General features: G+C 71.4%; 96 protein-coding genes, 1 tRNA gene and 2 pseudogenes. 54 read left to right on the top strand and 45 right to left on the bottom strand.

What is annotated here, in order from left to right; genetic code table 11:
- A partial coding sequence (locus tag AC07CM_RS20295) for a hypothetical protein (protein WP_478877800.1) occupies positions 1-210 on the top strand: 210 nt, incomplete at its 5' end.
- Between the two features lie 349 nt (positions 211-559).
- Here the strand turns inward: AC07CM_RS20295 and AC07CM_RS20300 are convergent.
- Both AC07CM_RS20300 and AC07CM_RS20305 read right to left on the bottom strand, forming a co-directional pair.
- A complete protein-coding gene (locus AC07CM_RS20300; protein WP_478877801.1) occupies positions 560-1,441 on the bottom strand; it encodes a hypothetical protein in 882 nt (293 codons plus the stop codon).
- An 84-nt stretch (positions 1,442-1,525) separates the two neighbouring features.
- Positions 1,526-3,283 carry a glycoside hydrolase family 35 protein gene (locus tag AC07CM_RS20305; protein ID WP_478877802.1) on the bottom strand — a complete coding sequence of 586 codons (1,758 nt, stop codon included), beginning with the start codon at positions 3,281-3,283 and terminating at the stop codon, positions 1,526-1,528.
- 98 nt (positions 3,284-3,381) lie between these two features.
- Between AC07CM_RS20305 and AC07CM_RS20310 the strand changes: the two genes are divergently transcribed.
- From AC07CM_RS20310 to pepN, 3 genes are all read left to right on the top strand, one after another.
- Positions 3,382-4,260, top strand: coding sequence for a helix-turn-helix domain-containing protein (locus AC07CM_RS20310; protein ID WP_478878059.1), 879 nt, complete (start codon positions 3,382-3,384; stop codon positions 4,258-4,260).
- 56 nt (positions 4,261-4,316) lie between these two features.
- On the top strand, positions 4,317-4,667 hold the full coding sequence (locus AC07CM_RS20315; protein WP_478877803.1) for a chorismate mutase: 351 nt from the start codon (positions 4,317-4,319) through the stop codon (positions 4,665-4,667).
- 84 nt (positions 4,668-4,751) lie between these two features.
- A complete protein-coding gene (gene pepN / locus AC07CM_RS20320; RefSeq protein ID WP_478877804.1) occupies positions 4,752-7,232 on the top strand; it encodes an aminopeptidase N in 2,481 nt (826 codons plus the stop codon).
- 69 nt (positions 7,233-7,301) lie between these two features.
- Here pepN and AC07CM_RS20325 read toward each other — a convergent pair whose 3' ends face one another.
- The gene (locus tag AC07CM_RS20325) at positions 7,302-7,850 is read right to left on the bottom strand and encodes a GNAT family N-acetyltransferase (RefSeq protein WP_478877805.1); all 549 of its coding nucleotides are present in this window, start codon (positions 7,848-7,850) and stop codon (positions 7,302-7,304) included.
- A gap of 335 nt (positions 7,851-8,185) precedes the next feature.
- Here AC07CM_RS20325 and AC07CM_RS20330 point away from each other — a divergent pair, with 335 nt between their 5' ends.
- Positions 8,186-9,544 (top strand): pyridoxal phosphate-dependent decarboxylase family protein, encoded by a 1,359-nt coding sequence (locus tag AC07CM_RS20330; protein ID WP_478877806.1) that lies wholly within the window; start codon positions 8,186-8,188, stop codon positions 9,542-9,544.
- Complete coding sequence (locus AC07CM_RS20335; protein WP_478877807.1) at positions 9,541-10,953, top strand: lysine N(6)-hydroxylase/L-ornithine N(5)-oxygenase family protein; 1,413 nt, start codon at positions 9,541-9,543, stop codon at positions 10,951-10,953. The genes AC07CM_RS20330 and AC07CM_RS20335 overlap by 4 nt, the downstream gene beginning before the upstream one ends.
- 84 nt (positions 10,954-11,037) lie before the next feature.
- Here the strand turns inward: AC07CM_RS20335 and AC07CM_RS20340 are convergent, their stop codons facing one another.
- Positions 11,038-12,843 (bottom strand): bifunctional metallophosphatase/5'-nucleotidase, encoded by a 1,806-nt coding sequence (locus AC07CM_RS20340; protein ID WP_478877808.1) that lies wholly within the window; start codon positions 12,841-12,843, stop codon positions 11,038-11,040.
- 149 nt (positions 12,844-12,992) lie between these two features.
- Here AC07CM_RS20340 and AC07CM_RS20345 point away from each other — a divergent pair, with 149 nt between their 5' ends.
- Complete coding sequence (locus AC07CM_RS20345) at positions 12,993-13,688, top strand: SIMPL domain-containing protein (protein ID WP_478877809.1); 696 nt, start codon at positions 12,993-12,995, stop codon at positions 13,686-13,688.
- A 180-nt stretch (positions 13,689-13,868) separates the two neighbouring features.
- A complete protein-coding gene (gene pyk, locus AC07CM_RS20350; RefSeq protein WP_478877810.1) occupies positions 13,869-15,305 on the top strand; it encodes a pyruvate kinase in 1,437 nt (478 codons plus the stop codon).
- 64 nt (positions 15,306-15,369) lie between these two features.
- Here the strand turns inward: pyk and AC07CM_RS20355 are convergent.
- Positions 15,370-15,444, bottom strand: a tRNA-Leu gene (locus tag AC07CM_RS20355).
- A gap of 100 nt (positions 15,445-15,544) precedes the next feature.
- Here AC07CM_RS20355 and AC07CM_RS20360 point away from each other — a divergent pair.
- Positions 15,545-16,201, top strand: a complete 657-nt coding sequence (locus tag AC07CM_RS20360) for an ANTAR domain-containing response regulator (RefSeq protein ID WP_478877811.1) — start codon at positions 15,545-15,547, stop codon at positions 16,199-16,201.
- Between the two features lie 76 nt (positions 16,202-16,277).
- On the opposite strand, the gene AC07CM_RS20365 is transcribed toward AC07CM_RS20360, so the two are convergent.
- From AC07CM_RS20365 to AC07CM_RS20405, 9 genes are all read right to left on the bottom strand, one after another.
- The gene (locus tag AC07CM_RS20365; RefSeq protein WP_451351538.1) at positions 16,278-16,994 is read right to left on the bottom strand and encodes an ABC transporter ATP-binding protein; all 717 of its coding nucleotides are present in this window, start codon (positions 16,992-16,994) and stop codon (positions 16,278-16,280) included.
- Positions 16,991-17,956, bottom strand: coding sequence for an ABC transporter ATP-binding protein (locus AC07CM_RS20370; RefSeq protein WP_478877812.1), 966 nt, complete (start codon positions 17,954-17,956; stop codon positions 16,991-16,993). Before AC07CM_RS20370 ends, AC07CM_RS20365 begins: the two co-directional genes overlap by 4 nt.
- A 5-nt stretch (positions 17,957-17,961) precedes the next feature.
- Positions 17,962-19,803 (bottom strand): branched-chain amino acid ABC transporter permease, encoded by a 1,842-nt coding sequence (locus tag AC07CM_RS20375; protein ID WP_478877813.1) that lies wholly within the window; start codon positions 19,801-19,803, stop codon positions 17,962-17,964.
- A gap of 5 nt (positions 19,804-19,808) precedes the next feature.
- A complete protein-coding gene (locus tag AC07CM_RS20380) occupies positions 19,809-20,741 on the bottom strand; it encodes a branched-chain amino acid ABC transporter permease (protein ID WP_478877814.1) in 933 nt (310 codons plus the stop codon).
- Positions 20,742-20,855: 114 nt separating this feature from the next.
- Positions 20,856-22,094, bottom strand: a complete 1,239-nt coding sequence (locus AC07CM_RS20385) for a branched-chain amino acid ABC transporter substrate-binding protein (protein WP_478877815.1) — start codon at positions 22,092-22,094, stop codon at positions 20,856-20,858.
- 289 nt (positions 22,095-22,383) lie between these two features.
- Positions 22,384-22,992 carry a Tat pathway signal sequence domain protein gene (locus AC07CM_RS20390; RefSeq protein WP_478877816.1) on the bottom strand — a complete coding sequence of 203 codons (609 nt, stop codon included), beginning with the start codon at positions 22,990-22,992 and terminating at the stop codon, positions 22,384-22,386.
- Positions 22,989-23,417, bottom strand: a complete 429-nt coding sequence (locus tag AC07CM_RS20395) for a hypothetical protein (protein ID WP_478877817.1) — start codon at positions 23,415-23,417, stop codon at positions 22,989-22,991. Before AC07CM_RS20395 ends, AC07CM_RS20390 begins: the two co-directional genes overlap by 4 nt.
- A 54-nt stretch (positions 23,418-23,471) precedes the next feature.
- Entirely contained in the window at positions 23,472-23,963 is a 492-nt protein-coding gene (locus tag AC07CM_RS20400; RefSeq protein ID WP_478877818.1) for a PaaI family thioesterase, read from the bottom strand.
- A gap of 47 nt (positions 23,964-24,010) precedes the next feature.
- Entirely contained in the window at positions 24,011-26,350 is a 2,340-nt protein-coding gene (locus AC07CM_RS20405) for an FdhF/YdeP family oxidoreductase (protein WP_478877819.1), read from the bottom strand.
- A gap of 256 nt (positions 26,351-26,606) precedes the next feature.
- Between AC07CM_RS20405 and polA the strand changes: the two genes are divergently transcribed.
- Positions 26,607-29,333, top strand: coding sequence for a DNA polymerase I (gene polA / locus AC07CM_RS20410; RefSeq protein ID WP_478877820.1), 2,727 nt, complete (start codon positions 26,607-26,609; stop codon positions 29,331-29,333).
- Positions 29,334-29,428: 95 nt separating this feature from the next.
- On the opposite strand, the gene AC07CM_RS20415 is transcribed toward polA, so the two are convergent.
- Positions 29,429-29,584: a hypothetical protein gene (locus AC07CM_RS20415; protein ID WP_478877821.1), complete on the bottom strand. Its 156-nt coding sequence runs from the start codon at positions 29,582-29,584 to the stop codon at positions 29,429-29,431.
- A 193-nt stretch (positions 29,585-29,777) separates the two neighbouring features.
- On the opposite strand from AC07CM_RS20415, the gene AC07CM_RS20420 reads away from it, so the two are divergent.
- Positions 29,778-30,176: a hypothetical protein gene (locus AC07CM_RS20420; protein ID WP_478877822.1), complete on the top strand. Its 399-nt coding sequence runs from the start codon at positions 29,778-29,780 to the stop codon at positions 30,174-30,176.
- Here AC07CM_RS20420 and AC07CM_RS20425 read toward each other — a convergent pair.
- Positions 30,094-30,951 carry a DUF4184 family protein gene (locus tag AC07CM_RS20425; protein ID WP_478877823.1) on the bottom strand — a complete coding sequence of 286 codons (858 nt, stop codon included), beginning with the start codon at positions 30,949-30,951 and terminating at the stop codon, positions 30,094-30,096. The two genes, AC07CM_RS20420 and AC07CM_RS20425, sit on opposite strands and share 83 nt — an antisense overlap.
- A 316-nt stretch (positions 30,952-31,267) precedes the next feature.
- Between AC07CM_RS20425 and AC07CM_RS20430 the strand changes: the two genes are divergently transcribed.
- From AC07CM_RS20430 to pgfA, 3 genes are all read left to right on the top strand, one after another.
- Positions 31,268-32,968, top strand: a complete 1,701-nt coding sequence (locus AC07CM_RS20430) for a lytic transglycosylase domain-containing protein (RefSeq protein ID WP_478877824.1) — start codon at positions 31,268-31,270, stop codon at positions 32,966-32,968.
- 160 nt (positions 32,969-33,128) lie between these two features.
- A complete protein-coding gene (locus tag AC07CM_RS20435) occupies positions 33,129-33,263 on the top strand; it encodes an SPW_0924 family protein (RefSeq protein WP_478877825.1) in 135 nt (44 codons plus the stop codon).
- Positions 33,264-33,290: 27 nt separating this feature from the next.
- Positions 33,291-34,283, top strand: coding sequence for a cell envelope lipid trafficking protein PgfA (gene pgfA / locus AC07CM_RS20440; protein ID WP_478877826.1), 993 nt, complete (start codon positions 33,291-33,293; stop codon positions 34,281-34,283).
- Here pgfA and hrpB read toward each other — a convergent pair.
- Entirely contained in the window at positions 34,273-36,798 is a 2,526-nt protein-coding gene (gene hrpB / locus AC07CM_RS20445; protein WP_478877827.1) for an ATP-dependent helicase HrpB, read from the bottom strand. The two genes, pgfA and hrpB, sit on opposite strands and share 11 nt — an antisense overlap.
- Before the next feature lie 94 nt (positions 36,799-36,892).
- Positions 36,893-37,762, bottom strand: a complete 870-nt coding sequence (locus AC07CM_RS20450; RefSeq protein WP_478878060.1) for a class I SAM-dependent methyltransferase — start codon at positions 37,760-37,762, stop codon at positions 36,893-36,895.
- Between the two features lie 334 nt (positions 37,763-38,096).
- On the opposite strand from AC07CM_RS20450, the gene rpsA reads away from it, so the two are divergent.
- On the top strand, positions 38,097-39,587 hold the full coding sequence (rpsA, locus tag AC07CM_RS20455) for a 30S ribosomal protein S1 (RefSeq protein ID WP_067042841.1): 1,491 nt from the start codon (positions 38,097-38,099) through the stop codon (positions 39,585-39,587).
- 160 nt (positions 39,588-39,747) lie between these two features.
- On the opposite strand, the pseudogene AC07CM_RS20460 reads toward rpsA, so the two are convergent.
- Positions 39,748-40,708 (bottom strand): annotated as a pseudogene (locus AC07CM_RS20460) (right-handed parallel beta-helix repeat-containing protein).
- A gap of 203 nt (positions 40,709-40,911) precedes the next feature.
- Here AC07CM_RS20460 and AC07CM_RS20465 point away from each other — a divergent pair.
- The 3 genes from AC07CM_RS20465 (at position 40,912) to AC07CM_RS20475 (ending at position 43,059) form a co-directional block, all read left to right on the top strand.
- Positions 40,912-41,850 (top strand): PAC2 family protein, encoded by a 939-nt coding sequence (locus AC07CM_RS20465; protein ID WP_478877828.1) that lies wholly within the window; start codon positions 40,912-40,914, stop codon positions 41,848-41,850.
- A gap of 131 nt (positions 41,851-41,981) precedes the next feature.
- Positions 41,982-42,629: a dephospho-CoA kinase gene (gene coaE / locus AC07CM_RS20470; RefSeq protein ID WP_478877829.1), complete on the top strand. Its 648-nt coding sequence runs from the start codon at positions 41,982-41,984 to the stop codon at positions 42,627-42,629.
- A 49-nt stretch (positions 42,630-42,678) separates the two neighbouring features.
- A complete protein-coding gene (locus AC07CM_RS20475) occupies positions 42,679-43,059 on the top strand; it encodes a tetratricopeptide repeat protein (protein ID WP_478877830.1) in 381 nt (126 codons plus the stop codon).
- A gap of 24 nt (positions 43,060-43,083) precedes the next feature.
- Here AC07CM_RS20475 and AC07CM_RS20480 read toward each other — a convergent pair whose 3' ends face one another.
- On the bottom strand, positions 43,084-43,380 hold the full coding sequence (locus AC07CM_RS20480; protein ID WP_478877831.1) for a DUF6343 family protein: 297 nt from the start codon (positions 43,378-43,380) through the stop codon (positions 43,084-43,086).
- A 77-nt stretch (positions 43,381-43,457) separates the two neighbouring features.
- Here AC07CM_RS20480 and AC07CM_RS20485 point away from each other — a divergent pair, with 77 nt between their 5' ends.
- From AC07CM_RS20485 to AC07CM_RS20495, 3 genes are all read left to right on the top strand, one after another.
- Positions 43,458-44,369: an acyltransferase domain-containing protein gene (locus AC07CM_RS20485; protein ID WP_478877832.1), complete on the top strand. Its 912-nt coding sequence runs from the start codon at positions 43,458-43,460 to the stop codon at positions 44,367-44,369.
- 62 nt (positions 44,370-44,431) lie between these two features.
- Positions 44,432-45,124, top strand: a complete 693-nt coding sequence (locus AC07CM_RS20490) for a class I SAM-dependent methyltransferase (protein ID WP_478877833.1) — start codon at positions 44,432-44,434, stop codon at positions 45,122-45,124.
- A 101-nt stretch (positions 45,125-45,225) separates the two neighbouring features.
- Positions 45,226-45,663: a DoxX family protein gene (locus AC07CM_RS20495; RefSeq protein ID WP_478877834.1), complete on the top strand. Its 438-nt coding sequence runs from the start codon at positions 45,226-45,228 to the stop codon at positions 45,661-45,663.
- A gap of 172 nt (positions 45,664-45,835) precedes the next feature.
- Here the strand turns inward: AC07CM_RS20495 and AC07CM_RS20500 are convergent, their stop codons facing one another.
- Positions 45,836-46,438, bottom strand: coding sequence for an RNA-binding S4 domain-containing protein (locus AC07CM_RS20500; RefSeq protein ID WP_478877835.1), 603 nt, complete (start codon positions 46,436-46,438; stop codon positions 45,836-45,838).
- Between the two features lie 421 nt (positions 46,439-46,859).
- Here AC07CM_RS20500 and AC07CM_RS20505 point away from each other — a divergent pair, with 421 nt between their 5' ends.
- A complete protein-coding gene (locus tag AC07CM_RS20505; RefSeq protein WP_478877836.1) occupies positions 46,860-47,555 on the top strand; it encodes a uracil-DNA glycosylase in 696 nt (231 codons plus the stop codon).
- Positions 47,556-47,562: 7 nt separating this feature from the next.
- Here the strand turns inward: AC07CM_RS20505 and AC07CM_RS20510 are convergent.
- A pseudogene (locus tag AC07CM_RS20510) lies at positions 47,563-47,769 on the bottom strand (FCD domain-containing protein); the annotation flags it as partial.
- A gap of 25 nt (positions 47,770-47,794) precedes the next feature.
- Here AC07CM_RS20510 and AC07CM_RS20515 point away from each other — a divergent pair.
- Positions 47,795-48,523, top strand: coding sequence for an aspartate/glutamate racemase family protein (locus tag AC07CM_RS20515; protein ID WP_478877837.1), 729 nt, complete (start codon positions 47,795-47,797; stop codon positions 48,521-48,523).
- A gap of 62 nt (positions 48,524-48,585) precedes the next feature.
- On the opposite strand, the gene AC07CM_RS20520 is transcribed toward AC07CM_RS20515, so the two are convergent.
- Together AC07CM_RS20520 and AC07CM_RS20525 are read right to left on the bottom strand one after the other, a co-directional pair.
- Positions 48,586-49,047 (bottom strand): GNAT family N-acetyltransferase, encoded by a 462-nt coding sequence (locus AC07CM_RS20520; RefSeq protein WP_478877838.1) that lies wholly within the window; start codon positions 49,045-49,047, stop codon positions 48,586-48,588.
- Entirely contained in the window at positions 49,044-49,460 is a 417-nt protein-coding gene (locus tag AC07CM_RS20525) for a RidA family protein (RefSeq protein ID WP_478877839.1), read from the bottom strand. Before AC07CM_RS20525 ends, AC07CM_RS20520 begins: the two co-directional genes overlap by 4 nt.
- Before the next feature lie 20 nt (positions 49,461-49,480).
- On the opposite strand from AC07CM_RS20525, the gene AC07CM_RS20530 reads away from it, so the two are divergent.
- From AC07CM_RS20530 to AC07CM_RS20565, 8 genes are all read left to right on the top strand, one after another.
- A complete protein-coding gene (locus tag AC07CM_RS20530) occupies positions 49,481-49,822 on the top strand; it encodes a hypothetical protein (RefSeq protein ID WP_478877840.1) in 342 nt (113 codons plus the stop codon).
- Between the two features lie 266 nt (positions 49,823-50,088).
- The gene (locus AC07CM_RS20535) at positions 50,089-50,868 is read left to right on the top strand and encodes a nucleotidyltransferase domain-containing protein (protein ID WP_478877841.1); all 780 of its coding nucleotides are present in this window, start codon (positions 50,089-50,091) and stop codon (positions 50,866-50,868) included.
- 208 nt (positions 50,869-51,076) lie between these two features.
- Complete coding sequence (locus AC07CM_RS20540; RefSeq protein ID WP_478877842.1) at positions 51,077-52,939, top strand: FUSC family protein; 1,863 nt, start codon at positions 51,077-51,079, stop codon at positions 52,937-52,939.
- A gap of 58 nt (positions 52,940-52,997) precedes the next feature.
- A complete protein-coding gene (locus AC07CM_RS20545) occupies positions 52,998-54,350 on the top strand; it encodes an amidohydrolase (protein ID WP_478877843.1) in 1,353 nt (450 codons plus the stop codon).
- A gap of 20 nt (positions 54,351-54,370) precedes the next feature.
- Positions 54,371-55,537: a cytochrome P450 family protein gene (locus tag AC07CM_RS20550; protein WP_478877844.1), complete on the top strand. Its 1,167-nt coding sequence runs from the start codon at positions 54,371-54,373 to the stop codon at positions 55,535-55,537.
- Between the two features lie 94 nt (positions 55,538-55,631).
- Positions 55,632-56,159: a hypothetical protein gene (locus AC07CM_RS20555; protein ID WP_478877845.1), complete on the top strand. Its 528-nt coding sequence runs from the start codon at positions 55,632-55,634 to the stop codon at positions 56,157-56,159.
- Positions 56,160-56,267: 108 nt separating this feature from the next.
- Entirely contained in the window at positions 56,268-56,912 is a 645-nt protein-coding gene (locus AC07CM_RS20560; RefSeq protein ID WP_478877846.1) for a DUF899 domain-containing protein, read from the top strand.
- Positions 56,913-57,086: 174 nt separating this feature from the next.
- Positions 57,087-57,263, top strand: coding sequence for a hypothetical protein (locus AC07CM_RS20565; protein WP_478877847.1), 177 nt, complete (start codon positions 57,087-57,089; stop codon positions 57,261-57,263).
- Between the two features lie 142 nt (positions 57,264-57,405).
- Here the strand turns inward: AC07CM_RS20565 and AC07CM_RS20570 are convergent, their stop codons facing one another.
- From AC07CM_RS20570 to AC07CM_RS20580, 3 genes are all read right to left on the bottom strand, one after another.
- A complete protein-coding gene (locus AC07CM_RS20570) occupies positions 57,406-59,370 on the bottom strand; it encodes an ABC transporter ATP-binding protein (protein WP_478877848.1) in 1,965 nt (654 codons plus the stop codon).
- Between the two features lie 276 nt (positions 59,371-59,646).
- Positions 59,647-60,075 carry a hypothetical protein gene (locus AC07CM_RS20575; RefSeq protein ID WP_478877849.1) on the bottom strand — a complete coding sequence of 143 codons (429 nt, stop codon included), beginning with the start codon at positions 60,073-60,075 and terminating at the stop codon, positions 59,647-59,649.
- Positions 60,072-60,713, bottom strand: a complete 642-nt coding sequence (locus AC07CM_RS20580; protein WP_478877850.1) for an ATP-binding protein — start codon at positions 60,711-60,713, stop codon at positions 60,072-60,074. The genes AC07CM_RS20575 and AC07CM_RS20580 overlap by 4 nt, the downstream gene beginning before the upstream one ends.
- A gap of 211 nt (positions 60,714-60,924) precedes the next feature.
- Here AC07CM_RS20580 and AC07CM_RS20585 point away from each other — a divergent pair, with 211 nt between their 5' ends.
- The 3 genes from AC07CM_RS20585 (at position 60,925) to AC07CM_RS20595 (ending at position 62,937) form a co-directional block, all read left to right on the top strand.
- Positions 60,925-61,785 carry a helix-turn-helix domain-containing protein gene (locus tag AC07CM_RS20585; protein WP_478877851.1) on the top strand — a complete coding sequence of 287 codons (861 nt, stop codon included), beginning with the start codon at positions 60,925-60,927 and terminating at the stop codon, positions 61,783-61,785.
- The gene (locus AC07CM_RS20590; protein WP_132854465.1) at positions 61,786-62,040 is read left to right on the top strand and encodes a DUF397 domain-containing protein; all 255 of its coding nucleotides are present in this window, start codon (positions 61,786-61,788) and stop codon (positions 62,038-62,040) included. It begins immediately after the preceding gene.
- A gap of 87 nt (positions 62,041-62,127) precedes the next feature.
- Positions 62,128-62,937, top strand: a complete 810-nt coding sequence (locus AC07CM_RS20595) for an SAM-dependent methyltransferase (protein ID WP_478877852.1) — start codon at positions 62,128-62,130, stop codon at positions 62,935-62,937.
- A 219-nt stretch (positions 62,938-63,156) separates the two neighbouring features.
- Here AC07CM_RS20595 and pdxR read toward each other — a convergent pair whose 3' ends face one another.
- Positions 63,157-64,578 carry a MocR-like pyridoxine biosynthesis transcription factor PdxR gene (pdxR, locus tag AC07CM_RS20600; protein ID WP_478877853.1) on the bottom strand — a complete coding sequence of 474 codons (1,422 nt, stop codon included), beginning with the start codon at positions 64,576-64,578 and terminating at the stop codon, positions 63,157-63,159.
- 47 nt (positions 64,579-64,625) lie between these two features.
- On the opposite strand from pdxR, the gene AC07CM_RS20605 reads away from it, so the two are divergent.
- Positions 64,626-65,156: a carboxymuconolactone decarboxylase family protein gene (locus tag AC07CM_RS20605; RefSeq protein ID WP_478877854.1), complete on the top strand. Its 531-nt coding sequence runs from the start codon at positions 64,626-64,628 to the stop codon at positions 65,154-65,156.
- Positions 65,157-65,197: 41 nt separating this feature from the next.
- On the opposite strand, the gene AC07CM_RS20610 is transcribed toward AC07CM_RS20605, so the two are convergent.
- The 3 genes from AC07CM_RS20610 to AC07CM_RS20620 form a co-directional block, all read right to left on the bottom strand.
- Entirely contained in the window at positions 65,198-66,685 is a 1,488-nt protein-coding gene (locus AC07CM_RS20610) for a glutamate synthase subunit beta (RefSeq protein ID WP_478877855.1), read from the bottom strand.
- A 188-nt stretch (positions 66,686-66,873) separates the two neighbouring features.
- A complete protein-coding gene (locus tag AC07CM_RS20615) occupies positions 66,874-67,353 on the bottom strand; it encodes an anthrone oxygenase family protein (RefSeq protein ID WP_478878061.1) in 480 nt (159 codons plus the stop codon).
- A 224-nt stretch (positions 67,354-67,577) separates the two neighbouring features.
- Complete coding sequence (locus AC07CM_RS20620) at positions 67,578-68,270, bottom strand: DUF2293 domain-containing protein (RefSeq protein ID WP_478877856.1); 693 nt, start codon at positions 68,268-68,270, stop codon at positions 67,578-67,580.
- Positions 68,271-68,440: 170 nt separating this feature from the next.
- Here AC07CM_RS20620 and AC07CM_RS20625 point away from each other — a divergent pair, with 170 nt between their 5' ends.
- Positions 68,441-69,073 (top strand): nucleoside/nucleotide kinase family protein, encoded by a 633-nt coding sequence (locus tag AC07CM_RS20625; RefSeq protein WP_478877857.1) that lies wholly within the window; start codon positions 68,441-68,443, stop codon positions 69,071-69,073.
- Between the two features lie 58 nt (positions 69,074-69,131).
- A complete protein-coding gene (locus AC07CM_RS20630) occupies positions 69,132-69,545 on the top strand; it encodes a PPOX class F420-dependent oxidoreductase (protein ID WP_478877858.1) in 414 nt (137 codons plus the stop codon).
- Between the two features lie 4 nt (positions 69,546-69,549).
- On the opposite strand, the gene corA is transcribed toward AC07CM_RS20630, so the two are convergent.
- On the bottom strand, positions 69,550-70,677 hold the full coding sequence (gene corA, locus AC07CM_RS20635) for a magnesium/cobalt transporter CorA (protein WP_478877859.1): 1,128 nt from the start codon (positions 70,675-70,677) through the stop codon (positions 69,550-69,552).
- Positions 70,678-70,856: 179 nt separating this feature from the next.
- Between corA and AC07CM_RS20640 the strand changes: the two genes are divergently transcribed.
- Positions 70,857-71,651, top strand: a complete 795-nt coding sequence (locus AC07CM_RS20640) for a class I SAM-dependent methyltransferase (RefSeq protein WP_478877860.1) — start codon at positions 70,857-70,859, stop codon at positions 71,649-71,651.
- Positions 71,652-71,807: 156 nt separating this feature from the next.
- Here the strand turns inward: AC07CM_RS20640 and AC07CM_RS20645 are convergent, their stop codons facing one another.
- Both AC07CM_RS20645 and AC07CM_RS20650 read right to left on the bottom strand, forming a co-directional pair.
- Complete coding sequence (locus AC07CM_RS20645; RefSeq protein WP_478877861.1) at positions 71,808-72,743, bottom strand: carbohydrate kinase family protein; 936 nt, start codon at positions 72,741-72,743, stop codon at positions 71,808-71,810.
- A complete protein-coding gene (locus tag AC07CM_RS20650) occupies positions 72,728-73,636 on the bottom strand; it encodes a pseudouridine-5'-phosphate glycosidase (protein WP_478877862.1) in 909 nt (302 codons plus the stop codon). The genes AC07CM_RS20645 and AC07CM_RS20650 overlap by 16 nt, the downstream gene beginning before the upstream one ends.
- A gap of 99 nt (positions 73,637-73,735) precedes the next feature.
- Between AC07CM_RS20650 and AC07CM_RS20655 the strand changes: the two genes are divergently transcribed.
- Positions 73,736-74,164: a VOC family protein gene (locus AC07CM_RS20655; protein ID WP_478877863.1), complete on the top strand. Its 429-nt coding sequence runs from the start codon at positions 73,736-73,738 to the stop codon at positions 74,162-74,164.
- Positions 74,165-74,179: 15 nt separating this feature from the next.
- Here AC07CM_RS20655 and AC07CM_RS20660 read toward each other — a convergent pair whose 3' ends face one another.
- Both AC07CM_RS20660 and AC07CM_RS20665 read right to left on the bottom strand, forming a co-directional pair.
- Complete coding sequence (locus tag AC07CM_RS20660; protein ID WP_478877864.1) at positions 74,180-74,734, bottom strand: methylated-DNA--[protein]-cysteine S-methyltransferase; 555 nt, start codon at positions 74,732-74,734, stop codon at positions 74,180-74,182.
- A gap of 53 nt (positions 74,735-74,787) precedes the next feature.
- A complete protein-coding gene (locus tag AC07CM_RS20665) occupies positions 74,788-75,657 on the bottom strand; it encodes a glycerophosphodiester phosphodiesterase (protein WP_478877865.1) in 870 nt (289 codons plus the stop codon).
- Positions 75,658-75,939: 282 nt separating this feature from the next.
- On the opposite strand from AC07CM_RS20665, the gene AC07CM_RS20670 reads away from it, so the two are divergent.
- From AC07CM_RS20670 to AC07CM_RS20695, 6 genes are all read left to right on the top strand, one after another.
- Positions 75,940-76,818 (top strand): MHYT domain-containing protein, encoded by an 879-nt coding sequence (locus tag AC07CM_RS20670; RefSeq protein ID WP_478877866.1) that lies wholly within the window; start codon positions 75,940-75,942, stop codon positions 76,816-76,818.
- 40 nt (positions 76,819-76,858) lie between these two features.
- Positions 76,859-79,015 carry an excinuclease ABC subunit UvrB gene (gene uvrB, locus AC07CM_RS20675; protein ID WP_478877867.1) on the top strand — a complete coding sequence of 719 codons (2,157 nt, stop codon included), beginning with the start codon at positions 76,859-76,861 and terminating at the stop codon, positions 79,013-79,015.
- Between the two features lie 156 nt (positions 79,016-79,171).
- On the top strand, positions 79,172-79,750 hold the full coding sequence (locus AC07CM_RS20680) for a TerD family protein (protein WP_478877868.1): 579 nt from the start codon (positions 79,172-79,174) through the stop codon (positions 79,748-79,750).
- 57 nt (positions 79,751-79,807) lie between these two features.
- Positions 79,808-81,679 carry a TerD family protein gene (locus tag AC07CM_RS20685; protein ID WP_478877869.1) on the top strand — a complete coding sequence of 624 codons (1,872 nt, stop codon included), beginning with the start codon at positions 79,808-79,810 and terminating at the stop codon, positions 81,677-81,679.
- 224 nt (positions 81,680-81,903) lie between these two features.
- Positions 81,904-82,920 (top strand): TerC/Alx family metal homeostasis membrane protein, encoded by a 1,017-nt coding sequence (locus tag AC07CM_RS20690; protein ID WP_478877870.1) that lies wholly within the window; start codon positions 81,904-81,906, stop codon positions 82,918-82,920.
- A 127-nt stretch (positions 82,921-83,047) separates the two neighbouring features.
- Positions 83,048-84,148 (top strand): calcium:cation antiporter, encoded by a 1,101-nt coding sequence (locus AC07CM_RS20695; protein WP_478877871.1) that lies wholly within the window; start codon positions 83,048-83,050, stop codon positions 84,146-84,148.
- Between the two features lie 14 nt (positions 84,149-84,162).
- Here the strand turns inward: AC07CM_RS20695 and AC07CM_RS20700 are convergent, their stop codons facing one another.
- Positions 84,163-85,434 (bottom strand): MFS transporter, encoded by a 1,272-nt coding sequence (locus AC07CM_RS20700; RefSeq protein WP_478877872.1) that lies wholly within the window; start codon positions 85,432-85,434, stop codon positions 84,163-84,165.
- Positions 85,435-85,644: 210 nt separating this feature from the next.
- Here AC07CM_RS20700 and aroQ point away from each other — a divergent pair, with 210 nt between their 5' ends.
- Complete coding sequence (gene aroQ / locus AC07CM_RS20705) at positions 85,645-86,118, top strand: type II 3-dehydroquinate dehydratase (protein ID WP_478877873.1); 474 nt, start codon at positions 85,645-85,647, stop codon at positions 86,116-86,118.
- Here aroQ and AC07CM_RS20710 read toward each other — a convergent pair whose 3' ends face one another.
- The 5 genes from AC07CM_RS20710 to AC07CM_RS20730 all read right to left on the bottom strand — a co-directional run bounded on the left by AC07CM_RS20710 (position 86,119) and on the right by AC07CM_RS20730 (position 90,537).
- The gene (locus AC07CM_RS20710) at positions 86,119-86,886 is read right to left on the bottom strand and encodes an amino acid ABC transporter ATP-binding protein (RefSeq protein WP_478877874.1); all 768 of its coding nucleotides are present in this window, start codon (positions 86,884-86,886) and stop codon (positions 86,119-86,121) included.
- Positions 86,883-87,824 (bottom strand): amino acid ABC transporter permease, encoded by a 942-nt coding sequence (locus AC07CM_RS20715; protein WP_478877875.1) that lies wholly within the window; start codon positions 87,822-87,824, stop codon positions 86,883-86,885. Before AC07CM_RS20715 ends, AC07CM_RS20710 begins: the two co-directional genes overlap by 4 nt.
- The gene (locus AC07CM_RS20720) at positions 87,821-88,705 is read right to left on the bottom strand and encodes an ABC transporter substrate-binding protein (protein ID WP_478878062.1); all 885 of its coding nucleotides are present in this window, start codon (positions 88,703-88,705) and stop codon (positions 87,821-87,823) included. Before AC07CM_RS20720 ends, AC07CM_RS20715 begins: the two co-directional genes overlap by 4 nt.
- A 440-nt stretch (positions 88,706-89,145) precedes the next feature.
- Entirely contained in the window at positions 89,146-89,802 is a 657-nt protein-coding gene (locus tag AC07CM_RS20725) for an MBL fold metallo-hydrolase (protein ID WP_478877876.1), read from the bottom strand.
- 45 nt (positions 89,803-89,847) lie between these two features.
- Entirely contained in the window at positions 89,848-90,537 is a 690-nt protein-coding gene (locus AC07CM_RS20730) for a maleylpyruvate isomerase family mycothiol-dependent enzyme (RefSeq protein WP_478877877.1), read from the bottom strand.
- Between the two features lie 224 nt (positions 90,538-90,761).
- Between AC07CM_RS20730 and uvrA the strand changes: the two genes are divergently transcribed.
- Entirely contained in the window at positions 90,762-93,788 is a 3,027-nt protein-coding gene (gene uvrA, locus AC07CM_RS20735; RefSeq protein WP_478877878.1) for an excinuclease ABC subunit UvrA, read from the top strand.
- Positions 93,789-93,971: 183 nt separating this feature from the next.
- Here the strand turns inward: uvrA and AC07CM_RS20740 are convergent, their stop codons facing one another.
- Together AC07CM_RS20740 and AC07CM_RS20745 are read right to left on the bottom strand one after the other, a co-directional pair.
- Positions 93,972-94,883: a carbohydrate kinase family protein gene (locus AC07CM_RS20740; protein ID WP_478877879.1), complete on the bottom strand. Its 912-nt coding sequence runs from the start codon at positions 94,881-94,883 to the stop codon at positions 93,972-93,974.
- The gene (locus AC07CM_RS20745; RefSeq protein WP_478877880.1) at positions 94,880-96,103 is read right to left on the bottom strand and encodes a LacI family DNA-binding transcriptional regulator; all 1,224 of its coding nucleotides are present in this window, start codon (positions 96,101-96,103) and stop codon (positions 94,880-94,882) included. The genes AC07CM_RS20740 and AC07CM_RS20745 overlap by 4 nt, the downstream gene beginning before the upstream one ends.
- A 190-nt stretch (positions 96,104-96,293) precedes the next feature.
- Between AC07CM_RS20745 and AC07CM_RS20750 the strand changes: the two genes are divergently transcribed.
- On the top strand, positions 96,294-96,719 hold the full coding sequence (locus tag AC07CM_RS20750) for a Rieske (2Fe-2S) protein (protein ID WP_478877881.1): 426 nt from the start codon (positions 96,294-96,296) through the stop codon (positions 96,717-96,719).
- A gap of 32 nt (positions 96,720-96,751) precedes the next feature.
- Here the strand turns inward: AC07CM_RS20750 and AC07CM_RS20755 are convergent, their stop codons facing one another.
- Positions 96,752-97,699 carry a hypothetical protein gene (locus AC07CM_RS20755; RefSeq protein WP_478877882.1) on the bottom strand — a complete coding sequence of 316 codons (948 nt, stop codon included), beginning with the start codon at positions 97,697-97,699 and terminating at the stop codon, positions 96,752-96,754.
- A 421-nt stretch (positions 97,700-98,120) separates the two neighbouring features.
- Here AC07CM_RS20755 and uvrC point away from each other — a divergent pair, with 421 nt between their 5' ends.
- From uvrC to gap, 6 genes are all read left to right on the top strand, one after another.
- Positions 98,121-100,187 carry an excinuclease ABC subunit UvrC gene (gene uvrC, locus AC07CM_RS20760; RefSeq protein ID WP_478877883.1) on the top strand — a complete coding sequence of 689 codons (2,067 nt, stop codon included), beginning with the start codon at positions 98,121-98,123 and terminating at the stop codon, positions 100,185-100,187.
- The gene (gene rapZ / locus AC07CM_RS20765; RefSeq protein ID WP_478877884.1) at positions 100,184-101,173 is read left to right on the top strand and encodes an RNase adapter RapZ; all 990 of its coding nucleotides are present in this window, start codon (positions 100,184-100,186) and stop codon (positions 101,171-101,173) included. The genes uvrC and rapZ overlap by 4 nt, the downstream gene beginning before the upstream one ends.
- Positions 101,170-102,264 (top strand): gluconeogenesis factor YvcK family protein, encoded by a 1,095-nt coding sequence (locus tag AC07CM_RS20770; RefSeq protein WP_478877885.1) that lies wholly within the window; start codon positions 101,170-101,172, stop codon positions 102,262-102,264. The genes rapZ and AC07CM_RS20770 overlap by 4 nt, the downstream gene beginning before the upstream one ends.
- Positions 102,255-103,244: a DNA-binding protein WhiA gene (gene whiA / locus AC07CM_RS20775; RefSeq protein WP_030642347.1), complete on the top strand. Its 990-nt coding sequence runs from the start codon at positions 102,255-102,257 to the stop codon at positions 103,242-103,244. The genes AC07CM_RS20770 and whiA overlap by 10 nt, the downstream gene beginning before the upstream one ends.
- A gap of 151 nt (positions 103,245-103,395) precedes the next feature.
- The gene (locus AC07CM_RS20780; protein ID WP_478877886.1) at positions 103,396-106,383 is read left to right on the top strand and encodes a M14 family metallopeptidase; all 2,988 of its coding nucleotides are present in this window, start codon (positions 103,396-103,398) and stop codon (positions 106,381-106,383) included.
- Between the two features lie 319 nt (positions 106,384-106,702).
- Positions 106,703-107,710 carry a type I glyceraldehyde-3-phosphate dehydrogenase gene (gap, locus tag AC07CM_RS20785; RefSeq protein ID WP_201839016.1) on the top strand — a complete coding sequence of 336 codons (1,008 nt, stop codon included), beginning with the start codon at positions 106,703-106,705 and terminating at the stop codon, positions 107,708-107,710.
- Positions 107,711-107,854: the final 144 nt, after the last annotated feature.

The raw sequence follows: 107,854 nt of genomic DNA on the forward strand, positions 1-107,854 counted from the left end.
GCGGACCGTCTTCACGCCGGCCCCGACCGCCTGAGCAGCACCAGCATTCGACATCCCGTCAGCACACGCCAGGATGATCCGAGCTCGCTCAGCCGTACGCCGGTCCGGCAGCCCCGCCCGGCGCACAAGCTCGACCCGCTCGTCCTCGGAAAGAACGATCTCAACAGCAGCAGGACCCCGATGCGCCATGAAAATAAAGGTACCAACTAACCCTCAGAAATTCTGGCGCATCACACTAGGGCCTCTCTTGCGGATCCTGCCGGGGTCGCGGGGTCTGGCACGCGCATCCGCCGCGTTGTCGTCGGTTGCCGACTCCCCCACGCTCGGCTTCGCTCGCGCGGGGGCACCCCCATCGCGTCGACGCACTCCTCCGCCTTGCAGCTGCACGCACCCGACCCAGTTCAGGTCGGACAGAAGGCGACGCCGCTTCGAGCCGGCCTGATCCGAAAGAAAGGCCCCAGCGGGGTACAGCCGGCCGGGCGGGCGACGACCGCACGCCGGCGCCCGCTCATGACGACAGCGGGGGTCTGGGGGCGGAGCCCCTGGCCAGGCCTTGACCCTAGGTGTCACACTCCAGCACCGTCCTGCACAACCCGCACCGCGCCCGGACCCGCCCCCGTACCGGCACCCTGATCCGCTGGTGGCAGGTCGGGCAGGGGAAGGAGACGCGCAGGTGGCCGGCGGGGTCGGGGGTGAAGGCGTAGGGGGCCGTCGGCTGGACGCCGGCGGCATGGCGTCGGTCGTGGGCGTAGCGGCGGCGGCCCGCCCAGCCGGCCGCGGTCAGCGGCGGCTGCTGCTCGTCCCGGCGGGCCCGGTCCATGCCCTTGGCGTAGGCCGTGTAGGCCTGCGGGCTGGTGAACCACACGGAGGGATCCTCGTGGAAGAGCAGGGAGCGTTTGGCGAGGACGTAACCGAACTCCTCCGGGGTGAGATAGCCGAGCTTCTGGGAGGAGACACCGTCCTCGCGGAAGGCGTCCAGCAGCAGCCAGCCCGCGCCGAGGTAGGTCGCCACCGTGTCCGTCAGGATCTCGTTCTCCGCCGTGGTGGGGAAAGCGAGGTCGAGGCGGTGCAGGTAGACGTGGGTGACCTCGTGGGCGAGCGCCGCACCGATGTCCCTGCGGTGGGTGCGGAAGCGGTCGTTCAGCTCGACGAAGTACTCGGGGCCCGCCGCCAGTTCCACGTTGGCCGCGTGGGTCATCTCCCGGAAGCCGACGATCAGCCGGGCGTCCGGCAGCCGGAAGTGCCGTACGATCTCGCGGGCCACGCGCTGCGCGCCCAGATGCAGGTCGTCCGTGTCGCAGAAGGCCACGTCGGCGGGGGCCACGCTGGCCGAGAAGGTCTGGACGGTGTCGTAGGACAGCCGCTTGTACAGCGCGGTGACGGCGGCCCGCACCGTCTCCAGGTGCGGGTAGCCGTGCTCGACCGGTCCGCCGTTCGCCACGTCCGACCCCCAAAGACGCCCGGAACTCCTTTCCACTCTATGCGGGCGTGACCGGATTTTCGCCGGTCGTGGTTCCCCTCCGGCTCAGACCGGCAGCAGCCGGGGAGCGCGCGGCCCCGGGCCCGCCTCCTGCAGCTCCAGCACCCACACCTCGTTCGCGCCCTCCCGCAGCACCGGACCGGGGACGTACAGGGACCGCTGCGGCCCCACGGACCAGTAGCGGCCCAGGTTGAAGCCGTTGACCCAGACGAAGCCCCGGGTCCAGCCCGGCAGTTCCAGCCGGGCGTCCCCGCCCCCGCGGACCGTGACGGTGCCCCGGTACAGCCCCGCCGCCCCCTCCGCGGACGGCGCGGCGAAGGGCACCGCCTCCACGCCGTCGGCGAAGGCGTCCAGATCGAGCCCACGCGCGCGTACACCGTGCAGATACTGCCGCTCGTGCAGGACGCCCCCGGTGACGCCCTTCGGCTCCCCGGAGCGCGGCCCGTAGTTGACCCTCCCCAGGGACTCCACCCACAGCTCCACGCGCGCGGGGCCCGCGACGGGCTCCTTCAGCCGGGGCTCGTCCTCGGTGAGCACTCCGGCCCGCTCGCCGTCGACGTACACCACCGCGAGATCCCGGAGCCCGCGCGCGGTGAGCGGGTACGGCTGCCGCGGCCCGGGCACCTCCACCTGGTAGCGCACGAGGCCCCGGCCGACGCCGAGTTCCTCGAACGTCGGCGGCACGGGCGTCACGCTCTCCGCGCCGCCGAGCGCGTCGAGCACATCGTCCGAACCGGCCCATCCGGTGAGCGACACCTCCGTTGGAGAACCCAACGCCGCTGGTGACGGCGGCACTTCGGGCAGGGGATCGGGTCCGTACTCGGCCAGCACCTCGCGGAAGCGCCAGTACTTCTCCGTGGGGCGCCCGTACTCGTCGACCGGCGCGTCGTAGTCGTACGAGGTCACGTCCGGCTCCAGCGGGCCCTCGTGCAGCTCGCCGCCGCCCCGGTTGGCGCCCGCCCAGCCCGCGAAACTCGTGCCGCCGTGCGCCATGTACAGGTTCACGGAGGCACCGCACTCCAGGATCTCCCGCAGTGCTCCCGCCGCCTCCCCGGGATCCCGTACGACGTGTTCGCCGCCCCAGTGGTCGAACCAGCCGCACCAGAACTCCATGCACATCAGCGGCCCCCCGGGACGGTGCCGGCGCAGTGTCTCGAAGGCCGCGCGCGCGTCGGAGCCGAAGTTCACCGTGGCGAGCACCCCGGGCAGCGAGCCGCCGGTGAGCATGTGGTCCTCGGGGCCGTCCGAGGTGAACAGCGGGACCGTGACCCCCTTGATCCGCAGCAGCTCGGCGAGCTGTCCGAGATAGTCCGCGTCCGAGCCGTAGCTGCCGTACTCGTTCTCGACCTGCACCATGATCACGGGGCCGCCGCGGTCGATCTGCCGGGGCACGATCTCGTGCATCAGATGGTGGAACCAGTTCCGTACGTGGAACAGGAAGCGCTCGTCACGGGTACGCGCGCGCGTGCCCGGCTCGCCCGTCACCCAGTGCGGCAGCCCGCCGTTCTCCCACTCGGCGCAGATGTAGGGCCCAGGCCGCACGATCGCCCACAGGCCCGCCTCGCGGACGGCGTCCAGGAACCGGCCGACCGCCCGCACGTCCCGGAAGGTGCCGGCACCGGGCTGGTGCAGGTTCCACGGGACGTACGTCTCCACGCAGTTGAGACCCATCGCCCGCAGCGTCTCCAGCCGGTGCCGCCAGTGCCCCTCGTGCACCCGGAAGTAGTGCAGCGCACCGGACAGCAGCCGCACCGGCCGCCCGTCCAGCAGGAAGTCGGATTCCCCCACTGTGAACTCGCTCATGCGCCCCAGCCTCGCCTCTGGCGGCGCGCCGCGCCATGGACGAAGATCGGCGCTGTTTGGACAAAAGTCCGCCGTCGCCGACGCCGGGAGGAGCGCCGATTTACCACACCTGGATGCGGTTCTTCAGCCCCGGTCCCGCCCACCACCGCCTCGGCCTGGTCTGCCTCGGCGTCGGCCTCCAGCACGGCGCGCTGCCCACGGTCGGCCCCCGCACCCTCGACCACCACGTGGCCGTGGTGATCAGCACCGGCGGCGGCTGGTACCGGGGCGCCGACGGCCGCCGTACGAGCGTCACCGCGCCCGCGCTGCTGTGGCTCACCCCCGGAGTGCCGCACCACTACGCGCCCGATCCGGACACCGGCTGGGACGAGGGCTTCGTGGACTTCGCCGGGCCCGCCACCGCGACCTACACGGAGCTCGGCTACATCGAGCCGGAGCGGCCCGTCGTCCCGCTCTCGGACGCGTCCGGGCCCCGGGCGGTCGTCGCACGCGTCGCCCGCGCCGCTCGCCGCGGCAACCCCCTGCTGGAGGTCGAGACCGCCGCCGCCGTCCACGAGCTGCTCGTCGCCCTGCGCCGGGCCCGCGCCGACCTCGCTCCCGACGGCGACGAGGTGCTCGAGGCTCTGGCCCGGGACGCCTGCAGACCGATGAGCGTCGCCGACCACGCCGCCCGGCACGGCATGAGCCCGGCCGAGCTGCGCAGCGCCGTCCGCCGGGCCGCGGGATGCAGCCCCAAGGACTACCTCCTCGGCATCCGCCTGGGCCGCGCCAAGGAGCTGCTCGCCGCCACCGAACTGCCCGTCGCCGCAGTCGCCCGCCGCGTCGGCTACGACGACCCCGCCTACTTCTCCCGCCTCTTCACCCGCCGGGTCGGACTCGCGCCCGTCCGCTTCCGCGCCCAGCAGGGCCGCAGTGTCCCCGGCGGTTGGAGCGACCGGATCCCGGACCCGGACGATCCTCCGACGATCGGCGACTGACCGCATGCTGATCAACCGGTGATCGTGCGGTACCGCGCCCCTTAGGGTTGACGCCCATGACCATCAGCAACACCGGTACCGGTGACGTCGACCCCGCGGTCCGCCAGGAGCTGGAGCGGTTGCGCGAGAGCATCGACAACATCGACGCGGCAGTCGTCCACATGCTCGCCGAGCGCTTCAAGTGCACCCAGCAGGTCGGCCGGCTCAAGGCGGTGCACCAGCTGCCGCCCGCCGACCCGGCCCGCGAGGCGCGGCAGATCGAGCGGCTGCGCCGCCTCGCCGAGAACGCCAAGCTCGATCCGGCGTTCGCCGAGAAGTTCCTGAACTTCATCATCGCCGAGGTGATCCGGCACCACGAGTCCATCGCCGAGGACACCGCCAACGGGCAGCCCGCCTCGGCCGACTGACCGGGCCGGGACACCGGACCCGGACAAAATACGTGTACTGATCCACCCCTGTGCGCTGTCGGTCCGATCAGGCAGCATGGCTGCATGTCCGTCATCACGCGCGACGAAGCGCAGCTCCGAGCACAGTTCCTCGACGTCCACCGCTACACGGTCGAGCTCGACCTGACCACGGGGGACGAGACCTTCGACTCCCGCACCGTGATCAGGTTCACCGCGCGGACCGCCGGGGACACGTTTGTCGAGCTGAAGCCGGCCGAGCTGCGCGCCGTCACGCTCGACGGACAGCCCCTCGACCCCGAGTCCCTGCACGAGGACCGGCTGCCGCTGCGGAACCTCACCGCGGGCGAGCACGAACTGCGCCTCGACGCGGCCATGCCCTACTCCCGCACCGGCGAGGGCATGCACCGCTTCACCGACCCCACCGACGGCGAGACGTACGTCTACACGCAGCTGTTCCTGGACGACGTCCAGCGTGTCTTCCCCGCCTTCGACCAGCCCGACCTCAAGGCGGTCTTCGAGCTCACCGTCACCGCGCCCGAGGGCTGGACCGTCCTCGCCAACGGCGTCACCGAGCACGTCGGCGGGGGCCGCTGGCGGGCCGCCCCGACCCCGCTGATCTCCACGTATCTCGTGGCCGTCGCCGCGGGCCCCTGGCACTCGGTGCGCACCGAGCACCGCGGCCTGCCCTTCGGCATCCACTGCCGCCGCTCCCTCGCGCCGCACCTCGACGCCGACGCCGACGAGATCCTCGAGGTCACGCGCGCGTGCTTCGACCGCTACCACGAGAAGTTCGAGGAGCCCTACCCTTTCGACTCCTACGACCAGGCGTTCGTCCCCGAGTTCAACGCCGGCGCCATGGAGAACCCGGGCCTGGTCACCTTCCGTGACGAGTTCGTCTACCGCTCCGCCGTCACCGACACCGAGCGGCAGACCCGCGCCATGGTCATCGCGCACGAGATGGCCCACATGTGGTTCGGCGACCTCGTCACCCTCAAGTGGTGGGACGACATCTGGCTGAACGAGTCCTTCGCCGAGTACATGGGCTACCAGACCACCGCGGAGGCCACCCGCTTCACCGACACCTGGATCGACTTCGGAGTCGCCCGCAAGGCCTGGGGCTACGACGCCGACCAGCGCCCCTCCACCCACCCGGTCGCACCCGAGGCGGTCGACGACACCGCCGCCGCCCTGCTCAACTTCGACGGCATCTCCTACGCCAAGGGCGCCTCCGCGCTGCGCCAGCTGGTGGCCTGGCTCGGCGAGAAGGACTTCCTCGCCGGTATCAACATCCACATCAAGCGGCACCGGTTCGCCAACGCCACCCTCGCCGACTTCATCGACTCCCTCGCGGCGGCCACCGAGCGCGACGTGCACGCCTGGGCGGACGCCTGGCTGCGCACCACCGGCGTCGACACCCTCACCCCTGCGATCGAGTCCGCCGAGGGCACCTGCGCCCTGACCGTCGACCGCGCGGGCAGCCGCCCGCACCGCGTCACCGTCGGCCTGTACGACCGTGACCTCACCGACGAGGGCCGCCTGACCCTGCGCGAGCACATCGGCCTCGACGTCCCGCAGGCCGCCCCGCAGCCGATCGGCAAGCGTCCCGCGCTGGTGCTGCTCAACGACGGCGACCTGACCTACGCCAAGATCCGCTTCGACACCGAGTCGTTCGACGCGCTCCGCACGGGCCTGGCCGGACTGCCCGACCCGCTCACCCGCGCGGTGGTGTGGAACGCCCTCCGGGACGCCGTCCGCGACGGCGAACTCCCGGCCGCCGCCTACCTGGAGACGGCCCGCGCCCACCTCCCGCTGGAGACCGACCTGGCCCTGGTGCAGGGTGTCCTGGCGTTCGCCTCCGGCCACGTGGCCGACCGCTACCTGAAGCCCGAGGACCGCCCGGCCGCCCTCGCCACCCTCGGCTCCCTCTGCCGCGACCTGCTGCGCCGCACCGAGGACGGCGACAACCCCGGCCTGCGCCTGATCGCCGTACGGCACTTCATCGACGTCGCCGCACACCCCGACACCATCGCCGCCTGGTTCGCCGACGGCACGGTGCCCGGCGGGCCGGAACTCGACCCCGAGCTGCGCTGGCGCATCCTCGGCCGGCTCGCCGTGCTCGGCGCCACCGACGAGGCCGCCATCGCCGCCGAGCTGGAGCGCGACCCGTCCGCCACCGGCCAGGAGGGCGCCGCGGCCTGCCGTGCCGCCCTGCCCGACCCCGAGGCCAAGCGCGCCGCCTGGGAGGCGATGTTCGCCACGGACGACCTCTCCAACTACCTGTTCACGGCCACCGCGCGGGGCTTCTGGCAGCCCGAACAGGCCGACCTGGTACGGGAGTACGTGCCGCGCTACTACCAGGACGCGGTCGCGGTGGCCGCCCGCCGCGGCCCGGCCATCGCGACCGCCGCCGGCCGCTGGGCGTTCCCGTACCACGCCGTCGACGCCGAGAACCTCGCCCTGGGCGAGGCCTGCCTGCGCGAGGCCGACCCGAACGTCGCCCTGCGCCGCAGGCTGGTCGACGAACTGGACGACCTGGCCCGGGCGCTGCGGGTACGGGGGGAGTAGGACCGGGAACCCCGCACAGCCCACGGCGGGCCGAGCGGCCGCCGCGCGCCGAGGACCTCCGGCAGGTCCCTAACGGCGCCGCAGGCGCAGCTCGGCCCGCCGTACCTCCGCCCCGCGCGGTCCCGCACGCCGGTTGCCCACCTCGGCCGCGGTGGGCGCAGGGGCGTGCAGGGTGAAGCCGAGCCGCTCCAGGAAGCGCTCGCCGCAGCGCCAGCCGGCCGGGACCGTCGCCGTGACCAGGGACACCGCCTCACCGCGGGTCAGCAGGGCCTCGGCCAGCGCACGGCCGAGGCCCCGGCCCCGCACCCAGGGCGCCAGCAGGAACACGCCCACCGCCACCGCGCCCGGCTCCGGATGGTCCCGTACGGCATCCACCAGTCCCGCGACCACGCCGTCCCGTTCCAGCACCAGGAGAACCTTGTCCTCGGGGCTCGCGCCCTCCGGCAGCGAGTAGAACAGGCTCTGCACGTCGCCCGGCCCCGACGGCAGCCCCGTCGCCGCCACGAACCAGTCCTCGCACTCGTCGAACAGCGTCAGCAGCGGCACCTCGTCGGCGGGACCGGGCTCGCGCACCACCACCCGCTCACCGGGCACGTCGATCATCCACGCGTCAACCATCCGACCGACGTTAGCCGCGGGCCACTGCCCGTTCCAACGTTCCAACGTGTTTTCCCCGTACGGCAGTACCCACTTTCGGGTTCCGTTCGTCGGTCTTTCGGGACGCGCGGCCATCTACCGGTACAAGCTGGAAGCCCCCGTACAGAAGCCGCGGTACCGCAGCCCTCGCGAACCACGTACGGAAACCCATGTATCCCTCGTAACCCCCGTAACCCCCGTTACCCACGTAGCCCCTCGTAGCCCTCGTAGCCCTCGTAGCCCTCGTACAGAAACCCTCGAACCAGCCGGAAGCCCCCCACGGTCGCCCCCTGCCCCCGCGCCCCGGAGGAGAGCCCATGAGCATGCCGCCCCTAGCCTCAGGACCCGACGGACCCGGAGCCCTGCGGCCGCTCCTGGACACCGTCCTGGACGCTCTCGAAAGCGGCGGCCGGGCCCGTGGCGGGCCGCTGCCGGCCGGAGGGCCCGAGGCCGTCGCCGCGCGGGTCGCCGACGCCCTCGGGGACGTCCTGCCGGACGAGGGCGACCCCGACGCCCTGCGTGCCCTGGTGCACGCCCTGGCCGAGGGCGCCGCCGACCCGGCCGACCCGCTGTGCGCGGCCCATCTGCACTGCCCGCCGCTCGCCGTCGCCACCGCCGCCGACCTCGCCGTGAGCGCCCTCAACCCGTCCCTGGACTCCTGGGACCAGGCCCCGGCCGCCGCCGCCCTGGAGGCCGAGGTCACCCGCGCCCTCGCCCACCGGATCGGCCTCGCCGACGCCCTGGTCACCACCGGCGGAACCGAGTCCAACCAGCTCGCCCTGCTGCTCGCCCGCGAGGCCCACGGCGGCAGCGTCCGGCTGGTCTGCGGGGCCAACGCCCACCACTCCCTGCCCCGCGCCGCCTGGCTGCTCGGCCTGCCCGACCCGGTCGTCGTCCCCGCCCCCGGCGGCACCCTGGACCCGGCAGCCCTGGACGCCGCCCTCACCGCTCTCTCCGGCCCGCTGCTGGTCGCCGCCACCGCCGGCACCACCGACGCCGGGCTCATCGACCCGCTGCCCGAGATCGCCGGCCTGTGCACCGCCCACGGCGCCCGCCTGCACATCGACGCCGCCTACGGCTCGGGCCTCGCCTTCAGCGACCGGCACCGGGAGAAACTCGCCGGGATCGAAGCCGCGCACACCGTCACCCTCGACCTGCACAAGCTCGGCTGGCAGCCGGCCGCCGCCGGCCTGCTCGCCGTGGCCCGGCCCCGCGAGGTGGCCGTCCTGCACCAGCGCGTCGACTACCTGAACGCCGACGACGACACCGAGGCCGGACTCCCCGACCTGCTCGGCCGCTCCCTGCGCACCACGCGCCGCCCGGACATCCTCAAGATCGCCGTCACCCTGAGGACCCTGGGCCGCGGCGGACTGGGCGACCTGGTCGATCAGGTCTGCGCCCGCGCGCGCGAGTTCGCCGCACTGGTCCAGGGCCACCCCGGCTTCGAGCTGTACGACCGGCCCGTCATCAGCACGGTCCTGTTCCGGCCCGCCGACGCGGACGACGAAGCCGTGGCCGCCGTACGCCGCGGGCTGCTGCACGAGGGCCGGGCCGTCCTCGGCCGGGCCCGCCTCGACGGCCGCCTGTGGCTCAAGGCCACCCTCCTCAACCCCCACACCCGGCCGGACGAACTGGCCCAGCTCCTCAAACTCGTAGAAGGAACGACCCCCAGATGACCCTCCCCCCACGCCACGAGCCGGAGTCCCCCCGCGACCTGGTCGGCATCGGCATCGGACCGTGCAACCTCTCCCTCGCCGCGCTCGCCCACCCGCTCGCCGAACTCGACGCCGTCTTCTACGAACAGCGCCCCGCCTTCGACTGGCACCCCGGTCTGCTCATCGAGGGCGCCACCATCCAGGTGCCCTTCCTCGCCGACCTGGTGACCCTCGCCGACCCCACCAGCCCCTGGAGCTTCCTCACCTACCTCAGGGCCCATCAGCGGCTGTTCCCCTTCTACTTCGCCGAGCGCTTCCACATCCAGCGCGCCGAGTACGACGCCTACTGCCGCTGGGTCTCGCAGAACCTCCCCGGCCTGCGCTTCCGGCACCAGGTCGACGCCGTCCGCTGGAACCCGGAACGCGACGTCTTCGAGGTCGACTTCAGCCGGCTCGACGCCGAGGGCGGGACCGAGGCGCTCGGCCGCACCTACACCCGCAACATCGTCCTCGGCGTGGGCACCGTCCCCTATGTGCCCGACCCCCTCAAGCCCCTCGTCGAGGCACCCGGCGTCCCGGTCGTCCACGCCGCGGACTACCTCGACCACCGCGCCGCCGTCCTCGCCGCCGAACACGTCACCGTCGTCGGCTCCGGACAGTCCGGCGCCGAGGTCTTCCTCGACCTGCTGCGCCACCGTCCCACGGGCCGAGAGAAGCTGCACTGGATCGGCCGCACCGAGGCGTTCGCGCCGATGGAGTACTCCAAGCTCGGCCTGGAGCACTTCACACCCGACTACACCCGCTACTTCCACGGTCTCTCCGAGCCCGTGCGCGACCGGCTGATCGCCGCCCAGTGGCAGCTGCACAAGGGCATCGACGCCGGCACCCTCGCCGCCATCCACGACGAGCTGTACCGGCGCACCCTGGACGGCGGCTGGCCCGACGCCGTCCTCACTCCCGGCGTCCGCGTCCGCACCGCCGGCCGCATCGCCACCAGCAAGGTCGAACTCCACCTCGAGCACCTCCAGCAGGGCAGCCGCTCACGGCTCACCACCGACGCCGTCGTCCTCGCCACCGGCTACCGCGAGCGCCCGCTCGACCGGATCCTCACCGGACTGGACCCCTACCTGCGCCGGGACAGCAGCGAACGCCCGCGCATCGACGAGGAGTTCCGGTTCGTCCTCGACCCGTCGGTCATCGGGTCGGTGTACGTCCAGAACGCCGAACTGCACACCCACGGCGTCGGCGCCCCCGACCTCGGCCTCGCCGCCTGGCGCAGCGCCACCATCCTCAACTCCCTTACCGGGAAGGAGCCGTACCCGCTGCCCACGCGAACGGCCTTCACCACCTTCGGACTCGAGGACCCCGGCGCCCGGCTGCCGCAGGCCCGGCAGGGGCAGCGGCTGACTCCGCTGGTCGAGGAGAGGTGACCGCGGCAGCGGCGACGGCCGTCACGCCGACGGCGACGGCGCGAAGGTGATCGCCGGCGCCGTCGACCTGTCACCTCTCGCCCTCTAGAACACCGGCGTGCCGTCGCGGGTCAGCTTCCAGTCCACGGACGCGAAGTCCTTCGGGTCCAGTACTCCCTTGGCGGTGACCCACTCCGCGATCCGGGTGCGGATCTCCGTCGACTCCGACCACAGCTCCTGGGCCGAGGCGACGTGCGGGAAGGCGCCGCCGCCGTTGGCGCGGTAGTTGTTCACCGCGAGCACGAACTGCTGGGCGTCGTCCAGCGCGGCCCCGTTGTAGGTCAGGTTCTTGATCCGCGACCCGGCCGGCTGGGCGACGTCGATGTCGTACGACATGCCCGAGACGTAGTCGTAGTTGTAGTCCGGACGGCCGCCCGCGTTCGTCAGCTTCTCCACGTCGACGCTCACGTCGGCGGCCGTCCGGACGTAGTACTCCGCCGAGTACTCCAGGTACGCCCGCACCTGCGCGCCCGTGAGCAGCTTGGCGACCAGCGTGTTGTCGTACACGTACAGGCTCGAGAGGTCGCGGATGGTCACGTCGCCGGACGGGATCTCGGAGGTGCGGGAGAACGGCGAGGCCTGCGCGATCACCGGCAGCGAGGCGTACGCGGTGCCCGCCAGCGCGGCCTTGACCACGTCCTCCTGGACCTTGGTGATCAGGTCGATGATCGGGGCGTCCTTGTAGCGGGCCTCGACCGTGGTCAGGGTGTCGGTCGCCCGGCCCACCACCTGGTTGACGTACGCGACGACCTTCGCGTGCTCGTCCTTCAGCAGCTTGGTGATCTTCGGGTCGTCGGCGACGGCGTTGGAGTTGCGCAGCGAGGCGGAGACCGACTCCACCTCCCACTTCCCCTTGCTGAACACCAGCTCGATGTCGAAGAGGGTCAGCCGTTCGGCGTAGCACAGCGGCTCCGAGAGCACGACCGTCCTGCCGGTCTGCTCGTTGGTGACCTTCAGCTCCGGGATCTCCAGGTGCGCGTGGCCGACCAGGACCGCGTCGATGCCGGGCACCTGCCGGGCCACGTTGGCGGCCGCGTTCTCCACGTACGGCACCTGGTCGCCGTACGACGACGTGCCCGACGTACCCGAGTGGGCCGAGACCACGACCACGTCAGCGCCGAGCGACTTGAGCCTCGGCACCCACTTCGCGGCCTGCTCCTCCAGGCCCTCGAACTTCAGCCTGCCCTGCACGTAGGCCTTGTCCCAGATGGCGATGCCCGGGTTGGTCAGACCGAGGACGGCGACCTTGACCGGCTTGGCGCCCGGCACGTGGAACGTCTTGATGAAGTACGGCGGGAAGGCGGGCCTGAGCGTCTTGGCGTCGACCGCGTTGGCGCCGAGCAGCGGGAAGTCGAGCTGGTCCTCGAACTTTCGCAGGGTCTCGATGCCGTAGTTGAACTCGTGGTTGCCGAGCGCCGCCGCGTCGTACCCGATCGCGTTCATCGCCTGCGCCATCGGGTGCACCGGGCCGCCCTTGGCGGTGATCGGGTCGACCTTGGCGTAGTAGTACGTCAGAGGGGTGCCCTGGATCGTGTCGCCGGCGTCCAGCAGCAGCGTGTTGCAGTGGCCCTTCTCCGCGCGCACCTGGTCGACCAGGGTGGAGATACGGGCCAGGCCCATCGCGTTGCCGGCCTTGTCGGAGTACTCCGCGTCCTTGAAGTAGTCCCAGTTGAAGACGTGGCCGTGCAGGTCGGTGGTGCCCATGACGGTGAGGGAGTGGCGCTTCACGTGCTTCCCGGCCCCCTTCGGCTCAGCGGCCTCGGCCGCCGGAGCCGCCGCCGCACCGGCGATCGCCACTCCCGCCCCCGTGGCGGCGGACTTCTTCAGGAACTTCCGGCGGTTCAACGGCATCTCTCGGTCTCCTCGGGGAATGGTCAACAACGCGCGTAGATTCTGACCCGTGCATGACGGACGGCAACAGGTCCAGGAGGTTTCGATCCGGTGACCTATTGCGTGAACTCCGGCCGCCCGAGCGGGATGCACGTGACAGAGTGGGACGTATGACCTCTCCGCCGGCCGGTCCGTACGGCACCCCCGACGCCCCCCTCCTCGCGGTGCGGGGCGAGGCCGAGTTCGACGTCGAGCCCGAGGTCGCGCGGATCAGCGTCACGGTCAGCGCGCGAGGCCGTGACCGCCGCTCCACGCTCGACGACCTCACCCGGCGCAACGCGGCCGCCCTCGACCTGGTCAAGTCCTACGGAGAAGCGGTGGAACACGTGTCCACCGGTGCCGTCTCCCTGACTCCGGAACTCTCCGAGCACGGCCGGGGCGAGCGCGTGCGCAGCTACCACGGCCGGGTGCATATCGGCGCCGAGCTGAGCGACTTCACCGTTCTCGGCGAACTCACCACCCGTCTGGCCGACTTGGAGCTGACCCGGGTCGACGGCCCCTGGTGGTCCCTGCGGCCGGACTCGCCGGTGCACGCGCGGGCCCGGCGGCGGGCGGTCGAAGAGGCGCTCCAGCGGGCCCGGGAGTACGCCGAGGCTCTGGGCACCTCGATCGCCGCGCTGATCGAACTGGCCGACACCGGCGCCGAGCGCCCCCACCCGGGCCGCGCGCCCTTCGAGCGCGGCGCCCGCCGGATGGCCGTGGCGGCGGTCGACGAGCCCGCCGAACCGCTCGATCTCGAACCCCCGCGACTGCGCGTGAGCGCTCAGGTCGGCGCGCAATTCACTATGCGGCCCCCGCGGATCTGAACGGTTCTGAACGGTCAGGACGGCGCCGCTCCGAATGGGCCGAACAGCGCAGCCGTAAATTCGCTCATAGGAGCGGGTCACCGCACAATTCAACACTTGTCAATAGCCCTTTACCCAAAGGTTGTTGAGTGGTCACGTAGCCCGGATTCTCTACCGACGGGTAAGGCCTAGGCTCGAATCATGCGCCGAGCAAAGATCGTTTGTACTCTGGGGCCCGCCACGGACTCGTACGACCAGATCAAGGCACTGGTCGAGACGGGAATGGACGTCGCCCGTTTCAACCTCAGCCACGGCACTCATGCCGAGCACGAGGAGCGATACCAGCGCGTGCGAAAGGCGGCCGACGAAACCGGTCGCAGCGTCGGAATCCTGGCCGACCTTCAAGGTCCGAAGATCCGGCTCGGCCGCTTCGCCGAAGGACCCGTACTCCTTGAACGCGGTGACTCCTTCACCATCACCGTCGAGGAGGGCGTCGAGGGCGACCGCCACCAGTGCGGCACCACCTACGCCGGCCTCGCCGCCGACGTCACCCCCGGCGAGCGCGTCCTCGTGGACGACGGCAAGGTCTGCCTGGAGGTCACCGCCGTCGACGGCCCCCGCGTCCGCACCCGGGTGGTCGAGGGCGGTGTGGTCTCCGACCACAAGGGTCTGAACCTCCCCGGCGTCGCCGTCTCGGTGCCCGCCCTCTCCAAGAAGGACGAGGACGACCTGCGCTGGGCGCTGCGCACCGGCTTCGACGTCGTCGCCCTCTCCTTCGTCCGCACCGGCAGGGACGTCGCGGACGTCCACCGCATCATGGACGAGGAGGGCCGCCGCCTCCCGGTCATCGCCAAGGTCGAGAAGCCGCAGGCCGTCGAGAACATCGACGACATCGTGGCCGCCTTCGACGGCATCATGGTCGCGCGCGGCGACCTCGGCGTGGAGATGCCCCTGGAGCAGGTCCCGATCGTGCAGAAACGCGCCATCAAGCTCGCCCGGCGCAACGCCAAGCCGGTCATCGTGGCCACCCAGATGCTCGATTCGATGATCGACAACTCCCGCCCGACCCGCGCCGAGGCCTCGGACGTGGCCAACGCGGTCATCGACGGCACCGACGCGGTGATGCTGTCCGGCGAGACCAGCGTCGGCAAGTACCCGATCGAGACCGTGCGGACCATGGCGAAGATCGTCGAGGCGGCCGAGGAGGACATCCTCGCCAAGGGACTGCCGCCGCTGACCGAGCGGAACAAGCCCCGCACCCAGGGCGGCGCGGTCGCCCGGGCCGCCGCCGAGATGGGCGACTTCCTCGGGGCGAAGTTCCTGGTGGCGTTCACCCAGTCGGGGGATACCGCCCGCCGGCTCTCCCGCTACCGCTCGCCGATCCCGCTGCTGGCCTTCACCCCGGAGCCGGCCACCCGCTCCCAGCTCAGCCTGACCTGGGGCGCGGAGACCTTCCTCGGCCCGCACGTCGGCTCCACGGACGCCATGGTCGAACAGGTGGACGAGCTGTTGCTGAAGTACGGCCGCTGCCGAAAGGGCGACGTCGTGGTCATCACGGCAGGTTCACCGCCCGGTGTCTCCGGCTCGACCAACATGGTCCGGGTGCACCACATCGGCGAGGACGACAGTCCCAAGTGAACGACAGAGGGCCCCTAACCGAGAGGGGCCCCGCAAATACGCTGACCTTGAAATCCAAGGAAGGTGCCCCGGGTCGGACTCGAACCGACACTGTACGGGTTTTGAATCCGTTGCCTGCTGCCAATTGGGCTACCGGGGCTCGCAGAATCCAAGGTTTCCCCCGACCCTCCGCGCGTCCACCTTACCGTAGCTAGGTAGGCTCTTGTCAGCAGTACCCCTGCCCTGAACGAGGAGCCCCCGTGACCGCCGAGTCGCCCCAGCCCGTAGACGCGCCCGACGACGACAAGTCGCACGTGCCTCCGCTGACGACCCGTGTCGTCATCGCCGAGGACGAGGCCCTGATCCGGCTCGACCTCAAAGAGATGCTCGAGGAGGAGGGGTACACCGTCGTCGGCGAGGCCGGGGACGGCGAGCAGGCCGTGGAACTGGCCCGCGAGCACAGGCCGGACCTGGTGATCCTCGATGTGAAGATGCCCAAGCTCGACGGCATCTCCGCGGCCGAGAAGATCGCGGAGGAGTCCATCGCCCCGGTCCTCATGCTCACCGCCTTCTCGCAGCGCGACCTCGTCGAGCGCGCCCGGGACGCCGGTGCCATGGCCTATCTGGTGAAGCCGTTCAGCAAGAGCGACGTCGTACCGGCCATCGAGATGGCCGTCTCCCGCTTCACCGAGCTGAAGCAGCTGGAGCAGGAGGTCGCCGACCTGACCCAGCGGCTGGAGACCCGCAAGCTGGTCGACCGCGCGAAGTCCATCCTGCAGACCGAGTACGGGCTGACCGAGCCCGCCGCCTTCCGCTGGATCCAGAAGACCTCCATGGACCGCCGGATGTCGATGCAGCAGGTCGCCGAGGCGGTCATCGCGGACAGCGAGGAGAAGAAGGCCGCGAAGAAGGACTGACCCGCCCGGCAGACGTACGACGAGGCCCGCGCCCCGGAGAAGAGGGCGCGGGCCTCGTCGTGGTCGTGGCCGGTCCTCAGTCCTCGCCGAGGTAGGCCTTGCGCACGGACTCGTCGTGCAGCAGGTCCTGACCGGTGCCGGACAGGACGATGCTGCCGACCTCCATGACATGGCCCTGGTCGGCGAGCGAGAGCGCCGCCTGGGCGTTCTGCTCGACCAGCAGGATCGTCGTGCCCTGGGACTTCAGCTCGGCGATCGTCGCCATGATCTTCTGCATCATGATCGGCGACAGACCCATGGACGGCTCGTCCAGCATCAGCAGCTTCGGCTGGGACATCAGCGCCCTGCCCATCGCCAGCATCTGCTGCTCACCGCCCGAGAGGGTGCCGGCGGCCTGCTTCCTGCGCTCCCCGAGGATGGGGAAGAGCTCGTAGGCGCGCTGTATGTCCTTCTCGATGCCCGGCTTGTCGCTGCGCAGGAACGCACCGAGGCGCAGGTTGTCCTCGATGGTCATGCGCGGGAAGATGTGCCGCCCCTCGGGGGAGTGGGCGAGTCCCAGCGAGACCACCTGGTGTGCGGGGACCTTCTTCAGCGACTTGCCGTTGAACCTGATCTGCCCGCCGACCGGCTTGAGCAGGCCGGAGAGCGTGCGCAGGGTGGTGGTCTTGCCGGCGCCGTTGGTGCCGATGAGGGTGACCACCTGGCCGGCCTCGACCTTGAAGGAGATGCCCTTGACGGCCTCGATCTTGCCGTAGGCGACCCGCAGGTCCTCTACTTCGAGCAGTGCGGTCATCGGTCGTTCTCCTTGCCGGGCGCGGCGTCCGACGTGGTGTCGGCGTCCGTCGTGGTCTCGGCGTCCGTCGTGGTGCCGGCGTCCGTCGTGGTCCCCGCGTGCGCCTCGGCCGCCTCGACCTCGGCGACCTCATCGTCGCCGGGAGCGTCCTCGAAGGGCTCGCCGAGGTAGGCGGCGACGACCCGCTCGTCGCCCTGCACGGTCGCGCTGTCGCCCTCGACGAGCTTCTGGCCCTGCACCAGGACGGCGACGCGGTCGCAGAGGTTGAAGATGAAGCGCATGTCGTGCTCGATGACGAGGACGGCGATGCCCTTGTCCCGGATGGCGAAGACCAGTTCCTCGGTGGCCCGGGTCTCCTGCGGGTTCATGCCGGCGGTCGGCTCGTCCAGGAGCAGCAGGCCGGGCTCGCTGGCCAGCGCCCTGGCGATCTCCAGCTTGCGCTGTTCGCCGTAGGGGAGGTTGCGGGCGAGGTGCTCGGCCTTCGCCTCCAGGCCCACGAACTCCAGGAGTTCCATGGCGCGGGCGCGGGAGGCCGCCTCGGCACGGTGGAAGCCGGGGCCGCGCAGCAGCGCGGACCAGAGGCCCTCCTTGGTGCGGGTGTGGCGGCCGACGAGCACGTTCTCCAGGACCGTCATGTTGGCGAACAGACGGATGTTCTGGAAGGTGCGGGCGATGCCGGCGGCGGTGACCTTGAAGGACTTGGGCGGCAGGACGCTGCCCTTGTAGCGGACCTCGCCCTCGGTGGGCACGTACAGGCCCGTCAGGCAGTTGAAGAAGGTGGTCTTGCCGGCGCCGTTGGGGCCGATCAGACCGACGATCTCGCCGCTGTTGACGGTGAGGTCGACGTTGCGCACGGCCGTCAGACCGCCGAAGCGCATCGTGACGCCGCGGGCGTCGAGCACGACCTCGCCGGGGGCGGAAGCGCCGGGTACGGCGTCCTTGGTGGTGGTGTCGGTGGTCATCGTGTTCAGGCCCCTGCCTTGCTGAGGACGGCGGGCGCTTCGGTCTCTTCGTGGAATTCGAGCTGGCGGCGCCGGTTGGGGATGAGGCCCTCGGGGCGGAAGCGCATCAGCAGGACGAGCGCGACACCGAAGGCGAACAGCTGGTAGTCGCCCAGGAACTGGAGCTTGGCCGGGATCAGGTACAGCAGCGAGGCGCCGACCAGCGGACCGGAGATGGTGCCCATGCCGCCGAGCACCACCGCGGCCAGCAGGAAGGCCGAGTTGGGCGGCACCACGTGGGCGAACTGGTACTGCTCCGGGGTCACCGTGTAGGTGACGTGGGCCTGGACGGAGCCGGCGAGTCCGGCCATGCAGGCACCCAGGGCGAAGGCGATGAGCTTGACCCGGAAGCCGTTGATGCCCATGGCGAGCGCTGCCGTCTCGTCCTCGCGGATGGCGATCCAGGCGCGGCCGATGCGGGAGTCGCTGCTGCGCCGGAACACCACCACGACGATGAGCGTGATGAGCAGCATCAGCAGGAAGTAGTTCGCGAACCGGCCGACGGTGGTGCCGAGGAACTGGTGCTCCTGACCGAAGTCGAAGCCGAGGATGTTCAGGTTCGGGATCGAGGAGATGCCGTTGGAGCCGTTGGTGACGTCCGGGCCCGAGGTGCCGTCCATGTTGAGCACGGTGATGCGGAAGATCTCACCGAAGCCGAGCGTCACGATGGCGAGGTAGTCGCCGCGCAGTCGCAGGGTCGGGGCGCCGATGAGGACGCCGAAGACCATGGCGACGGCCGCACCGCACAGCGCCGAGGCCCAGAACGGCATGTTGACGTGCAGCGGCGAGGACTGCGAACCGGAGACCAGGGCCGCGGTGTAGGCGCCGACGCCGAGGAAGGCGACGTAACCGAGGTCGAGCAGACCGGCGAGGCCGACGACGATGTTCAGGCCGAGGGCGACGGTGGCGAAGATCAGGATGTAGACGCCGATCGTCGCGTACTGGTCGTCGGACTGGGTGAACGGGAAGGCGGCCGCGGCGAGGAAGGCACCGGTCATGGTGATGTTGCGGTGCCGCGCGGTGATCGCCGAGACCCGGGCCACGAGCCCGGCCTTGGCGAGTGCGCCGAAGCCGAAGCCGGCGGTGAGGAGGAAGCCGATGAACAGCTCGTCGTACTCGGTGCCGATGCCGTAGGTGAAGACCAGCAGGCCGAGCGCCATGGCCGCGACGATGACGAGAATCTCGGCGTAGGCGGGCAGCTTCCGGCCCGGGGCCGGGGCCTCGGAGGCGAAGGCCGCCTTGAAGGAGTTCCAGTTCTGGCGGGCGTTGTGCCGGAACAGCTCCCAGGCGCTGTCGTCCGGGTCGACGAGGTCCGGGGCCGGCCGCTCGAACGGCAGGGCCAGCGCACCGACCAGGGCGGCCAGCGTGGCGATCGCGACGACGAAACCGCCGGGCTCCAGGTTCACCACGCCGCCCAGCGTGACGCTGATGGCGATGACGGTGTACCAGGCGGTGGCGAAGGTGCCGAGCGCGGCCGTCTTCAGGGCGCTGTCGGCGCTGCCCGGGGTCAGCCACCCGAGGCCCTTGACGCCGTAGGAGGCGAGGCCGAGGAGCGTGGTGAGGACGCCGCCGATCAGGACGAGGACCTGCAGGCCGCCCGGGTAGCCGTAGACCGTGAGGTCGCCGGGGAACTCGGCGGTCCAGGTCCAGGCGAGGAACGTGGAGATGATCGTCAGGGCGCCGCCGCCGGTGGCGAGGGCCCGGCCGAGCGCTGCGGGAAGGCCGATGAGGCCGGACTGGGCGGCCACGGGAGCGCTCGCGGTCTCCGGGGTCTCCGGGGTCTCGGATGCGGTGGTCTGTGTGGTCATCGGTGTCACGCCCTGTCCGCGACGCGCTCGCCGAGCAGACCCTGTGGCCTGAACAGCAGCACGAGGATGAGGAGTACGAACGCCCAGACGTCTGCCCAGGACTGGCTGCCGAACTTGTCCATGCCGGGGATGTCGGCGATGTAGGCGGTGGACAGTGCCTCGGCGACACCGAGGACGAGGCCGCCGAGCATGGCGCCGTAGATGTTGCCGATACCGCCGAGGACGGCCGCGGTGAAGGCCTTCAGACCGAGGATGAAGCCCATGCGGAAGTCGATCTGACCGTACTTCAGGCCGTAGGCCACGGATCCGACGGCGGCGAAGGCGGCGCCGAGGGCGAACGCGATCACGATGATGCGGTCGGTGTTGACGCCCATCAGCTTGGCGGTGTCCGGGTCCTGCGCGGTCGCCTGCATGCCGCGTCCGGTGCGGGTGCGCATCACGAAGTAGGCGAGGATCGCCATGCTGAGCGGCGCCGCGGCGACCAGGAAGACGTCACCGGTCTGGATGGTGACACTGCCGATCTCGAACGGGCCGCCCGGGATGCTCGGGAAGGTACGGGCGGACTTGGCGCCCGGGTACCAGGCCCACACCGCCTGCTGCAGGGCGAGGGAGAGGCCGATGGCGGTGATGAGGGGCGCGAGGCGGGGGGCGGTGCGCAGGGGACGGTAGGCGAACCGTTCCGCCCCGACGGCGACCGTGACGGCCACGAGGACGGCGCCGATGAGCATCAGCGGCAGGGCCACCCACATGGAGGTGCCGTCGGGAAGGATGTACGCGTAGACCGTGAGCGCGCCGAACGCGCCGGTCATGAAAATCTCGCCGTGGGCGAAGTTGATGAGCTGGACAATGCCATAGACCATTGTGTAGCCGATGGCGACCAGCCCGTACATGGATCCTAGTAGCAGGCCGTTGACCAGCTGCTGCGGCAGTTCGTTCACCGCATGTCCTCCGAGACGTTCGGAAAGTTCGACGGATGGAGCCGGATGCGAGTCCGCGCGGGGCGCCAGTGGAACAGCGCCCCGCGCGGCTCGGATGATGCGGGTGTGGGTGCGTCAGCTGCCGTTGTAGGTGCCGGACTCCACGGCCTTCCAGGCCCCGCTGGTGACCGAGTAGACGGTGAGCTGCTTGTTGGTCGCGTCACCGTACTCGTCGAAGGAGACCTTGCCGGTCACACCGTCGAAGGAGACGTTCTGCATGGCCGCGGTGATCTTGGCGCGGGCGTCGGACGGCAGCTTGCCGCCGTTGTCGTCGACGACCTTCTTGACGGCCTCGATGATCGACCAGGCGGAGTCGTAGGAGTAGCCGCCGTACGCCGCGTACGCCTCCTTGTAGCCCGCCGCCTTGTAGTTGCCGACGAACTCCTTGGCGGAGTCGAGCGTCTCGACCGGAGCACCGACCGAGGTGGCGAGGTCACCGCTGCCGGAGGCACCGGCCAGCTTGATGAAGTCGTCGGCGTAGATGCCGTCGCCGCCGACCAGCGGGATCTTGGCGCCGGCGGCCTTGATCTGCTTGCTGAGCGGGCCGGCCTGCGGGTACTCGCCGCCGTAGTAGACCACCTGGGCACCGGAGTTCTTCACCTTGGTGGCGACCGCGGAGAAGTCCTTGGTGTCGGGGTTGATGTGCTCGGTGCCGACGATCTTGCCGCCGAGCTTCTTGAACTCGTCGGTGAACGTCCCGGCGAGGCCGGCGCCATAGGTCTTCTTGTCGTCGATGACGAAGGCCTTGGTCTTCTTGGCCTTGTTGTAGACGTACTGGGCGGCGAACGGGCCCTGGATGGCGTCCGTGGTCGCGGTGCGGAAGTACGACTTGTACTGGCGCGTCTTCGACTTGCGCCAGTCGGGACCCTGGGTCAGGTCCGGGCTGGTGTTGGCCGGGGAGACCTCGACCAGCTTGGCGTCGTCGAAGACCTTCTGCATCGACTGGGCGACGGAGGAGTTCAGCGGGCCGACGACACCGAGAACGTCCTTCTCGCCGACGAACTTGGTGGCGTTCGTCTGGCCGGAGGAGGGCTGGGCCTGGTCGTCGAGCGCCTCGATCTTGAAGGTGACGCCCTTGACGTAGTTCTTCTTGTTGGCCTGCTTGGTGGCGAGGTCCACCGAGTTCCGGATGCCCAGGCCGAGCGCGGACAGGTCGCCGGTCAGCGGGGCGTCGACACCGATGACGACGGTGGTGCCGCCGCCGTTGCCGGAGTCGGATCCCTTGTCGCCGCTGTCGCGCGAGCCGCAGGCGGTGAGGGTGAGTGCTCCCGCCGCCAGCGCGGCGGTGATGGCGATGAGCGAACGTTGACGCACGATCAGTCCTTTCCCCAGAACGACCGCTTCCCCGTGGAAGCGGTCGAGCCCGCGCGCCAGGCCGAAGTGAGAATCCGACGGCGCGGTGACTGGCCGTGACTCTAGGCGTGTGTGGGGAACGTGGAGGAGGGTCTGGCCGATGCTGTGACGCTCTTGTTATGACACGAGGTAATGCAGAGCGGTACGCGGTGGGGGGAACGCCGGAATTCAAGCCGATTCGCCCTGTCCGCATGGTGAGAACCCGCAGGACCCACGTTGATCCGATCAGGTGTCTCAGGGGTTTTGGTGATTACGCAACACTGTTGCTGCAGGCGACTTTCAGAGCCCTGGAGAGGTCCTGGGCGTAGCGCGGACCGAGGATGAAACTCTGATTCTGTATTGCGCGCGTATTACGTAGAGTTACTTCCAGGAAAGGCATCCCGGCGTCCTTCGGCGCTTTCCCGCATTCCGTCACATGCATCGTTATGGTGATCTTGCGGTGAGATCCTGCCTTTGTCCGGAAGGGGACGCGCGGTGCCGTGACCAGCGAGAGTCCGGCGTAGGGCTGTGTCACCCGGGTCACGGTCACCGGCGGACCCGCGCCGACGCTCAGCCGCACGTCGAAACCGAAGCTGCGGGCCGGCGCACCGGCCGGGGCGGCCCGGCCGTGGAGGTACGACATCGCCACCACCTGGGCGGGGTACGGCACTTCGGGCGGTGGCGGTTGCTTCGGGCGGGTCGCGTAGAGACAGCCGCCGCCGACGAGGACGGCCACAGCCGCGGCGACGGCGAGGAAGGCGCGGCGGTGGCGGGCGTACAGGGCCGTGAGACGTGCCCGTCGTGGGCCAACGGGCTTGTGCGGCACGGTTTCCCACGCGTGCGTGCCCTCGCCGGGCTCCAGCGGGCCGATGCCGCTCATCGCCACGGACCTCCGCTCGGGGTGCCGTGCCGGTACCGGTCGGCGCAGGCCCGGCGGGACTGACGGTCGATCAACTCATCTGCGGCAGTGCGTCCTTGACGCCGCTCGGCTGCCCGGGCGGCGTCCACGACGTTCCGCAGGATCTCGTACTGCCCGTTGGACAGGCCCATCGACTGGTAGTCGCCGTAGGTGCCGCTGTCGAGCACCGCGCGCGACCAGTGGGCGACGATCCTCGCGCACAGCTCCGCGTCGGACGCCGACGGTGCGTAGGCGGTGGCCGGGCCGTGGGCCGGGGGCCCGGACGCGCCCGCGCCCGGCCCGGCACCGTCCGTCCGGCCGCAGCCGGTCGCCGACAGCAGTACGGGCAGTGCCAGTCCGAGCGCCAGGAACCTCGATCCCCGGCGGGGGTCCCCATGCCGTGCCATGCGCCGACGCTAAGGGTCGGGACGGCGGGGAGCAACGGCCCGGCGGGGACCCGCTCAGTCGCCGGCGGGCCGGACGTGCGCCTCGTCGCCGGACCGCACGTCCCGCAGCAGGCAGGTGAGCCGGGCGCTGCACACCCGGCGGCCCTCCTCGTCGCTGATCACGATCTCGTACGTCGCCGTCGACCGGCCCCGGTGCACGGGCGTGGCCACGCCGGTCACCAGGCCCGAGCGGGCACCCCGGTGGTGCGTGCAGTTCAGGTCCACGCCGACCGCGATCTTCGAGCTGCCGCCGTGCAGCATGGAGCCGACCGAGCCCAGGGTCTCCGCCAGCACCGCGGACGCGCCTCCGTGCAGCAGCCCGTACGGCTGGGTGTTGCCCTCCACCGGCATGGTGCCGACGACCCGCTCCGCCGATGCCTCCAGGATCTGCACGCCCATCCGCGTGCCGAGGTGGCCCGCCGAGAACAGCGCGGGCAGGTCGACGCCGAGCGCGGCGTACTCGTCGATGATCTCCTGCGGGAATCTCACCTGCTGCTGCTCACCCATGGGCCCGGCTCCGTTCGTCGTACACCTGTCTCTGGCTGAGCAAACGCTCAGTCGGTTGCCGATTGTTCCAGACGGGTTTCCGGGCGGTCCTCGGGGCGGCCTTCCGGACGGTCGCCCAGCGCGTTCTCCAGGCGGACCACGACGGACTTGCTCGCCGGGGTGTTGCTGGTGTCGGCGGTGGCGTCCAGCGGCACCAGCACGTTCGTCTCCGGGTAGTACGCCGCCGCACAGCCACGGGCCGTCGGGTAGTGCACGACCCGGAAGCCGGGCGCCCGCCGCTCCACGCCGTCCTTCCACTCGCTCACCAGGTCGACGTACGACCCCTCCGCGACTCCCAGAGCCCGCGCGTCCTCGGGGTGCACCAGCACCACCCGGCGGCCGTTGGTGATGCCCCGGTAGCGGTCGTCCAGGCCGTAGATCGTGGTGTTGTACTGGTCGTGCGAGCGCAGCGTCTGCAGCAGCAGCCGGCCCTCGGGCAGCTCCGGGTACTCCACCGGCGCCGCCGTGAAGTTCGCCTTGCCTGTCGCCGTCGGGAAGCGGCGCTCGTCGCGCGGCGCGTGCGGGAGCGCGAAGCCGCCGGGGCGGGCGACGCGCGCGTTGAAGTCCTCGAAACCGGGGATCACGCGCGCGATGCGGTCACGGATCGTCGCGTAGTCCTTCTCGAACTCCTCCCACGACACCCTGCTGTCCGCGCCGAGCACCCGGCGCGCCAGCCGGCACACGATCGCCGGCTCGGACAGCAGCCGCGGGCTCGCCGGCGCGAGCCGCCCGCGCGAGGCGTGCACCATGCCCATGGAGTCCTCGACGGTCACGAACTGCTCGCCGCCGCCCTGCAGATCGCGCTCGGTCCGGCCGAGCGTCGGCAGGATCAGGGCACGCGCGCCCGTCACCACGTGGGAGCGATTGAGCTTCGTCGACACGTGCACGGTCAGCCGCGCGCGCCGCATGGCCGCCTCGGTCACCTCCGTGTCGGGGGAGGCGGAGACGAAGTTGCCGCCCATGGCGAAGAACACCTTCGCCTCGCCGTCCCGCAGCGCACGGATCGCCCGTACGACGTCGAAGCCGTGCTCGCGCGGCGGCGCGAACCCGAACTCCTTCTCCAACGCGTCCAGGAAGGCCGGGGCGGGCCGCTCGAAGATGCCCATCGTGCGGTCGCCCTGCACGTTGGAGTGGCCGCGCACCGGGCACACGCCCGCGCCCGGGCGGCCGATGTTGCCGCGCAGGAGGAGGAAGTTGACCACTTCGCGGATGGTCGGGACGGCGTGCTTGTGCTGGGTGAGGCCCATGGCCCAGCAGACGATGGTCCGTTGCGAGGCGAGGACCATGCCGAGGGCCTGCTCGATCTCCGCGCGCGTGAGGCCGGTGGCCGCGAGCGTCTGGTCCCAGTCGGCGGCGCGGGCGGCCTCGGCGAACTCCTCGTAACCGTGGGTGTGTTCGCGCACGAACGTGTCGTCGACCGCGCCCTCCGTCTCCAGGATCAGCTTGTTGAGGAGACGGAACAGGGCCTGGTCGCCGCCGATGCGGATCTGCAGGAACAGATCGGTGAGGGCGGCGCCCTTGAGCATGCCCTTGGGGGTCTGCGGGTTCTTGAACCGCTCCAGACCGGCCTCGGGCAGCGGGTTCACGCTGATGATCTTCGCGCCGTTCGCCTTGGCCTTCTCCAGCGCGGAGAGCATGCGCGGATGGTTCGTCCCGGGGTTCTGCCCCGCGACGATGATCAGGTCGGCCTTGTGGAGGTCCTCCAGCAGGACACTGCCCTTGCCGATGCCGATGGACTCGGAGAGCGCCGAACCGGACGACTCGTGGCACATGTTCGAGCAGTCGGGCAGGTTGTTGGTGCCCAGCTCCCGCGCGAAGAGCTGGTAGAGGAACGCGGCCTCGTTGCTGGTCCGCCCCGAGGTGTAGAAGACGGCCTCGTCGGGGGAGCCGAGGGCGGCGATCTCCTCGGCGACGATGTCGAAGGCACGCTCCCAGCTGACCGGCTCGTAGTGCTCCGCGCCCTCGGGGAGATGCATGGGGTGCGTGAGCCGGCCCTGCTGCCCCAGCCAGTAGCCGCTCCTGGTGGCCAGGTCGGCGACGGAGTGCGCGGCGAAGAACTCGGGGGTGACCCGGCGCAGGGTGGCCTCCTCGGCCACCGCCTTGGCGCCGTTCTCGCAGAACTCCGCCTTGTGCCGGTGGTCCGGCTCCGGCCAGGCGCAGCCCGGGCAGTCGAAGCCGTCCTTCTGGTTCACGCGCAGCAGGGTCAGCGCCGTGCGCCTCACGCCCATCTGCTGCTGTGCGATGCGCAGGGTGTGCCCGATGGCGGGCAGCCCCGCCGCCGCGTGCTTCGGCTCCGCGACCTGCGGCGCGTCCTGAACCGGATCACCCTTGGGCGGCTTCGTCGCCATCGCACGCTCCCCTTCGACTGCGTGTGACAAGTACGGTCCCGATCCTCCCACGTGCCACCGACGGGCATGGGTGCCGGGCTTGCCCGAGACCGGGATCAGCGCGGGATCAGTGCTTGCGCGGGCTCGGCGGTCGATCCGCGGAGTCGGGGCCCGGGCAGTGAAGGCCGTCACATCCGCCCGTTGCCCGTGACCCGGGAGCTGCCGGCCGAGCCCGTGCCGGGACCGACTGTCAGTGCGGCGTGGCAGGATCGGGGGCGTGGCAGAGACAGCATCGAAGAAGACCGACAAGACCCCCGGCGGCACCCGTCCGCGGCTGATGCTCATGGACGGGCACTCGCTGGCCTACCGCGCGTTCTTCGCGCTGCCCGCGGAGAACTTCACGACCGCGACGGGCCAGCCGACGAACGCGATCTACGGCTTCGCGTCGATGCTGGCCAACACCCTGCGTGACGAGGCGCCCACGCACTTCGCGGTGGCCTTCGACGTCTCCCGCAAGACCTGGCGCTCCGAGCAGTTCACCGAGTACAAGGCGAACCGCTCCAAGACCCCGGACGAGTTCAAGGGCCAGGTCGAGCTGATCGGCGAGCTGCTCGACGCGATGCAGGCCCAGCGCTTCGCCGTCGAGGGCTTCGAGGCGGACGACGTCATCGCCACCCTCGCCACCCAGGCCGAGGCCGAGGGCTTCGAGGTGCTGATCGTCACCGGCGACCGCGACTCCTTCCAGCTGGTCACCGAGCACACGACGGTGCTGTACCCGACGAAGGGCGTCTCGGAGCTGACCCGCTTCACCCCGGAGAAGGTTTTCGAGAAGTACGGGTTGACGCCCACCCAGTACCCGGACTTCGCGGCCCTGCGTGGCGACCCCTCCGACAACCTTCCCGGCATCCCCGGCGTCGGCGAGAAGACCGCGGCGAAGTGGATCAACCAGTTCGGCTCGTTCGCGGAGCTGGTCGAGCGCGTCGAGGAGGTCAAGGGCAAGGCCGGGCAGAACCTCCGCGACCACCTGGAGGCCGTCAAGCTCAACCGCGTTCTGACCGAGCTCGAGCGCGAGGTCGAGCTGCCGAGGACGGTCACCGACCTGGAGCGGGCCCCGTACGACCGCAAGGCCGTCGCGATGATCCTGGACACCCTGGAGATCCGCAACCCGTCCCTGCGCGAGCGCCTGTTCGCCGTCGACCCGGGCGCCGAGGAGGCCGAGGTCACCCCGGTCGCGGCGGACGGTGTGGAACTGGACGGCAAGATCCTCGGCACCGGGGAGCTGGCCCCCTGGCTGACCGAGCACGGCACCGAGACCCTGGGCGTCGCGACGGTCGGCACCTGGGCACTGGGCGCCGGCTCCGTCGCCGAGGTCGCGCTCGCCGCCGGCGGGGGAGCGGCCGCCTGGTTCGATCCCTCCGAGCTGGACGAGGCCGACGAGAACGCGTTCGCCGCCTGGCTGGCCGAGGCCGGCCGTCCCAAGGTGTTCCACAACGTCAAGGGCGCCATGCGTGTCTTCGCCGAGCACGGCTGGAGCGTGGAGGGCGTGCGCATGGACACCGCCCTCGCCGCCTACCTGGTCAAGCCGGGCCGCCGCTCCTTCGACCTGGACGCGCTGTCCCTGGAGTACCTGCACCGCGAGCTGGCCCCCGCCGCCGCGGCCGACGGCCAGCTGGCCTTCGGCGCGGACGACGGCGCCGAGGCCGACGCCCTGATGGTCCAGGCCCGTGCCGTCCTGGACCTCGGCGAGGCCTTCGAGGCCCGCCTTCAGGAGGTCGGCGCCGCCGACCTCCTGCGGGACATGGAGCTGCCCACCTCGGCCCTGCTCGCCCGCATGGAGCGCAACGGCATTGCGGCCGACCGCGCGCACCTCGAGGCGATGGAGCAGACGTTCGCGGGCGCCGTGCAGCAGGCCGTGAAGGAGGCCCACGCGGCCGCCGGCCACGAGTTCAACCTGGGCTCGCCCAAGCAGCTCCAGGAGGTCCTCTTCGGCGAGCTGGCCCTGCCCAGGACCAAGAAGACAAAGACCGGCTACACCACCGACGCCGACGCCCTGGCCTGGCTCGCCACCCAGACCGACAACGAGCTGCCGGTGATCATGCTCCGCCACCGCGAGCAGGCGAAGCTGCGCGTCACGGTCGAGGGCCTGATCAAGACCGTTGCCGGCGACGGCCGTATCCACACGACCTTCAACCAGACGGTGGCCGCGACCGGCCGGCTCTCCTCGACAGACCCGAACCTGCAGAACATCCCGGTCCGCACCGACGAGGGCCGGGCGATCCGCCGCGGCTTCGTGGTCGGCGAGGGCTTCGAGTCCCTGATGACCGCCGACTACAGCCAGATCGAGCTGCGCGTGATGGCCCACCTCTCCGAGGACGAGGGCCTGATCGAGGCGTTCACCTCCGGGGAGGACCTGCACACCACGGTCGCCTCCCAGGTCTTCTCGGTTGAGCGGGACGCGGTGGACGCGGAGATGCGCCGCAAGATCAAGGCGATGTCGTACGGCCTGGCCTACGGTCTGTCCGCCTTCGGTCTGTCCCAGCAGCTGAACATCGAGGCGGCCGAGGCCCGTGCCCTGATGGACACCTACTTCGAGCGCTTCGGCGGCGTACGGGACTATCTGCGCCGCGCGGTCGACGAGGCGCGGGCGACGGGCTACACGGCGACGCTCTTCGGGCGCCGCCGGTACCTGCCGGACCTCAACAGCGACAACCGCCAGCGCCGAGAAGCGGCCGAGCGGATGGCCCTGAACGCGCCGATCCAGGGCACGGCGGCCGACATCGTCAAGATCGCCATGCTCAAGGTCGACCGGGCCCTGCGCGAGGCGGGCCTCACGTCCCGCATGCTCCTGCAGGTCCACGACGAAATCGTCCTGGAGATCGCCCCCGGCGAGCGCAGGGCCACCGAGGAGATCGTCCGCCGGGAAATGGCGCACGCGGTCGACCTGAGGGCCCCGCTCGACGTCTCGGTGGGCGTGGGCCCTGACTGGGAGTCGGCGGCCCACTAGCCCCCACCTCCGCCTCACAGGGGGCGTTGGCCAGCAGCCACTGGTCAACGCCCCTGCCGTTTTCCGGCGAAGAAACGTCTCCGCCGCGACGACGATCAGTACGGGTTCTTCTCGAACAGCGGCAGCAGAATCTTGTCCGCCACAACGGTGAACCACCCCCCGCCGCATCCCGGCGGTGCCAGACCAACCGCACCCCCGACGCCCGCCGCGCACGGCTCCACATCGCATCCCGGCGACAAGAACTTCTCCACCCATCGGCGCTGACTCCCCACGAGCCCCCGGCGGTGCCGAACACCGCGCAACCCCACGGCTCACCCCACCCCGCAAGGCACACGGCTGCCCCGGCAACCCCACCCGCATCCCCGGCCGACCCCGGGAGGGCCTTTCACTCACGTGGCCCCCGTCAAAACGCCCCCCGAGCCTCCCAGCCGCAACACTGCGGGCATGGGTATACGCACGCTTCACCGCCGGCCGGCCGAAGGCACCCCGCCCCGGGCGGACACCGCCTCGGCCCAGGCCGCGCCCGCCTCGCCGGTCCCGGCTTTCGCGGTCGACGCAAGCACCGCCCGCATCCCCGCCGACCTGTCCGCGACCGTGCGCAACGCCGTGGCGGACCTGTGGCGCCGTCCGGCCACCGGCACACGCCGCACCTCCGAATGGCGAGCCCGGTACGACCTGGCCCGCGGCTACCTCGCGCTCCTGCTCGCGCTGATGCCGAGGGCCCGCCCCCGGCGCACCCTCACCGTCTTCGTGACCCCGGTCAGCGAGCCGCCGAGCGGTCCCGGTCCGCACCGACCGTCCCGTCGGCACCCCTCGCAGCGCGGGCCGGGCGCCATGCCCTGACCCCGGCCGCGTACACCAGCACCCCGAGGACCAGCCCGGCGCCCGCGCCGAAGCACAGCGTGGGCACCAGGGACCAGAGATCCGCGGCCGTACCCCCGTCCTCCCAGTACCGCGTCGTCCGCTGTCCCGCCCCCGCCAGGGTCCAGCCACCGATCACGGCACCGGCCCACCAGCGGTCCCGTCCGGACAGCGCGGGCACCCCCTGGGGCTCACCGCCCGGCGCCCGCCGTAGCGCACGTAGCAGGAACACGGCGATCATCACGGCCGCCGGCGCGGACGTGCCGTACTGCAGCCAGGTGTAGACAGGCCTGCCGGCCAGGTCCCGCCCGATGGCCGGAATCAGCCGTGACCCCCACCGGTCGTGATGCGTGAACGCGTCCCACACGACATGTGTCAGCGCGCCGAGCACCGCGGAGACGTACCACCACAGCAGCGAAACGGCCCGCACGCGCGCGCGGGGCGCACCGCAGCGCAGCAGGGCGGCCGGTCGGCCCTGCAGGCGCCGGGGCAGCAGTGCCACCAGCGGCTCCCGGACGAGCAGCCACAGCGCGACCAGCGTCCAGCAGATGAGCACGTCCACGCCGGCCACACCGGCGAAGGAGTGCGTGACCGCCCCGAACTCCATGCCGCCCGGCAGGATGCTCGCGGCGTAGTAGGGCATGTCCGGGGCGAAGGAGCCCGCGACGAGCACCGAGGTCACCAGCCGGCCCCGGCCGCCGCCGTCGCGACGCACGGCGGGCAGCACCGCCGCCGCGTGGCTGAGCGTGAACGGCAACTGGGCCCCCTGGACGGTCGACGGAGGTGGCACCGGAACCGGTGATCACGTCGGTCCAGTATGCGTGAGTGCCGTCCGGGGCCGTCCACGCCAACGGGAGTTGGCCAACCGGTGAAAATCGGGCACGAACGGGTGCCCGCGTCAAGCAAGTTGTCGTAGGGTCACCTGGGTCGCCGTGCGGAACACAAGGTCGAACACACGTCGCACGGATGGAAAGGCGGAACAGGGGCAACCACAGCACCGGGTCAACCGTCACACCAGAGCGAGGCAGTCGGACGGAGACGGACGCACAAGCGTCCACGGGAGGGTTCACTCTATGGCGGCGCACATCGGCAGGCGGCTGCGCAAGGGAGCGGCGACCACCGCCGTGGCCGCGGCAGCGGTCGCGGCTCTGTCCGCGTCCCAGGCTCCGGGAGCGACCGGCGAGGACCACGGCAGACAGGCCGCGGCCGGCGCCACCACCCCCGCACCGGACGTGGCCGCCGACGGCAACGCCACCGGCAACTCGCCGTACTACACGGACCTGCCGCCCCTCAACAGCCCCAACCCCAGCCCGTCGCCCACCGTCGGCACGCCCGTCTCCCGGGGTGAAGCTGAGGCGGGTATCCCCGCGACGGTCCTCGACGCCTACAAGAAGGCCGAGGCCGAGCTGCGCTCCTCCAAGCCCGGCTGCAACATGCCGTGGCAACTCCTGGCCGCCATCGGCAAGGTGGAGTCGGGCCAGGCCCGCGGCGGCCGGGTCGACGCAGGCGGCACCACGCTGGGCCGGATCCTCGGCCCGCAGCTCGACGGCAACGGCTTCGCGCTCATCAAGGACACCGACCACGGCGAGTACGACGGCAACAGCTCCTACGACCAGGCCGTCGGCCCGATGCAGTTCATCCCGTCCACCTGGGCCTGGGCCGGCCGGGACGGCAACGACGACGGCAAGGCGGACCCCAACAACGTCTACGACGCCGCGCTCGCCGCGGGCCACTACCTGTGCCGCAACGACTGGGACATGTCCACCGACACCGGCCTGCACAGCGCGATCCTCAGCTACAACAACTCGCAGGACTACCTGAACCTGGTCCTGAACTGGCTGCAGTACTACCGCAAGGGCACCCACTCCGTCCCGGACGGCACCGGCACCGTGCCCTCGCACCGCAGCGACAACGACACCCGGCACACCGGCACCCACAAGCCCTCCGACCCGCCGAAGACCAAGCCGGACAAGCCCGGCGGCGGCAACGAGACCCCTGATCCCAAGCCGCCGAAGCCGCCGGTCCCGCCGACGGCTCCCACCCCCTCCGACACCGTGGACCACCTGGAGGACGTGGGCACCGGAAAGCTCACCGCCATGGCCGGTGACGCGTTCGGCAAGCGGATCGGCACCCGCGCCGAGACCAAGGCCGGGATGTCGGTCGGCAAGGTCAGGATCCGCTTCACCATCACCGGTGACACCGACGCCACGTTCGCCGGCGGCGAGACCGTGGCCGCGGTCGCCACCGACGCCAAGGGCGTGGCACTCGCGCCGGCGCTCCAGGCGGGCGAGAAGACCGGTGACTTCAAGATCACCACCGCCGTCGTCGGCCACAAGGTCAAGGGCGTCGACTACACGGCCACCGTCACCGAGCGCGCCGCCGACACCCTCGCCCGCACCAGCGACACCCCGCTGACCTGCACCCCGGGTGGCGAGTTCGCCGACCAGGTGCAGGTGAAGGCGACGTACAAGGGTGCCGTCGCGGACAAGGTCGCGGCCACCGCCACGCTGATCAAGGCGGCCGACGACACCACCGAGAACGACAAGGGCCCCTACTTCAAGGACGCCGACGGCAAGACCGTACGCACCCTCACCGGCCTGCAGACGGACGGCAAGGGCCTGCTCACGTTGCCGAAGCTGTACGCGGACGACACCACGGGCACCTTCCTGCTCCGCATCACCACCGCCGGCGGCGCGACCCTCACCGTCGAACTCAAGGTCGCCGCGGCCGACACCTCGGCCGGCCCGTCGCCGAGCCCGTCCGCGACCTCCTGACGGCACACACGACACGGACGGCAGCAGGGCGCTCCCTCCGCTTCGGCGGGGAGGGCGCCCTTGTCCGTGTGCTACGTGTTCTCATCTCGCTCGCGCATTGCTACGGTGCGGCATCTGACGGCCCATCAGGAACCCGTCGCCGTCCGCCGGGAGGCCCCGCATGCGCGCTCTGATCGCCGCCGCGACCGGCCTCGCCCTCGCGCTCGCCCTCGTCCTGGCGATGACCGCCATGGGCACGCCGACGGGCCGGACGTCCCCCAAGCCGCTGCTGACGACGGTGCCCGCGCACCCGTAGCAGCGCCCGTCCGGGAGGGAGGCCGGAATGCGCCGCACGGCAAGCCTGGTCCTGCTCGCCTGCGCCGTGTTCTGCGCGGCGCTGTCCCCGATGCTGCGCTGGTACGCCTTCCCGCGCCTGGCCAGGATCCCCGCGAACCAGTACCAGGACATGGTCCTGGAGGCCAGGGACGCCACCCTCCTCGACTACGGCACCATGCGTGCGAAGAAGGTCCCGAAGGTCACCATCGTCCAGACCCTGAAGGGCGACGTGGAGGCCGCCGAGAAGATCGAGAGGACCGGGGGCAGGCGCGTCGTCGTCTGGGACGGCCTGTCCTACGTCCAGGGCCCCGACGGCAAGATGGTCTCCCGGATCCCCGAGCGCTACATCTTCGACGCCCACAGCCAGGACCCCGTCCACGCCACCGGCGAGATGGTCGACGGCGACCCGGTCAAGCGGGACGGCATCGAGTTCAAGTGGCCCTTCCTCACGCAGCAGCGCGACTACGAGTACTTCGACGCGCAGACCCGCACCACCAGTCCCATCCACTACAGGGGCACCCGGACCTTCCGAGGCCTGACGGTCTACTACTTCGAGCAGACCGTCCCCTGGACCAAGGTCCCCATGCCGAAGACGATGCCCGTCCAGGGCATCACCCCCGAGTCGGTCGCCAAGACGGGCACCACCCGCTGGTACACGACCGTCCGGAAGTTCTGGGTCGAACCCGTCACCGGAGCCCCCGTCTACGGCGAGGAGATCCACAAGGAGGAACTGCGCGGCGGCACCCTGCTCGGCGATCGCGCCAAGGTCACGGCGTTCGCCGGGCACGTGAAGATGCGCGAGGACTACATCGAGTACACGGTCGCCCTGGTCAAGCACAACCGCACCCTCGTCCTGCTGCTCACCTCGTACCTGCCTCGGGGATTCCTCAGCCTCGGCCTGCTGCTCCTCGCTCTCTCCCTCTACCTGGAGGCACGCGCCCGCCGCCCGGAGGACCCGGCGCCCGCGGAGAGCACCGAACCCGAACCGGTCAGCGCCTGAGCCGGGCGTTGGTGTGCCGGGTGGGCTCGGCCGTCGCCGGGTCCTCGGGCCACGGATGCTTCGGATAGCGCCCCCGCAGCTCCGCGCGCACACCCTTGTAGCCGTCCCTCCAGAAGGAGGCGAGATCGGCCGTGACGGCGGCGGGCCGCCCGGCGGGGGAGAGCAGGTGCACGAGCAGCGGGACCCCCGCCACGGCCGGTGTCTCCCGCAGCCCGAACATCTCCTGCAGCTTGACCGCGAGGACGGGCCGCTCCGGGTCCCCGTAGTCGATCCGGATCCTGGACCCACTGGGTACGGCGATCCGTTCGGGCGCCAGCTCGTCCAGCCGGACGGCGTCCCCGCTCGCCCAGGGCAGCAGCCGCTCCAGCGCCTGCCCGGCGCCGATCCGGCCGAGGTCGGCCCGCCGCCGGGCCCGGCCCAGCTCCGGCTCCAGCCACTCGTCCACGCGCGCGTGCAGCGCCTCGTCCGACACGTCCGGCCACGGCTCCCCGAGGTGCGCACGCAGAAACGCCAGCCGCTGCCGCAGCACCTCCGCCTCCGGCGACCAGCGCAGCAGCCCGAGCCCCTCCTGCCGTAGCCCTTCGAGCAGGGCGCCGCGTACGAGCGCGGGGTCGGCGTCCCGGAGCGACCGCACGGTCAGCTCGATCGCCCCGAGCCGCTCCACGCGCCGTGCCACGACGTCCCCGTCGGCCCAGTGCACCTCGTCCCGCTCCTCCAGGAGCACCCCGGCCGCGGCCCGCGCCACGTCCTCCTGCACGGCGGCCCCGAGCCGCACGCGCGCGTGCCCCTTCCCGCCGGGCCGATCGGCGACGGCGACGACGATCCAGGGAGCGCCGCGCAGCGCCGACCCGTCGTGCAGCTCGGCCCGTGTCCCCGAGGCCATGAGATACGACCCACCGTCGAGCCTGGCCACCCGCTCCGGGAAGGCGAGAGCAGTGACGAGACCGGCGAGCCGGTCGTCATCGGTACGCCGCCCGGCCTCGACGTCCGCCGGCAACCGAGGGTCATGCGTGGGCGGATGGGAGAACTTCTCCGAGACGGCCCGCAGCCGCCGGACCTCGCTCCGCCATCGCTGTCCATAGGCGTCGCCCCCGCGCCGTGCCTGTCGCAGAGCACCGGCCAGATCGTCCCCGTACTCCCGCGGCACCTCCTCGGACAGCAGAGCGACGACCGAGGCACCCTCGCCGAAGGTGTCCAGCAGGGCCCGGCCCAGCCGAGGGTGCACCCCCAGCCGCCCGAGCCGCACACCGAGCTCCGTGGCCCGCCCGACACAGTCCACCGCTCCCACCGCTGTCAGCGCCGAGCGCGCGGCCGCCATCGCCCCGCCCGGCGGTGGATCGAGCAACGCCAGCCCGGAGGCGTCCGGATCGCCCCAGCAGGCCGTCTGAAGGGCGAACGCGGTCAGGTCGGCCACCTTGATCTCCGGCGCCGGAAAAGCCGGCAGCCGGACGTCCTCGGCCTCCGTCCAGCACCGGTACACCGTGCCCGGCGCCTCACGCCCGGCGCGCCCCGCCCGCTGCCGCCCCGCCGCCCGCGACGCCCGTACCGTCGTCAGCCCGCTCAACCCGCGCGCGTGGTCCACCCGCGGCTCCCGCGCCAGCCCCGAGTCGACCACCACCCGTACCCCGGGCACCGTCAGCGACGACTCCGCCAACGACGTCGCCAGTACCACCCGGCGCCGCTCCCCGGGAGCCAGTACGGCGTCCTGCACGGCGGCCGGCGCCCGCCCGTGCACCTGGAGCACGTCCACGGCGCCCAGGTCCCCCAGCTGTCCGGCCACGCGCCCGATCTCGCCTACACCCGGCAGGAAGCACAAGACGTCCCCCGCACGCTCGGCCAGCGCCCGCCGCACCACCGACGCCACGTGTGCCGGCAGCGCCCGATCGACCCGCATGCCGTGCGGCGGCCGTACCGGACGAGCGGGCGGCGCCCAGACCACGTCCACGGGATGCGAGACCCCCTCGGCCTCGACCACCGGAGCGCCGCCGAGCAGCCGCGCCCAGCCCTCCGCGTCCGTGGTCGCCGAGGCGGCCACCAGCCGCAGCTCCGGCCGCAGCGTCTGCCGTACGTCCCACAGGAACGCGGCCACCGTGTCGGCGTCCAGATGCCGCTCGTGGCACTCGTCGAGCACCGCCACGTCGACGCCCGCCAACTCCTGATCGCGTTGCAGCCGCTGCAGCAGCACCCCGGTCGTCACGACCTCCACGCGCGTGTGCCGCCCCACCACGCGCTCGCCGCGCACCGTGTAGCCGACGCTCTCGCCGGTCTTCTCGCCCAGCAGCCACGCCATCCGCCGGGCCGCCGCCCGCGCCGCGATCCGCCGCGGCTCGGCCACCACGACCCGCCGCGCGGGACCATCGCCGACCAGGCCCGCCAGCACCAGCGGCACCAGCGTCGTCTTGCCGGTACCGGGCGGCGCCACGAGCACGGCGGTGCCGTCCCCGGCCAGGGCGTCGCTCAGGGCGGGCAGGGCGGCACGGACGGGCAGCGCGTCCAGGGCGTCGTAACGGATCACGCCCCCAGTGTCGTACGACGGGAAAAGCGCCCCTCACGCGCGCGTGCGCCTGCGGATCTCCGCGCACGCGCGCGCGGAGACGAACAGAGGGCGTTCAGTCCCGCTCGCAGACGAAGATGGCCGTCCCGGGGATCAGGTTCCCGCGCAGGGGCGACCAGCCGCCCCACTCCGAGGTGTTCCAGGCCGGCCACTCCGGCTCCACCAGGTCCAGGAGACGGAAACCCGAGGTTGCGACGTCGCGGACCCGGTCACCGAGCGTCCTGTGGTGCTCGACGTACACCGCGCGGCCGTGCTCGTCCTGCTCCACGTAGGGCGTGCGGTCGAAGTAGGACGACGACACCGACAGGCCCTCGGGGCCGGGCTCGTCCGGGAACGCCCAGCGGATCGGGTGCGTCACCGAGAAGACGAACCGGCCGCCCGGCCGCAGCACCCGGCGCACCTCGCGCAGCACCAGCCGCGGATCGGCCACGAACGGCAGCGCCCCGTACGCGGAGCACGCCAGGTCGAAGGAGCCGTCCGCGAAGGGCAGCGCGCCGGCGTCGGCACAGATCAGGGGAAACGATCCGCCGATGCGCAGGGCGTGCTGGAGCTGGCGGTGTGAGAGGTCCAGCGCCACCGGGCGGGCCCCCTGGGCGGCCAGCCAGCGCGCGCACTGCGCCGCGCCCGCGCCGATCTCCAGGACGTCCTTGCCCTTCAGGTCCTCGGGCGCTCCGAGCAGCTCGGCCTCCACCTCGTCCAGCCCCTCCGGGCCCCACACGAAGCGGTCGTCGCCGAGGAACGTGCCGTGGTCGACCTGGTACTCGTCGGCGTTGCGGTCCCACCAGCCCCGGTTGGCGCGGGCGCTCTCCGCGACCCCTGCGTCACGTCGGGTGGCTTCCGGCTCGAACCCCTCGGGGTCGAGCGGTTCCGGCTCTTGGATGATCGGCTCCCTCGTCGTACTCTTCCGTCCAACCCGCCGGGCGATGGCGTGTCGCGGAAGGGCTCCCGTTCGGCGTGTCCGGCCTCGTGGGACGTTTCTTGTGCCGGAAATGCGGCGATCCGCCCCGGGTGTGCGCCTTCGCGCATTGACCCTGTCCGGCTGCCCCCGTATGCTACAAGTTGCGCTGCGGGCCTGCGCACCTCAGACGTAGCAGGCTGCGCTCGCATCTGTTGTATGTCCCCTCGGTTGTCGAGGCGCCACCGGGCACCCGGTGCTCAAAGTGGCGCTTCCTTGGCTGTCCGGCTTCTGCAGAGCGAAACGGGCTCCCGGCGTAAGCAGTGCCTACGACTTCAATGTCCGTACCGGAGCCCTTTCCCACATGACGAGCAGCACCGAGACCACCGCCACCACCCCGCAGGTAGCGGTCAACGACATCGGTAACGAGGAAGCATTCCTCGCAGCGATCGACGAGACGATCAAGTACTTCAACGACGGCGACATCGTCGACGGCGTCATCGTGAAGGTCGACCGGGACGAGGTCCTACTCGACATCGGTTACAAGACCGAAGGTGTCATCCCGAGCCGCGAGCTCTCGATCAAGCACGACGTCGACCCGAACGAGGTCGTTGCCGTCGGCGACGAGATCGAGGCCCTGGTCCTCCAGAAGGAGGACAAGGAAGGCCGCCTGATCCTCTCGAAGAAGCGCGCCCAGTACGAGCGTGCCTGGGGCACCATCGAGAAGATCAAGGAAGAGGACGGCATCGTCACCGGTACCGTCATCGAGGTCGTCAAGGGTGGTCTCATCCTCGACATCGGCCTCCGTGGCTTCCTCCCGGCCTCCCTGGTCGAGATGCGCCGCGTCCGCGACCTCCAGCCGTACGTCGGCAAGGAGCTCGAGGCCAAGATCATCGAGCTGGACAAGAACCGCAACAACGTGGTCCTGTCCCGCCGCGCCTGGCTCGAGCAGACCCAGTCCGAGGTCCGCCAGACGTTCCTCACGACCCTCCAGAAGGGTCAGGTCCGCTCCGGCGTCGTCTCCTCGATCGTCAACTTCGGTGCCTTCGTGGACCTGGGTGGCGTCGACGGTCTGGTCCACGTCTCCGAGCTGTCCTGGAAGCACATCGACCACCCCTCCGAGGTTGTCGAGGTCGGCCAGGAGGTCACCGTCGAGGTTCTCGACGTCGACATGGACCGCGAGCGCGTCTCCCTGTCGCTGAAGGCGACCCAGGAAGACCCGTGGCAGCAGTTCGCCCGCACCCACCAGATCGGCCAGGTCGTGCCCGGTAAGGTCACGAAGCTGGTTCCGTTCGGTGCGTTCGTCCGCGTGGACGAGGGCATCGAGGGTCTGGTCCACATCTCCGAGCTGGCCGAGCGCCACGTGGAGATCCCGGAGCAGGTCGTCCAGGTCAACGACGAGATCTTCGTCAAGGTCATCGACATCGACCTCGAGCGTCGCCGCATCAGCCTCTCGCTGAAGCAGGCCAACGAGTCCTTCGGTGCCGACCCGGCCTCGGTCGAGTTCGACCCGACCCTGTACGGCATGGCCGCGTCCTACGACGACCAGGGCAACTACATCTACCCCGAGGGCTTCGACCCCGAGACCAACGACTGGCTCGAGGGCTACGAGAAGCAGCGCGAGGAGTGGGAGCGCCAGTACGCCGAGGCGCAGCAGCGCTTCGAGCAGCACCAGCAGCAGGTCATCAAGTCCCGCGAGGCCGACGCTGCCGCTGCCGCCGAGGGTGGCGAGGCCGCCGCTCCGGCCGCGACCGGCGGTTCGTACTCCTCCGAGGGTGCGGACACCTCCGGCGCGCTGGCCTCGGACGAGGCGCTTGCCGCGCTGCGCGAGAAGCTGGCCGGCGGCCAGAGCTGATCGCTAGCCGCTGGGCTTAGCCGATAGCCCTGAGGGGCCGTACCTTTCGAGGTGCGGCCCCTCATGCGTGCACGGGGGCTTTGGACCCTCCTCCTGGCGCGGGCCGGTTGGGGGCCCGCCGCGCGGTTCCCCCGCCTCCAGGGGGTCGTCGGGTCCTCTTTCAAGAAGTGACCGGGATGTTCGTCAGGCCCGTGCCGCCCGTCACCGTGTTGCTGGTGTAGACCGTCGTCCTGCAGGCGGCGCTGTAGTTGGTGACGTCGACCGCGAGCCGCGTGGAGCCGGTCGCACCCGTCAATGTCGACTTGTTGCCCCTGAACACCGTGCCGCAGCCCCATCCGGACTGTTGGGTGTGGGTCTGGTAGCCGTCGTTGCTGGTGTTCCTGCCGGTGTTGTCCTGGACGAGGACGTCGTTGCCCTTCACGTCGACCCAGGAGTCGTCGTAGTTGGCGCCCGTCAGCCCACCGCCGTCGAAGCTGTTGCCGACGATCTGCGCCCCCGTCGTGCCCTCCTTGATGTCGACGTTCTCGCCGCCCACGCCGGGGCCGATCGTGTTGTCCAGGATCTGAATGCGGTCGCTCCTGTCGGACAGCGTGCTCGCGGTCCCCACGTACACGCCCTCGCCCATGCCGCTGCCGTCGTTCCCGGTGTCGTAGATCCTCGAGTTCCTGATCACTCCGTCCGCGCTGGAGTTGCGGAAGTGCACTCCTTCCATGGCGAGCCCGTGCACCGTGACGCCGTCCACCACGACACCCTTGGCCGCGTCGATTCACGATGCCCTTCTGGCCGCCGGTCACGGTCAGCCCGCTGACCGTCCAGTAGGACGCGCCGTTCAGGTGCAGGCCGTAGCCGCCGCTCGCGGTGAGGACGGCTTTCGGCGAGCCCGTGACGGTGATGCGGGCCGTGGCGGTGGCCCGCGCGGTCGCCTTGAAGTTGCCGGTGTACGTGCCGTCCGCCAGGTGGATCGTGTCGCCCGGCTTCGCGCCGCCCAGTGCGGTCTTGAGCTGTGCGGCGGTGCTCACCTCGATGGTCGTGGCCGCGTCGGACGGGCCCGCGGTGAGGAGCAGACCGCCGGTGGCGGTGGTCGCGGTGAGCAGGGAGGCGAGCAGCGTGTGCATGCGCATGGGGGGTTCCTTCCTGTCGTGCGGTCGCTGATCTCATACATGAACGACGAACGTGAATGTGAACTCCGGTCTTCGTGAAGGTACGGACCAGTTGACGGAGCGTCAAGGTGCGCGGCGCGAGGTGCCTGATCAGCGGCCTGGCACGGGAATGCCCACGCCCCAGGGTGCGTTGTGGATGAGGAACACGAGGAGGAGCGGTCACAGTGCTTGATCCGCAGGGTTTGTACGCATGGGAGCCGAAGGGCCTGGCAGTCGTCGACATGGCGCTCGCCCAGGAGTCGGCCGGCCTTGTCATGCTCTACCACTTCGACGGATACATCGACGCGGGGGAGACCGGCGACCAGATCGTCGAACGGCTCCTCGACTCACTGCCCCACCAGCTCGTCGCTCGCTTCGACCACGACCGGCTCGTGGACTACCGGGCCCGCCGCCCGCTGCTGACCTTCAAGCGGGACCGCTGGACCGAATACGAGGTGCCCTCCATCGAGGTCCGCCTCGTCCAGGACGCCACCGGCGCACCTTTCCTGCTGCTGTCCGGGCCCGAACCGGACGTGGAGTGGGAGCGGTTCGCGGCGGCCGTACGGCAGATCGTGGAGCGGCTCGGCGTCCGCCTGTCCGTGAACTTCCACGGCATCCCCATGGGCGTCCCGCACACCCGCCCCGTCGGACTCACCCCGCACGGCAACCGCACCGACCTCGTTCCGGGCCACCGCAGCCCCTTCGAGGAGGCCCAGGTGCCGGGCAGCGCCGAGTCGTTGCTGGAGTACCGCCTCATGGAGGCCGGACACGAGGTACTGGGTGTCGCCGCACACGTCCCGCACTACATCGCCCGCTCCCCGTACCCGGACGCGGCGCTGACCGTCCTGGAGGCCGTCACGGCGGCCACCGGACTGGTCCTGCCGGGTGTCGCGCACTCCCTGCGAACGGACGCGCACCGCACGCAGACCGAGATCGACCGGCAGATCCAGGAGGGCGACGAGGAACTGACCTCGCTCGTCCAGGGCCTCGAGCACCAGTACGACGCCGCCGCGGGCGCCGAGACCCGCGGCAACATGCTCGCCGACCCGGTCGACATTCCGTCCGCCGACGAGATCGGCCGGGAGTTCGAGCGGTTCCTCGCGGAGCGGGAGGGCGACAACTAGGGCCTCGCTTTCGGATCTTGCCGGGGTCGCGGGGCCTGCCACGCGCACCTGCCGCGTTGTCGTAGGACGCCGATGCTTCGGGTCGGCGCCGGGTGATGGTCCTGTCGGTGGCAGGGCCTAAGCTTCGGCACATGCTGAAAGTGGGCCTGACCGGCGGCATCGGCGCCGGCAAGAGCGAGGTGTCACGGCTGCTCGTGGAGCACGGAGCCGTGCTGATCGACGCCGACCGCATCGCACGCGAGGTCGTGGCGCCCGGAACGCCGGGGCTCGCGGCCGTGGTGGAGGCCTTCGGCCCGGACGTCCTCGCCGCCGACGGCAGCCTGGACCGGCCCAGGCTCGGCTCCATCGTCTTCGCCGACCCCGAGAAGCTGAGCGCCCTCAACTCGATCGTGCATCCACTGGTCGGGGTCCGCTCCCGCGAACTGGAGAGCGCCGCGGCCGACGACGCCGTCGTGATCCACGACGTGCCGCTCCTCACGGAGAACGGCCTGGCACCGCTGTACGACCTGGTGATCGTCGTCGACGCCGGCCCCGAGACCCAGCTCGACCGGCTGGTGCGGCTGCGCGGGATGACCGAGGACGACGCGCGCGCCCGCATGGCCGCCCAGGCGACCCGTGAGCAGCGCCGGGAGATCGCGGACATCGTGATCGACAACGACGTGCCCCTGGACGCCCTGCGCAAGCGCGTGGCGGAGATCTGGGACGACCTCGTGCGCCGCGCCCGCGAGCCCCGGGCGGCGTCCGCGGACGGGCGACCGGGCGAGGCGGGCGCGGAATAGCGGTCCCTCTCCGGGCGTTGAACCGCTCCAGTGAGGGAAGGACTTTGCCGTGCCCGAGACCAGCGGTTCCACCGGACGTACTCCGGAGACGCATGTCATCGACTTCCGCGCGGCCGAGCAACTGCTCAACGCGCAAGATCCGCGGGGCGCGGTGAAGCTGCTCGACGGAGTCATCGCCGCACACCCCGAGAACACCGCTGCCCGGCTGCTGCGCGCACGTGCCTTCTTCGCGGCCGCACAACTGCGGCCCGCCGAACTGGAGTTCACCATCGTGCTCGAGCGCGAACCGGACAACGCGTTCGCGCACTTCGCGCTCGCCCGCACCTATGAACGCCAGGGCCGCCCCGACCAGGCCAAGCGCCACTTCCGGCTCGCCGCCGCGCTCGACCCCAACCCGCGGTATCTCAAGGCTGCCCGCTTCGACTCCTGACCGCCCACCGGCCGCGAGCCGCGGTCACGGGTGGCGGTGCCGGGGCGGCCCGGGGTAGGGAGGACCGCTATCCGGCGGCCGGTACGGCGGCACGTCCCGGCCCGGCTGGTAATGCGGGCCCTGGCGCATGTGCCTGAGGATCATAGCCATGTCCACGGTGACCACCAGCCACAACACCCCGCAGGCGGCCGCCCAGCCCGGACGCCCCACCAGTGCGAACGCCGCCGTACCGAAGATCGCCCAGACCAGGCCCCACACGCTCAGCCAGAACCGCGCCCGCAGTGCACTGCGCGCGGTCGCCGGCTCACTGCCCGTACGCATCGGATCACCACTCCTCCTTGCAACGTACTCTTCGTCGGGAACGTTCAGCAACGACGTTCGTCGAAGGGGGACGCACCGTGCTTCCGGACGCCGACGACCTGCCCGAACTGCTCCTCGACCTGGCCGTGCCGCACGAGGACATCAACGAACTGGTCGCACTGCGCCGCACGGTGACCGGTGATCCCGGCACACGCCGGCTCCTCGAGGAGTGCGTCGAGGAGCTGCTCCGGGACCCGGGCGACACGGGCCGCACGCCCGAGCTCGACGACCTGCTCGCGGCCGCTCCTCCCACACTCCACGGCACCCTCGCCGTCTACGTCTTCGTCGCCGCGGTCCCGCACACCCTCGCCCACCACCGCGCTCGCGGCATACCGGCCGAGACCTCCCGGCGCACCCTGGCCGACCTGGGCCGGCACATGGCGGTGCACCGCAGACGGCACGGCAGGACCGGAGTGCAGTCGCCGCGCTGGCTCGCCCACCACTTCCGCGGGGAGCTGTACCACCTGGGACGGCTCCAGTTCGAGCGGGCGCGGCTCGGGCGGCGCACCGCGTCGGCGATCGCGGCGGCCGGCCTGTCCGCGGCACCCGGAACACCCTGTCTGAACCTGCACATCCCCGACTTCCACGGCCCGCTGACCCCGTCCGCCTGCGACCGCTCCCTGACGCTCGCCCGGGAGTTCTTCGCCCTGTGCTTCCCCGAGGAGCCCGCCGAGGCCGTGGTGTGCCACTCCTGGCTGCTCGACCCACAGTTGAAGCGCCATCTCCCGGCCCGGTCCAACATCGTCCGCTTCCAGGAACGCTTCCGCACCGCCCACGAGGACACCGAACCGGCCGACACCGAGCCCGTCCAGTTCGTCTTCGGCGACCCGGACCTGCCGGTCGCGCAGCTGCCCCGGCGCACATCCGTGGAACGGGCCGTCGGTGACCACCTGCGAGCGGGCGGGCACTGGTACGTCGGGCATGGATGGTTCCCGCTCCGAGAGGAATGACTCGAACGAGTGAACCGCACGTCGGCGGGAACGGACGTACGGCGGCTGTCCGTTGTTCGGGCATGACGGTCGAAATGCGTGAGGGATACGAGGGAACAGGACCTGGAGCGATCACCCCCGACGGCTGCGCGGTCGAGTTGTACAGGCGGCTGCCGGTGGGTGACGAGCCGGACGTCGTCGCCGGAGCCGTGCCGGCGGGCGCGCACATTCTCGAACTGGGCAGCGGGGTGGGCCGGGTGACCCATCCCCTGCTGGAACGCGGCTTCACCGTCACGGCGGTGGACGAGTCCGCCGAGATGCTCACCCATGTCCGCGGGGCACGCACGGTATGCGGCCCGATCGAGAAACTGGACCTGAGCGAGAAGTTCGACGTGGTGATGCTCGCGTCGTTCCTCGTGCACACCGGTGACGTGGAGGTCCGCCGGGGCCTGCTGCGCACCTGCGCCCGGCACGTGGCCGAGGGCGGCTGCGTGCTCATCCAGCGGGAGGGCCCGGACTACCACACGAAAGTACCGAGGGAGCGGGTCGACCCGGGCGGCTTCACCCTGCGCATCGTGTCGGCGGAGCCGGCCGGCGAGGGGGTGAACTCGGTACGCGCCGAGTACCTGTTCCCCGACGCCGTCTGGACTCAGACGTTTCTGGCGCGACCCCTGTCCGACGAGCAGTTCGAGGAGGCGCTGGCGGAGGCGGGACTGGAGGTGGACGCCCTTCTGACCCCGGACGGGACATGGGTGAGAGCGGTACGGGCGGCATAGGGGCGACGGAAACTCGGGTCGGGGCTGAGCGATGAGTTCTCGGATCGGGACCGGTCTACATCGGTGACAGCAACCGGGACCGCTTCACCCAGGAGACCCCCATGTCCGAGACCACCGCCGCCTCCGGCGCTTCCGCGACCACCCGTGGTCGCCTCGCCCGGATCGCCCTGCGCACGGTGCAGGTGCTGCTCGCCCTCTTCTACGGGATCGCGAGCGCACTGCCGAAGCTGATCGCACACCCGTCGGCCGTCGAGTCCTTCGACAGGATCGGCTGGGGCAGCGTGGGCATGTACACCATCGGCGCGCTCGAACTGGCAGGCGCGGTGGCGCTGTTGGTGCCGGTCCTGCAGTCCGTGGCGGCGACGGCGTTGAGCGCGCTCATGGTGGGCGCCTTCATCGTCCAGCTCACCGTCTTCGACGGCCAGTACGCGGCGACCCCGCTGATCCTGATCGTGCCGCTCGCCCTGATCGCCTGGGCCCGGCGCGAACAGAACGCGGACCTGCTGCGACTGCTGCGACAGGCGGGCCGTCGAGCGTGACCCGCGAGGGACACCGATGACGCCGACCGGGGGCGGGGGCCCGGCCGGCGTCACCGGATCAGGGGTTCTCCGACGCCGACGCTCGGCCCTGCGGGCCCGCAGGGTGTCATTGCGAGGAACGCCCCCGTCGTGCCGAGCCCGCTCGGGGAGCGAGAACCCGGATGCGACCGGCTCAGCGCCCCCGCGGGCGGCCGCTGGAGCCGTCGCTCCCACCGGCGGCGCCGAGTCCGCCGGGGCCCCCGAGTCCGCCAAGGCCGCGGAGTCGTTCCAGTTCGCGGCGGTCGCGTTTGGTGGGGCGGCCGGTGCCGCGGTCGCGGAGACCGGCGGGCGCCACGGCCTCGCGCGGCGGCGGAGGAGGGGAGTTGTCGATGTAGCACTGGGCGGCCACCGGGGCGCCGACACGCTTGCGGATCAGGCGCTTGACGATCACGATCCGTTCCCGGCCCTCCTGCCGCAGGCGCACCTCGTCGCCCACGCGCACCGAGTAGGCGGGCTTCACCCGCTCGCCGTTGACGTGGACGTGGCCGCCACGGCACGCGGTGGCGCCCAGGGAGCGGGTCTTGATCAGGCGCACGGCCCAGATCCAGCTGTCGATCCGCACCGTCTCGCCCTTGCCGGGCCCGGCGGCCTCGGCGGCGGCCACAGCGGCGGCGACCTTGGGGTCGAGCGGCTGCGCGTCGGCGGCTCCGGGCCCCTCGGCATCCTGGGCGGGGGTTGCTTCGCCCGGCCCGCCGGTGTCACGGTGCACGTTCTCGTCCGCATCCTCGGAAGCCATGTCCCGACCTTAACCCGCCGGGCCGGGCCAGCCGGAGACGTTTTCCGGGGGGGCTTGGCCGGAGAGGGCACCAGTACACCGAGCATCCGTGACGCGGGTCGGCCCGCGCCCCGGCCGGCAGGCGCCCCCACCCGGCCCGCAAGCTCATTCGGCCCGTGCCCCGCTGCTCGTGCCCCCACGGGTTCGTGCTTCCGCTCGGCATTCGAGCCCACTCGGCTCACGATCGCACCCGGCCCCGCCCCCCTGGCCGACGACCGCACCCGGCCCCCGACGCCCCTTGGCCCACGACCGCGGATGGCCCGCAACCCCGCCCGGACCGGGTCGGCCCACGACCGCGCCCGGACCGGGCCTCCACCCATCCCGATTACAGGTCCCCAGGCCACTCCAGGGTGCCCGGCCGAGGCGGGCATACGGTGGCGGTATGGACGACAGCAGCGGGCTCGCTCGGCTTGACCGGCGTGTCGCGGGGTGCCGGGCCTGCCCCCGGCTGGTCGAGTGGCGTGAGGAGGTGGCCCGGACCAAGCGGGCCGCGTTCGCCGACTGGACGTACTGGGGGCGGCCGGTGCCCGGGTTCGGCCCGGCCGACGCCCGCCTCGTGATCGTCGGCTTGGCCCCCGCCGCGCACGGCGGCAACCGCACGGGCCGTATGTTCACCGGCGACCGTTCGGGAGACGTGCTCTACCAGGCCCTGTACGACGTGGGGCTCGCCTCGCAGCCCACCTCCGTGCGCGCCGACGACGGCCTGGAGCTGTACGGCGTCCGTGTCACCGCGCCCGTGCACTGCGCCCCGCCCGCGAACAAGCCCACGCCCGCCGAGCGAGACACCTGCCGCCCCTGGCTGGTGCAGGAGCTGAAGCAGCTGCGCCCGACGCTCAGGGCCGCCGTGGTGCTCGGCGCCTTCGGCTGGCAGGCGGCGCTGCCCGCGTTCGCCGAGGCAGGCTGGGCCGTGCCCCGCCCTCGCCCCGCCTTCGCCCACGGCACCCGGGTCGCCCTAGGTGGCCTGGACGTCTTCGGCTGCTTCCACGTCAGCCAGCGCAACACCTTCACCGGCCGGCTCACCCCCGAGATGCTGCGCGAGGTACTGCGCACGGCGGCCGACGCGGCCGGGCTGCCGTAGCCGGCGCTCAGCCCGCCTCGTCGGCGTCCGTGCCGAACAGGTGCCGTACCGTCGAGCGGTAGTTGGCGCGGACGTGGTCCAGCGCGTGGGCGCGGGCGCGGTCCGGGTCGCCGGAGGCGATGGCCTCGTACAACTCCCGATGTTCGCCGAGGAGCAGGGGCCACTCCTCGTTCTGCCGGGTGAGCCAGCGCAGCCGGCCGTCGACCGGTTCCATGGGCCGGGGCGGAGGTCTGACGGACGTGCGGATCGTCGTCACCAACTGCAACACCACGCAGGAGATGACCGAGGAGATCGTCCGAGGTGCCCGGGCCGCCGCAGGCCCGGGCACCACCGTGACCGGGCTGACCCCCGCGTGGGGCCCCGAGTCGGCCGAGGGCTGGCTCGACAGCTATCTGTCGGCCGCGGCCGTCCTCGACGCGCTGCGCACCTACGAGGGCCCGCCGTACGAAGCGGTCGTGCTGGCCGGGTTCGGGGAGCACGGCCGGGAGGGCGTACGGGAGCTGGTGGACGTGCCCGTCGTGGACATCACCGAGGCCGCGGCCCACCTCGCCTGCCTCCTGGGGCGGCGCTACGGCGTCGTCACCACCCTCGACCGCTCCCGCGGCCAGATCGAGGACAGCCTGGAAACCGCCGGCGTGGCCCGCAACTGTGCCGCCGTGATCGGCACGGGCCTGGGCGTCCTCGACCTCGCCGAGGACCCCGCCCGCACCGAGGCCGCATTCCTGGCGGCGGCCGAACGGGCCCGCGAGGCCGGAGCCGAGGTCCTGGTGCTGGGCTGTGCCGGAATGACGGGACTCCAGCGGGCGGTGGGGGAGAAGCTGGGGCTTCCGGTGGTCGACGGGGTCGGGGCGGCGGTGAAGCTGGCCGAGTCGCTGGTGTCCCTCGGGCTGACCACGAGCCGGGCGGGCGGCTACGGGAAGCCGCTGCCGAAGCTGCGGATGTGGGGGCGGGGGCGGCCGGCAGGCTGACGGCCCGCATCTCCCAAGGCCGCGGCACGTGCTCTCGCGGGCGGCCGCCCCCCACCCCTCCCTCAAGGCCGCCAGACGTACCGCACGTCCGGCTCCCGCTCCTCGTTGCCGCTGCCGTCCGTGTACTCGACGGCGACGAATCCGTGCCGCTCGTAGAAGCGGTGGGCCGGCCTGTTGACCTGGAAGGTCCACAGGGTGAGGCCCTGGGGGCTGCGCTCCTTGGCGAGGGCGACGAACCGGTCACCCACACCGCGCCCCCGCCACTGCGGGGCCAGGTACAGCTGGGAGAGCAGCTCGCCGTTGAGGACCATCACACCGACGATCCCGTCCTCTTCCCCGGCCGCGTCGGCGACCCACGTCTCCCGCAGTGGCACCACCACGTCCCGGAAGTGGCCCCGCACGTCCTCGTCGGTGCGGGGACGGACGACGGTGGGCAGCGCGGCGGCGAAGGAACGCAGCCAGACGTCCGCGGCGGCGCTGGCGTCCGCCGGCACCGCCCGGCGAAGAACGACCGCGGTGGTCATCGGACGTCCTCCTGTTCCGGTACCACGGCCGTCGTCGTGATCTCCACCAGCTGCCCGGTGTACCCCAGGCAGGCGACACCGAGCAGCGTGGACGAGTGCGGCCCCCGGCTCAGCCCCGAGGCCTCGACGACCTCCCACACCGCGGACAGCACCGAGGGCTCGCTGCTGACGACGTACACGTCCGTCGACAGCACATGCTCCAAGTCGCTTCCGACGGAGAGGAGTTGCTCGCGAAGGTTCGAGATCACCCGCTCGGCCTGCCGGACCGGATCCCCGACACCGACCACCTCCCCCTTCTCGTCGAGCGGCACGGCGCCCGCGAGGAACGCGAGCTTCATGCCCGCCTCGACGACGGAGGCGTGGGCGTAGGTGGGGGGCGGGAAGAGCCCGGGCGCGGTCACTCGGCGGATCATGGCGGCTCCTGGGGTGGCGGATGCGCAACCTCCCGATCATCCGCATCCCGTCCAGGCCTCCGCACCCGAATTTCCGGCTCGGCAACGGCTCGACAGGCCGATCGGACGCGCCGTCGCCCGCCTTCCCCTGCGCCACCGCGGCCTTCGCCCCATCCCTCCGAGCCGCCGCAACTTCCGATGCCCCCTCCCACCGAGCCACCGCGACCCTCGCCGACACCTCCCGCCGTCTGCGTCGTACGGTCGCCCTCGCCGTGAAGGACCGACGCACCGCGGCCGCACGCGCCTCTGAACTCGGCGCTCCGCTCGGCTGCTTCGACCCGTTCGACGCCGTGGAGCCGGGTCGGTGGGGTGACGCGGAGTAGGGATCGGGACGCAGCAGACCGGGCTCGCCCAGCAGGCGGCGCACCAGCCCCGCGGTCCAACCCCGGGCGCGCAGCCCGGCCATCGACACACGGCCGCGGCGCCTCTTCGCTCCGTCCTTCCCAGCTGTCACCATGACCTCCCCGTCGTGACGTCGAGTGACGACTTCCTTGATGACGCGCCCCACCGACAATCGGGTCGCCGCAGGTCCGGCCCCCGGCCTACGCTCCCCGCACCCGGACCCTCACCCCCCTCTGGAGTCCCGCCCGTGCCAGCGCTGCCCGACGCCGACTTCCTCTCCACCACCGCCGACCGCCTGGCCGCCCTCCCCACCGTCCGGGCCGTGGCCCTGGGCGGTTCCCGGGCCCAGGGCACCCACACCCCGGACAGCGACTGGGATCTGGCCGTCTACTACCGGGGCCCCTTCGATCCCGCCGACCTGCGCGCCCTCGGCTGGGAGGGCGAGGTGTCGGAGATCGGCGGCTGGGGCGGCGGTGTCTTCAACGGCGGGGCCTGGCTGACCATCGACGGACGCCGGGTCGATGTCCACTACCGGGACGTGGTCGAGCACGAGCTGGCGGAGACGGAGGAGGGGCGGTTCCGGGTGGAGCCGCTGCTGTTCCATCTCGCCGGGATTCCGAGCTACTTGATCGTGGCCGAGCTGGCCGTCAACGAGGTGCTGCGGGGCGAGCTGCCCCGCCCGGAGGCCTACCCGGCCAGGCTGTGCCGGACCGCGTCGGAGCGCTGGTCCGGCACCGCCCGCGCCACCCTGGCCCACGCCAAGGCCAACCACGCCCCGCACGCCCACCTCACCGAGGTCGCCGGCGCGCTGGCCACCGCCGCCGTACAGGGCGGCCACGCGGTGCTGGCGGCGCGCGGGGAATGGGTGACGAACGAGAAGCGGTTGCTGGAGCGGGCCGGGCTCCGACGGATCGACGAGGTGGTCGGGGCGTTGCGGGCGGACCCGGAGGCGCTGACCGCCGCGATCGGGCAGGCCGAGGAGATCCTCGGCCGCGAGGTCCGCCCAGACCCTGAGGCCCGCACATGAGGAGGGACCGCACGGCGCCGACCGCACGGCGGCCGAAGGCATTGCGTTGACCGAAGGCATTGCGTTCATAAAGAAACCCCCCGTCCCCGTCACCTTTCACCTCCCCGAAACGTGATCGCTCCGTTTGCTCAGGGAACGCGATCTACTGTGGACACCACAGCCCACCAGTCATGGCCACCGTCGTCCGAAGGCACACCCCCGCCCTCGTATGAACAGGAGCCCCGTGTCGCGCCCCGCCGCACCGACCCTTCCCCCCTGGCTCGCCCACGCCCTGCGCACCCAGCGCGGGCCCGTCCCCTGGAGCGCGGTGACGCGGGGCGCGCTCGCCGCAGGCCCGCTGCTGCTCGCCGGTGTTCTCAGCGGCCGTGTACCGATCGGCGTCCTCGCCGCCATCGCCGCGATGCTCGCCGGCATCAACGACCGGCCCGGCAGCAGGCGGGCCTCCGTCAGGCGGCTCGGGGTGCCCGCGCTGGCCGGAGCCCTCGGGCTGCTCGTGGGGACGTACGCAGGACAGCACCTGGCCGCCGTGCCGCTGACCCTGCTGCTGACCGCGCTCGGACTGGCCGCCGGAGGCATCAGCGCCGTCGGGCCCGTCGCCTCCGCCGCCGGTACCCAACTGCTCGTCACGGCCGCGGTCGGCGCCGGGATGCCGGCCGCCGAGAGCGGCTGGCAGCGGGCCCTCGCCTTCCTCGTCGGCGCCGGCTGGCTGCTCCTGCTGCGGCTGGTCCTGCCCACGCCCGGTTCGCTCGCCGGAGACTTCCGGTTCGACGGTGAGCGGGAGGCGGTCGCCGACGTGTACGAGGCCGTCGCCGCGCTGCTCGACGCCGTGGGAAGCAAGGACGCCACCGCCCGGCGGGCCGCGCTCACCGCCGCCCTCGACCACGCCCAGGACGCCCTCGCCGGACCCCGGCTGCGCCGGTACGCCAGTTCGGCCGCCGAGCGCCGGCTGCACGCCCGGTACGCCGCCGCGCTGCCGCTCGCCGAGGCCGCCACCGCCCTCGCCTGGGCGGGCGAACCCCTCTCAGCGCGCGCCGTGGAGGGGCCCCGGCGGCTGGCCGCCGCCGTCCGAGGCAACACGGGTACCGGTCCGCTTCCCGCCCCCAGCAGGTCCGCACCCGCCCTGCGCGCCCTCGACGACGCCCTGCTCCGCGCCGCCGATGCCTTCGACCGGGCCGAGAGCGGCGAACACCAGCCGCTCGCCCGGCGGCGCGGCGCAGGTCAGGCCCTTCGGGCCGCGTTCGGCACCGGCGGCCGGGAGTACGGGCTGCGCGTCGCCCTGTGCTTCGGTGCGAGCGCCGCCGTCGCCCAGGCGCTGCACCACTCCCGCTGGTACGGGCAGCACCAGCACTGGTACTGGCTGCCCGCGACCGCCGTCTTCCTCGTCAAGCCCGACCTGGGACCGCTCGCCTCCCGCGTGCTGTGCCGGGCCGCCGGCACGGTCCTCGGCGCCCTGGTGTTCGCCGTCCTGGCCGCGCTGCTGCCGCGACCGGAGGGGCTGATCGTGCTGGTGGCGGTGTGCGGTGCGCTCGTCCCGGTGTCCACCCGGAACTTCGCCGCCCTCACCACCGTCGTCACCGTGCTCGTCCTCGCCCTGGTCATGGTCGGCGGTGAGCCGCAGGCCTCGGTCAGCCGGATCGGCGAGACACTGCTGGCCTGCGCGATCGCGCTGATCGTCGGGCATCTGCCGATGCCGGGGGAGCGGGGCGGCGGGGTACGGGCCCGGCTCGACGCCGCCGGGAGCGCCGCGCACGCCTACCTCGCGCACGTCCTGAGCGAGTCGGGCGACCGCGTCGAGCGCTGGGCGTTGCGCCGCGAGGCCTACCGCACCCTCGCCGAGGCCCGTACCGCGATCGCGGTCGCCGCAGCCGAGCTGCCGGCCCTCGCCCGGCACACCGAGGGCACGGACGCCGTCGCCGCAGTCCTCGAACGTCTCGTCGACACCGCCACCGCCTGCGCCGTGCACCTCGACGACACCGGCCGCCTCAGCCCACGGCACACCCGGCAACTGGAGGAGCTGATGGACGAGTTGGAGCGCAGCCCGGGGTGGGCGGGACTGCCCGTCGCCGCATAGCACCCGAAAGCGCGGTTCGGCTCACCGGGCGGGACGCCACCGTCGTACGTTGTGACCCATGACCGTCTCTCCCGCCGACCTGGTCGTCACCGGCTGCACCGTCCTCGTGCACGACGACGAGGAGCGGATCGACTTCCGCGAGGACGCCGCGATCGTCGTACGCGACGGGGTGATCGCATCGGTGACCACCGCGGCAGCCGCGGCGGATCTGGCGGCCGTGGAGCGGATCGAGGCGCGCGGGCAGGTCGCGATGCCCGGACTGATCAACTGCCACACGCACGCGCCGATGGTCGCCCTGCGCGGTCTCGCCGAGGACCTGCCGACCGAGGAGTGGTTCAACGACGTCGTCTGGCCCGTCGAGTCCAGCCTCACCGCGAGGGACGTGGAACTGGGCGCCCGGCTCGCCTGCGCCGAGATGATCCGCGGCGGCGTCACCTGCTTCGCCGACCACTACTTCCACATGGACGTGGTCGCCGACGTCGTCGCCGAGTGCGGGATGCGGGCCCACCTCGGCGAGGCCTACTTCTCCTCCCAGGGACCTGAGGGGCGGGAGCGGTCCGCTGAGTTCGCGCTGCGCCGTCGGGGCTCCGCCGGCGGGCGCATCACCACCACCCTCGCCCCGCACGCCCCCTACACCGTCACCGACGCCGACCTCACCGCCACCGCCGAACTCGCCCGCGCCCACGGCCTGCCCGTCCACCTCCACGCCGCCGAGAACCGCGCGCAGACCGACACCAGCCTCGCCCGGCACGGCGTCACCCCCATCGAGGTCCTCGACCGCACCGGACTCCTGGACACCGATCTGCTGATCGCTCACGGCACCGGCATCATCGAGCGCGACCTGCCGCTCCTCGCCCGCACGGGCGGCCGTACGGCGGTGGCGACCGCCCCTCGCGGCTACCTCAAGTTCGCCTGGCCCGACACCACCCCGGTACGGTCCCTGCGCGCGATCGGCGTCCCCGTCGGGCTCGCCACGGACGGCGCCGCCTCCAACAACTCCCTCGACGTGTGGGAGTCGATGGCGCTGACCTCCCTGATCCAGAAGTCCACCGAGGGCGACCCGCGCTGGCTGACCTCCCGTCAGGCCCTGCACCACGCCACCCTGCAGAGCGCCCGTGCGGTCGGACTCGGCGACCGCGCCGGCAGCCTCGCCCACGGCCGGCGCGCCGACATCGTCCTGGTCGACCTCACAGGACCGCACACCCAGCCGGTCCACGACCTCGCCGCCACCCTCGTGCACAGCGCCCGCGCGGCCGACGTCCGCACCACGGTCGTGGACGGCCGCGTGCTGATGCGGGACCGCGAGCTGCTCACCCTCGATGTGCCCTCTGTCGTACGGGAGTTGACGCGGCGGCTGCCGGACCTGGTCGACCGGAGCCGCGGGCGGCGCGTCCAGGAGTACGACACCTGAGTCCGCGTAGGCTGCCTGCCATGGACCTCGCGGACGGCCTCATCGACCATCCCTACGACGTGTACCGGCGCCTGCGCGAGACCGCGCCCGTGCACCGCGTCACCGGACCGGACGGCACCCCCGCCTGGCTCGTCACACGCTACGAGGACGTCCGGGCCGCCCTCGCCGACCCGCGGCTCTCCCTGGACAAGCGGCGCGGCACCGCCGGCACGTACAAGGGCCTCTCCCTGCCGCCCGCGCTCGACGCCAACCTCCTCAACATGGACCCGCCCGACCACAGCCGCATCCGGCGCCTGGTCGGCCGTGCCTTCACCCCGCGCCGGGTCCAGCAGCTCCGCGAGCCGATCCGGCGTACCGCCGACCACCTCCTCGACGCGCTCGGCCCGCACGGCAGCACCGACCTGATCGCCTCCTACGCCGCCCCGCTGCCCATCACCGTCATCTGCGACCTGCTCGGCATCCCGGAGGGGGACCGGCTGGACTTCCGGCAGTGGACCGACAGCCTCACGGCCCCCGACCCGGCCCGCCCGCACGCTTCCAAGGAGGCGATGGCGAGCATGCTGGGCTTCCTCACCCGGCTCGTCGCGACCAAGCGCCATGCGCCCGGCGACGACCTGCTCTCCGACCTGATCGCCGTACGGGACGAGGGTGACCGGCTCGACGAGGACGAGCTGATGTCCCTGGCCTTCCTCATCCTCTTCGCCGGCTACGAGAACACGGTCCAGCTGATCGGCAACGCCGTGCTCGCCCTCCTCCAGCATCCCGACCAGCTCGCCGCCCTGCGCAAGGACCCGGAAAGGCTGCCCGCCGCCGTCGAGGAGTTCGCCCGCTACGAGGGCCCCATGCTGCTCGCCATGCGCCGGTTCCCGGTCGAGGACGTGACGATCGCCGACGTGACCATTCCGGCGGGCGAGACGGTCTGGGTGTCCTTGTCCGCCGCCGGCCGCGATGCCGCCCGCTTCCCCGAGCCCGACCGCCTCGACCTCTCCCGCGACGCCTCCGGCCACCTCGCCCTCGGCCACGGCATCCACTACTGCCTCGGCGCCCCGCTGGCCCGTGCCGAGACGGAGATCGCCCTCGCCGCGCTGCTCGAGAGGCTCCCGGAACTTGCCCTCGACAAGGGGGAGTTGCGATGGCGTCGCTCGCTGCGGGCCCGCGGGCTGGTGGCGCTGCCGGTGACATACTGACCTCGCGCCCGCAGCCGATCCGGTGGCGTACGGTACTGCGATCGGCCTGAGCGCCGTGGGGGCCCGGCGTCACCCGGGTGGAGGAGGCGGACGGATGTGCGTGATCGACGCCGCGGCCAAGCGGCGGGAGGTCGCCCGGTTTCTTCGGGAGCACCCTCGGGCGGCGGCCGACAGCGGGCACCCCGCGCTGCGCGGCTGCGCGGAGGTCGCCTGGGCCGAGATCCCCGGATGCCCCGACGGGATCCCGGCCCTGCTGCACGGCCTCGTCGATCCGGTGGCCGCGCCGACGGCCGAGCGGGTGCTCACCAACGTGCTGATGGCGAGCGTCTTCCAGCTCGGCCCGGCCATGCCGTTCCTCATCCGTCTGGCGGCCGATCCGCAGGTGCCGGTCCGCTCCGACCTGCTCGACCTGCTCCTGGTCGTGGCCGAGTTCTCCCGTCCGGTCGACGGCGCGAACGAGTGGGCGACGGCGCTCTTCGGCAGCGACGACACCCACCCCGAGCGCGAGCGGTGCAGAGCGGTGTTCGCCCGGTTCGCCGACGTGGTGGGCGCGCTGGTGGCCGGCGGTGCGTTCGCAGCCGAGGACCGGTCGTGCCTGCGGCACGCGGCAGGGCTGGAGTGAACTCCACGGCCATCGGAGGACCCGGCCGGAGAATTCTCGCGGAACGGCGATGAGTTCCGCCTCCGCCGGCGGTCACCACCCCTGACCGACCGTCGGACAGGAGGGCCCATGTCGCTTCCGGAGATCGTCACGCGTGAGCGGTGGCGCGCGGCGCGCGAGGAGTTGCAGCGCAAGGAGGAGGCGGTCAGCAGGGCGCGGGACGTCCTGAGCGCCGAGCGGCGGCGACTGCCCATGGTCGAGGTCGACCCGGAGTACGTCTTCGAGGGCGGCGACGGCAAGGCCACCCTCCTCGACCTCTTCGAGGGCCGCGCCCAACTCGTGGTCCACCACTTCATGTTCGCCCCGGAGTGGGAGGCGGGCTGCCCGTGCTGCGCGGCCTTCCTCGACCAGGTCGGCCACCTCGCCCATCTGCGCGCCCGCAACACCTCGTTCGCGTCCGTCTCCCGGGCGCCCTTCACCCGGATCCTGCCGTTCAAGGCGCGGATGGGCTGGGCGGTGCCGTGGTACTCCTCCGGGCACAGCGACTTCAACCGCGACTTCGAGGCGACCGTGGAGCGTGCCGGGGAACTGGTCGAGCGGCCGGGCCTCAGCTGCTTCCTGCGCGAGCGCGACCGGGTCTTCCACACCTACTCGGTCCACGACGAGGGTCTGGACGGACTCGGCGCCACGGCCGGCCTGCTCGACCTCACCGCGCTCGGCCGTCTGCCACAGGGCAGTGACCGGTTCCGCTGCCACGACGAGTACGACGAATGAGACGTACGGTGTCGGAATTCTCGCTGAACGTGTCGTTCGTGTCCCAAGGTGAACGGATTCTCACCGTCCGCGCTGAACGGGTGTCAACAATGTCTCAGTCGGGTCACTGAGCGAGGCGTTTCCCTTCTCCAGGGCGTTAACTCCTACAGGTACGACGCTTTCTGGAGGTGCGAGATGGTGAACGGGCGAACGGTGCTCGAGCGCTTTCCCGCAGGTGGCCCGCGCGGGTCGTGGCCCGCGGAGGAGTTCGCGCACGCGCGACGTCTCGAAGGCCTGCCCGCCGAGGTGGTCATGGACCTCGCCACGGACACGTTCCTGGTCATCGTGCGCGGCGGCGACGGCATCGAGTAGGCGGCCCGGGCCCGGGCCCGCCGACGGCGTCGAGCAGAGGTGGCTCCGGCTCGGCGAGGGCACCGAGCAGAAGCGCCTCCGACTCGGCCACGGCGTCGAGCAGAGGTGGCCCGGTCTCGAAGGCGGCACCGGGTGAGGCGGCTCAGGCCGGCTTCGGGGCCGGCACCTTCACCGTGAACTGCTCCGCCTGCAAGGCGTACAGCTCCGCGTAGACACCACCCCTGGCCAGCAGTTCCTCCGGAGTGCCGGACTCCACCAGCCGCCCGTGTTCCAGTACGTGCACCAGATCCGCGTGGCGGACCGAGGCCAGCCGGTGCGTGATCAGAACGACCGTCTGACCGCTGCCCGCCAGCGCCCTGATCTTCTCGAACACCTCCAGCTCGGCCCGCGCGTCCAGCGCAGCCGTCGGTTCGTCCACGATCAGGACGCGCCCGCGACGGTAGGCCGCGCGTGCGATCCCGAGGCGCTGCCACTGGCCGCCGGACAGCTCGTGGCCGCCGCTGAACTCGCGGGCCAGCAGGGTGTCCAGACCACGCGGCAGATCCGCGACCACCTCCTCGGCCCCGGCCTCGGCGATCGCGGAGGTCAGACGCTCCTCGGTCAGGGGCGCGGAGGAGCGGCCGACGGCCACGTTCACCCGGGCGGTGAACGGCCAGCGCTTGAAGTCCTGGGCCACCATCGCGATGCGCTCGGCGAGCAGCCGCCGGTCGGCACCGGCCGCGTCGACGCCGTCCCACAGGATCCGTCCCCGGTCCGGCGTGTACAGCCCCGCGAGCAGCTTGACCAGGGTGGTCTTGCCCGAGCCGTTCTCCCCGACGAGCGCGATGATCCGCCCGAGCGGGAGCGTGAGGGTCACGTCGTCCAGGGCGGGCCGGGCCGCGTCACCCGGGTAGCCGAAGGTGACGTTCTCGAACCGGATCTCCCGCGGCTCCTCGGGCAGCGGGAGGCCGCCGGCCGGGATCGCCCGCTCGGCCGCCTCGCTGTACAGCCGCTGCAGATCGCCCACGAACAGGGCCTCCTCGTGCAGCTGGTTGATCTCCAGCACCAGTGTGTCCAGGCTCGCCGACCCGGTACGGATCGCGATCACCGCCGTACCGGCCACCGAAAGGGCCATCGCGCCGGCCAGGAGCAGGGCGCCCAGCGTGGCGTACGTCGCGACGGTCGCGAGACCGGTCCAGGCGGCCGCGATCAGGCCGGTCCGTGCGGCCAGCCGGGACAGCCGGGCCTGCTCCGTCTCCGCCGTCTCCGACATGGACCGGAAGTGCCGCAGCAGGAACGGGCCGACGCCGTGCACCCGGATCTCCGGGGCGGCGGCCGGTTCGGTCAGCAGATGGCTGATCAGGCGGCCGGCGCGGGCGTGCTGCACCCAGGTGTGGAAGGACTCGTAGCGGCGCCGGGCGTTGGTCAGGGCACTCCAGGCGCTGGGCAGGGTCATGGTGACCAGCAGCGGCAGCAGCGCGGGATGAAGCACGGTCAGGACGCCGGCCGCAGCGATCAGCGAGATCATCGCGTTGATCACACGGGCGCTGTACGAGATCATCCGGCGGGCCGACTCGGCGCCGTACCGGGCGGTGTCCAGCAGCTTGTGGAAGGCGTGGTCCTCGATCGCGGCCAGCTCCACGTTGGCCGCCCGCTCGAGGTACAGCTCGGTCGCCACCCGCTCCACCTTGGGCTCCAGCCGGCCGGTGGCGTAGGTGGAGGCGGCCCGCAGCAGCGCCCCGACCAGCATCACGGCGGCCACGACGGCCAGAGCGGGGACGGCCGCGCGCAGCCGCTGCCCGATCTCGGGCCCGGTGAGCAGCTTCCCGAGCGCGCTGTTCACGGCCAGCAGGCTCACCGCCTGGGCCGCGCCCCGGCCCATCTCGGCGGCCAGCACGGTCCGTGCGGCCCGCGGGTCCGCCTGCCGGGCCAGGCGCAGGCTGGACGCCAGCATGCCGGGCAACCGGGCCACCATTGCCCGGAAACCCAGCTCCAGGAACGCGTCCGCGTGCTCGTTCCACCCCATGTCGTACCGCAGCGGCCCCCCGAACAGCAGCCGCTCCGACCCCGAGACCTCGGGCCCGGCCGCCCCCCGCCTCCTGCTCACCGTGCACCTCCCCCGCGCCATGCCCGAACGGCCACTATCCCGGGCGACGCCGACGGCGGGGCAGGGCGCGAGAGGGGGGTACTGGGGGCGCGAAAGGGGTGCGGGACGGGAGAGGGCGATTGGGTTCTGGCGTCCGTTGGCGGAGGCGGATGGGCGGAGGCGGATGGGCGGGGGCGGATGGGCGTGGGCGGGGGGTGACGGCAGGACCTCCGCGAGGAACCCGGCACCCGACCCGCCGGGCAGCCCCCGCTCAGGACCGCGCTGCGGTGCACGCACCCCCGGCCGAGCCGGGCGGCGTCACGCCGAGACGGAGCGGGACCAGTCCGGGGTCGTCCCCGTCACGCGGCACAGGGCCAGGTACAGGGGGATCGGCGGGGTGTAGGGGACCGTGCCCTCGGGGCGGTGGATCAGACGGGCGGTGGTGGGGAGGGGTGCGCCGGGTGCGTAGTGGGCGGGGGCGGGCCAGGGGAGAGCGTAGTCGGAGTCCGCCGGTACGATCCACCACCAGTGCGCGCCGTCGGCGTACACGCAACCCACCCGCGGCAGCCGCGGGACGACCAGGGGCCCGAGGCGGTAGGGCACGGCCACGGCGTCGCAGCCGAGCGGGGACGTCATGCCCTCCGGTACCCGCAGCCGGCGGACCGGGTCCGGGACATGGTGCCGACGGCCGAGGCGTACCAGGGTGTCCAGGCCGAGCGGCCGGCCGGAGTCGGCGGTGCCGCTCACGACTGCCCCCGGACAGGGCGCCGCTGCGCCGGTGCCCGGTGCCGGGACTGCGCCTGCTCCTCCTCGCCCGTACCGGGCGGCGGGCCGTCCGGCTTCGGGCGGGCGCCCCAGCCCAGGTCGTTACACGGCTCGACGGTGTCGCGGGCCGCGTCGGTCTGACGGGCCAGCTCGGCCCAGACCAGCAGTCCCGGTCCGTGTTCCTGGGCACCCCAGGCCCGGCACAGCGCGTCGACGAGAAGCAACCCCCTCCCGTGCTCCTCGTCGGGTCGCTGCGGTGACGGGTGGGGCTCCCCAGGTGCACAACCCTCGTCGTGCACGGCTATGCGCACCGTGTCGTCGTGGTCGTGCAGCTCGCACACCACGCGACTGCTCGCGGTGTGCACGATCGCGTTGGTCACCAGCTCGGAGATGACCAGGGCCGCGGTGTCGCAGGTGTCCGCGCATACCGACCAGCCGGTCAGCCGGGCACGCGTCAGGCGTCTCGCCTGAGCGGGGGAACCCGGATGTGCGGCCAGCTCGAAGCGGAACCGGCGCTCGGCAGCGCCCTCACCTGGGGCTGCTCCCGTTACGGCGCCCAGACCGAAACGGTCTGCGGCAGCGTCTGTTCCTAAGGGCGCGGACGGAATCACGCTTGCCACTATCTCCCCGGCGTGAACACTTGGCAAGTGTCACTCTGAAAAATGCAGAGTGCGGTGTGACTCGGTCAGCGACCGTGGCACACTGCTCGCAACAGCACCTCGAGCGGCGCCAATTGGGACCGTCGACGATCGGACCGGGTTGTCGAATGCGTCTTCGAACGGCGCCGCAGGGCTGTCGGGATTCCTTTGCCGTCGTGTCGGAGGTGGGAGCGTGAGCGAACCGCGGTCCGCGCCGACCGTGGGCCAGGTGGTCCTCGGCCGGCGCCTGCTGGACCTGCGGGAACGCGCCGGGCTCAAGCGCGAGGAGGCCGCCCGCGTCCTCCGTGTCGCCCCCGCCACCATCCGCCGTATGGAGATGGCCGAGGTCGCCCTCAAGATCCCGTATCTGCAACTGCTGCTGAAGGCCTACGGAGTTCCCGACGACGAGGCCGAGGTCTTCGTCCAGCTGGCCGAGGAGGCCAACCGGCCGGGCTGGTGGCAGCGGTTCCACGACATCCTGCCGGGCTGGTTCTCGATGTACGTCAGCCTGGAGGGTGCGGCCGCCCTCATCCGTTCCTACGAGCCGCACTTCGTTCCCGGCCTGCTGCAGACCGAGGACTACGCGCGCGGTGTGCTGAAGTCCGGCGCCATCGGCCAGACCAGCCCCGACGACATCGAACGCCATGTCGCGCTGCGTATGCAGCGACAGTCACTGCTCACCCGTCCTGATGCCCCCCGCTTCTGGGCGGTGATGGACGAGACGGCCCTGCGCCGCCCGGTCGGCGGCCCGGAGGTGATGCGTGCGCAGATCGACAAGTTGCTCGAGGCCACGACACTGCCGAATGTGACGCTCCAGGTCGCCCCGTTCGCCAACGGGCCCCACCCGGGGACGTACGGGCCGTTCGTACTGTTCCGATTCGCCATGTCGGAACTGCCGGACATGGTCTACAGCGAGTACCTCACCGGAGCCGTCTACCTGGACGCGCGCTCCGAGGTGGCGACCCATCTGGAGGTCATGGACCGCATGGCGGCGCAGGCCGCCACGGCGCAACGCACGAAGGAGATCCTCCGGGATCTCCGCAAGGAGCTGTGAATGGACCGCATAAAGCCGCGCAGTCGCGTCTACAACGGCATGCCCGCGCGGGAGTTGGGCAGCGAGGGGTGGCACAAGCCCTGGAGCGGCGGCAACGGCGGCAACTGCCTGGAGGCGATGAAGCTCGCCGACGGCCGCATCGCCGTACGCCAGTCGACCGACCCGGACGGACCGGCGCTGATCTACACCACGGACGAGATGACCGCCTTCATCGAGGGCGCCAAGGCCGGGGAGGCCGACTTCCTGCTCTCCTGACCCCCGATGGTTGTTGCTTCTCGCTCAACTTCCCCTTTTTGGTACAGACTTGATCATTCATTGCGTCAGATGCTTACGGAGTGCCGCATGACAGGGCAGGACCCGACGGCCGCCGGGATCGACACCAGCAGGCCGCATCCCGCGCGCATGTACGACTGGTATCTCGGCGGCAAGGACAACTACCCCGTCGACGAGGAGATGGGCCGGCAGATGCTGGCCCTCGACCCCCGAGTGCCGGTGATGGCCCGGGTCAACCGCGCGTTCATGCACCGTGCGACCCGCTGGCTGGCCCAGCGCGGCGTTCGGCAGTTCCTGGACGTCGGCACCGGCATCCCGACCCAGCCGAACCTGCACCAGATCGCCCAGCAGGTCGCGCCCAGGGCTCGCGTCGTCTACTGCGACAACGACCCCATCGTGCTGGCCCACGCGGCGGCCCTGCTGCGCAGCACTCCCGAGGGCGCGACCGAGTACCTGCAGGCCGACGTCCGCGATCCGGACGCGATCGTCGCTGGCGCACGGCGGATCCTGGACTTCGACCGCCCCGTGGCGCTCTCCCTCGTCGCCCTGCTGCACTTCGTCTCCGATGCGGACGGCGCCCACGAACTGGTCGGCCGCCTGCTGTCCGCACTGCCCTCCGGCAGCTACCTGACGATGACTCACGCCACGGCCGACTTCACGCCCGAGGAGTCGGCGGCGGCCACCGAGAAGCTCAGGGCGGCCGGTGTCACCCTGGCCCTGCGCTCCCGCGAGGAGTTCGGCCGCTTCTTCGACGGGCTCGAACTGGTCGGCCCCGGCGTCGAGATCGTCCACAAGTGGCACCCCGAACTGGGCGAGCCGGTCCCCGGGCAGGACGACGGGGTGATCCCGGGCTACGGGGCGGTGGCCCGCAAGCCGTAGCCGCACCGGCGTATTTCGGCCGCGCGAAGACCTTGCGCCGGGCTTGCGGTGAGCGCGGTTCAGGTGCGCAGGCGGCGGATCCTTCCGCCGCGAGTTCTCGCTCACGCCCCGGCCCCTCGGTGCGTCCCGGGTGGGCCGGCCCCCTGCCGGCCGTCGCTCGCCGGCCACCGCCGACCCGCGCGTGTTCCCGTCACCGCCGCCGGCCTCGATCCGTGAAACTCACCCCGGCGGCAGCACCCCGCACAGCGCCTCCAGCGCCGCCCCGTAGGCGTGTTCCGGCGGTGTGGCGTAGCCGACCACCAGGCCGTCGGACGCCGGCATCTCCGTCTCCGGGTGCCGGAACGCGGCCAGTCCGTCCAGGGCCACCCCCTGCCACGCCGCCGCCTTCACCGCGGACCTCTCGGTGCCGGGCGGCAGTTTCAGTACGGCGTGCAGCCCGGCCGCGATGCCGGTCACCTCGATGTGCGGCGCGTGCGCGGCGAGCGCCTCGACCAGCCGGTCACGACGGCGCCGGTATCGCTGCCGCATGCGCCGCACATGACGGTCGTACGACCCCGAGACCACGAAGTCCGCGAGGGCCAGCTGATCCGGCACGCTCGCCCACGCCTCCCGCTCGCCCTTGGCCGCCAGCACGGGCCCCACAAACGGCTCCGGCAGCACCATCCAGCCCAGCCGCAGCGCCGGCGACAGGCTCTTGCTGACCGAGCCGATGTGGATCACCCGCTCCGGATCCAGCCCCTGGAGCGCGCCGACGGGCCTGCGGTCGTACCGGAACTCGCCGTCGTAGTCGTCCTCCAGCACCACCGCCCCACGCGCGCGTGCCCAGTCGATCACCGACGCCCGGCGCTCCGGATGCAGCGGGCCCCCGGTCGGGAACTGGTGCGCCGGCGTGAGCAGCACCGCCCGTTGCCGTCCCAGTCCGGCCACCCGTGCCCCGGACTCGTCCAGCGGAAGCGGTACGGTCCGCACGCCGGCCGCCGCGAGCAGGCCCCGGTGGAAGTCCAGGCCGTACGCCTCCACGGCCAGCGGACCACGCAGCACACCCCCTCCGCCCTGACCGAACAGCAGCCGCAGCGCGTGCGCGAAGCCGGAGCAGATCACGATCCGGTCGGGCTCGGCGCGCACCCCACGCGCGCGTGCCAGGTACTCCGTCAGGGCCTCCCGCAGCTCCCGGCGCCCGGCGGGGTCCCCGGGCCCGAACGCCTCACTGGGCGCCGCCTGCAACGCCCGCCGGTACGCGGCCGACCAGGCCGCCCGCGGGAACGCCGACGCGTCGGGTGTGCCCTGCCTCAGGTCGTGCCGTGACCCACGCATGCGTGGAGGTGCCTTCCTGGGCGTCCGCTCACGCTGTCGCAGCGGCTCCGCACGCTCCGCCACGCGAGTCCCCGAGCCCTGGCGGGCGGTCAGCCAGCCCTCCGCGACCAGCTCCGCGTACGCGTCGGCGACGGTGTTGCGGGCCACGCCCAGGTCGGCGGCGAGCGAACGGTACGGCGGCAGCCGGGTGCCGGGCGCCAGCCGCCCGCCGCGCACGGCCTCGCGCAGGGCCCCGGTCAGCGCGGCACGCCGGCCGCCCGGTCCCGACAGCTCCAGATGCAGATCGGCACCGATCCGCTCCGCAGAATTGACCCATGATTCCGCCATGAAAGTGCACCCTACAGCCGGTCTTTCCCGCGCCTAGGTTGGAGCACATGACGACGAACACGATCACTTCGCAGAGCGCTGGTACCGACACCACCACCGCCGCGATCGCCGCGGCCGGGACGGCCCGCACCCGCCTGGACTTCGGGAAGGCCGCCCCCAAGGCCTTCCGCGCCCTCATCGGCTTCGACGCCGCCGCCCGCGAGGGCCTCGACCTGGCCCTCGTCGAGCTGATCCAGATCCGCGCCTCCCACCTCAACCACTGCGCCTACTGCCTCCACATGCACACCGGCGACGCCCGCCGGGCCGGCGAGAGCGAGGACCGGCTGCACATGGTCGCCGTCTGGCGCGAGGCCCGGCACTTCTTCACGCCGAAGGAACAGGCGGCTCTCGCCCTGGCCGAGGCGGTCACCCGGGTCGCCGACTCGGGAGTCCCCGACGAGGTCTACGCCGAGGCGACCGCCCACTTCGAGGAGAGGGAACTGGCGCAGGTACTCGCCCTGATCTTCGCGATCAACACCTGGAACCGGGTGGCGCTCGCGACCGGCAAGCCGGCGGGCACCGACGAACGACGCCGCTGACGCGACGACCTCCGCGCCGGCCCCGGCGCGATTCCCTTCGGCTACACGGCCATCGGGCGGTCGTACGGCGAGATCGGCGACGGCAGCTGTGAACTACCCGTCAGGTAGCCGTCCACGGCTGCCGCCACCGCCCGCCCCTCCGCTATCGCCCAGACGATCAGCGACTGCCCGCGCGCCGCGTCCCCGGCCGCGAACACACCGGGAACGTTGGTCGCGAAGCCGCTGTCGCGGGCGATCGTGCCGCGCGGCTCCATCGTCAGCCCCAGCTGATCGACGAGCCCGTCCTCCCGATCCGGTCCGGAGAAACCGAGCGCGAGCAGCACCAGGTCGGCGGGCAGCGTCCGCCCGGTGCCCTCCACCGGTCGGCGCCGCTCGTCCACCTCGACCAGATGCAGCGACCGCACGTGCCCGCCGGCGTCGCCGGTGAAGTGGAGCGTGGACGCCGCGAACAGCCGCGCGTCCGCGTCCGCCGCCGGAGCCGTCCGCAGGTCCCGCGCCTCCTCGTGCGCGGCGGACAGGCGGTAGATCTTCGGGTACGTCGGCCACGGCTCGGTGTCCTCGTCGCGCTCGGCACCCGGCTGCGCGTAGATGTCCAGCTGGGTCACGGACGTGGCCTCCTCGCGCACCGCGGTCCCCAGGCAGTCGGCCCCGGTGTCCCCGCCGCCCACGATCACCACGTGCTTGCCGGCCGCGGACAGCGGCGAGATCTCCAGATCACCCTCGCACACCCGGTTGGACAGCGGCAGGTACTCCATCGCCTGGTGTATTCCGTCCAACTCCCTGCCCGGCACCGGAAGTTCCCGCCAAGCCGTCGCACCCGTCGCCAGCACCACCGCGTCGTAGCGCGCCCGCAGATCGGCCGCCGAGACGTCCCGCCCGACCGCCGTCGAGGTACGGAACCTCGTCCCCTCGGCCCGCATCTGCTCGAGCCGCCGCTCCAGATGCCGTTTCTCCATCTTGAACGCGGGGATCCCGTACCGCATCAGCCCCCCGATCCGGTCGTCCCGCTCGTACACCGCGACGGTGTGCCCGGCCCTGGTCAACTGCTGTGCCGCCGCCAGTCCGGTCGGCCCGGACCCGATCACCGCGACCGTCTTCCCCGACAGCCGGTCCGGCGGACGCGGCGGGGTGAAACCCTCCTCCCACGCGCGGTCGGCTATCGCGCACTCGACGTTCTTGATGGTGACCGCCGGCTGGTTGATCGCCAGTACGCACCCCGCCTCGCACGGTGCCGGACACAACCTGCCGGTGAACTCGGGGAAGTTGTTCGTCGCGTGCAGCCGGTCGCTCGCCGCCCGCCAGTCCTCGCGGGAGACCAGGTCGTTCCACTCGGGGATCAGGTTGCCCAGCGGGCAGGCGTGATGACAGAACGGGATGCCGCAGTCCATGCAGCGGTCCGCCTGCTTGCTGATGATCGGCAGCAGCGCCCCGGCGACGTAGACCTCGTCCCAGTCCCGGACCCGTTCCTCGACGGGCCGCCGCGGCCACTCCTGGCGCGGCGTGTTCATGAACCCCTTGAGATCGGCCATGGTCGTCTTCCTCGCGTACGTGTACCGGGAGGTACTGGCTGTACGACGAGCCGTGCGTCATCGGGCGGAACTTCTTTCGGCCACGATACGTCCGCGCCGACACCTGCGCAGAGTGGCGGACAGCGCTTACTCGGGGACCTCCGCCCAACACGGATCCGGCCGGCCTCCCGGTCCCGCACCGGGGAGGTTCAGGCCAGGGCCAGCACGTACAGAAGCGCGGACACGGCGGAGGCGACCGTGCGGACGTGGTTCCACGACGTCCACCCGCGTACGTACACCGGCCAGTACACCGCGGCCTCGGGGCTGCCCGGGGTCATCCGGCCCAGCCTGTCGTTGCGGGGCACGTTCGCGACCACGGTCGACCCGAAGGACCCGAACAGGTACAGCGCGCTGCCCAGCAGCAGCTCCACCTTCCCCTCGCCCGGCCAGACCACGAACGTCACCACCGCGATGATCGCGCACAGCACCGCCGAACCGATGAACACCAGCATGAAGGCGGGCGCCACGGCGGCCACGTTGATCGCCTTCATGGCGGCCACGCCCTGCGCGGGCGGCAGCGCGGCCAGCCCCCGCATCACGAAGGTCGAAAAACCGCAGAACACCCCGGCCACCAGCCCGGTCCCCAGCACACCGAGGACGACCAGCACGAAGAACGGCCCATCGATCACGGTCACACCCCTTTCTCCCGGTCGTCCCGGGCCGGGCCCGGCTTCAGCCTCCTTCCAGTGGATGCCCCGACGCCCGCCCTCGACCATGGCTGAGAGGCTCGGGGGCATGCGTGATCGTCCATCGGGGCTATTGGGGGGCGGGGAGGGGGGAGGGGCGGGGGCTGTCTCGGGGGTGTGAGGGCGAGGCTGTGCCGGAAGGGCGCGGCTGCTTGATGTCCCTCTCCTCAGCCGGCCTCGGCCGTCTCCTCCCAGCCCCGCAGCACGCCCTCCACGGCCACCGCGATCCGCCGACGCGCCTCGTGCCTCGGCACCCCTCGCATCAGCAGTTCGTCGTACGGCGTGTCCACGTGCCGTACGGCCGCCACGACCGCCGAGATCACCGCCCCCTCCGTCAGCGCCCGCCCGGCCGCGCTGCGCCCGACCCGCCCGCTGCCCCGCACCGACGCGTGCGCCGCGATCGCCCGGGCCCGCTCGGCCGGGCACCCGGGGAACAGCCGCAGGATCTCCGCCGCGAACGCCGCCACGAACCGCTCGTCCTCCGCCGCCCTGCGCCGCGCGTCCCGCGACCGCCGCCGGCGTCGGGCCTCCGCGTCCGCCAGACACCGCGCCTCGGCCCGGGACAGCGCCGCCTCCTCCACGAGCAGCCCCTGCCGTTCGTACCGGCCCCTGCGCCGGTTGAACCGCACCACCACCGCCCACAACGTGCTCTCCTCCCGCGCCCTGCGGGTGAGCGCGCTGTCACCGCGCGGCAGGAACACCAGGTGATCGAGGTCCACGCAGTGGAGGCAGCGCGGTGCCCCGTCCTCCAGCACGAGCAGCGACAGCGGCCCACGCCGGCACCCGGCACAGCGCTTGTGCCGCAGGGCCTGGACGACGACAAGTGCGCCGGGGAAGTGGGGAGTTGCATAACGCGCCATACGCGGTTCTTTCCCCGTCTCCGCCCGCCCCTCCCACACCGGCCCGCTCACCCGAGGCGGCTCCACGCCCGCCGGGCACCCGGAGCCGGGTGTCGGCAGCCGCCGCCCAACCTCTTTCTGCCGCTCACCCTCTTCCACCGCCCCCGGAGCCCATTCGGCATCATGGGCCTGTGCGACTCGAAGCGATCACCTGGGACCGGCTCGCCGAGCTGCTCGCCGACCGGCTGCTCGAGCTGGAGCCGGCCGACGGGGGTGCCTGGCCGCGCATCGGTTTCGACGGCGCACCGGCCGCCCGTCCAGGAGACCTCGCCGAGCGGGTCGCCCAGGCACTGCGGTTGCGCGGCCGGCCCTCGCTGGTCGTCGGCGCCGAGGGCTTCCTGCGTCCCGCCTCTCTCCGCCTGGAGCACGGGCGGCGGGACGTGGAGTCGTACTACAGCGGCTGGTTCGACACGAGCGCTCTGTGGCGCGAGGTCTTCACACCGCTCGATCCCGGAGGCAGCGGCCACGTCCTGCCCGACCTGTGGGACCCCGTCACCGATCGCGCCACCCGCAGCCCCTACGTCCAACTCCCGCCCGGCGGAAGTCTGTTGCTCCACGGCCCCCTCCTCCTGCGGAACTGGTTCCCCTTCGACCTGACCGTCCACGTCCGCCTCTCCCCGGGCGCCCTGCGCCGCCGCACCCCGGAGGCCGACCACTGGACGCTCCCCGCCTTCGAGCGCTACGAGGCCGAGACCGATCCGGCCGGGACGGCCGATGTCCTCGTACGCGCCGACGACCCCCGGCACCCCGCCTGGAACGGCTGACCCGAACCGCCCGGGCAAACCCCTTTTGTATGCGCGTGCATCTAACTAGGATGGCGTCATGACGACTTCCCCTCCCGCGGCCGTCGCCTTCGACGACTCCGTCCGTGCCCTTCTCGACGGCAGGAACTTCGCCAGTGTCGCCACGCTCGGCCCCGACGGCGCCCCGCAGAACTCGGTGGTGTGGATCAAGCGCGAGGGTGACACCGTCCTCTTCTCGTCCCTCGACGGCCGTCAGAAGGTGCGCAACCTCCGCCGCGACCCGCGCATCAGCCTGACGGTCTTCGACCTGGCCAACCCCTACAGATCCGCCGAGGTCCGGGGCGTCGCCGACATCCTCCCGGACGAGGGCAAACGGCTCCCTTACGAGCTGTCGCACAAGTACCTCGGCATCGACCCGCCGGCGGAGAAGGCCGACGAGGTCCGCGTGATCGTCAGGGTCGTGCCGGAGAAGGTCGTGGTCTTCTCGGTGTGAGCGGTCAGAGCCAGCCGTTGCGGCGGAAGCCCCGGTACAGCACGAGACAGGCCGTCGCCATCACGCCCATGACGAGCGGGTAACCGAACTGCCAGTGCAGCTCCGGCATGTGGTCGAAGTTCATGCCGTAGACCCCGCACACCATCGTCGGTACGGCTATCACCGCCGCCCAGGCCGTGATCTTCCGCATGTCCTCGTTCTGCGCGACCGTCACCTGCGCGAGGTGGGCCTGCAGGATGGAGTTGAGCAGTTCGTCGAACGCGGCTATCTGCTCCTTGGCCCGCATCAGATGGTCGAAGACATCCCGGAAGTACGCCTGTATCTCCGGGTCGACCACCCGGATCGGCCGGGTCGCCAGATCCTCGATCGGGCGGGCGAGCGGTACCACCGCCCGTTTCAGCTCCAGGAGTTCACGCTTCATCTGGTAGATGCGTCCCGGATCGGCCCGTGCGCCGTTCTCCGAGAACACGTCGGTCTCGACCTGGTCGATGTCGGCCTGCACCGCGTCCGTGACGGTCAGGTAGTCGTCCACCACATGGTCGGCGATCGCGTGCAGCACCGCCGCGGGCCCCTTGGCGAGCTGCTGTGGATCGGACTCCAGCTCCTCGCGCAGCGGGCCCAGTGAGCCGTGCCGCCCGTGTCGTACCGTGACGACGAAGTCCTCGCCGACGAACACCATGATCTCGCCGGTGTCGACCACCTCGCTCGTCGCCGTCAGTTGTTCGTGCTCCACGTAGCAGACGGTCTTGAACACGGCGAAGAGCGTCTCCCCGTACCGCTCCAGCTTGGGGCGCTGATGGGCCTCCACCGCGTCCTCCACCGCCAGCGGGTGCAGGTCGAACAGCTCCGCGATGCCCGCGAACTCACTGTCCGTCGGCTCGTGCAGCCCCAGCCAGACGAACCCCTCTCCGCTCTTGCGGACCATCTCCACGGCATCCACCAGGTCGGTGCATCCCGGCACCCGGACCCCGTCCTGGTACGTCACGCAGTTCACCACCGACGAGCCCAGCGGTGACCTGGCCGGATGACTCAGATCCACGCGCGGCCGCCGCCGGGCCAGCCGCGCCACCCTGCGTAGGCCGCCGACCCTGCCCAGCCCCGTGACCTTCCGCAGATTCCCTGCCATGGACATCTGGATCTCCTTGCGTGGATCTCCTCGCACAACCCCGCTCTCGCGCCTTGCCCGGCAAGTGTGCCAGCCCGGTGCGGAGCGCGGGTAAGCCTGTGGGAGCAGCTCATTCCGCTTTGTTCCCGTCTGTGGACGAAGCGTCGGGCCGCCCCGGTGAGCCGGACGACTGGGATGATCGCCTCATGGAACCGTCCGACGGATATCTCCTGGAGAACCGGCAGAGCGAGGCGCAGGAGCGCTTCGACGCCTTCGCCTCCCTCTTCGACCCCACGACGTTCCGGCACCTCGAGGGACTCGGGCTCGCCCCCGGCTGGCGTTGCTGGGAGGTCGGGGCCGGCGGCACCTCCGCGGTGTCCTGGCTCGCCGAGAAGGTCGGACCCACCGGCAGCGTCGTGGCGACCGACATCGACACATCGCGGCTCACTGCCGTGGCCCACCCTCCCGTCGAGGTGCGCGTGCACGACGTGAGCGCGCAGGAGCCGCCGGGTGAGGGCTTCGACCTGGTGCACGCCCGGCTGGTCCTCGTCCATGTCCCGGACCGCGACAGGGCGTTGCACTCCATGATCAGGGCGCTGCGGCCCGGCGGAGTGCTGCTCATCGAGGACGCCGACCCGGCTCTCCAACCCCTGACCTGCCCCGACGAGTCCGGTCCCGAGCAGCGGCTCGCCAACCGACTGCGGCAGGGTTTCCGCAGGCTGCTGGCCGAACGTGGCGCCGACCTGTCGTACGGCCGCAGGCTGCCGCGGCTGCTCCGCGAGGCCGGTCTCGACGAGGTGCGGGCCGACGTCTACTTCCCCATGACCTCGCCCGCCTGCACGGCCCTGGAGTCCGCCACGGTCCGCCAGATCCGCGACCGCCTGGTCACCGCGGGCCTCGCCACCGACGAGGACATCGACCAGCACCTGGCCAACGTGGAGGCGGGCGGTATGGACCTGGCCACCGCACCGATGGTCTCGGCATGGGGGCGCAAGGTCTAGGAGGGGACGTCTCGTGCGCCGGAGGTGTCTTCGCGATCAGCTCGGCGGAGAGGAACGACGCCAGGCCCTACGAAGGGGGGCAGGCCCTACGACCGGGGCCGGGGCCTGCGACGAGGGCGCCAGACCCCGCGACTTCGGCCTGACCCGCGAAAGTCCCTAGCCTCCGGTGCCCCGGTGCGGTGGTCTGCCGCCCACCCGTTCCACCGCCCGCGCTCCCGCCCCGCACCCCCGTGCCGCCGCCTCCCGCGGGTCCGCGCCCGCGAGGAGGGCGGCGAGGAACGCGCCGGTGAAGGCGTCACCGGCGCCCGTGGTGTCCAGCGGGGTTGCGGGCTCGGCCGGAACCCGGGCGACCACCGTCCCGGCACGGGCCACCAGCGCCCCGGCCACCCCCGACTTGGCCACCACCAGCGGCACGAGCCGGCTCAACTTGGCGGCGGCGTCCACCGGTTCAGGCAGCCCGGTCAGTAGGCACGCCTCGTCCCGGCTCGGCAGCAGCACGTCCAGCCCCTCCGCGAACGCCAGGAAACGGTCCACCCCGAACTCCACGAGGAAGCCCGCGGACGCCGGATCCATGCTGACCGGCACGCCCCGTGCGCGTGCCGCGGCGAGTGCCGTCTGTGCGAGCGCCCGGCTGGGGTCCGAGAACAGCAGATAGCCCGACAGGTGCAGCCGGGCCACGCCGTCGAGCGACGCGTCGGACCAGTCGGCGGGTTCGAGCCGCAGGGACGCCCCGCTGTCCGTGAGGAATGTGCGTTCGGCCGACGCGCCCGTGTCGACCATGCAGATCACCGTCCCGGTCGTGCCCTCAGGGTCGACCACCAGCCGCGGCCGCACCCCGGCCGCCAGCAGTTCCCGCTCGTGCCACTGCGCCGCGTCCGCGCCCACCCGCCCCAGCAGCCGTACGTCCGCACAGCCCGAATGGGCCGCCCAGCAGGCCACGTTGGCGCCCGCGCCGCCCGGCAGGGTCCGGATCTCGGCGGCCGTGTCGGTGCCGGCGGCCAGCGCTCCCCGGTGCCGCGCGACGACGTCGGTGACGACGTCCCCGACGACCAGAAGCGCCCCGTCCCGGCCCGTGGTCACCCCCTGGTCCACGCCGTGGCGATCCGCGCCGCCAGCCGCACATTGCCGCGTACCGCCGCCAGGTTCGCCTTCAGCGAGGCCCCGTCCGTGTGCCGGACCAGATAGGCGAGCAGGAACGGTGTGACCGCCTGGCCGGTGATCCCCTCCTCCTCGCAGGCGCGCAGCGCGTCGGCGAGCACGCGTGCGTGCAGCCCGGGATCGAGCTGCTGCTCCTGCGGCACGGGGTTGGCGACGATCAGCGCCGACCGCGGGGCGTCCAGCGCGTCCTGCGCCCGCATGACCTCCGCGACCTGTTCGGGGCTCCGCAGCGTCCAGTCGACCGGATGCCCGGAGTCGGACAGGTAGAAGCCGGGGAACCGGTCGGTGCGGTAGCCGGCGACGGCCACGCCCAGCGTCTCCAGCCGTTGCAGGGTCGCGGGCACGTCCAGGATCGACTTCACGCCCGCGCACACCACCGTGATCCGGGTCCGCGCCAGCAGGCCGAGATCGGCCGACTCGTCCTGGGTCACCGTCCACTCCCGGTGCACACCGCCCAACCCACCCGTGGCGAACACCCGGACGCCGGCCAGCGCCGCCAGCTGTGCCGTCGCCGACACCGTGGTCGCCCCGCTCGCACCCGCTGCCACGGCCAGCGGCAGGTCACGGTGGCCCAGCTTGCGAATGCCGTCCTCGTTCGCGACCCGCTCCAGCTGTTCCTTGTCCAGGCCGACGTGCGGGCGCCCGTCCAGCACGGCGATCGTCGCCGGGACGGCGCCCTCCTGCCGCACCACGTCCTCCAGCTCCAGCGCCACCTGAAGGTTGCGCGGACGCGGCAGCCCGTGCGCGATGATCGTGGACTCCAGCGCCACCACCGGCCGCCGCGCGTCGATCGCCTCCCGGACTTCTCCCGACACCACCAGCACCACGTGCCCGCCTCCTGTCCGTCGGTCCTTCCTCATCTCTGGCGGGCGGCACACCCGGCTAAACGCTTGCCGTCTGTGGGGGACGCCACCAGCCTGGACCGCATGACTGACCACACCACCCGTCTCGACCATGTCGTCCTGTGGGTGGCCGACCCGGTCGGGGCGGCCCGCTTCTACCAGGACGCCGTCGGCCTCGAGCCGCTGAGGGTCGCCGAGTACGCCGAGCGCGAGGTGTCGTTTCCCTCCGTGCGGGTCAACGAGGAGACCATCCTGGACCTCGCGCCGCGCAGCCTCGTGGAACACATGAACATGCTCCCCGGCGCCGCCGACAGCGCGGGCCACCCCGTCAACCACGTCTGCCTGTCCCTGACATCTGCCGGCTTCGACGCCCTGCGGGCCCGCCTGGCCGCCCACGACGTCCCCGTGAGCGACATCGGGTACGACTCGTTCGGGGCCCGCGGCAAGGCCAGGCGCAACTTCTACTTCCGGGACCCCGACGGCAACGTGTTCGAGGCCCGGCACTACGCGTAGCCGCGCCTCGGACGGTCAGAACAGCGGCTCGGGCAGCACGCCCTCCAGGGCGAGCAGCTTCCGCTTGGTCTCCAGACCACCCCCGAAGCCGCCGATGCCACCGTCGCTCTCCACCACCCGGTGGCACGGCACGACGACCGGCAGCGGATTGGCACCCATCGCCGCGCCCACCGCCTGCGCCCCGCCCGGCTGCCCGACCCGCCCGGCCAGATCGCCGTACCCCACCACCGTCCCGTACGGGACGCCGGATGCCAGCTCGCGCAGCACCTGCCGGTTGAAGCCCGAGATCAGCGACCAGTCCAGGGGCAGGTCGAAATCGTGGCGCTCGCCCGCGAAGTAGGCCTCCACCTGCCGTATCGCCTCGGCGAGCAGCGGTGAGTCCGGGTCCTCGACGGGCTCGGTGCCCAGCCGGGCCGCCAGCCGCTCCAGGGCCCGCTCGCGCACCGCGTCCGAGGCGTGGAAGACGACGTTGACCAGTCCCTCGCGGGTCGCCGCCAGCATCAGCGGGCCGATGCCGGTGCCCACGGCGGCCCACACCACCCGCTGCTCGTCCTGCCCATGGCTGTCCATGCGCCCACCGTACGGCCCGCCACCGACAACGCCCGCCGCACAGCGGTCCCGGCTCAGTCCATGCCCAGCGCCGCGCTGACCTCGTCGGGCTTGTTGCTGATCAGCCCGTCGACCCCGTAGCCCGCGACCTTCCAGGCGGAGGCCGCGTCGTCCACGGTCCAGGCGAAGACGCCCAGCGTCCTGCCGTGCGGTCCGGTGAAGGCGTGCACGGCGGAGACGTAGCCGCTGGAGATCGACCCGTACGAGGGATTGATCAGATCGGTGAAGCGCGCGTACTGCTCCAGCTGACCGATCCGCGGCCTGCCGAGGTAGGCGGTGGTGAGAGCCGGCTTCAGTTCGTGCACGGTCCGCACGGTGTCCGCGCTGAAGCTCTGCACGATGAGCCGCTCGCGGTGCTGCCGGTCCAGCCAGCCCTCGCTGTCGAGCAGCTTCAGGGTCTGCTGCTCGATGCCGGGGTACAGCTCCGGGTTCTTGATCTCCAGCAGCAGTTTCTCGTGGTTGTGCTCGACCCGGCGCATGTACTGCTCCAGGCTCGGCACGCGCGTGCCCGCGTACGCCGGGGAGAACCAGCTGCCGGCGTCCAGCCGGGCGATCTCGGCGGCGGTGAAGTCCTTCACCTTCCAGGGCGCGCGGTCCGGGAAGACGTCCTCGACGTCGGTCGTACGCCGCAGGCTGTCGTCGTGGATGACGACCAGTTCGCCGTCCTTGGTGCGCTGCACGTCGTTCTCCACCCATGTGAAGCCCAGTTTCGCGGCCTCGTCGATGGAGGCCAGCGTGTTCTCGGGTGCGTAGGCGGAGGCGCCACGGTGGGCGACCACCGTGGGCCGGCCCACCTCGCCCGCCCGGGCGTCGGAGGTGGGGCTCAGCAGGGCTGCCGTCCCCAGGATCGCGGTGGTCGTGGCGGCGACTGCGCGCGCGTACATGCGGACTCCTCGCGTCGTGCGAATACCGACAGCAACAGCAGCTTGACAGCAGAGAGTCAACGGCACCTGGGCGCAGGACGGCCACACGATGAACGGTGGCGTGCGAGTCCGCTCACCGATGCCGCACAAGTGCGGCAAGGCCGTGTTTCTTTGCCGGAAAATCGTTCGACCATTCCGGTGGGGGTCATACTCTCTGCGTCAACCCTGAACCGCCGCCGCGGTCCTGGGACGGGGGCACATTTCGGGTATTCCGGGACGCAAAAGGCGGAAGGGCAGCCGCGCATGCAGGGCACGGTCGACGGATTCAGCTACGGGGTCGTCACCCCGTTGGCGGCCTATCTGATGGCCTGCCTCGGTGGCGCCCTGGGCCTGCGCTGTACCACCCGTTCTCTGCTGGTCACGCACTCCAGACGGCCCGCCTGGCTCGCCCTCGGCTCGGCCGCGATCGGCTCCGGCATCTGGACCATGCACTTCGTCGCCATGATGGGCTTCTCCATCAAGGAGACGCCGATCCACTACGACCAGCCGATGACCTTCGCGAGCCTCGGCGTCGCCATCGTCATGGTCGGCGTCGGGATCTTCATGGTCGGCTACCGGGGCGCCACCGGTACCGCCCTGTTCACCGGCGGCACGATCACCGGTCTGGGCGTTGCGTCGATGCACTACCTCGGCATGGCGGGCATGCACTTCGACGGCCGGTTCTCGTACAACACCCTCACCGTCGCCGCCTCCGTCGTCATAGCCGTCGTGGCCGCCACGGCCGCCCTGTGGGCCGCCGGACGCGTCCGGGGTTTCCTGTGGAGCGTGGGGGCGAGCCTCGTGATGGGCCTCGCCGTCAGCGGCATGCACTACACCGGCATGGCCGCCCTCGACGTCCACCTCCACGGCACCTCCGACGGCGTCACGAGCGGCTCGACGGCCTCGGCGCTCGCGCCGATGCTGATCGGCCCGCTCGCCTTCCTGCTCCTCGCCGGCGTCGTCGTGGTCGTCGACCCGCTGATGGTGATGGGCAGGCCGACCAGGGCCCCCGTCGAGGACAAGCCGGGTGTCCCGGCCGCCGCCGTCGCCTCGCACCAGGACCGGCACCCGCCGCTCCACCCCGGTCGCCGGCCGGTCCGCCACCCGGATCACCACGGCTCCCGCACCCCGCAGAACCGCTGATCGGGACCCGTTGTCAGTGCGGGGTCGTACGGTGGACTGCATGCGGCCCGTTTCCCACATCGAACGCACGGTGGCGCCCTTCGAGGTCGTCAGCTCCTACCAGCCCAGCGGCGACCAGCCGACGGCCATCGCCGACCTGACCAAGCGCATCAAGGCCGGCGAGAAGGACGTCGTCCTGCTGGGCGCGACCGGCACCGGCAAGTCCGCCACCACCGCGTGGATGATCGAGCAGCTCCAGCGCCCCACCCTCGTGATGGCGCCGAACAAGACGCTGGCCGCTCAGCTGGCCAACGAGTTCCGCGAGCTCCTGCCGAACAACGCGGTCGAGTACTTCGTCTCGTACTACGACTACTACCAGCCCGAGGCGTACGTCCCGCAGTCGGACACGTACATCGAGAAGGACTCCTCGATCAACGAGGAGGTCGAGCGGCTGCGTCACTCGGCGACGAACTCGCTGCTCACCCGCCGCGACGTCGTCGTGGTCGCCTCGGTGTCCTGCATCTACGGCCTCGGTACCCCTCAGGAGTACGTGGACCGGATGGTCCCCCTCAGGGTCGGCGACGAGATCGACCGCGACGAGCTGCTGCGCCGCTTCGTCGACATCCAGTACACGCGCAACGACGTGGCCTTCAGCCGCGGCACCTTCCGGGTCCGGGGTGACACCATCGAGATCTTCCCGGTCTACGAGGAGCTGGCCGTCCGCATCGAGATGTTCGGTGACGAGATCGAGGCGCTGTCCACGCTCCACCCGATCACCGGCGAGATCATCAGCGACGACCAGCAGCTGTACGTCTTCCCCGCATCCCACTACGTCGCGGGTCCCGAGCGCATGGAGCGGGCCGTCAACGACATCGAGAAAGAGCTGGGGGAGCGGCTGGCCGAGCTGGAGAAGCAGGGCAAGCTGCTGGAGGCCCAGCGCCTGCGGATGCGCACCACGTACGACCTCGAGATGCTCCGCCAGATCGGCGCCTGCTCGGGCGTGGAGAACTACTCGATGCACTTCGACGGCCGCTCGCCCGGCTCCCCGCCCAACACCTTGCTGGACTACTTCCCGGACGACTTCCTGCTCGTCATCGACGAGTCACACGTCACGGTCCCGCAGATCGGCGCCATGTACGAGGGTGACGCCTCCCGCAAGCGCACGCTCGTCGACCACGGCTTCCGGCTGCCCTCCGCGCTGGACAACCGCCCGCTGAAGTGGGAGGAGTTCCAGGAGCGCATCGGCCAGGCCGTCTACCTGTCGGCGACCCCCGGCACCTACGAGCTGTCCCGCGGCGACGGTGTCGTGGAGCAGATCATCCGCCCGACGGGCCTCGTCGACCCGGAGGTCGTGGTCAAGCCCACCGAGGGCCAGATCGACGACCTGGTCCACGAGATCCGCAAGCGCACGGAGAAGGACGAGCGCGTCCTGGTCACCACGCTCACCAAGAAGATGGCCGAGGACCTCACCGACTACTTCCTGGAACTCGGCATCCAGGTGCGCTATCTGCACAGCGACGTCGACACCCTGCGCCGCGTCGAGCTGCTGCGCGAGCTGCGCTCCGGCGAGTTCGACGTCCTCGTCGGCATCAACCTCCTGCGCGAGGGCCTCGACCTGCCCGAGGTGTCCCTGGTGGCCATCCTCGACGCCGACAAGGAGGGCTTCCTGCGCTCCGGGACCTCGCTGATCCAGACAATCGGCCGCGCGGCGCGCAACGTCTCCGGACAGGTCCACATGTACGCCGACAAGATCACCCCGGCGATGGAGAAGGCCATCGAGGAGACCAACCGCCGCCGGGAGAAGCAGGTCGCCTACAACAAGGCCAACGGCATCGATCCGCAGCCGCTGCGCAAGAAGATCAACGACATCGTGGCGCAGATCGCCCGCGAGGAGGTCGACACCGAACAGCTGCTCGGCACCGGCTACCGCAGCCTGAAGGACGGCAAGGGCGCCAAGGCACCCGTACCCGCGCTGGGCGACAAAGCCGCCAAGAGTGCCAAGGGGGCGAAGGCCGGCAAGAGCGCCAAGGGCAAGGCGGCAGCCGCGGTGCCCACGGACCGCCCGGCCGCCGAACTCGCCGAGCAGATCGAGGAGATGACGGAGCGTATGCGCGCCGCCGCGGCCGAGCTGCAGTTCGAGATCGCCGCCCGGCTGCGCGACGAGGTCTCCGAGATGAAGAAGGAGCTGCGCCAGATGCGGGAGGCGGGCCTCGCCTGACCCTCACGACCCTGCCGGACCTCGGCAAATGCGCCCTGTGTTGCAACACCGACACAAACCGCGGGCCGGGGTTCGGCACTGTCGACGCCCCTGCGTAGGGTTCTGGACAACCGCGCGCTGTGCGGCAACAGGGGAACACCGAGAGGGGAATCAGCCGTGACCGTCAATCTGTCCAAGGGTCAGGCCATCAGCCTGGAGAAGAAGGACGGCGCCACCCTGACCGCGGTCCGCATGGGTCTCGGCTGGCAGGCGGCGAAGCGGCGGGGCCTGTTCGGCTCGCGCACGCGCGAGATCGACCTGGACGCCTCGGCGGTCCTCTTCGCCGAGAAGCAGCCGGTCGACGTCGTCTTCTTCCGCCATCTGGTGAGCGACGACGGCTCCGTGCGCCACACCGGTGACAACCTCGTCGGCGGTGCCGGCCAGGGCGGGGACGACGAGGCCATCCTGGTCGACCTGCAGCGCGTCCCGGTCCACGTCGACCAGATCGTCTTCACCGTGAACTCCTTCACGGGACAGACCTTCCAGGAGGTGCAGAACGCGTTCTGCCGCCTCGTCGACGAGACCAACGGCCAGGAGCTCGCCCGCTACACGCTCGCGGGCGGCGGCGAGTACACCGCCCAGATCATGGCCAAGGTGCACCGCGTGGGCTCCGGCTGGACGATGACCGCCCTGGGCGAGCCGGCCAGGGGCCGCACCTTCCAGGACCTGATGCCGGCCATCCTGCCGTACCTGTAGGACGCCCGCTCACCCGGAGCAGCGCGCAAGACAACACGACACAGGGGGGCGACGGCGATGACGGCCGAGCTGGTGCGGGGTCAGAACCACCCGCTGTCCCAGGTCCGGCTGGAGATCCGTATCTCCGCCGGAGTGCCGGTCCTGGCAGCAGCCGCGCTCGGCGACGAGCACGGCACCGTGCACGGCGCCCAGTGGCTCGCCCACCCCGGCGCCCCCACGCTGCCCGGAATCGAGGTCTCCGGGCAGGCCGCCGCCGACCATCGGCTGGCCGTCGACCTCGATGCTCTGCCCGAGGCGGTCCATCGCGTCACCGTGCTGCTGGCCCTGCCCGCACAGGCGGGAGGCGTCCTCCGGTTCGGCGCGACCGACGCCCCGCGGACGGCGGTCGTCGACCTCGACGGCACCGAGATCGTGCGCTTCACGCTCACCGGCCTGGACGCCGAGTCCGCCGTCGTCGCGTTGGAGTTGTACCGCAGGCAGGGCGCCTGGAAGGTACGCGCGGTGGGCCAGGGCTACGCCCGCGGCCTGGCCGCCCTCCTCGCCGACCAGGGCCTGTCCCAGGCCGAGGAACTCGCGGCGGGCATCCAGGAGGCGGTGGTCCGAAGCCTCGCCCGTGCGGTACCGGTGCCTCGGACGCGGGAGGCCTCCGGCCCGTCGGCACATCAGCGGACCTCGTCGTACGACCTTCAGGATCCGCAGGACGTGCGGACACCCGCCGGGCCGATCGACTACAGCCACCCCGACCGCCGTAACCACACCGCCCCGGCACCGTCCACGGCGTCGCCCGTCCCGGACGGGCAGCCCGCCCCGCCGGTGGCGGGCGACGCGGTCGGCTGGTCGATGGAGGAGCGGTTGTACAACCAGGTCTGGGGCATGTTCGAGGACCTCGCCCGGACAACGGCCGCCTACCGCAGCGCCGTCGATTTCGCGGAATCCCGCCTGGAGAAGGAACTCGACCAGGTGCTGGCCGATCCGCGCAGCCGGCTCGGGACGGCGGGCGACGCCGGGCGCGAGGCGGCCCAGGCCCGGCACACCCGGCTCGTCGACCAGGCACGGACCGCCCTCGACCGCGACCTCGCCCAGCTCACCGCCGAGTCCGAGGTCGTCGAGCCCGCGCTCCCACCGGCCTACGCCGGCTGGGACAACCCCGTCTGGCACGGCTACCGCGTGCCGGCCGAGCCGCCGATGGCCCTCAGGCTCGGCGATCTTCACCTCCCGGAGAGCGGTTTGCTGCGCATCCCGCTGCTGGTCAGGCTGCCGCTGGAGCGGGGGCTGTGGATCGACAGCGGCCCCGTGGAAGGAGCGGAGGGCACCGACCTGGACTCCGCCGTGACACGAGCGCTCGCCATGGAGGCCGCGGTGGCGCTCGCGGCCCGGCTGCTCGCCGTCCACCCGGCGGGGGAGTTCGGCGTGCACGTCGTCGACCCGGCCGGGGCCGGGGCACTGTCGCCGCTGACACGGACCGGGGCTGTGGCGATGCCGCTCGCGAGCGGCGCGGCGGGCGTGGCGGAGGTCCTGGACAGGCTCACCCGGCGAGTCGACCTGACACAGATGGCGGTCCGCGGCGGCGCGGCCGCATCACTGCCACCCGACGTCGACACCGCCCAGCAGCTGCTGATCGTCAACGACTTCCCGCACGGCTTCGACGACCGGGCCGTGACCCAGCTGCGCTATCTCGCCGACGAGGGCCCGGCCGTCGGAGTCCACCTGCTGATGGTCGCGGACCGGGAGGACGCCGATGCCTACGGCCCGTTGCTGGACCCGCTGTGGCGTTCGCTCATGCGACTCACGCCCGTGCCGGACGACCACCTGGCCGATCCCTGGGTCGGCCACGCCTGGACGTTCGAGCCCGCGCTTGTTCCACCGGGCAGCGGGATCCTCCAGCAGGTGCTCACTGAGGTGACACAGGCCCGCACCAAGGGTAGGTAAAGGCTGTCTGAGCAGGCAAATTTGTTCCCCCTTTACTGATAACTTTACCTTTCCTTGGTGATTGGGGTACTGTCCTCCGTACGGAGGGGAGTACTCCCTGACTGCGGCGCACCCGTCAGTACGGATCGATGACGATCCCGGGGCGTCGGCCCATCGCGGGTGGAAGAGACCTCCGGCAATGACAACGGCGAATGTGCTCGCCATGACGTAATGCCGGAGGTGCAGTGGAAGTCTCCATGACCCTGTGGGTCCTGACCATCGCGGGTCTCGCCGCCCTGATCGCGGCCGACTTCTTCATCGGACGCAAGCCCCATGACGTGTCGATCAAGGAAGCCGGCATCTGGACCGTCGTCTGGATCACCCTGGCCGGCCTCTTCGGCCTCGGTCTGCTCGTTTTCGGCGGCGGTCAGCCGGCCGGCGAGTTCTTCGCGGGCTTCATCACCGAGAAGTCGCTGAGCGTCGACAACCTCTTCGTCTTCGTGCTGATCATGGCGAAGTTCGCGGTGCCCACCCAGTACCAGCAGCGGGTCCTGCTCGTCGGTGTCCTCATAGCCCTGGTCCTGCGGGCCGCCTTCATCGCGGCCGGAGCCGCGATCATCGCCAGCTTCTCCTGGGTGTTCTACCTCTTCGGCGCCTTCCTGATCTGGACCGCCTGGAAGCTCATCCAGGAGGCCCGCGCCGATGAGGGAGACGAGGAGTACGAGGAGAACAGGCTGCTGAAGGCCGCGGAGCGCAGGTTCGGCGTGGCCGACCGGTACCACGGCACCAAGCTGTGGATCCAGCAGAACGGCAAGCGGGTCATGACCCCGATGCTGGTCGTGATGCTCGCCATCGGCACCACGGACGTGCTGTTCGCGCTCGACTCCATCCCCGCGATCTTCGGCCTGACCCAGGATCCGTACATCGTCTTCACGGCCAATGCCTTCGCCCTGATGGGTCTGCGTCAGCTGTACTTCCTCATCGGCGGACTGCTGAAGAAACTGGTCCACCTGTCGTACGGCCTGTCGATCATCCTCGGCTTCATCGGCGTCAAGCTGGTCCTGCACGCGCTGCACGAGTCCGGTGTCCATGTGCCCGAGATCAGCATCCCGGTCTCGCTCGGCGTGATCGGAGTGGTCCTCGTCGTCACGACGATCACCAGTCTGATGGCCTCCAGGAAGCAGGCGGCCGTCGAGGCGGCGCGCGGCGGGAGCGGTGGCGACGACGCGACGCGGAGCAGCAAGGACAGCGTCGACGCCTGACGGCGCGGGACGTGACGAACTGCGGGGTGCAGGCCGCGACTGTGCCGGTGCCCCGCACAGGAAAGGATGGGAAGGGATCCGAAAAGAACGGAATGCGAATTCTGTAGGTACATGTCACGATCGCGGCATGATCAATCGGCTCAGGTCGCTCACCGGGCAGTGGACGCTCCTCGTGCCGGTGCTCGCGGTCGTCCTGTTGATCTTCACCTGGGGTCGTCATCTGCCCGGCGCGGTCGTCGCGGTCGTGACCCTGGTCCTTGCGGGGTCCGTCCTCGCGGCGGTGCACCACGCCGAGGTGGTCGCCCACCGCGTCGGGGAACCCTTCGGCTCCCTGGTACTCGCCATCGCCGTCACGATCATCGAAGTTGCCCTGATCGTCACCCTCATGGCCGACGGAGGCGACAAGAGTTCCACCCTCGCCCGGGACACCGTCTTCGCCGCCGTGATGATCACCTGCAACGGTGTCGTCGGAATCTGTCTCGTGGTTGCCTCCCTGCGGCACGGCACCGCGGTCTTCAACCCCGAGGGAACCGGCGCCGCCCTGGCGACCGTGGCGACCCTGGCCACGCTCAGCCTGGTGCTGCCGACCTTCACCACCAGCAAGCCGGGCCCCGAGTTCTCCTCTTTGCAGCTGACGTTCGCCGCGCTGTCCTCACTGATCCTCTACGGCCTGTTCGTGGCCACCCAGACCGTGCGGCACCGCGACTACTTCCTGCCGATCACCAGGCAGGGCGAGGTCATCACCGCGGACGACCACGCCGCGCGCCCGTCCGCGCGCACCGCCCGGATCAGCCTCGGCCTGCTCGGTCTCGCTCTCGTCGGCGTGGTCGGCCTGGCGAAGGGGGTGTCACCCACCATCGAGTCAGGTGTGGCGGCGGCCGGTCTGAACCAGGCGGTCGTCGGTGTGATCATCGCCCTGCTCGTGCTGCTGCCCGAGACGATCGCCGCGCTGCGCTCCGCCCGCCGTGACCGCGTGCAGACCAGCCTCAACCTCGCACTCGGCTCGGCGATGGCCAGCATCGGCCTGACCATCCCGGCCGTCGCCCTCGCCTCCGTGTGGCTGACCGGGCCGCTCGTCCTCGGTCTCGGCCCCACCGACATGCTGCTGCTCGCGCTGACCGTGGTGGTCAGCTCCCTGACGGTGGTACCGGGCCGGGCCACGCCTCTGCAGGGCGGTGTGCACCTGGTGCTGTTCGCGGCCTATCTGGAGCTGGCGATCAACCCGTAGCCCGGTCCGGCCCGTCAGCCCGCGGCCGGCTCCGCCGCCGGCACGGGCACGGGCCGCGTCTCCGGCAGCAGGGCGAAGCAACCCAGGCTCAGCAGCGCGATCCCGGTCAGATACGCGCCCACGCCCCAGGGCACGCGGCCGCCGTGCTCCGACAGGGCCGTCGCCACGATCGGGGTGAGCGCGCCCCCGACCACCCCGCCGAGGTTGTAGCCGACCGCCGCCCCCGTGCAGCGCACCCGCGCCTCGTACAGCTCCGGCAGATAGGCGGCGATCACCGCGAACATGGTGATGAAGGCGATCAGCGCGCCCAGGATGCCGAGGAACATCAGCAGCGGCTCACCGGTCGCCAGCAGCGCGACCATCGGCAGCATCCACACGGCGCAGGCCGTACACCCCACCAGGCACATGGGGCGGCGCCCGTACCGGTCGCCGAGCAGCGCCATGAGGGGCGTGAGCGCTCCCTTCACCACCACCGCGCCCATGACGCAGGTGAGCATGACGGTGCGGCTCACCCCGAGCCGTTCCGTCGCATACGCCAGCGACCACGTCGTCACCGCGTAGAAGACCGCGTAACCAGCCGCCATGGCCCCGGCGGTCAGCAGCACCAGCCGTCCGTGGTGCCGTACGACCTCGATGAGCGGCACGCGCGCGTGGTCGTCGATCTCCAGGAACCGCGGACTCTCCGCGAGCGACGAACGCAGCCACAGTCCGGCCAGGGCCAGGAAACCCGCAGCCCAGAACGGCACCCGCCACCCCCACCGCGCGAACTCCGCCTCGGACAGCGACGCCGACAGCGCGAGCATCACCCCGTTGGCGAGCACGAATCCGAACGAGGGTCCCACCTGAGGGAAGCTCGACCACAGGGCGCGCCGCCCGGCGGGCGCGTGCTCGGCGGTCAGCAGCACCGCCCCGCCCCACTCGCCACCGAGCCCCAGCCCCTGCAGGAAGCGCAGGAGGAGCAGCAGTACGGGGGCGGCCATGCCGATGGATCCGTACGTCGGTACGCACCCGACCGCCACCGTCGAGGCACCGGTCAGCAGCAGGGAGACGACGAGCACCGGCCGCCGTCCGCGCCGGTCCCCGAGGTGCCCGAACAGCGCCGAGCCGAGCGGCCGGGCCACGAACCCCACCCCGAACGTCCCGAACGCCGCCAGCGTCCCCGCCACCGGCGAGAACGTGGGGAAGAACAACGGCCCCAGAACCAGGGCCGCCGCGGTCCCGTAGACGAAGAAGTCGTAGAACTCGATCGCGGTGCCGATGAGGGAGGCGGCCGCGAGCCGCGGCATGGAAGGGGCCCTTACAGCCCGTACATCGTGCATGCCGCGTCAACTACCCGCCGTGATCACGGGTTACGGGGGCGTGCGGAGGTGATCACCGTGCCGCGGCGTGCGCCGACCTGACCGGCACACCGGGCTCCTCTCCGTCGCGGCGCTCCGTGATAGACCGGTCGCAGAAGGCGGTGGTCACCGCACCGCCCCGAACGGACCGGAGGAACCGTGCCCCGCACCCTGGCCAACGCCCCGATCATGATCCTCAACGGGCCCAACCTGAATCTCCTCGGTCAGCGCCAGCCCGAGATCTACGGCAAGGACACGCTCGCCGACGTGGAGGCGATGTGCGCCAAGGCGGCGGCCGCGCACGGCGGCACGGTGGACTTCCGGCAGTCCAACCACGAGGGCGAGCTGGTCGACTGGATCCACGAGGCACGGCTCAGCCACTGCGGGATCGTCATCAACCCCGGCGCCTACTCCCACACTTCGGTCGCGATTCTGGACGCACTCAACACCTGTGACGGCATGCCCGTCCTCGAGGTGCACATCTCCAACATCCACCGGCGCGAGTCGTTCCGGCACCACAGTTACGTCTCGCTGCGCGCCGACGGTGTGATCGCGGGCTGCGGCGTGCAGGGCTACGTGTTCGGTGTGGAGCGGGTCGCCGCCCTGGCGGGGGCGGCGCAGGCCGACGCGTAGCTACAGCCGGCCCGCCTCGACGATCCGCCGCAGGAAGCGCCGCGTGCGCTCCTGCTGCGGATCGCCGAAGACCTGCTCGGCGGTGCCGTGCTCCAGCACCACCCCTCCGTCCAGAAAACAAACCTGGTCGGCGACGTCCCGGGCGAAGCCCATCTCGTGCGTCGCCAGCACCATGGTCATGCCCTCCTCCTTGAGGTCACGGACCACGGTCAGCACCTCGCCCACGAGTTCGGGGTCGAGCGCGGCGGTGATCTCGTCGAGCAGCAGCAGCCGCGGTCGCACGGCGAGGGCCCGCACAATGGCCACACGCTGCTGCTGACCGCCGCTGAGCCGGTCCGGGTACGCGTCCGCCTTGCCGGCGAGACCGAGGCGCTCCAGGAGCGCCCTGGCCCGCTCCTCGGCCTCCGCGCGGGAGACGCCGTGCACCCGGCGCGGGGCGAGCGTGATGTTGTCCAGCACGGTCATGTGCGGGAAGAGGTTGTAGGCCTGGAAGACGACGCCGATACGGCGCCGCACCGCGTCCTGGTCGGCGCGCGGGTCGGTGATCTCCTCGCCGTCCAGCCAGATCGCGCCGTCGTCGATGTCCTCCAGGAGGTTGGCACACCGCAGCAGCGTGGACTTGCCCGAGCCCGAGGCGCCGATCAGCGCGGTCACGGTGTGCGGGGCGACCTCCAGGTCGACGTCCCGCAGCACGACCGAGCCCCCGAAGGTCTTGCGGACGGACTCCATCCGCAGCACGGGCGAGCCGTTGTGGGGTGCCGTACTCATATCGATCCTCCCTGGGCCCGCTGCCGGTCCATCCTGGCGGTCACCCAGTCCGTGAAGCGGGTCATCGGGATGGTCAGCGCCACGAACACCAGGCCCGCCACGATGTACGGCGTGTAGTTGAGGCTGCGGCCCACGATGATGTCGGCCGCCCGTACGGCGTCCACGGCACCGCCGATCGACACCAGACCGGTGTCCTTCTGCAGCGACACCAGATCGTTGAGCAGCGGCGGCACCTGACGGCGCACCGCCTGGGGCAGCACGACGTGGCGCAGGGCCTGCCGGTTGCTCAGGCCCAGCGAGCGGGCCGCGGCGCGCTGGGAGGGGTGGACGGACTCGATGCCGGCCCGGAACACCTCGGCCACGTACGCGGAGTACGTCAGGGTCAGCGCCGTACCGCCCAACAGCACCGGGTCGACCGTCACGCCCTGCAGCCGCAGCGCGGGCACGCCGAAGACCACGATCATCAAGTTGATGATCAGCGGAAGGCCGCGGAAGAAGTCGGTGTACGCCGCCGCCAGCACGCGCAGCGGGAAGAACACCGGGCCGCGCAGGGTGCGGGCGACCGCGATCAGCATGCCGAGGACCAGCACGGCCGCGCCGCAGACGAACAGCAGGCGGACGTTCAGCCACAGCCCCTCGAGGACCTTCGGGAACGCCTCGCGCGCGTACTGCGCGCTGAAGAACGTCTCCTTGGTGCGCGGCCAGCCCGGCGCGTTGACGACGACCAGGTAGAGCACGGCGGCCGTGACCAGGGTCGAGAGCGCCGCGATGGCCGCAGCGCGGCGGGCGCGCGCCCTCCTGTAGCGCTCGCGTTCCAGCCGCCGCTCGGAGGGCACGTAGCCGTCACCGGCGCCGGGGGCCGCGTCCCCGGCGCCGCCGGTCATGTCACCCTTGCCGTCCGCCCCCTCCCGGGCGGACTCGCCCTTGGTGACCGTCACTTGAGCACCGGTGCGTCGACCGCGTCGGACAGCCACTGCTGCTCGATCTTCGCCAGTGTGCCATCCTTGCGAAGGGCGTCGACGGCGTCGGTCACGCACGAGGTCAGCGCGCTGCCCTTGTCGAGCACGAGGCCGAACTGCTCGGGCGTGCCGCCCTGGTTCTCGAACTGGCCAACGATCTTCGCGTTCGTCACCTCGGCCGCGGTGATGTAGAACGCGGTCGGCAGATCGGTGACGACGGCGTCGACCTGACCGTTCTTCAGCGCGGACTTGGCCTGGTCGTTCTTGGCGTACACGGCGGCCTGCCGCTTGGGCTTCACCACGTTGGTGATGTAGTCGAGGCTGGTGGTGCCCACCTGGGCGCCCAGCTTGAGGTTCTTCAGGTCCGCGATGCCGGTCGCCTTGGCGGCCTTGCCGCCCTTGAGCGCGATGACGGCCTGGCGCACGTCGTAGTAGCCGGAGGAGAAGTCCACGGCCTTCCTGCGCTCGTCGCTGATCGACACCTGGTTGATGTCGAAGTCGAAGGTCTTCACGCCCGGCGCGAACGCCTTGTTGAAGGGCACGCTCTGCCAGACCACCGCGCTCCCGTCGTAGCCCAGTCGCTTCGCCACGGCGTAGGCGACAGCGGACTCGAAGCCCTCGCCGTTCGCGGGCTTGTCGTCCTTGAACCACGGCTCGTACGCGGGCTCGTCCGTCGCGATCGTCAGCTTTCCGGACGTGTTGGTGGCCAACTTGCCCCGGGCACAGCTCTTCGTGGCGGACCCGGACGGGCCGGCCGACGCCTTCTCCTCGGGCTGCGGTGCACAGCCGACAGCGGTGGCGAGCAGGGCTACGGTGGCGGCGGCTACCGCGCGGCGCAGTGCGCGAGGGGCAGGGTGCAGGGCCGGAGATTGGCAGCGAACCCAGCGTTTGTCCAGGTCACGACCCTAACTGTCCGCATACTGGGAACGGGTGTTGCGGTCGTGTGAACGCTGCGCGCGGGAGCAGGTCATGGCCTGGGCCGCCGACCGAGGGCGGGGTTGAAGGCCGGCGGCCCATACCGCGCAGGAGCCGTCATCCTGTGCGGGGCTGCTACCAGTTGACTGCGTGACAGCGTCCCTCGGGAGCGCGCACGCGCGTCCGGAGTGTGCGAAGCGTTCACACGGGGCGCGCGTTGTGAAGTGCGCGCCGGGCGCGCTCGCGGTTGTGCGCAGGGCGCGCAATCGCCCGCCTCTCGAGCCGGCCGTGCTTCGGAAGGAGCGCGGGGAACCGCGCGACCACCACTACGCACCCTGGGCCACAACCGAACCCGAGCTTCCCGAGCCGGTGGGCGCCCGGCGGATCACCAGCCGCGCGCGTGCCACTCCGGTAGTTGCGGCCGCTCCGCACCCAGCGTGGTGTCGTTCCCGTGCCCCGGGTACACCCACGTCTCGTCCGGCAGTACATCGAAGATCTTCGTCTCGACGTCGTGGATGAGACTGGCGAACGCCTTCGGGTCCTTGCGCGTGTTGCCGACGCCACCCGGGAAGAGGCAGTCGCCGGTGAAGACGTGCGGGTGGCCGTGCGGGTCGTCGTAGACCAGGGCGATGGAGCCCGGGGTGTGCCCGACGAGATGGCGCGCGGTGAGTTCGACGCGCCCCACCCTGATGACGTCACCGTCGTCGACCGGGACGTCGGTGGGCACCGGGATGCCGGACGCGTCCTCGCGGCCCGCGTACGTACGGGCACCCGTGGCGGAGACGACCTCGGCGAGCGCCTGCCAGTGGTCGCCGTGCTGGTGCGTGGTGACGACGGACGCGATGCCGTCGTGACCGATCATGCCGAGCAGGGTCTGTGCCTCGTTGGCGGCGTCGATCAGGAGTTGCTCGTCGGTGGCCCGGCAGCGCAGCAGATAGGCGTTGTTGTCCATCGGGCCGACCGCGATCTTGGTGATCATCAGGTCTTTCAGCTCGTGCACGTCGGCCGGTCCGCCGACGGTGACCTCTCCGCTGTACGTCATGGTGATCAGCCTATAGCGGGGAGGGGCCGGCGGACCGTCGTCGCACTACAGCGGGGGGAGCGCCGGCAGAGTGCCACCCTGCACGGTCAGGCCGGATCCGTCGCGGCGGCCGGCGAGCCAGCCGAGCAGCTCGGCGGCCGACCCCTCGACGCCGACGGGGCCGCCCGGCGCTCCGCCGCCGGTGGTCCAGACCCGGCCGTTGTCGTCCCTCAGGCCCGTAGAGGGGACCTCTTTGTGTCCTGCGAAGCGCTCCGCCAGGAAGTCGATCTCCCGCTCCGTGAACTCCGCCGGAAGATCCTCCAGCTCGTACCCGACCCCGAGGTCCACATGGTGCAGCTCGACCTCGACCCACCGCCGGAACGGCACACGGGCCGCGGTGTCGGTGACCCCGTTGCGCAGCTCCACCGTGCGCGTCCAGTCCGCCGGGGCGGCCCCCGTCTCCTGGAAGCGCGCAGCGGTCTCGCGCACGTCTGCGAGCTGGACGTCCAGCGGGCGGGGGGCGTCGCGACCGATGTCGGCGTCCCGGGTCTCGGCGCTCGCGTACATGGGGCGGCCCTCGAGGACGTTCACGAGCGCGTCCGCGTTGCGGGCGAGGTGGGCGAGGATGTGCCCGCGCGTCCAGCCGGGCAGGCGTGACGGTTCGGCAAGGGACGCGTTGTCCAGTTTGGCGACAGCGGTGAGGAGCCGCTCGGTCGCGTCACGTACACATGCCAGGTCATGAGCGTGATCAATCATGGGCCTGACATTAGCCCCACCACACCTTCGGGTGAAGGTGGTGAACCTCGTCCGCAAATCGAATGCGCGTGCTATATCGTCGAGAGTGGCGTCGGGCATGCTGGAGAGCCGGGGATTGTTATGGATCCGGGAATCCGACCGGCGTTGTCAGTGGCTCCCCCTAGTCTCGAAGAAGCACGGGGGCCCCGCCCCTGTCACTTCTCTCAAGAAAGGTGCGGACCGGCGTGGCCGACCGTCTCATCGTCCGTGGCGCGCGCGAGCACAACCTGAAGAATGTCTCGCTCGACCTGCCTCGTGACTCGCTCATCGTCTTCACGGGCCTGTCCGGGTCGGGCAAGTCCTCCCTGGCCTTCGACACGATCTTCGCCGAGGGGCAGCGCCGGTACGTCGAGTCGCTCTCCTCGTACGCCCGGCAGTTCCTCGGCCAGATGGACAAGCCGGACGTCGACTTCATCGAGGGGCTGTCCCCGGCGGTCTCCATCGACCAGAAGTCGACCTCGCGCAACCCGCGCTCGACGGTCGGCACCATCACCGAGGTCTACGACTACCTGCGTCTGCTCTTCGCGCGCATCGGCAAGCCGCACTGTCCCGAGTGCGGCCGCCCGATCTCGCGCCAGTCGCCGCAGGCCATCGTCGACAAGGTGCTGGAGCTGCCGGAGGGGAGCCGCTTCCAGGTCCTGTCGCCGCTGGTGCGCGAGCGGAAGGGCGAGTTCGTCGACCTCTTCGCAGACCTGCAGACCAAGGGTTACTCACGCGCGCGCGTGGACGGCCAGACGATCCAGCTGTCCGAGCCGCCGACCCTGAAGAAGCAGGAGAAGCACACCATCGAGGTGGTCGTCGACCGCCTCACGGTGAAGGAGTCCGCCAAGCGCCGCCTCACCGACTCCGTGGAGACCGCCCTCGGCCTGTCCGGCGGCATGGTCGTGCTCGACTTCGTGGACCTCCCCGAGGACGACCCCGAGCGCGAGCGCATGTACTCGGAGCACCTCTACTGCCCCTACGACGACCTGTCCTTCGAGGAGCTGGAGCCCCGTTCCTTCTCCTTCAACTCGCCCTTCGGCGCCTGCCCCGAGTGCACCGGCATCGGCACGCGCATGGAGGTCGACCCGGAGCTGATCGTCCCGGACGAGGACAAGTCCCTGGACGAGGGCGCCATCCACCCCTGGTCCCACGGACACACCAAGGACTACTTCGGCCGCCTGATCGGTGCCCTCGCGGACGCCCTCGGCTTCCGCACCGACATCCCCTTCGCGGGCCTGCCGCAGCGGGCGAAGAAGGCCCTGCTGTACGGCCACAAGACCCAGATCGAGGTCCGTTACCGCAACCGGTACGGCCGCGAGCGTGTGTACACCACGCCCTTCGAGGGCGCGGTGCCGTTCGTCAAGCGCCGCCACAGCGAGGCCGAGAGCGACGCCAGCCGCGAGCGCTTCGAGGGCTACATGCGTGAGGTGCCCTGCCCCTCCTGTGAGGGCACGCGCCTGAAGCCGATCGTCCTCGCCGTCACGATCATGGAGAAGTCGATCGCCGAGGTCTCGGGGATGTCGATCAGCGACTGCGCGGACTTCCTGGGCCGGCTGAAGCTGAACGCCCGCGACAAGAAGATCGCCGAGCGGGTCCTGAAGGAGGTCAACGAGCGGCTGCGCTTCCTGGTCGACGTCGGCCTCGACTACCTCTCCCTCAACCGCGCGGCCGGCACCCTGTCCGGCGGTGAGGCCCAGCGCATTCGCCTGGCCACCCAGATCGGCTCCGGCCTCGTGGGCGTCCTGTACGTCCTGGACGAGCCGTCCATCGGTCTGCACCAGCGTGACAACCACCGGCTGATCGAGACCCTGGTCCGGCTGCGGGACATGGGGAACACCCTCATCGTCGTGGAGCACGACGAGGACACGATCAAGGTCGCCGACTGGATCGTGGACATCGGCCCCGGCGCCGGTGAGCACGGCGGCAAGGTCGTGCACAGCGGCTCCCTGAAGGAGCTGCTGGCCAACGCCGAGTCGCAGACCGGTCAGTACCTCTCGGGCCGCAAGTCCATCCCGGTCCCGGACGTACGGCGTCCTCGCGACCCGTCCCGGCAGCTCACGGTGCACGGTGCCCGGGAGAACAACCTCCAGGACATCGACGTGTCCTTCCCGCTGGGTGTGTTCACGGCCGTCACGGGTGTGTCGGGCTCCGGCAAGTCCACGCTGGTCAACGACATCCTCTACACGCATCTGGCCCGTGAGCTGAACGGCGCGCGCAACGTCCCCGGACGGCACACGCGGGTGGACGGCGACGACCTCGTGGACAAGGTCGTGCACGTCGACCAGTCGCCCATCGGCCGCACCCCGCGGTCCAACCCGGCGACCTACACCGGCGTCTTCGACCACATCCGCAAGCTGTTCGCCGAGACCACCGAGGCGAAGGTCCGCGGCTACCTGCCCGGGCGCTTCTCCTTCAACGTCAAGGGCGGCCGCTGCGAGAACTGCGCGGGCGACGGCACGATCAAGATCGAGATGAACTTCCTCCCGGACGTCTACGTCCCGTGCGAGGTCTGCCACGGCGCCCGGTACAACCGGGAGACCCTGGAGGTCCACTACAAGGGCAAGTCCATCGCCGACGTGCTGAACATGCCGATCGAGGAGGCGACCGACTTCTTCGAGGCCGTCCCGGCCATCTCCCGGCACCTGAGGACGCTGAAGGACGTCGGCCTCGGGTACGTCCGGCTCGGCCAGTCCGCGACCACCCTGTCCGGCGGTGAGGCACAGCGCGTCAAGCTCGCCAGCGAGCTGCAGAAGCGCTCCACCGGCCGCACGGTCTACGTCCTGGACGAGCCGACCACCGGTCTGCACTTCGAGGACATCAGCAAGCTGCTGAAGGTCCTCTCCGGCCTGGTCGACAAGGGCAACACGGTCATCGTCATCGAGCACAACCTCGATGTGATCAAGACCGCCGACTGGATCGTCGACATGGGTCCGGAGGGCGGCGCCGGTGGTGGCCTCGTGGTCTCCGAGGGTACGCCCGAGGAGGTCGCCGGGGTTCCGGCCAGCCACACCGGCAAGTTCCTGCGCGAGATCCTCGGCCCCGACCGCATCAGCGACGCCGAACCGGTGAAGGCACCGCGCGCCACGGCGGCCAGGAAGACGGCCGCGGCCAAGTCGACGGCCCGCAGGACGGTGACGGCGAAGACCAACAACACGGCGACCAAGAAGGCCGCCGGGGTCACCAAGAAGGCGGCACCCGCGAAGAAGACGACGCGGGCCCCCAAGGCCTGACGCCGAAAAGGGCAATGCCCTGACACATCCTCAAAAAAGCGGCGCCCCGCGGGAACTCCCCGCGGGGTGCCGCTCGTTCCACCATCAGCCACCCTGGCCCTGCGGCTCACCCGGGCCCACGGACCGCGGGTCCGGTCGAACCTTGACAAGACCAGAGAGGAATCCAGCACCCGCCGGCCCGGCTCAGAGCTCGCCCAGCTCGGCCGCGTACGGGGGTTCCGCTCCCGCCCGCGAGCAGGTGATCGCCGCCGCACGCGCCGCGAACCGCAGCAGCCGCGTCCAGCCGTCCCCGCCCAGGGCGGCGAGCGCCGCCGGAGACAGCGCGTCCTGCGCGGACAGCCCGTGCAGCAGGGCCGCGTTCACCGTGTCACCGGCGCCGATGGTGTCCACGACCTCCACCTTCTCGCCCGGTACGGAGTACTCCGCGCCGTCCCGGGTGAAGACGGTCAGGCCGTCACCGCCCCGGGTGACCACGACGGCCGGCGGTCCCTCGGCCAGCCACTCGCGGGGAGTGCCGCCCAGCCACTCGGCGTCCTCCGCGGACAGCTTCAGCAGCGTCATCGAGGGCAGCCAGCTCTTGAACCGCGCACGGTAGGCGTCCGGGTCCGGGATGAGACCCGCCCGGACGTTGGGGTCGAGGGCCGTGAACAGGCCCTGCCCGGCGGCGGTCCGCATCAGCTCCTCGTAGGCGCTCGCCCCCGGTTCCAGGACGAGCGAGCAGGTGCCGAAGGACACGGCGCGCGTGTCGGCGGGGAGGCCGGCGGGGGCGGCGAAGAGGCGGTCGGCGGTGCCGTCGACGTAGAAGGAGTAGGCGGCCGAGCCGCCGGTGTCGACGGTGGCGACCGCGAGGGTGGTCGGCTCGGGGCCGCGCTGCACACCCGACACATCCACCCCGGCCCGCCGCAGCCCGTCGAGCAGGGCCTCACCGAAGGCGTCGTGCGACGTGCGGGAGCAGAAGGCGGTCGGGGAGCCGAGGCGGCCGAGGGCCACGGCCGTGTTGTACGGGCCGCCGCCGAGCGCCGGCTTCAGGTCCGCGAGGGCACCCCGGCCCTGCGGTACCAGGTCGATCAGTGCCTCACCGGCGACGACGATCACGAGGCGGTTCCCTTCTCGGACAGCGCGGATGGTTCGGTCGTGCGGCCGGGCGCGGCCGGCCGGGGGCCTTCGGCCCGGTCCTCCGGACACCCGCAGGAGCTGCGGTGGACGAAGGCGCAGGGCAGCCTCACGGTCCGGGCGGGCCGGTCGGGTGCGGCGAGCCGGTCCAGCAGCACCCGGACGGCCTGGGCGCCGATCTCCCTGCTGGGCTGGGCGATGGCGGTGAGCCGGGGCGAGAACAGGTCGGCCCAGGCGAAGTCGTCGAAGCAGCCCAGAGCGATGTCGTCCGGCACGGCCAGGCCCTGTCGGCGCAGGGCGCGCAGGGCGCCGATGGTCATGGCGTTGTTGGCGGTGACGAGCGCCGTGGGCGGATCGGGGAGACAGAGCAGGGCGGCCGTGGCCCGTTCGGCGCCGGCGGACTCGGAGTTGCCGGACACCACGAGCTCCTCGTCATGGCCGAGGCCCGCCGCGGCGAGGGCCTGGCGATGGCCGGTGATGCGCTCACTGGTGGTGCTGAGCCCGGGCAGCCCCGCGACCAGGCCGATCCGGCGATGACCGAGTCCGGCGAGGTGGGTGACGAGCCGGGCCATCGGCTCGACGTTCTCGGCACAGACCTGATCGAAACGGCCCTGACCGAAAAGCGCCTCATCCGCCGATGCGTGACCGGGCGAGGCCTGATCGGCCGAGCCCCGACCGGCCGGAACCGGATCCGGGGTGTCCTGAGCCGACATGTCCTGATCGGGGTCCGGTGCGCCCACCGCGCGGCCACCGCTCGGGAGCACCCGGTCCAGGAACACCGTCGGCACGGCATGGCGGCCGAGGTAGTCGAGGAGATCGTGCGGCTCGGCGGAGGGGGCGACGATCATGCCGTCCACCCTGCGCTCGTGGAGAAGCTGGACGACCTTGCGTTCGTGCGCGGGGTCGTCGTGCGGGTCGGCGATGAGGAGGCTGTAGCCCGCCTCCAGGGCCTCGGCCTCGACGCCCTGGAGGATCTCCGTGAAGTACGGGTTGCTGATCGCCGACACCGCGAGGCCGATGGAGCGGGTGCGCGAGGTCACCAGGGAGCGGGCGAGGGTGTTGGGCGTGTAGCCGAGCGCGTCGACGGCGTCCAGCACGGCCCGGCGGGTGTGCGGCAGCACCGGCCGCGTGCCGTTGAGCACGTGGGAGACGGTCGCCACGGAGACACCGGCGCTCCGGGCGACGTCGGCCATGGTGGGCATCGGCGCTCCTCCCTGAGTCGCATGAGCCTGTCGGCCGGGAAGTTACCTCAATCCCGGACCCGCGTAAACGCTTGCGCAAGCGTTTACGCGCCCTGTCCGCCGTCCTCGCTCACCGCTCCCCGCTGCGAACCCGGCCGGCCCGCACCGGTATCGTGCGGCGCGCACAACCCCCTGACCAGTGGAGATCCTGATGCCGGCCCGACCGTCCGCGAGCCGTCGTACCGTCCTTCGAGGAGCCGCCGTGGCCCCGGTCGCGGGGCTCGGACTGGCCGCCTGCTCGGCCCCGGGAGGCGCCTCGGCCGACGCCACCCCCACCGCGCCGGTCGACCTCGGCGCCGAGACCGAGGTCCCGAAGGGCGGCGCCAAGGTCTACCGGGACCGGAACGTCGTGGTCAGCCGGGACGCGGGCGGCGCGCTCAAGGCGTACAGCACGATCTGCACACACGCGGGGTGCCCCATCAACAAGCTCCAGGGGACGACGCTGATCTGCCCCTGCCACGGCAGCCGGTTCGACGCGGTGACCGGCAAGGTGGTCCAGACACCGGCCACCGAGCCGTTGAACGAGCTGCCGGTCAAGGTCGCCAAGGGCAGGATCATCGCCGGTCCGGGTGCCTGAGCGGCCCGTCGAGCGGGCCCTCGGTCAGGCGCTCAGTCCCAGTCCCAGGCGATGCCGACCAGCCCGGGCCGTATCCGGGACTCGACCACGTGGACGCTGTGGTGCGGCCCGCTGACCGGCAGCTCGTGCCGGCCGCTGCGCGGGGCCGCGGGTGAGTGCTGGGTGAAGCGGTGGCAGCGTGCCGGCAGCGCGGCCCCGTCGAAGCGCACCTGGAGCGCGTACTGGCCGCCCGGGAATGCGAACCGGTGGCCGTACTCGCGGCAGACTCCCGCCGTGCCGTCCTCGACGCCGTACCGGAAGAGGAAGGTCTCGCCCGTGCGCAGCCGGGTGCCGAAGAGGAGCTCGGCCACCAGCACACCGGTGTCCTGGTCCAGCCGGACGCGTCCCGTGCGGCAGTTCTCCAGGGCGTGCACCTTCATGGCACGCGGGCTGCAGCCTGGGTCGCCCTGGTGGACGGCGAGGAAGCGGTCGACGCCGTCGCGGTGGGCACGCACGATGTGGTGGGACTCGCGCCCCGACAGTTCACGGCGGGCGCCGATCCGGACGCGCTCGTGGTGGCCAAGGGTGTGCAGTCCGCCGTCGAGGGCCCAGCCCAGCTCGCCCTGGAGCCGGTTCAGGACGTCGGAGGCCTCGACCTGGGAGCGGTAGGAGCGGACCGAGGGGCGGCCGGCGGAGGCGGCCTCGTCGGCTTCGGTGAGCAGCCGGATCAGGGACTCGTCCGGCAGCTGGAGGATCTCCTCCAGGGCCCGTACGGCGCGCAGCGACTCGGGGCGCTGTGGGCGGCGGGCGCCCTGTTGCCAGTAACTCAGACTGGTGACCCCGACCTTGACCCCGTGGCGCGAGAGATGGTGCTGCACGCGCTGGAGCGGCAGTCCGCGGGCGGCGATCGCGGCGCGCAGCGCCACGTGGAAGGGGCCGCCCCGCAGGGCCAGGTCGAGTTCCGCGGCGGGGACGTCCGCGTGCTCTGTGGCGTGCCGCATGCACAGGGGCCTTTCTGTGAGGTCACGGCGGCTGGTCGGGCCGCCCGTGCGGGTGTGGGGCCGCCCCCGTGGGCGCCGAGGACGCCCCTGTCTGTGCACGCCGCGTCCGTACGCCGACGTGCACGGCCCCGAGTTCCCCCGCATTGAAGCGTGTTGACCAGACCCCGACAACACCTCGGGTCCGGTCGCCGCGCACTCCTGGCCGACCCGCGCCCCCGCAGGGCACGTGGACTCGGGGCCGTACGGTCCGCGGCGGCGCCCGCCCGGGTGTGTCGGGGAGGGCAGCATGGCCGGAAAGCTGCCCCGAGGGGGCCGCGGGGTGACGGGACCGCCTCGACGTGCGGCGGAAGGGGCGGTCGCGCCGGTGGGCGTTGTCCACAGGCCCGACGCGGTGTCGGTGCTCGCCAGTAGGGTGTGAGACATGGCCGACCCCTCCAGCTACCGCCCCAGGCCGGGTGAGATCCCGGACTCTCCCGGGGTGTACAGGTTCCGTGACGAGCACCGCCGGGTGATCTACGTCGGAAAGGCGAAGAGCCTGCGCCAGCGCCTGGCGAACTACTTCCAGGACCTGGCGAACCTGCACCCCCGCACCCGGTCGATGGTGACCACCGCCGCGTCCGTGGAGTGGACCGTGGTGTCCACGGAGGTCGAGGCGCTGCAGCTGGAGTACTCCTGGATCAAGGAGTACGACCCCCGGTTCAACGTCAAGTACCGCGACGACAAGAGCTACCCCTACCTCGCGGTGACGATGAACGAGGAGTTCCCGCGCGTGCAGGTGATGCGCGGTCACAAGAAGAAGGGCGTCAGGTACTTCGGTCCGTACGCGCACGCGTGGGCCATCCGGGACACCGTCGACCTGCTGTTGCGGGTCTTCCCGGTGCGCACCTGCTCCGCCGGTGTCTTCAAGAACGCCGCCCGCACCGGCCGCCCCTGTCTGCTCGGCTACATCGGCAAGTGCTCCGCCCCGTGCGTCGGCCGTATCACCCCCGAGGACCACGGGGACCTGGCCGAGGAGTTCTGCGACTTCATGGCCGGCCGCACCGGCACCTACCTCCGCCGTCTGGAGAAGCAGATGACGGAGGCGGCCGAGGAGATGGAGTACGAGCGGGCCGCCCGCCTGCGCGACGACATCGAGGCCCTGAAGAAGGCCATGGAGAAGAACGCGGTCGTGCTCGCCGACGCGACCGACGCCGACCTCGTCGCCGTCGCCGAGGACGAGCTGGAGGCGGCCGTGCAGATCTTCCACGTGCGCGGCGGCCGGGTGCGCGGCCAGCGCGGCTGGGTGACCGACAAGGTCGAGGAGGTCACCACGGGTGCCCTCGTCGAGCACGCCCTGCAGCAGCTCTACGGCGAGGAGACCGGGGACGCCGTCCCCAAGGAGGTCCTGGTGCCGGCCCTGCCCGAGCCGGTCGAGCCGGTCCAGGAGTGGCTGACCGGCCGCCGCGGGTCCAACGTCTCGCTGCGCATCCCGCAGCGCGGCGACAAGAAGGCGCTCATGGAGACCGTGCGGCGCAACGCCCTGCAGGCCCTGGCCCTGCACAAGACCAAGCGCGCCTCCGACCTGACCACCCGCTCGCGGGCGCTGGAGGAGATCGCCGAGGCCCTCGACCTGGACAGCGCCCCGCTCAGGATCGAGTGCTACGACATCTCGCACCTGCAGGGCGACGACGTGGTCGCCTCCATGGTCGTCTTCGAGGACGGCCTGCAGCGCAAGAGCGAGTACCGCCGCTTCCAGATCAGGGGCTTCGTCGGGCAGGACGACGTCCGCTCGATGCACGAGGTGGTCACCCGCCGCTTCAGGCGGTACCTCGCCGAGAAGGAGAGGACGGGGGAGTGGACCGACGGGGAGGAGGCCCTCACCGACGGTGACCCGCTGAACGGCTCCCTCAAGGACGACGACGGCCGCCCCAGGAAGTTCGCCTACCCGCCGCAGCTCGTCGTGGTGGACGGCGGTCAGCCGCAGGTCGCGGCCGCCCGGCGGGCGCTGGACGAACTGGGCATCGACGACATCGCCGTGTGCGGCCTCGCCAAGCGCCTGGAGGAGGTCTGGGTGCCCGGCGAGGACGACCCGGTGGTCCTGCCCCGCACCAGCGAGGGCCTCTACATGCTCCAGCGCGTCCGCGACGAGGCCCACCGCTTCGCGATCACCTACCAGCGCACCAAGCGGGCCAAACGCTTCCGCTCCAGCCCCCTGGACGACGTGCCCGGCCTCGGCGAGACCCGCAAACAGGCGCTCATCAAGCATTTCGGCTCGGTGAGGAAGCTGCGGTCCGCCACAATCGAGCAGATCCAGGAAGTGCCCGGCATAGGCCGGAAGACGGCCGAGACCATTGCAGCGGCCCTCGCCCGGGCGGTTCCGGCCGTACCCGCCGTGAACACGGCGACCGGAGAGATCATTGATGACGAGGAACCCGACATGACGGGGGGTTCCTCGGGGGAGCCCGTGACCGCGGGTGTCCCGGACGAACGACGGGGGCAGGAGACATGACCGAGCACGACGCACAGCCCGCAGCCGACCGAGAACAGACGGGCGAGGGGGAGCCGCAGCAGGCGGCTCAGGAAAACGGAGCACAGGTGAGTACGGACGGCACGGCGGCCGGGGCCCCCGAAGCGGCCATCCCCGAGCTGGTGATCATCTCCGGCATGTCCGGCGCGGGCAGGTCGACGGCCGCGAAGTGTCTCGAGGACCTCGGCTGGTTCGTCGTGGACAACCTTCCGCCCGCCCTGATCCCCACCATGGTGGAGCTGGGCGCCCGCTCCCAGGGCAACGTGGCGCGGATCGCCGTGGTCGTGGACGTGCGCGGCCGGCGCTTCTTCGACAACCTGCGCGATTCCCTCGCCGACCTCGACACCCGGGGCGTCACCCGCAGAATCGTCTTCCTGGAGTCCTCCGACGACGCCCTGGTGCGCCGCTTCGAGTCGGTGCGCCGCCCGCACCCCCTCCAGGGCGACGGCCGCATCGTGGACGGCATCGCGGCCGAGCGCGAGCTGCTGCGCGAGCTGCGCGGCGACGCCGACCTGGTGATCGACACCTCCAGCCTCAACGTGCACGAGCTGCGCGCCAAGATGGACGCGCAGTTCGCCGGCGAGGAGGAGCCCGAGCTGCGGGCGACCGTGATGTCCTTCGGCTTCAAGTACGGCCTGCCGGTCGACGCCGACCTGGTCGCGGACATGCGGTTCCTGCCCAACCCGCACTGGGTCCCGGAGCTGCGCCCGTACACCGGCCTCAACGAGGAGGTCGCCGCGTACGTCTTCAACCAGCCCGGCGCCAAGGAGTTCCTCGACCGGTACGCCGAGCTGCTGCGGCTGATCGCGGCCGGCTACCGGCGCGAGGGCAAGCGGTATGTGACCATCGCCATCGGCTGTACCGGCGGCAAGCACCGCTCGGTCGCGATGTCGGAGAAGCTCGCCGCGCGCCTCGCGGCCGAGGGCGTGGAGACGGTGGTCGTGCACCGGGACATGGGACGGGAATGACGGAACGTACACCGCGGCTGAGCAGGCTGCGCCGGGTGGTCCCGGAGGGCCGCTCCGGCCGCGCCGCGGCCGCTGTGCGGGCGGGCCGCCAGGCCGAGGCCCGCGGCGCCCGGGCTCGCCGGCGCGGCGCCCAGCCCAAGGTCGTCGCGCTCGGCGGCGGCATGGGCCTGTCCGCCTCGCTCGCCGCACTGCGCCGGATCACCGGCGACCTCACCGCCGTCGTCACGGTGGCCGACGACGGCGGCTCCAGCGGGCGCCTGCGCGACGAGCTGGGCGTGCTGCCGCCCGGCGACCTGCGCAAGGCGCTGGCCGCGCTGTGCGGCGACGACGACTGGGGCCAGACCTGGGCCCGGGTCATCCAGCACCGCTTCCAGTCCAAGGGCGACCTGCACGACCACGCGGTCGGCAACCTGCTCATCGTCGCCCTGTGGGAGCAGCTCGGCGACCATGTGCAGGCGCTGGACCTGGTCGGCAAGCTGCTCGGCGCGCACGGGCGTGTGCTGCCCATGTCGGCCGTGCCGCTGGAGCTGCAGGCGCTGGTGAAGGGGCACGACCCGGAGCGCCCGGAGGACGTGGACACGGTCCGCGGACAGGCGACCGTGGCCCTCACCCCCGGAGAGGTGCAGTCCGTGCACCTCGTGCCCCACGACCCGCCCGCCGTCCCGGAGGCCGTGGCGGCGGTCCTGGACGCGGACTGGGTGGTGCTCGGCCCCGGCTCCTGGTTCTCCTCGGTCATCCCGCACCTGCTCGTCCCCGAGCTGCTGGACGCCCTCACCGAGACCAAGGCGCGCAAGGTCCTCTCGCTGAACCTCGCCCCGCAGCCGGGAGAAACCGAGGGCTTCTCCCCGCAGCGTCATTTGGAGGTTTTGGGGCGACACGCCCCTAAACTCGCCCTGGACGTGGTGCTGGCCGACGAGGCCGCCGTGCCCGACCGCGACTCGCTCACCGAGGCCGCCAAGCGGCTCGGAGCCGCGGTCGAGCTGGCGCCGGTGGCCCGGACCGACGGAAGCCCCCGGCACGATCCGGAGCTGTTGGCCGCCGCGTACGACCGTATTTTTCGGATGCATGGAAGGATCGGCCCATGGCGATGACGGCAGCGGTGAAGGACGAGATCTCCCGGCTCCCCGTCACCCGGACCTGCTGCAGGAAGGCGGAGGTCTCCGCCATTCTGCGGTTCGCCGGCGGCCTCCACCTGGTGAGCGGACGCATCGTGATCGAGGCGGAGCTGGACACCGCGATGGCGGCGCGCCGGCTCAAGCGGGACATCCTGGAGATCTTCGGTCACAGCTCGGAACTGATCGTGATGGCGCCCGGCGGACTGCGCCGCGGCTCGCGGTACGTGGTGCGCGTGGTCGCCGGCGGCGACCAGCTGGCCCGCCAGACGGGCCTCGTCGACGGCCGGGGCCGGCCGATCCGGGGGCTGCCCCCGCAGGTGGTCTCCGGGGCCACCTGTGACGCGGAGGCGGCCTGGCGCGGGGCCTTCCTGGCGCACGGCTCGCTGACCGAGCCCGGCCGCTCCTCCTCGCTCGAGGTGACCTGCCCGGGCCCGGAGGCCGCGCTCGCGCTGGTCGGCGCCGCCCGCCGCCTGTCGATCGCCGCCAAGGCCCGCGAGGTGCGCGGGGTGGACCGGGTGGTCGTACGCGACGGTGACGCGATCGGTGCCCTGCTCACCCGGCTCGGCGCGCACGAGTCCGTGCTGGCCTGGGAGGAGCGCCGGATGCGGCGCGAGGTGCGGGCCACCGCCAACCGGCTCGCCAACTTCGACGACGCCAACCTGCGGCGCTCGGCCCGCGCCGCCGTGGCCGCCGGTGCCCGGGTCCAGCGGGCCCTGGAGATCCTCGGCGACGAGGTGCCCGAGCACCTCGCGGCCGCCGGCCGGCTGCGCATGGAGCACAAGCAGGCCTCCCTGGAGGAGCTGGGGGCGCTCGCCGACCCGCCGCTCACCAAGGACGCGGTCGCCGGCCGGATCCGCCGGCTGCTGGCGATGGCCGACAAGCGAGCCTCCGACCTCGGCATCCCGGGCACGGAGGCCAACCTCAGCGAGGAGCTGGCGGACAACCTCGCCGGGTGATCCGAAGCCGTCCAACTCGCCGGTGCCGGCGCCCATTCGGGTGGTCGGCACCGGCGTTTGCGTGTCCATGAGGCGCTCTTGACTCGATCATGCAGTGACATGAGCCTGGCAACCAGTTCGTCGCCGTGGCGAACCACCGCTAGGGGGGTTCATGAGACACAGAGCGAGATCGATCCTCGCTGTCGGCGCGCTCCTGATCGGGGGAGCGAGCCTCGCACCCGTGGCCCAGGCACAGAGCGCCAGTTCCCCGAAGTCCGCGGCTGACGACGGCCCCGAGGTCAAGGTCTTCCGGGCCGACGTCACTCCGAAGCAGGTACCCCTGCTCCTCAAGGCGGGCCAGGACGGCCACGAACTCGGCGAGCGGGCGGCCGGGAACGGGAAGACCACCGTCGAGGTCTACCTCACCGACAAGCAGGCCCGGAAGCTCGAGCAGCAGGGTGTGCACCTCACCGAGCACACCCTGACGGCCAGGGCCGCGACACGCGTCGAGAACGCCTCCGAGGGCGTGTTCCGGCCCTACAGCGGAAGCGGCGGCCTGAAGGAGGAGATCCTCCGGACCGCGCAGGCCAACCCGGGCCTCACCAAGGTCGAGTCCATCGGGCGGACCGTCAACGGCCAGGACATCCTCGCGCTCAAACTGACCAGGAACGCGAAGAAGTCGAAGGACGGTTCCAAGCCGTCGGTGCTCTACATGTCCAACCAGCACGCGCGCGAGTGGATCACGCCGGAGATGACCCGGCGCCTGCTGCACTACTACCTGGACCGCTACAAGAGCGACAAGCGTGTCAAGCGGATCGTCGACTCCACCGAACTGTGGTTCGTGCTGTCGGCCAACCCGGACGGCTACGACTACACGTTCAAGGACTCCACCACCCGTCTGTGGCGCAAGAACCTGCGGGACGTGAACGGCGACGGAGTCATCGGCACGGGCGACGGCGTCGACCTCAACCGCAACTTCCCCTACAAGTGGGGCTACGACGACGAGGGTTCGTCACCCAACCCCACCAGCCAGACCTACCGCGGCGCCAGTCCCGAGTCCGAGCCGGAGACCAAGGCCCTCGACGGCTTCGAGAAGCGCGTCGGCTTCACCTATGCCATCAACTACCACTCGGCCGCGGAACTCCTCCTCTACGGCGTCGGCTGGCAGGTCGCCACCCCCACCCCGGACGACGTGCTCTACGAGGCGCTCGCCGGCACCCCCGACAACCCGGCCATCCCGGGCTACCGTTCGCAGGTCTCCTCGGAGCTGTACACCACCAACGGCGAGGCGGACGGTCACGCCTCGAACGTCAACGGCATGGCGATGTTCACCCCGGAGATGTCCACCTGCGAGACCGCGTCGAACGCCGATCCGAACGACGCCTGGAACCCCGACGACTGCCAGTCGGTCTTCAATTTCCCCGACGACGAGAAGCTGATCCAGCAGGAGTTCGAGAAGAACGTCCCGTTCGCGCTCTCCGTCGCCGACACCGCCGCCCACCCCGACCGTCCGGTCTCCTCGGTCGGCCTGAGCGCCGCCGACTTCACCCCGGCCGCATTCTCCACGTCGTACTCACGGGGAGCCGAGCAGGAGGTCTCCGTCGTCGTCCGCAAGGCGGTCCGGGACAAGGAACTCAAGTACCGCGTCAATGGCGGCCGTACGCGCGACCAGGCGCTCAGGCACTGGAAGGGCGGTCGGACGTACGGCGGCGAGGACGACCTCTACTTCGACGAGTACCGGGCCAAGGTCCGCGGCGGCGAGCCGGGCGACAAGGTCGAGGTGTGGTTCACCGGCACGACGAAGAGCGGGTCGAAGAGCGGGACGATGAGCGGCAAGAAGGTCTCCAGCTCCCACTTCACCTACACCGTCGCCGAGCGGCCCAGGGCCGACACCCTCGTCGTCGCCGAGGAGGGCGCGGCCGCCGCGCAGGCGCGCACGTACGTGGCCGCGCTGAAGGCGAGCGGCCACCGGGCGATCGTCTGGGACGTCGCCGCACAGGGTGCGCCGGACGCGCTCGGCGTGCTCGGGCACTTCAGGACGGTCGTGCACTACTCGGGCGCGAGCGGACCGGGCAACGCCACGCAGCTCCAGCTGCGTGCCTACCTCAACGAGGGCGGCAGGCTGATCGAGGCCGGCGAGCTGGCCGGCGGCAGCGTCGACCTCGGCGACGGCACCCTCTCGGACGACTTCAGCCAGTACTACCTGGGCGCCTACAGCCGTACGTCGACCAAGGGAGCCACCGGCTTCACCGGCACCGGCCGCCTCGACGGCTACACCGGCGCCCTCGGTGACGCGCCCGGCAACCCGCTGGACAAGGCCGGCACCTACGGCGTCACGTCCGAGGAGCTGCCGGTCGCGAAGTACCCGCAGTTCGCGAGCGCGGGAGCGGGGCAGTTCGCCGGCACAGTCAACCCGTACGGCCCGTACAGCGGCTCCTCCATGGCCGCGGCGGTCCACACCGACGACGCCTACAAGCGCCTCACCCGCACCATCGACCTCACCGGTGTCAGCGCCGCCGAGAAGCCGACGCTGAGCACCCGGCTGCTGTGGGACACCGAGCCCGGCTACGACCACGCGGTCGTCGAGGCCCACACCGTGGGCGCCGAGGACTGGACCACGCTGCCGGAGGCCTCGGGGGCCACGAAGACGGCCGTACCGTCCGAGTGCGGGGCCGGGTTCCTGATCGGTGAGCACCCCTGGCTCGAGCACTATCTGACGCTCGCGGACAACTCCTGCACCGCGACCGGCACCTCCGGTTCGTGGAACAGCCTCACCGGCAGTTCCGGCGGCTGGCAGCGGGTGAACTTCGACCTGAGCGCGTACGCCGGAAAGTCCGTCGAGGTCTCCCTCGGCTACATCACCGACCCGGGCAGCGGCGGGCACGGCGTCCTCGCCGACGACGCCTCGCTCGTCGTCGGCGGCACACCGAAGGAGACCGAGGGCTTCGAGACGTCCCTGGGCGCCTGGAGAGTGGCCGGGCCGCCACCGGGCAGCCCGGCGGTCCTGAAGGACTGGACGCGGACCGGAACGCTCTTCCGGACGTACGGAGCGGTCACCACCGAGGACACCGTGCTGCTCGGCTTCGGCCTGGAGCAGGTGCCGTCGGCGGCCGACCGCGCGGCCCTGCTGAGGAAGGCGTTCGCCTCGCTCGGCAGTTGAGACGGAGTTACTCAACATGTGAGCGGGACCCTCTCTCAACGGTGCGCGAAAGTAGCACTCATCAGGTGAGCCGACCCGCTCACGAACGAGTGAAAAGAGCGCCAACGGGCAGCGGCATTCCGTAACAAAGAACGGCGAAACGACCGCCGATCCGAGGCGGTCCGTACCCTACTGGCCGGTACGGACCGCCTGCCCTTTTATGCGGCATCTCGATGTCACTCCGGGGCCCCCGGAGGGGTAGGGTCGGGGGTGGTCGGGGACATCCCAAATACAGCTCGCCGGCACCGCATGGCCGGCGTACCAACGAGGAGATCGGTTCGTGACGATCCGCGTAGGCATCAACGGCTTCGGCCGTATCGGGCGTAACTACTTCCGCGCACTGCTGGAGCAGGGTGCCGACATCGAGGTTGTGGCTGTCAACGACCTGGGTGACACCGCGACCACCGCTCACCTGCTCAAGTACGACACCATCCTGGGCCGCCTCAAGCAGGAGGTCTCCCACACCGCCGACACGATCACCGTCGACGGCCACACCATCAAGGTGCTCTCCGAGCGCAACCCGGCCGACATCCCGTGGGGCGAGCTGGGCGTCGACATCGTCATCGAGTCGACCGGCATCTTCACGAAGAAGGACGACGCCGCGAAGCACATCGCCGGCGGCGCGAAGAAGGTCCTCATCTCGGCCCCGGCCAAGGACGAGGACATCACCATCGTGATGGGTGTCAACCAGGACAAGTACGACCCGGCGAACCACCACGTCATCTCCAACGCCTCCTGCACCACCAACTGTGTGGCCCCGATGGCGAAGGTCCTGGACGAGAACTTCGGCATCGTCAAGGGTCTGATGACGACGGTGCACGCGTACACGAACGACCAGCGCATCCTGGACTTCCCGCACAAGGACCTGCGCCGCGCCCGTGCCGCCGCAGAGAACATCATCCCGACCACCACCGGTGCCGCGAAGGCCACCGCCCTGGTCCTGCCGCAGCTCAAGGGCAAGCTCGACGGCATCGCCATGCGCGTCCCGGTCCCGACCGGCTCGGTCACCGACCTGGTCGTCGAACTCGGCCGCGAGGTCACCAAGGAAGAGGTCAACGCCGCCTTCCAGAAGGCCGCCGAGGGCGAGCTGAAGGGTCTCCTCGACTACACCGAGGACCAGATCGTCTCCTCCGACATCGTCAACGCCCCGGCGTCCTGCACCTTCGACTCCTCCCTGACCATGGTCCAGGAGGGCAAGAACGTGAAGGTCATCGGCTGGTACGACAACGAGTGGGGCTACTCCAACCGCCTCGTCGACCTCACGGTCTTCGTCGGCAACCAGCTCTGATCGGCCGCAGCGGGCAGCCGATGCGTCAACGCAGGGCTCGGGGGAGGGACCACCTCCCTGTCCCAACCCCCCCGTCCGTGTACACCCCCCCCCCCCACCCCCCCCAAGCGAGACCCCCCGGAAAAAAAAAACCCCCCCCAAGGC

It is taken from the genome of Streptomyces sp. NPDC044061 (assembly GCF_056434305.1).

What these genes read in the sequence shown, in the direction of transcription:
- AC07CM_RS20305 (WP_478877802.1), bottom strand. Translation starts at nt 3,283, where the DNA reads ATGAGCGAGTTCACAGTGGGGGAATCCGACTTCCTGCTGGACGGGCGG.
- AC07CM_RS20315 (WP_478877803.1), top strand. Translation starts at nt 4,317, where the DNA reads ATGACCATCAGCAACACCGGTACCGGTGACGTCGACCCCGCGGTCCGC.
- pepN (WP_478877804.1), top strand. Translation starts at nt 4,752, where the DNA reads ATGTCCGTCATCACGCGCGACGAAGCGCAGCTCCGAGCACAGTTCCTC.
- AC07CM_RS20325 (WP_478877805.1), bottom strand. Translation starts at nt 7,850, where the DNA reads ATGGTTGACGCGTGGATGATCGACGTGCCCGGTGAGCGGGTGGTGGTG.
- AC07CM_RS20330 (WP_478877806.1), top strand. Translation starts at nt 8,186, where the DNA reads ATGAGCATGCCGCCCCTAGCCTCAGGACCCGACGGACCCGGAGCCCTG.
- AC07CM_RS20335 (WP_478877807.1), top strand. Translation starts at nt 9,541, where the DNA reads ATGACCCTCCCCCCACGCCACGAGCCGGAGTCCCCCCGCGACCTGGTC.
- AC07CM_RS20340 (WP_478877808.1), bottom strand. Translation starts at nt 12,843, where the DNA reads ATGCCGTTGAACCGCCGGAAGTTCCTGAAGAAGTCCGCCGCCACGGGG.
- AC07CM_RS20345 (WP_478877809.1), top strand. Translation starts at nt 12,993, where the DNA reads ATGACCTCTCCGCCGGCCGGTCCGTACGGCACCCCCGACGCCCCCCTC.
- pyk (WP_478877810.1), top strand. Translation starts at nt 13,869, where the DNA reads ATGCGCCGAGCAAAGATCGTTTGTACTCTGGGGCCCGCCACGGACTCG.
- AC07CM_RS20365 (WP_451351538.1), bottom strand. Translation starts at nt 16,994, where the DNA reads ATGACCGCACTGCTCGAAGTAGAGGACCTGCGGGTCGCCTACGGCAAG.
- AC07CM_RS20370 (WP_478877812.1), bottom strand. Translation starts at nt 17,956, where the DNA reads ATGACCACCGACACCACCACCAAGGACGCCGTACCCGGCGCTTCCGCC.
- AC07CM_RS20375 (WP_478877813.1), bottom strand. Translation starts at nt 19,803, where the DNA reads ATGACCACACAGACCACCGCATCCGAGACCCCGGAGACCCCGGAGACC.
- AC07CM_RS20390 (WP_478877816.1), bottom strand. Translation starts at nt 22,992, where the DNA reads ATGAGCGGCATCGGCCCGCTGGAGCCCGGCGAGGGCACGCACGCGTGG.
- AC07CM_RS20395 (WP_478877817.1), bottom strand. Translation starts at nt 23,417, where the DNA reads ATGGCACGGCATGGGGACCCCCGCCGGGGATCGAGGTTCCTGGCGCTC.
- AC07CM_RS20400 (WP_478877818.1), bottom strand. Translation starts at nt 23,963, where the DNA reads ATGGGTGAGCAGCAGCAGGTGAGATTCCCGCAGGAGATCATCGACGAG.
- AC07CM_RS20405 (WP_478877819.1), bottom strand. Translation starts at nt 26,350, where the DNA reads ATGGCGACGAAGCCGCCCAAGGGTGATCCGGTTCAGGACGCGCCGCAG.
- AC07CM_RS20420 (WP_478877822.1), top strand. Translation starts at nt 29,778, where the DNA reads ATGGGTATACGCACGCTTCACCGCCGGCCGGCCGAAGGCACCCCGCCC.
- AC07CM_RS20430 (WP_478877824.1), top strand. Translation starts at nt 31,268, where the DNA reads ATGGCGGCGCACATCGGCAGGCGGCTGCGCAAGGGAGCGGCGACCACC.
- AC07CM_RS20435 (WP_478877825.1), top strand. Translation starts at nt 33,129, where the DNA reads ATGCGCGCTCTGATCGCCGCCGCGACCGGCCTCGCCCTCGCGCTCGCC.
- pgfA (WP_478877826.1), top strand. Translation starts at nt 33,291, where the DNA reads ATGCGCCGCACGGCAAGCCTGGTCCTGCTCGCCTGCGCCGTGTTCTGC.
- rpsA (WP_067042841.1), top strand. Translation starts at nt 38,097, where the DNA reads ATGACGAGCAGCACCGAGACCACCGCCACCACCCCGCAGGTAGCGGTC.
- coaE (WP_478877829.1), top strand. Translation starts at nt 41,982, where the DNA reads ATGCTGAAAGTGGGCCTGACCGGCGGCATCGGCGCCGGCAAGAGCGAG.
- AC07CM_RS20480 (WP_478877831.1), bottom strand. Translation starts at nt 43,380, where the DNA reads ATGCGTACGGGCAGTGAGCCGGCGACCGCGCGCAGTGCACTGCGGGCG.
- AC07CM_RS20490 (WP_478877833.1), top strand. Translation starts at nt 44,432, where the DNA reads ATGACGGTCGAAATGCGTGAGGGATACGAGGGAACAGGACCTGGAGCG.
- AC07CM_RS20495 (WP_478877834.1), top strand. Translation starts at nt 45,226, where the DNA reads ATGTCCGAGACCACCGCCGCCTCCGGCGCTTCCGCGACCACCCGTGGT.
- AC07CM_RS20500 (WP_478877835.1), bottom strand. Translation starts at nt 46,438, where the DNA reads ATGGCTTCCGAGGATGCGGACGAGAACGTGCACCGTGACACCGGCGGG.
- AC07CM_RS20505 (WP_478877836.1), top strand. Translation starts at nt 46,860, where the DNA reads ATGGACGACAGCAGCGGGCTCGCTCGGCTTGACCGGCGTGTCGCGGGG.
- AC07CM_RS20520 (WP_478877838.1), bottom strand. Translation starts at nt 49,047, where the DNA reads ATGACCACCGCGGTCGTTCTTCGCCGGGCGGTGCCGGCGGACGCCAGC.
- AC07CM_RS20525 (WP_478877839.1), bottom strand. Translation starts at nt 49,460, where the DNA reads ATGATCCGCCGAGTGACCGCGCCCGGGCTCTTCCCGCCCCCCACCTAC.
- AC07CM_RS20530 (WP_478877840.1), top strand. Translation starts at nt 49,481, where the DNA reads ATGCGCAACCTCCCGATCATCCGCATCCCGTCCAGGCCTCCGCACCCG.
- AC07CM_RS20540 (WP_478877842.1), top strand. Translation starts at nt 51,077, where the DNA reads ATGAACAGGAGCCCCGTGTCGCGCCCCGCCGCACCGACCCTTCCCCCC.
- AC07CM_RS20545 (WP_478877843.1), top strand. Translation starts at nt 52,998, where the DNA reads ATGACCGTCTCTCCCGCCGACCTGGTCGTCACCGGCTGCACCGTCCTC.
- AC07CM_RS20550 (WP_478877844.1), top strand. Translation starts at nt 54,371, where the DNA reads ATGGACCTCGCGGACGGCCTCATCGACCATCCCTACGACGTGTACCGG.
- AC07CM_RS20555 (WP_478877845.1), top strand. Translation starts at nt 55,632, where the DNA reads ATGTGCGTGATCGACGCCGCGGCCAAGCGGCGGGAGGTCGCCCGGTTT.
- AC07CM_RS20560 (WP_478877846.1), top strand. Translation starts at nt 56,268, where the DNA reads ATGTCGCTTCCGGAGATCGTCACGCGTGAGCGGTGGCGCGCGGCGCGC.
- AC07CM_RS20565 (WP_478877847.1), top strand. Translation starts at nt 57,087, where the DNA reads ATGGTGAACGGGCGAACGGTGCTCGAGCGCTTTCCCGCAGGTGGCCCG.
- AC07CM_RS20570 (WP_478877848.1), bottom strand. Translation starts at nt 59,370, where the DNA reads ATGGCGCGGGGGAGGTGCACGGTGAGCAGGAGGCGGGGGGCGGCCGGG.
- AC07CM_RS20590 (WP_132854465.1), top strand. Translation starts at nt 61,786, where the DNA reads ATGGACCGCATAAAGCCGCGCAGTCGCGTCTACAACGGCATGCCCGCG.
- AC07CM_RS20595 (WP_478877852.1), top strand. Translation starts at nt 62,128, where the DNA reads ATGACAGGGCAGGACCCGACGGCCGCCGGGATCGACACCAGCAGGCCG.
- pdxR (WP_478877853.1), bottom strand. Translation starts at nt 64,578, where the DNA reads ATGGCGGAATCATGGGTCAATTCTGCGGAGCGGATCGGTGCCGATCTG.
- AC07CM_RS20605 (WP_478877854.1), top strand. Translation starts at nt 64,626, where the DNA reads ATGACGACGAACACGATCACTTCGCAGAGCGCTGGTACCGACACCACC.
- AC07CM_RS20610 (WP_478877855.1), bottom strand. Translation starts at nt 66,685, where the DNA reads ATGGCCGATCTCAAGGGGTTCATGAACACGCCGCGCCAGGAGTGGCCG.
- AC07CM_RS20620 (WP_478877856.1), bottom strand. Translation starts at nt 68,270, where the DNA reads ATGGCGCGTTATGCAACTCCCCACTTCCCCGGCGCACTTGTCGTCGTC.
- AC07CM_RS20630 (WP_478877858.1), top strand. Translation starts at nt 69,132, where the DNA reads ATGACGACTTCCCCTCCCGCGGCCGTCGCCTTCGACGACTCCGTCCGT.
- corA (WP_478877859.1), bottom strand. Translation starts at nt 70,677, where the DNA reads ATGTCCATGGCAGGGAATCTGCGGAAGGTCACGGGGCTGGGCAGGGTC.
- AC07CM_RS20640 (WP_478877860.1), top strand. Translation starts at nt 70,857, where the DNA reads ATGGAACCGTCCGACGGATATCTCCTGGAGAACCGGCAGAGCGAGGCG.
- AC07CM_RS20655 (WP_478877863.1), top strand. Translation starts at nt 73,736, where the DNA reads ATGACTGACCACACCACCCGTCTCGACCATGTCGTCCTGTGGGTGGCC.
- AC07CM_RS20660 (WP_478877864.1), bottom strand. Translation starts at nt 74,734, where the DNA reads ATGGACAGCCATGGGCAGGACGAGCAGCGGGTGGTGTGGGCCGCCGTG.
- AC07CM_RS20665 (WP_478877865.1), bottom strand. Translation starts at nt 75,657, where the DNA reads ATGTACGCGCGCGCAGTCGCCGCCACGACCACCGCGATCCTGGGGACG.
- AC07CM_RS20670 (WP_478877866.1), top strand. Translation starts at nt 75,940, where the DNA reads ATGCAGGGCACGGTCGACGGATTCAGCTACGGGGTCGTCACCCCGTTG.
- uvrB (WP_478877867.1), top strand. Translation starts at nt 76,859, where the DNA reads ATGCGGCCCGTTTCCCACATCGAACGCACGGTGGCGCCCTTCGAGGTC.
- AC07CM_RS20685 (WP_478877869.1), top strand. Translation starts at nt 79,808, where the DNA reads ATGACGGCCGAGCTGGTGCGGGGTCAGAACCACCCGCTGTCCCAGGTC.
- AC07CM_RS20695 (WP_478877871.1), top strand. Translation starts at nt 83,048, where the DNA reads ATGATCAATCGGCTCAGGTCGCTCACCGGGCAGTGGACGCTCCTCGTG.
- AC07CM_RS20700 (WP_478877872.1), bottom strand. Translation starts at nt 85,434, where the DNA reads ATGCCGCGGCTCGCGGCCGCCTCCCTCATCGGCACCGCGATCGAGTTC.
- AC07CM_RS20710 (WP_478877874.1), bottom strand. Translation starts at nt 86,886, where the DNA reads ATGAGTACGGCACCCCACAACGGCTCGCCCGTGCTGCGGATGGAGTCC.
- AC07CM_RS20725 (WP_478877876.1), bottom strand. Translation starts at nt 89,802, where the DNA reads ATGACGTACAGCGGAGAGGTCACCGTCGGCGGACCGGCCGACGTGCAC.
- AC07CM_RS20730 (WP_478877877.1), bottom strand. Translation starts at nt 90,537, where the DNA reads ATGATTGATCACGCTCATGACCTGGCATGTGTACGTGACGCGACCGAG.
- AC07CM_RS20745 (WP_478877880.1), bottom strand. Translation starts at nt 96,103, where the DNA reads ATGCCCACCATGGCCGACGTCGCCCGGAGCGCCGGTGTCTCCGTGGCG.
- AC07CM_RS20750 (WP_478877881.1), top strand. Translation starts at nt 96,294, where the DNA reads ATGCCGGCCCGACCGTCCGCGAGCCGTCGTACCGTCCTTCGAGGAGCC.
- AC07CM_RS20755 (WP_478877882.1), bottom strand. Translation starts at nt 97,699, where the DNA reads ATGCGGCACGCCACAGAGCACGCGGACGTCCCCGCCGCGGAACTCGAC.
- uvrC (WP_478877883.1), top strand. Translation starts at nt 98,121, where the DNA reads ATGGCCGACCCCTCCAGCTACCGCCCCAGGCCGGGTGAGATCCCGGAC.
- rapZ (WP_478877884.1), top strand. Translation starts at nt 100,184, where the DNA reads ATGACCGAGCACGACGCACAGCCCGCAGCCGACCGAGAACAGACGGGC.
- AC07CM_RS20770 (WP_478877885.1), top strand. Translation starts at nt 101,170, where the DNA reads ATGACGGAACGTACACCGCGGCTGAGCAGGCTGCGCCGGGTGGTCCCG.
- whiA (WP_030642347.1), top strand. Translation starts at nt 102,255, where the DNA reads ATGGCGATGACGGCAGCGGTGAAGGACGAGATCTCCCGGCTCCCCGTC.
- AC07CM_RS20780 (WP_478877886.1), top strand. Translation starts at nt 103,396, where the DNA reads ATGAGACACAGAGCGAGATCGATCCTCGCTGTCGGCGCGCTCCTGATC.